The following is a 112,631-nucleotide window of genomic DNA, read 5'->3' as shown; positions in this document are numbered from 1 at the left end:
ACAGTCCGTCGCGGTTTATCGGCGAGATCCCCCCGGAACTGGTGCACGAGGTACGCCTCAAGACCGAGATCTCAAGGCCCCTGTTCAATCCGGACTATGGCAAGGTGGGACGCTTCTCCGATCCGGCACCGGACTTCGACGACGACCTGCCGCCGCTGGCCCTGGGTGGCCGCGTGGAGCATCCCAAGTTCGGCGAGGGCACGGTGGTGCAGTTCGAGGGCAGCGGCCCGCGGGCGCGGGTGCAGGTCAACTTTGACGATGCCGGCAGCAAGTGGCTGGTGGTGGCGATGGCGAAGTTGCAGCCGTTGTAAGGGATTGATCGAAGGGGCAAAGGAATGCTCTCCAAGTTACCGCAGTTGCTGGTTTTCCTGCTCTTCACCATGCTGGGCCTGGCCCAGACCCTCATATACTGGCGCTTCAGCAGGACATTCACTGGCTGGTCGCGGGTTCGCGCAGAGATCACACACTCCCGGTTGCTGAATCAGCTGATCGCCGGCAGGAATATCGTGGAAGCAATAATCGCTTTCAGGTATGAAGTGGACGGGTGTGAATACTCCTCAAAAACCCCCGTGCTGCGAAGTTATAACCTGTTTCCCTCGATCGCTTACGAATCCCGGCTGGTAAAGAAATATCGCCCCGGGGACATGGTGACTGCACGCTTTCATCCCCTGGAGCCATCCATTGCCTATCTGGAGCGGGCACCTATCAGTTGGTCCAGCACCCTGTTGGTACCCGCCTGGATAGCCCTTGGCCTGGCAGTGATTTACGGTATAAACGAGGGCTACTTCACGCGTTTGTGGGACTATCTGTTGTTGCAGAATGACCTGCTCATCATGGAATCTGAATCGCGGCGACAGTAGCATCACCATCTGGAGCTGGCCCGATTGCCGGCGCGGTGACCCGACACAGAATAAGAAAAGAACAGCCGATGAAAAGAATCAACTGGTATCCCCCCGTCATCCTCGGCCTGCTGGCGCTGCTGGTCATTACCTTCGGCGCGCTGGTGGTCTCCCGCAGTGAACAGGGTCCGGCCCGCCAATTTACCGAGGACGGCAGCCGCGAGACCTTCGAGTGGAAGCTTGTCACCACCTGGCCCAAGAATTTTCCCGGTCTCGGCAGCGCGCCGGAGCGCTTCGCCCGCACCGTGGAGGCGATGTCCGGCGGGCGACTGAAGATCAAGGTCTACGGCGCCGGTGAGCTGGTACCGGCCATGGGTGTGTTCGGCGCGGTATCCGAGGGCGCGGCGCAGGTGGGCCACGGTGCGGCCTACTACTGGAAAGGCAAGGTGCCGGCAGCACAGTTCTTTACCGCTGTGCCCTTCGGGCTCAATGCCCAGGAGATGAACGGCTGGCTGCACTACGGCGGCGGCCGCGAGCTGTGGGAGGAGCTCTACGCTCCCTTCGACCTGATTCCCATGGCCGGTGGCTCCACCGGTGTGCAGATGGCCGGCTGGTTCAACAAGGAGATCAACTCGGTGGAGGACCTGCAGGGCCTCAAGATGCGTATCCCGGGGCTGGGTGGCGAGGTACTGAACCGCGCCGGCGGCACCGCGGTGACCATCCCCGGCGGCGAGCTCTACACCGCCCTGCAGACGGGCGTGATCGATGCCACCGAGTGGGTGGGCCCCTACAACGACCTGGCCTTCGGCTTCCACCAGATCGCCAAATACTATTATTACCCCGGCTGGCACGAACCCGGCTCCATCCTGGAGATCATCATCAACAAGACCGCGTTCGAGAAGCTGCCGCAGGACCTGCAGGCCATAGTGCGCGTGGCCGCCCGCGATGCCAACCAGGACATGCTCGATGAGTACACCGCGCGCAACAACCGCGCGTTACAGGAACTGGTGAAGGAGCACGGTGTGCAACTGCGGCGCCTGCCGGACGAGGTGCTGGCGCACCTGAAGAAGGTAAACCGGGAAATCCTGGAGGAGACCGCAGCCGAGGACCCCCAGTTCGCGCGGGTCTACGAGGCCTTCAAGGAATTCAGGGACGATGTGATCCCCTATCATCGCATCAGCGAAGAGGCTTATTACCAGACCAGAGCAATTAGCGCGGATTAAAAAAACGGGGCCCTGGGGCCCCGTTTTTTGATTACCGTAATGAATCAGTAATCATAAGCACCTGCAGATGTTTCAGGCTTTATGCCTTCTGCTCTATCGGCCACCATTACCTCGGTAGTCAACATCAGGCCGGCGATGGAGCCCGCATTCTGCAGCGCTGAGCGGGTGACCTTGGCCGGGTCGATGATGCCGAATTCCAGCATGTCGCCGTAGTCTGCGGTCTGGGCGTTGTAACCGAAATTGGGGTTATCGTGCGCACGCACATTGTTCAGCACCACGCTGCCGTCCACGCCTGCATTGGCAACGATCTGACGGAAAGGTTCTTCCATCGCCCGCAGCGCGATATTGATCCCCACCTGCTGGTCGTCGTTGGCGCCTTTGATCCCGCTTTTACGCAGGCTGTCGGCAACGCGCACCAGCGTCAGGCCACCACCGGGTACAATGCCCTCTTCCACCGCCGCGCGGGTTGCATGGAAGGCGTCGTCCACCAGGTCCTTCTTCTCTTTCATTTCCACTTCGGTAGCGGCACCGACCTTGATCACGGCAACGCCGCCGGCCAGCTTTGCTACGCGCTCCTGCAGCTTTTCCCGGTCGTAATCGGAAGTGGATGCCTCGATCTCAGCACGGATCTGTTTTACCCGGCCATCGATGGCAGCTTTGTCCCCGGCACCATCCACAACCACGGTGTTGTCCTTGCTGATCACGATGCGCTTGGCGCTTCCCAGCTGTTCCAGCTGCGCTTTTTCCAGGGTGAGCCCGACCTCCTCGGAGATCACCCTGGCGCCGGTGAGGGTGGCGATGTCTTCCAGCATCGCTTTGCGGCGATCACCAAAGCCGGGCGCCTTGACCGCTGCCACCTTGATGATGCCCCGCAGGCTGTTGACTACCAGTGTGGCCAGCGCCTCGCCCTCGATATCCTCGGCGATCACTACCAGTGGTCGTCCGGCCTTGGCAACGGATTCCAGTAGCGGTAGCAGGTCGCGGATATTGCTGATTTTCTTGTCAAAGAGCAGGATGAAGGGGTTATCGAGTTCCGCCTGCATCTTCTCCTGGTTGGTCACGAAGTAAGGGGAAAGGTAGCCGCGATCGAACTGCATACCTTCCACTACTTCCAGTTCGTTGTGCAGCGACTTGCCTTCCTCAACGGTGATTACGCCGTCGCGGCCCACTTTCTCCATGGCCTCAGCAATAATCCTGCCGATGTCCTCGTTCCAGTTGGCGGACACTGTGCCCACCTGGCCGATGGACCTGGTGTCGTCACAGGGTTTGGAGAGTTTGGCGAGTTCCTCTACCGCGGCCTTTACGGCCGTATCGATGCCGCGTTTCAGGTCCATCGGATTCATACCCGCGGCGATGGACTTGTGCCCCTCTCGCAGCAGCGCGTGGGCCAGTACCGTGGCGGTGGTGGTGCCGTCGCCGGCGACATCAGCGGTCTTGGACGCTACTTCTTTGACCATCTGTGCGCCCATGTTCTGGAACTTGTCCTTGAGTTCGATCTCCTTCGCCACGGAAACGCCGTCTTTGGTCACTCGCGGCGCGCCAAAACTTTTGCTCAGTACCACGTTGCGGCCTTTGGGGCCGAGTGTGGCTTTGACAGCGTTTGCCAGGATATTTACGCCGGTCAGCATGCGCTCGCGGGCGTCATCGGAAAACTTTACGGCCTTCGCACTCATGCGGCTTTCTCCTGCTGTTGGGTCGGTTCAACGATGGCGAGGATGTCGGACTCCTTGACGATAAGGTAGGTCTCGCCGTCGTGTTTGATTTCACTGCCGGCGTACTGGCCGAACAGCACCCGGTCACCCACCTTGACGGCCAGCGCGCGCAATTCACCGTTATCCAGCGGCGCACCATTGCCGATGGCAATTACCTCGCCCTGGGTGGGCTTTTCTGCGGCTTTGTCTGGAATGATGATGCCGCTGGCGGTCGTGGTTTCCGCGGCGAGGCGTTTGACAACCACCCGTTCGTAGAGCGGTTTGATACTCATCGGATTTCCTCCCAATAAGCATGTGCAATTCAATGGTTGAAGATTCGAAGTCCTGGGACGCTGACCATCCCCCGACAGCGGCAAAATAGGAGCGCGAGGGGCATTTTCAAGAGGGACGCGCGGCGGATTTTGTATAATTTTTTATTATATAAAAACGGTTTTTAACAATTGAAAGCGCAGAAATCTGGCTTATAGTTTTCAGTAGGGCAACAGGATTCACGGGAGGTGGGACCATGTCGCTGCGGAACCAGCCCGACTTTGAGAGAACGCTGGCGGACTATTTCCGCAACCGGTTAGAAGAGTGCGGCCGCGAACTGGAGCCCCTGCCCCAGGAGGACACGCTCTGGTATATGGGCAGCATGCTAGCCCGTTTCGGTGACAGCGATGAGCTGTTCACCTATGATCAGGGGCAGCTGGGCATCCGCCCGCTGGCACTTCTCTACAAGGACGCCCACGAGGCGGCGAGTGACTGGGAGCGCTGCCAGATACTGCGACAGCTGGGGGACCTGGCGCTGTTCCTCGGCGGGCTCTTCCCGGATAACTACGCCCGGCGCGGCATCCGGCAGGACTACTTCATCGGCATGGGCGGTGGCGCTTACGACTACCTGGCAGACAATGCGCGCGACAACCGGCACGTGTTCTCTGAACTCGCCGCTATGTTCGGCCGCTTGCTGGAACTGGTGGCGCGGGCATGCGCCAAGGAGCATCCCTACGACGCCCACGATGTGCTTGAGCTATATCAGCGCTGGCGGCGCAGCGGCGACCCGCGGCTGGCCAAGGAACTGGGCCGGCTGGGAATCGTGCTGCCCAAAGCGGAGGGCCGCCACTGACGGCGGCCGCGCCGGAAACAGGTCAGAGGGGCAGCGGACGGGTATTGCCGCGGTCATCAATCGCCACGAACACGAACTCGCCCTCGGTGACTTTCACTTGTTCCCCGGAATCCACCCGCGTCAGCCAGACTTCCACCATGCAGCGGATAGAGGAGCGACCCACTTCCAGTGGTTCGGCGTAACAGCTGACGGTGGAGCCGACAGGCACCGGGCGCAGGAACACCATATTGCCGGTGGCCACCGTGGTCACCCGGCCGCGGGCAATGCTCTGGGCCAGGATGGCTCCAGCCAGGTCCATCTGCGACATCAGCCAGCCTGCGAAAACATCGCCCTGGGGATTGGTGTCCCGGGGCATGGCCAGGGTCTGCAGGGTCAGGGTGCCAGTGGGTTGCGGCTCTTCATCAAGTGCTGACATCGGGTACTCACGGATTCTTAGACTTATTTGGGTTCCCGCCTGTTAGGGGGTGGCGCATTGTAGCACAGGGTGCATAGAATTTAGCCGGTGGCGCTGGCGCGAATTCCCGCCTTGCCGGCACTGTTGAACCGTGCTTTGTTCCATCCCGGCTTGCCCGGTGCCCCGCCGGCACCTAGAATTCTCCCCCATGCATCGTCTCGCCGTGATTTTCCTGCTGCTGCTCGTCAGCGCCCAGAGCCTCGCCGTCGCGGGGGGGCACGACTGTGGTGAGGTGCACGATATGGGCGGCACGGCCGACATGGGCATGCCGATGCACCACGATATGTCCGCGGGTACGGGTGACATGCCCTGCTGCGAGGACGATACCGCCGTCGCCGAGCGTGCCTGGCAGTGCCAGCTGGCCTGTGAGGCCGGCGCCTGTGCCGCACCGCTGGCGCTGTTATCCTCGATCTATCCCCTGGATTTTTCCCCGGAGCGGCCGCAGGCCAGTGCCGAGCCCATCGATCGCCCGCTCACCCCCTCTGCAAGCCTGTTCCGGCCACCCATCGCCGGCTGATGACCCGTTAACCGGTGCCTCCGGCACCCGCGAGCCATCAACCAGACAGGACTGACACATGTTTTCCCCAAAACGGGCCCGCCCACGGTGCGGCCTGCTTACGCTGGCATTTGCCCTGGCATCTGGGCCAGCGTCTGCGACTGTGGATTACCAGCGTGCCTTGCAGCTTGCACAGGAGCTGGACCCGCAGGCCGCCGCCGTGCGCCAGCGGGCCGAGGCGGCGCAACAGGATGCGGTCGCCGACAGCCAGTGGGCCGACCCAGTGGTCAGGCTCGGTACGGTAAACCTGCCCACCGACAGCTTTGCTTTCGACGAGCAGCCCATGACCCAGAAACTCGTGGGCGTCAGCCAGAAACTGCCCCGCGGTGACAGCGCCCGCCTCGCCGGCGAACGGGGCAGCCTGCAGGCGCAGGCCGGCTTGGCCGATGCCGCCGACCGGGAACTGCGCCTGGCGTTGCAGGTGAGCGAGGCCTTCCTGCAGTTGGCAGCACAACTGGAGTCCCTGGAGCTGATGCGGGAAAACCGCCACTGGCTGGTACAACTGGTGGACTACGACCGCGCCCGGGTGGCGACCGGCGAGGCCCAGTCCCAGCAGCTGCTGCAATCCCAGCTGGCCCTGGCGCGCCTGGATGACCGTATCCAGGCGCTGGAGGGCGAGGCCAACCGCAGTCGCGGACTGCTCAGCCAGTGGATAGGCGCTGCGGCCTGGGAGCCGATTGATACCACCCTGCCCGCCTGGCCCGGGACGACTGGCTGGCTGGCGGCCCGGACTCCGCCAGTGGCGCCGGAAAGCGTCGCCGGTCACCCTGCTCTGGCGGCTGCCGCAGCCAGGGTGGAGGCCGAGGGGCGCAACGTGGAGATCGCCGGCGAGGCCTACAAACCGCAGTGGCAGTTCGAGCTGAGCTATGGACAGCGGGAGCCCACGCCCACCAGTGACGGTGCCGACTTCGCCAGTGCGATGGTGTCCTTCGACCTGCCGCTGTTTACCGGCAAGCGGCAGGATCGTCGCCTGGCCGCCGCCCGCGCCCGTGAGAGCGCGGGCATCCTGCAGCGGCAGGACTTACTGCAATCCCTACACAGCGGGCTGAATGGCGCCGCCGCTGTTGCCGACAGCCTGGCGGCACGCCGCCACCTCTACCGCAGCGAACTACTGCCCACGGCGGAAGATACCGCCAGCGCACTGCTGAGTGGCTACGCCAGCAATACGGCCGACCTGGATGCCGTGATCGCCGCCCGGGTGGAGGCTATTGAGACACAGATCGACGCTGTGCAACTGGATTACGACTATTACCGCGCCCTGGCACGCATTCGCTACTACCGCGCGGAGGCGCCCGGTACGGAGACGCCGGCCCGGGACAGCAAGTAAGCGGTGTCCCGCACCGCGAACCGAGACCACACATGAAGCCCACCCCGAGGGATGGGCCCGATGGGAAACTGAACAATGCAGAAAGCACCGATACTGGTCGCTACCGCCGCAATCATCGGCGTCTTCCTGGGCTGGTGGCTCAGTGGCAATGGAGATGGGAGCGGCATGGATGGCGGCGCCAGCGGGGAGCGCAAGATCCTTTACTGGGTCGCCCCCATGGATCCCAATTACCGCCGTGACGGACCAGGCAAATCCCCCATGGGGATGGACCTGATTCCGGTCTACGAGGGCGAGGAGCCCGGTGATGCGCCGGGTACCGTGACCATTTCTCCCGAGGTTGAGAACAACCTGGGTGTGCGCACTGCCACCGCCGAGCGCGGCCCGGTGTCCGCGCCCCTGCGCACCGTGGGCATCGTACGGCTGGATCAGGACCGTATCCGCCACCAGCACACGCGGCTCAGTGGCTGGGTGCAGAAAACCTGGGTGAAGGCCGAGGGTGACCGGGTGGAAAAGGGTCAGCCACTGGTGGAGATCTACTCGCCGGAACTGGTCAAGGCGCAGCGCGAATTCCTCGCCGCCCGCGGCAGTGGCAACCGGGCACTGGCCGAGGCTGCCCGCGAGCGCCTGCACAGCCTCGGTGTCCCCGCGCGGGAGGTGCAAAAGGTCGAGCGCAGCGGCCGCGCCAGCGAGACAATCACCCTCTACGCCGAAGCCAGTGGCTACGTGGAGACACTGGGGGTGCGCAGCGGCATGTACATCACACCGCAGAAGGCGCTGGTGAGCGTCGGCCCGCTGGACCCGGTCTGGGTGGAGGGCGAGGTCTTCCCGCGCCAGGGTTATGCCATAGAGCGCGGTGACAAGGTCACCGTGCGCGGCGATTTTGCCCCCGGGCGCATCTGGCTGGGCCAGGTCGACAAGGTACTGCCACAGGTGGACGAGCCCATGCGCACCCTGACCGTGCGCGTGCAGGTGGACAACCCGGACCAGGTGCTGCGCCCGGGAATGTTCGTGCGCCTCGAGCTGGATGGCCGCGCTGCCACCGCCCTCACCATTCCCCGCGAGGCGCTGATCCGCACCGGCCGCATGGAGCGGGTGGTGCTGGCGGAGGGTGATGGCCGCTTCCGCTCGGTGCGGGTCCGTTCCGGGCACGAATTCGGCGACCGGGTGCAGATTCTCGAGGGCCTGGAGGCGGGCAATCGTGTCGTCACCTCGGCCCAGTTCCTGATCGACTCCGAATCCAGCGTCAGTGCCGACCTGGGGCGTATGGACGCCTCGGACCGGCCATGGGTCGGGGCAAGGGTCCTGAGCATGCCCGATGACAACCACTATGCCCGCCTGGACCACGAGCCGGTGCCGGCCTGGGACTGGCCGGCGATGGTTATGGGATTCTATGTGGCCGATGGCGCGGGCGAGGACCTGCGCCGGGCCATGGAGAGCGGTGCGCGCATCGAGGTGCAGATCCGCGAACGGGCCGATGGCAAGTACGAGGTGCTGGCGGTGCGCTCACCGGCGGGCATGGATCACGGCGACATGGACCACGGTGAGATGGACCATGGTGAGATGGACCATGGTGACATGGACCACGACGATCACGGGGGCAGCCCGAAATGATCGCCCGGATTATCCACTGGTCCCTGCACAACCGCATTGTCGTGCTACTGGCCGCGGTGGCGCTGTGCCTGGGCGGCCTCTTCAGCATGCGCCACACCCCGGTGGACGCGCTGCCGGACCTTTCGGATGTGCAGGTGATCGTCAAGACCTCTTTCCCGGGCCAGGCGCCCCAGGTGGTGGAAGACCAGGTCACCTACCCGCTCACCACCGCGATGCTGTCGGTGCCGGGTGCGGTCACCGTGCGCGGCTACTCGTTTTTCGGTGATTCCTATGTATACGTCCTGTTCGAGGACGATGTGGACCTCTACTGGGCCCGCTCCCGGGTGCTGGAATACCTGAGCCAGGTGGCCCCGCGGCTGCCCGCCGGGGCCCAGCCGGAACTGGGCCCGGATGCCACCGGGGTGGGCTGGATCTACAGTTACGCGCTGGTGGATCGCAGTGGCAATCACGACCTGGCACAGCTGCGCTCGCTGCAGGACTGGTTCCTGAAGTACGAGCTGCAGACCATTGCCGGAGTGTCGGAGGTGGCCACCGTGGGCGGCATGGTGCGGCAATACCAGGTGGTTGTGGATCCGCTGCGCCTGCGTGCCTATGACCTGACCCTGGCACAGGTACGCGCCGCCATCGAACGGGGCAACCGCGAGACCGGCGCCTCGGTGGTGGAAATGGCCGAGGCCGAGTACATGGTGCGGGCCAGCGGCTATATCGAGGGCGTCGCCGACCTGCGCCAGATCCCCCTGAGGGTGGATGACAATGGCACGCCGCTGCTGCTCGGGGATGTGGCCGAAATCCGTACCGGGCCACAGATGCGTCGTGGTATCTCCGAGCTTGATGGCGAGGGTGAAGTGGTTGGCGGTGTCGTGGTGATGCGCTTCGGGGACAATGCCCGCGCCGTGATCGAGCGGGTCACCGCGCGCCTGGCGGAACTGCAGCAGGGCCTGCCGGAAGGGGTGGAGATAGTGCCCACCTACGACCGCAGCCAGCTGATCGACGCTGCGGTGGACAACCTGGCCCACAAGCTGGTGCAGGAGTTCCTGGTGGTGGCGCTGGTGTGCGCCCTGTTCCTGTTCCACCTGCGCTCTTCTCTGGTCATCGCACTGAGCCTGCCGCTGGGCATCCTGGGGGCGTTTGTGGTGATGCACCTGCAGGGCATCAACGCCAACATCATGAGCCTGGGGGGGATCGCCATCGCCATCGGCGCCATGGTGGACGGGGCCATCGTGATGATCGAGAACCTGCACAAGCATATGGAGCGCACGCCGCCGGCGGAGCGCAAGCTCTGGCCCGAGCGCAAGCGCTGGCAGGTGGTGGCGGAGTCCGCCAGCGAAGTGGGCCCGCCGCTTTTTTTCAGCCTGCTGATCATCACCCTGAGCTTCCTGCCGGTCTTTGCCCTGGAGGGCCAGGAGGGCCGGCTGTTCGCGCCCCTGGCCTACACCAAGACCTACGCCATGGCCGTCGCCGCCGGGCTGGCCATTACCCTGGTACCGGTGCTGATGGGCTATTTTGTGCGCGGTAGCATCCGGCCCGAACAGGCCAACCCCATCAACCGGTTCCTGACCGTCGCCTACCGGCCGGCCCTGGGGCTGGCAATCCGCCACCCGCGCGCAGTACTGGCGGTGGCGCTGCTGCTGCTGGCCAGCAGCCTCTATCCCCTGTCCCGTACCGGCACCGAATTCATGCCGCCGCTGGACGAGGGTGACCTGATGTATATGCCCAGTACCTACCCGGGTATTTCCATCGGCAAGGCGCGTGAACTCCTGCAACAGACCGACAAGCTGATCATGTCGGTACCGGAAGTGGCACAGGTGTGGGGCAAGATCGGGCGGGCCGATACCGCCACCGACCCGGCGCCGTTGACCATGATCGAGACCGTCATCCGCTTCAAACCGCGGGACCAGTGGCGTCCGGGTATGACGCCGGACAAGATCCGCGCGGAACTCGATGCCGCCGTACAGCTGCCCGGGGTGACCAATGCCTGGGTGATGCCGATCAAGACCCGCATCGACATGCTCGCTACCGGCATCAAGACACCGGTGGGCATCAAGGTGGCCGGACCGGACCTGGGCGAGGTCGAGCGCATCGGCACACGACTGGAGAAGATCCTCGGGGACCTGCCGGGAACCGCGTCGGTCTATGCGGAACGGGTGGCCGGAGGCCGCTATATCGATGTGGATATCGATCGCCGGGCCGCGGCCCGCTACGGGTTGAATATTGCCGACGTCCAGTCAGTGGTGGACACCGCCATCGGCGGCCGCAATGTCAGTGAGACCGTGGAGGGCCTGGAACGCTACCCTGTCAACCTGCGTTATCCACAGGCGTGGCGGGACTCCCCGGAAGAGATGCGCCAGCTCCCGCTGGTGGCGCCGAACGGCAGTCACCTGGCCCTGGGCGATGTGGCGCGCATCGAGGTGCGCGACGGCCCGCCGATGATCAAGACCGAGAATGCGCGACCCAACGGCTGGGTCTACGTGGACCTTACCGACGTGGACCTGGGTTCCTGGGTCGACCGGGCGCAGCAGACGGTGGCGCAAGAGCTGGAGCTGCCGCCGGGTTACTCGCTGGTCTGGTCCGGCCAGTACGAGTATATGGAGCGGGCGCGGGAGCGCCTGGCCGTGCTGTTGCCCCTGACCCTGGGGATTATCGTGCTGTTGCTGTACCTGAGCTTCCGCCATGTCGGCGAAGTGCTGGTGATCATGGGCAGCCTGCCGCTGGCCCTGATCGGCGGCCTGTGGCTGCTCTACTGGTTGGGCTACAACCTGTCGGTGGCAGTGGGGGTGGGCTTTATCGCCCTGGCCGGGGTCGCGGTGGAGATTGGCGTGATCATGCTGGTCTACCTGAACCAGGCCTGGCGGCAGGTGCGCGAGCAGCGCGTTGCCGATGGTGGCCCGCTGCGCCGCGCCGACCTGGAACAGGCCATCCGCGAGGGCGCCGGCCTGCGCATGCGGCCGGTACTGATGACTACCGCCACGGTCTTTATTGGCCTGGTGCCGGTCATGATCGGCACTGGAGTGGGGTCCGAGGTCATGCAGCGCATCGCCGCGCCCATGGTGGGGGGCATGGTCAGCGCCATGCTGCTCACGTTACTGGTAATCCCGGCGATCTTCCGCCTGTGGAAGGGCCGCGGCCTGCGGGACTGAACTGCGGCCGCGGGCCGGCCTGGCTAGCCGCCCAGCTGGGCCGGTAGCCAGGTAGCCAGGGACGGCCACAGGGCCAGCAGGCACAGCACCAGCAGCTGGATGGCGATAAACGGCATCACCCCGCGGTAGATGGCTCCTGTCGCCACCTCCTCCGGTGCCACGCCACGCAGGTAGAAGAGTGCAAAGCCGAACGGCGGTGTGAGGAAGGAGGTCTGCAGGTTGATGGCGATCATGATGCCCAGCCACACCGGGTCCACGCCCATGGCCAGCAGCACGGGCCCGACAATCGGCACCACCACGAAGGTGATCTCGATAAAGTCGAGGATAAAGCCCAGCAGGAAGATCACCACCATTACCAGCAGGGTGGCACCCACGACCCCGCCGGGCAGGCTGTTGAAGAAGCCGGTCACCAGCTCCTCGCCGTCATAGCCGCGGAATACCAGCGAGAACAGCGACGCGCCGATCAGGATCGCGAACACCATGGCCGTCACCTGCAGGGTGCTGCGCCCCACCTCGCCGGCGCGATCCCAGTTGAGCGCGCCGCGGCTGAACGCCAGCAGGCCTGCCCCCAGGGCGCCGATCGCCGCCGCCTCGGTGGGGGTGGCGGCACCGCTGATAATGGAGCCCAGCACCAGCACCATCAGCGCGATGGGCGGCACCAGGCTCTTCAGTGTATCCGGAAGGTCCACCCGCCCCTGGTCGTTGTCGCTGGCCACAGCCGGTTCCCGCCGGGCCACGAACAGCAGGTAGACGATGTAAGCGCTTACCAGCAGCAGGCCCGGGACGATGGCGCCCACAAAAAGGTCGCCGACGCTCACCGGCTTGGGATTGAAGATGCCTGCCGACAGCTGCGCCTGCTGGTAGGCATTGGAGAGGGTATCCCCCAGCAGCACCAGCGCAATGGACGGCGGGATGATCTGTCCCAGGGTGCCGGTGGCGCAGATGGTGCCGGTGGCGAGACGGGGGGAATAACCCCGCTTGAGCATGGTGGGCAGGGACATCAGCCCCATGGTCACAACCGTGGCGCCCACAATCCCGGTACTGGCGGCCAGCAGCGCCCCCACCACCACCACGGAAACGGCCATACCGGCCGGCACCCGGGAGAAGACCCGGGCCAGGTTGACCAGCAGTTCCTCGGCGATGCGCGCACGCTCCAGCATGACACCCATCAATACAAACAGCGGCACCGCCATCAGGGTGCCATTCTGCATAATCCCGAACAGGCGGTCCGGGAAGGCGCGCAACAGCTCGGGGTCGAAGGCGCCGGCCACGATGCCCAGCCCGGCTGCCAGCAGCGCAGTGCCGCCCAGGGTAAAGGCCACCGGGTAGCCGAACATCAGCGCGGCGCAGACCGCGAGGAACATCAACAGGGGAACCAGCTCGATCATGCGCCGACCTCCTCAGCCACGCGGGGTGAGGACTCGCTGACTGGTTGCGGCTTTGGGCGCGTGGACTCCACCTGAATCAGCGTTTCCAGGGCGAGGGCCAGCTGCGCCAACCCCTGCAGGGCCAGGGTGAAGGCCGCCAGCGGGATCAGGCTCTTGAGCAGGAAGATGCCCCCGAGGCTGTCAGCGCTGGCGCCGGCCTCGCGCACCGCCCAGCTGCTGGTGACGAAATGCCAGCTGCCGGCGAGGATGAAGGTACACAGGGGCAGCAGGAACACCAGGGTGCCCACCGCGTTGACCCAGGCCTTCCCCCGCGGGCCCATGCGGCGGTAAAAAACGTCGACACGGACGTGGGAGTCGGTGTGCAGCGCGTAGGCCAGGCCGAGCATGAATGCCGCGCCGTGCAGGTAAACCACGGCGTCCTGGAGCGCCAGGGAGCCACCGCTGAAGCCGTAACGCAGGATCACCACGGTGCTCTGCAGCAGCACCATGGCCAGGGTCAACCAGCCCAGTAGCCGGCCGGCGCCCGTGGACAGGCGGTCAAGGGCGCGCGCGCAGGCGAGCAGCGTGGACATGGGGAAGCCTCTCTCGTCATCTTATTGTTCTGAGGACAGAGGGTAACCCCGGCGCCAGTTTCGCGCCAGAGGCCGCCCCGGGGGCGGGGAAATACGGGTAATGTGCCGGCGCGGGTTTGCCTGGGCGGGCGAAGGTGGCGGTATGTAACCTTTTTGTCACATTCCGTTCATAGAATCGTCACCCGTTCTACCTAGCATCGCCGCGTGAAACACAACCACAGACACCGGAGTTAAACATGAACAAGCGCCCTGTCAGCAAGATCGTGGCCTCCTCACTGGCGGTCCTGACGATCGCCGCCTCCCAGGCGGCCATGGCGGCCCGCGATCATATCAGCATCGTCGGGTCCTCCACCGTATACCCGTTTACCACCACTGTGGCCGAGCGTTTCAGCCGCGCGACCCAGTTCAAGACCCCGGTGGTTGAATCCACTGGTACCGGCGGCGGCATGAAGCTGTTCTGCCAGGGCGTGGGTGAAGGCACTGCCGACATCACCGGTGCTTCCCGTCGCATCAAAGAGTCCGAGCTGGAAATGTGTAACGAAAATGGCGTGGACGTGGTAGAGGTCCAGGTGGGCTACGACGGCATCGTGCTGGCCAACGCCAAGAGCGCCGAGCAGTTCGAGCTGTCCCGCAAGGACCTTTTCCTGGCCCTGGCCAAGGAAGTCCCCAACCCGGACGGCTCCGAGACCCTGGTCGCCAACCCCTACAAGACCTGGAAGGACGTAAACCCGGCGCTGCCGAACACCGAAATCGAAGTCCTGGGCCCGCCGCCCACTTCCGGTACCCGCGATGCCTTCGCCGAGCTGGCAATGGAAGGTGGCTGCAAGAAGTTCGACTGGATTGCCGCCAAGAAGAAAGAAGACAAGAGCGCCTACAAGGCCATCTGTCACACTATTCGTGAAGACGGCGCCTATATCGAGGCCGGCGAGAACGATAACCTGATCGTCAATAAGCTGGTTGCCAACCCGAAAGCTCTGGGTATCTTCGGCTTCAGTTTCCTGGATCAGAATGCCGACAAGGTGCATGGTTCCATCATCGAGGGTGAGAAACCCACCTTCGACAGCATCGCCGAGCAGAGCTACCCGGTATCCCGCCCGCTCTTTATTTACGTAAAGAAGGCGCATGCCAATGTGATTCCCGGCATGAAGCAGTTCCTGGCGGAGTTCACCAGCGAGCGCGCCTGGGGTGAGGACGGCTACCTGGCCGACAAGGGCATGATCCCGCTGCCTGCGGCCAAGCGCCAGCAGGTGGTTCAGGATGTCCGCAAGCTGAACGCCCTGAGCAACCTGGCCAAGAAGCAGTAAGTTCGACTTCTCCCAGGAGAAGCAGGTAAAGGGAATTACCGGCCAAGCCCGCAAGGGCTTGGCCTTTGTCGTATTACAAAGGCCCTCCCGGGCAATGAATTCACAGTAAAAAGTCCGGATAATGCCCGGCGCAAAACCCTGAACGCACGGAAATTCGATGCAGACACCAACTCTCTTCGCCCTGCTATTACTGCTGGTGCTGGTCGCCTACGGCACCGGCTTCAGCCGCGCCCTCGCGGCCGCCCGCAGTCGTGGCGGCATGCGCAACCTGGCGGCCCTGCCCACCTACTACGGCACTCACACGGCGCTCTGGTGTGGTTTACCGGCGCTGATCCTGCTGGGGGCCTGGCTGGCTTTCGACGACCCGATTATCCGTTCGCTGGTGATGGGTGCTATCGAGGACAAGCCGGATACCATTGCCGGTCGCGACCTGCTGTACTCGCAGATCCAGAACCTGGCGGCGGGCAACCTGTTTGGCGAGCCCTCGGCCCAGGTCAAGGCGGCGGCGGAGCGGCTCACAAGCCTGCAGGCCGCGGCCAGCACCCTGCAGACGATCATTGTGCTGGTGCTGTCACTGGGCCTGGGGGCTTTTACCCTGTTGCGTTTCTCGCCGGAAGTGCGGGCGCGGGAGAAAGTGGAAAAAGTTCTCCGCGGTGTGCTGGTGACCTGCGCCAGCGCCGCCATCCTGACCACGGTCGGCATCCTGCTGTCTGTACTGTTCGAGTCCCTGCGCTTTTTCCAGTCGGTGCCGGTGACCGAGTTCCTCTTCGGGCTGCACTGGAGCCCGCAGATGGCGTTGCGCGCCGATCAGGTGGGTTCCAGTGGCGCCTTCGGTGCGGTGCCCCTGTTTACCGGCACCCTCATGGTTTCTGCCATCGCCATGTTCGTGGCGGTGCCGGTGGGTCTGATGTCCGCCATCTACCTGGCAGAGTACGCCAGCAATCGTGTGCGGTCGCTGGCCAAGCCGGTCATCGAGATCCTCGCCGGGGTCCCCACGGTGGTGTACGGCTTTTTCGCCGCGCTGACGGTGGCGCCGTTTGTGCGGGAAGTGGCCACATCCATCGGCCTCCAGGCCTCCAGTGAGAGTGCCCTGGCCGCAGGCCTGGTGATGGGGGTGATGATTATCCCGTTCGTCTCGTCCCTGTCCGACGACGTGATCAATGCGGTGCCCCAGTCCCTGCGCGATGGTGCCCTGGGCCTGGGTTCCACCCACTCGGAGACGGTGCGCAAGGTGGTGATCCCGGCGGCGCTGCCGGGCATTGTCGGTGGTGTCCTGCTGGCGGTCTCGCGCGCGATCGGCGAGACCATGATCGTGGTGATGGCCGCCGGCCTGGCAGCCAACCTCACCGCCAACCCGCTGGAATCGGTTACTACCGTGACGGTGCAGATCGTTACCCTGCTGGTGGGAGACCAGGAATTCGACAGCCCCAAGACCCTGGCCGCGTTCGCGCTGGGCCTGATGCTGTTTTTGTCCACGCTGGTGCTGAACTTTATCGCCCTGCACGTCGTGAAAAAATACCGGGAACAGTATGACTGATTTAACGCAAGACCAGGTGCGCGAGCGTATCGAGCAGAGCCTCGCTGGCCGCCACCGCAAGGAAAAGCTGTTTCGCGGCCTCGGTATCGCCAGTATCGCTTTTGGCGTATTGGCGGTGCTGGTGCTGTTTACCGACATCATCAGCAAGGGCAGCGGGGCTTTTGTGCAGACCACGGTACAGCTGGAAGTGACCTACGACCCGGCGGTGCTGGGCATCGATAAGGTCGATGAGGAGAGCCTGACCTGGGCCAATTTTACCGGCGTGGTGCGCGAGGCCCTGCGCGAGCGCTTCCCGGGAGTCTCGGGCCGCAGTGAGAAACGCGAGCTCTATTCGCTGGTATCCACCGGCGCGCCCTTTACCCTGCGCAATCGCCTGGAGGCCAACCCGGAGCTCCTGGGCCAGACCGAGAAGGTCTGGTTTGCTGCCGACGATGATGTAGATACTTTCTACAAGAGCCTCGACGACTCGGCCGAGGGTTTCCGTGGCCGAACCTCCGACCAGATGGCCGCCTGGGTGGCGCAGCTGGCGGACAGCGGCGAGCTGAAAAAGCGTTTCAACACCACCTTCTTTACCAATGGTGACTCGCGCGAGCCGGAACAGGCGGGTATCCGCGCGGCGCTGGTGGGTTCGCTGCTGACCCTGATGGTGACACTGGCACTGTCCTTCCCCATCGGGGTGGCCGCCGCCATCTACCTGGAGGAGTTCGCGCCCAAGAATCGCTGGACCGACCTGATCGAGGTGAATATCAACAACCTCGCGGCGGTACCGTCCATTGTATTTGGCTTGCTGGGCCTGGCGATATTTATCAACTTTTTCGAGCTGCCACGCTCGGCGCCGCTGGTGGGCGGCCTGGTGCTGACCCTGATGACCCTGCCCACCATCATTATTTCCAGTCGCGCGGCACTCAAGGCGGTACCGCCATCGATCCGTGAGGCGGCAATGGGCATGGGTGCCTCCCGTATGCAGGTGGTGCTGCATCACGTATTGCCGCTGGCCATGCCCGGCATGCTGACCGGCGCCATCATCGGGATGGCCCAGGCCCTGGGTGAGACAGCGCCGCTACTGATGATCGGTATGGTGGCATTTATCGTCGATGTGCCCGGGGGCGTCACTGACCCGGCCACGGTACTGCCGGTACAGATTTTCCTGTGGGCGGACAGCCCCGAGCGTGCCTTTGTGGAGAAAACCTCCGCGGCGATCATGGTGCTGCTGAGCTTCCTGATCGTGATGAATGCCAGTGCCGTCTGGCTGCGCAAGAAACTCGAGCGCCGCTGGTAGCGGCTGATACACTGGGACAGATTGTATGAACACCATGATTCTCGACGCCGGCAACGCTGCGCCGGCCGCAACCGGACAAGTGGAACAGGACACTGTGGAAACCAATATCAAGGTAAGCGAGACCGTCGGCCAGCCGCTGTGCAAAGACGCCAAGCTGAGCATGCGCAACGTCAATGTTTTCTACGGCGAAACCCAGGCCATCCACGATGTCAGCCTGGATATCGGCCGCAACGAGGTGGTGGCAATGATCGGCCCGTCCGGCTGCGGTAAGTCCACTTTCCTGCGTTGCATCAATCGTATGAACGACACCATTGAGAGCTGCCGGGTCGAGGGCGACCTGACCCTGGACGGTGAGCCGATCTACGGCCCCAAGGTGGATGTGGTGCCCCTGCGGGCGCGTGTGGGGATGGTGTTCCAGAAGCCCAACCCCTTCCCCAAGACCATTTATGAGAACGTGGCCTATGGCCCCAAGATCCACGGTATTGCCAGCCGCCGCGCTGAGCTGGATGAGATCGTCGAAAACAGCCTGCGCCGCGCCGGCCTCTGGGATGAAGTGAAGGACCGGCTGGACAAGCCCGGTACCGGCCTGTCCGGGGGCCAGCAGCAGCGCCTGTGTATTGCCCGCGCCATCGCGGTGAGCCCCGAGGTGATCCTGATGGACGAGCCCTGCTCGGCCCTGGACCCGATCGCCACCGCCCGGATCGAGGAGCTGATTGACGAGCTGCGCAAAAATTACACCATCGCTATCGTGACCCACTCCATGCAGCAGGCGGCGCGGGTGAGCCAGCGCACCGCCTACTTCCACCTCGGACACCTGGTGGAGGTCAACGACACCGAGACGGTGTTCACCAATCCGCAGCACGAGCTGACGGAAGCTTATATCACCGGCCGCTTCGGTTAAGAAGCTGGTCTACAATGGCGCTGCAAAGAAGCGACAGAACTATGGAAATGCATTTCGACCAACATATCTCCCGCCAATTCAACGAAGACCTGGAAAGCCTCAAGAGCGAGATGCTGGAAATGGGTGGCATGGTCACCCGCCAGGTGGCGGAGGCGGTAGAGTCACTGGCCAACGCAGACAGTGAACTGGCAGAAAAAGTACTGCGTGTAGAAAAGGAAATCGACAAGCGCGAGATGGATCTCGACGAGCACGCCACCCTGATCATCGCCAAGCGCCAGCCGGCGGCGTCCGACCTGCGCATGGTGATGTCGGTGATCCGTATCGCCCGCGATCTGGAGCGGGTGGGCGACGAGGCCGCCAAGATTGCCAAGATGGCGATTGCCCTCACCGAGGAGGGCACCGCCCCGCGCGGTTATACTGAAATCCGCCATATCGCCAATGCCGTGCGCAAGATGCTCAATGATGCGTTAGATGCCTATACCCGTTTCGACGTAAAGGCGGCACTGGACACCCTGGCGGAAGACGAGCAGGTGGATATGGACTATCGCAGCGCCCTGCGCGAGATGATCACGTTTATGATGGAAGACCCACGCAGTATCTCGCGAGTCATGAATGTGCTCTGGAGCCTGCGTTCACTGGAACGCATCGGTGACCATGCCAAGAATATCTGTGAGCAGGTTGTTTACCTGGTGGAAGGGGCGGATATCCGCCACGGCCATGAGGAGAACCTGCGCAAGCTTTGACAGCTTTAATCCGGCAGTTGTGAGGAAGGCCGCATTTTGCGGCCTTTTTTATTATGACGCGGGATAACATGGAACCACGACTGACAACCCTGTCGAAAAAAATGCGGTGTCATGGCGTGTAACCGCGTTTCTCTGGCGCGCCTGCATACCTTGCCATACCATGCCGCTCCCCCGGTTTGCGGGAAACAGCAATATAAAGACAGGGAGTTAGCCCAATGAAACTGAAGTATATTCTGCCCCTGGCACTGATGTCCGCGGCTGCGTCTGCGGAGCAGTACACTTCATTTACCAATGCCGGTTACCAGAATAATGATTACGATTCGGGGTTCGAGACCGACACCTACGATATCAAATCCCGTTATTTTTTCGCTCCCAAGGAGAGCCTTGGCCCCCTGAAGGAATTTGAATACATCAACAAGGCCAGCAACGTTTACGGTGGCTTCTCCCGTCTCGATTACGACGGCGGTGATGCCAGCGGCTCGAACCTTGGCGGAGAGCTGTTTGCCGGCAACTTCAAGCTGGGTGCTTCGTTCAGTGAATTTGAGGATGTCGACTCCAACACCCTGACCCTCGGCTACCTTTTCTCCGATAACTTCCTGCTTAGCCTGGACAGCATCGACACCGACGGCGCTGACCGGGAGAACATTGTCTCTGCACGCTATAACCACCAGCTCGGCGGGACCGACTATGTGGGCTTCAACTTTGCCGTCGATGACGACCTGGACTACGCGCAGGTTTCCTCCCGTTACCTGCGCAGCCTCGCCGGTGATTCCTACCTGGTGCTGGAAGGCAGCGTGACTGACTACGATGAGGGCGACAGTGTATGGGGGGTGGGTGCCGAGTACTACTTTACCCGTACCACCTCGGTTGGCTTTGCGACCACTGATGGCGATGTAATGGCCTTTGATTTTACCCACTTTTTCAATCGCAGCATCGCCTTCAACTTCGCCTATGCCGAAACCGACGAGGAATTCGTCGAGTACGATACGCTAAGCTTGGGTTTAACGGCCCAGTTTTGAGCGAAGAGTAACAGTCTCTGCAACGGCCGCATTACGCGGCCGTTTTTTGTCTGGTCCCCGCTGAAAACGCTACGCTTGTCGTTAGCGCGATTCCGGGAACAGGAGACGTACAGTGAAGTTTATCTTCGAAGTGAAACTGAAAGACGGTTACACGGCTGAGGAGTATGCCGAGGCGTGGGTGCGGGCCTCGGAACTGATCCAGCAGGCCCCAGGAGCGCGGGGCACCGAGCTGCACCGCAAAATCGGTGATCCCACGGGTCTGGTCGCCATAGCCAGCTGGGACAGCAAGGCGCAGCGAGACGCCATGGAAAAAAGCCACAACCCGGCAATTGACGCGATTATCCGCAGTCAGGCGCCTTTCGTTGAAATCACACCCATTGGCGAGTTCGAGGATCCTGAATGGGTGGTGACGCCGCGCTAGCCGGATAAAGCAAATGGCGCGGTACAGTTGAGTGGTGGCGGAGTGGACTGTGGCTGGCCTGCACGTGGCTGTCTTTCATTCACCAGGCGTCGGTAACCGCTAACCGACAGTCACGCTATGTTCCCTCCCAAATGACCGGCCCATCAGTTTCCAGACATGATTGCGCGAGAAGATCTCGATATGTAATGGCGTGTAATTAGTTATTTCTGGCACCAAATTATTTTTGGATTAGCATCTCCTCACGAAAATGTGACATTACAGTCGTGAATTTCTGGAGGAGTAATCAAAATGAAAGCAATATCTGCAGCGATTGCACTGGTGGGGGTTATTTCAGCCTCTTCTGCAGTGGCCAACGAGGGTGCCTGGTATTTCCAGGCCGGCCTTTCCAGCACTGATCCCGATGCCAGTGAGGTTGAAGCAGCACTGGCAGCCGAATTTGGTACCGATCAAAAATTTGGCAATGCCAGCGGCTACAACTTGACCCTGGGATACCAGCTCACACCCTTCATCGCAGTCGAAGGAAGGTACCTGGATATGGGTGAAACCGAAGCGAGCGATAGCTACGCTGAGGGCGACATTGCCGTAGATGGGTATGAATTCAGGCAATCGGGAAAAATGAAGCTGTCCTCTACCGGGCTTGCCTTTGGCGCGGTAATTACAACTGACACGGCGAAGCCTTTCTCGGCAGGCGTCAGAGCTGGTTTCAACTTCTGGGACAGTGAGGCGACATTCTCTTACTCAGAGAGCCTCCAGTGCGATCCTTTCTTTGAGCCCTGTTCCTACCAGTACTCAGACTCCATCTCTGAGTCTGAAGACGGCAACGATGCATACTATGGCATCGTTGGAACCTATCGCGTAGGTGACTGGGTTTTCACCCTCGACCACACCGTCTACACGATGGACGAGATGGAGCCGTCCAGCACTACCTTATCCGCAGGAATGCGTTTCTAAGCGGTCGGCACCGCCCGACAGGGCGATCCGGATACGGGCATTCCATCACTCGGGGATGCTCGTATCCAACCTCTCACCTCTACTGCGCCTGCTGCGGCAGGGATACCCGCGGCTGCCGATCATTAAGGCGGGAGCAGGCCAGCCTTCGCCGCTGTGCGCAGAGAGCCCATTCCGCGACCAGCGGGACTACCGGCCGCTCGGCACCAGGGCGTCATCACCCGGGAAGGACGAAGACCTGGCTGCCCATGACTTTACCTGCGGCCACCCAGAGCGCGACATGGAGCGGTAGCTACATTATGTATCGGGGGCTCACAGGGCTCAGCCTTTATTCCCCAGCGCCTGCATCCGCGCCTGTGCCTTGCTGCCGATCTCGCCGCCGGCCTTCGCCGCAGTCTGGTAGTGACCGTAGGCAGCCTGAACCTGTCCCTGTTTTTCGTACACTTGCCCCAGGAAGTAGTGCGCGTGGGGTGTTTCCAGGTAGCGCATGGAGCGGGTCAGGTCGCGTTCGGCATCGGTATAGTTTTTGAGCTGTGCACTCATCAGCCCGCGCTTCAGCCAGTGGGAGTAGAGGCCGGGATTCTTCTGTACCGCCTTGTCATAGGCGTTGTAGGCCGACCGGTATTGCTCCTGCTTGGCCAGCAGGTCACCCTCCAGCTGGAAGAAGGCCGCTTCACGGGGTTGCTGCTGTTGTGCCTGGCGCGTGAGGCTGAGCGCGCGATCGTACTGCTTGTCTTTCACTGCCTCCAGTGCCTTGTCGTAGGTGGCGTAGGCGTCGGCGTCGCGTTTCAGCTGGGCAATGGCCTGCTGGTAGGCCGCGCGGTTGGTGGCGCCGCCAGCGGACAGCTTCCTGGCATGCTTGATATTGGCATCCACCCGGGCCTGGGAGGGCGGGTGACTGGCGAACAGGGCCGCGAGCCCACCGGACTGGCTGCCCTTGGACAGTTTCACAAACTTGCGCTGGAGTTCCACCGCGCCCTGCGGGTTGTAGCCGGCGGCGGCCATGTACCGCATGCCGTACTTGTCCGCCTCCAGCTCGTCGCCGCGGCCGTGGCGGGCGATATAGGCAGAGCCACCGAGCTGGCCGCCGAGGGACACCAGGTCCCCGTAGCCGGTACTCTGGGTGGCCGCGCCCAGTACCGCCAGGCCCGCGCCGAGGACCTGCTGCTGTGACATGGCTGCGGCAGAGTGGCGCGCCGCGGCGTGGACAATTTCGTGGCCCAGCACCGCTGCCAGCTCCGCCTCGTCCTCCAGTAGCGTCAACAGGCCGCGGTTGACCGCGATCTTGCCGCCGGGCAGCGCCCAGGCATTGGGTGTGCCGTTGTTCAGCACCACGAACTCATAGGGCAGCTGTGGCTGGTCGGAGACCCGTGCCAGCTTCTGGCCCACGCGGCTGACATAGTCCTGCAGGGACTTGTCGACCACATATTCACCGCCCTGTTGCTGCTGGGTGATGGGATACTGCTTCTCCCCCAGGGCCACCTCCTGCCCCTGGGATATCAGCGACAGTTCCTGCTTGCCGGTAACCGGGTTGACCGCGCAGCCGGTCATCAGGGTGGCGGCCAGGCCGGCCGCAGTCAGTGCACGCGAGATCATTGTCTCCTCCCTGTATAATGCACGGATGATTTGCGACCTATTTTACACAGTCCCGGGAGAGAGGTTATGACGGCACTGCAGATTATTGAACTGTTCGCAGGGGTGGACCCCGAGGGCCAGCCGGTGGTGGAACGGCTGCAGGTGCGGGTCAACGAGGACGACAGCTGCCAGCTGGTACGCTCGCCGGCGTTTATCAAGGGGATTGCCAGCGGCGATACCATCAAGGTGAAAAAGGACACCCAGGAGTTCGAGCTGGTCAAGCGCTCGGGCAACCTGGCGATCCGGGTGCTGTGTCGCGGTGACAGTGCGAAATTGTCCGACCAGCTTACGCCGCAGCTGGAGAAGCTCGGCGGCGAGCTGGACATGGAGACTCCCCGCCTGCTGGTTTACAGCATCCATGTGAGCTGCGGCTTCGCCAATATCGAGCATATACTGAACAGCGTCTGCGACGGCGCCAACAGCGTGTGGAACTACGGCAATGTCTACGATCCGCAGGACGGCCAGACGCCACTCAACTGGTGGATGGAAATCCTCAAGCCGGAGTAATACCGGTCTATCGACAGGTTCGGTAACCCGGGCCGTCCAAATCACAATCCAGCCAACCAAGGAAACCGATGTTAATCGTTATCTCCCCAGCCAAAACCCTGGATTACGACAGTGAAATACCGGAGCTGGACACTACCCAGCCGGATTTCCTCAAGGATTCCGCCACACTGGTCAAGGAACTGCGCGCACTGGGCCCGCAGGATATCTCCAGCCTGATGAAAATCTCGGACAAGCTGGGCGTGCTGAATTACGACCGCTTCCAGCAGTGGAAGCGGCCTTTCACTGAAAAGAATGCCCGCCCCGCCCTGCTCGCCTTCAAGGGCGATGTCTACACCGGCCTCGAGGCGGAGACCATGCGCAAGCGGGATTTCAACTATGCCCAGAAGCACCTGCGTATGCTCTCGGGCCTCTATGGCCTGCTGCGCCCGCTCGACCTGATGCAGCCGTATCGACTGGAAATGGGCACCAAGTTCGCCAATTCCCGCGGCAAAAACCTGTACGAATTCTGGGGCGAGCGCCTGACGGAGGCCCTGAATGAGCAGCTACAGGCACTCAAGGGCCGGGAACTGGTGAACCTGGCCTCCAACGAGTACTTCAAGGCGATCAAGCCGAAAAAGCTGGAAGCAGAGGTCATCACCCCCCACTTCCGCGACCTGAAAAATGGCGAGTACAAGATGATCAGCTTTTTCGCCAAGAAGGCCCGCGGCATGATGAGCCGCTGGGCCATCGACAACCGCGTGAAGAAGGCAGCGGAGCTGAAGGACTTCGATGTGGCCGGCTATGGGTTCAATGCCGGCCTGTCTGAGGGTAACGACTGGGTCTTCACCCGCGATGAAGCCCAGTGAGCGACACCGGGCTGCCCGATGCCCCGGCCTGCGCGCGTAACCGCGAGCCGATCCTGGCCGAGCTGGAACGCCTGCTGGCAGGCAGCCGCACGGTACTGGAAATCGGCAGCGGCACCGGCCAGCACGCGGTCTATTTTGCCCCGCGGCTGCCGCATGTGCGCTGGCAGGCGTCCGACCGTGCCGACAACCTGCCGGGCATCCGGGCCTGGTTGACGCATCGCCCGGCCCCTAACCTGCCACCGCCACTGGAGCTGGACGTCGACCGGGACTGGCCGGAATTGCAGGTGGACGCAGTGTTCACGGCCAACAGCCTGCATATCATGGGGGAATCGTCGGTGGCGGCGCTCTTCCGGCACCTGCCCCGGGTGTTGCGCCCCGGCGGGCAGCTGCTAGTGTACGGCCCCATGAAAATCGCCGGTGGCTATATCGGCCCGGGTAATGCGGACTTCGACCGGTGGCTGCGCGAACGCGACCCGCTGAGTGGAATCCGCGACCTGGAATGGCTGGATCGCCTGGCGACGGTCGCCGGGCTGGAACGTCGAGAAGTGAATTTCCTGCCGGCGAATAACCAGCTGGTGGTCTGGCAACATAGCGCCGGCCACGACGACAAACCGGAAGCCAACCAACAAGAGGTGTGCTGATATGCCGCAGTGGCTTGAAATTGCCGTGGTGATGGCCTTCGCCATTGCCGCCGTGTTTTTCCTGGCAAAGTACCGCGAGACGGCGGCCGCGCTGTACGAGAGCGAACGGATGAAAAAGCGGCTCTCCAGTGACCTGGGGCGCTATCGCGACGTTACCACTCTGCGCGTCCTGCGCGACGCCCTGGTGGGCAGTGACAGCCTGCCGGTGGACGATGACGGTCGCGAGCACCTGCTGCTGCGCGACGGGGATATGCAGCTCTATCACCTCATCCTGCGGCGCCAGTGCAACGCGGTGGGTGAAGGAGACAAAGTGACTTTCCAGAAGGATGGCAGGGAGGTAGAGCTCGAGGAACTCGGCCAGTAACAGGTCCCGCCCTGCCGCGATCAGGCGGCGCTGGTGGTTGCCAGGCGCTGCCCGGGAAAATGCAGGGTGAAGGTACTGCCCCGCCCGGGGCTGCTCTGCACGGTCATCGCGGCACCGTGGCGCAGAAGCACGTGCTTGACAATTGCCAGCCCCAGGCCGGTGCCTCCGCTCTCCCTGGATCTTCCGGCGTCCACCCGGTAAAAGCGTTCGGTAAGGCGCGGGATATGGACGGGATCAATGCCGATGCCGCTGTCGCTTACTCCGAAGTGGCCGCCCCGGCTGTCGACCCACCAGCGCAGCTCGATCGGTCCGCCATCAGGGCTGTACTTGACCGCGTTCAGCACCAGGTTGGCAAAAGCGCTGTGCAGTTCTGTGGCGTCACCGGTAATGGTGGAATCCTGCTGGCAGTCCACACTGATTTCGTGGCGCCCGCCACTGAAGCTTCGCGCTTCCTGGGCGATCCGCTGCATCAGCTCACTCACGGCAATGTTCTCCCTGCCGCTTTCCCGATCTGATGTTTCCAGCCGTGCCAACAGCAACAGGTCGTTAACCAGTGCCGTCATGCGGGCGGTCTGCTCGCGCATCTGCGCCATGGGCCGCTGCCAGGCCTGTGGTGCCAGGCCACTGCCCTCAAGGGTCTCCAGGTAGCCGGAAATCACCGTCAACGGCGTGCGCAGCTCGTGGGATACATTGGCGACGAAATCCCGGCGCATCTGCTCCAGGTTGTGCAGCCGGGTGATTTCCCGCACGATCAGCAGTGCCTCGTCCCGTCCGTAGCGGGTCAGCTCCAGCTGCAGGATACGTGCATCGTCGCCGGGGGCTGGCATGGTGATGGGGTCGTGGGCGCCGGGCTCGCTGCTGTGGATATAGCGCACGAATCCCGGGTCGCGGACAAAGTTGACCAGCGGCTGGCCGGCGTCCTCTGGGCGCAGCTTTAACAGCTCGCCGGCGGCGGGGTTCCACCACGCCAGGTTACCGTCATCCTCCAGGGCCACGATGCCCTCGCGCAGGGCGTTTGTACTGTCCTGCACCCGCCGCAGCATGGCGTGGAGTTTCTGCTTCTCCCGCCGGTGGCGACGCTGGATACGGTAAAAGTCATCGGAGATGTCGCCCCAGATACCGAACATGGTGGGGGCGGGGCCACGGCGCCCATTGGCCAGCCAGCGATTGAAGCGGTGCTGCTGGGTGAGGATCCAGAACAGGTAGACACCCAGGCCCAGCACCAGGGCCCAGCGCCATTCAGTGGTGGCAAAGCCGAATATTGCCGTGCCGAGGGCGATCACCGCGAAGCGCGAAAACTCGCCAATACTGCGTTCCAGCATAGTGGTGGGCTGTCTCCGGTCTGCCGGTGCGCGGGCGGCACTGTGGTGCCGGCGCCGCTCTTCCGGCTCGGGTCGGGTTGCTTGGTTGAGCTGACTGTAACGGCCGCCTGCGGCAGGTTGTGCCACAGTGCCCGAGGAGTGAATTCTTACACTTTCTCGGCAGTTTGCACAGAAAAGCGGTACCCGGTGCCGCGCACCGTCTGGATAAAGCGGTCGTGCCCGTCGATTGCCAGGGCCTTGCGCAGGCGCCGGATATGAACATCCACGGTGCGCTCTTCCACATAGACATTGCCGCCCCACACATGGTCGAGCAACTGGGTGCGGCTATAGGCACGCTCCTGGTGGGAGAGGAAGAAGGTCAGCAGGCGGAATTCCGTGGGACCCATCTCCACCGCCTGTCCCTTGATACTGACGCGATGACTGATCGGGTCGAGCACCAGGTCGCCGGCGGTGAGGGGCTCCTCGGGGGTTGCGGGGCCGGCGCGCCGCAGCACTGCTTTCAGGCGGGCTACCAGCTCACGCGGGGAGAAGGGCTTGGTGATGTAGTCGTCCGCGCCGGTCTCGAGGCCCTTGATTTTGTGGTCCTCTTCCCCCTTGGCGGTAAGCATGATGATGGGAAGCGTCGAGGTAAGCTCGTCGCGCTTCAGGCGCCGGGCCAGCTCGATGCCGGAAACATCCGGCAGCATCCAGTCGAGCAGGACCAGGTCCGGCCGCTCGTCGATTACCAGTGCGTGCGCTTCCTGCGCGTTCTCGGCCTCGATACAGCGGTAGTCCGCCATTTCCAGGGCCACCCGCAGCATATCGCGCACGGCGGCCTCGTCGTCGACGATCAGTATCGTTTTGCTGTCCATTAACTGTCACACCCTACTTGTGTTGGGGTCATTTAACGGCATTTTAGTGACAACTATATGACACCCCCCCCGCGCGCCGGGACAGCCTGTTTCAGTCCAGCAGGAAGGAGAAAAATATGCCCGCAAAAACGACTGCGCCGACCCAGTTGTTGTTCAGGAAGGCGCGAAAGCAGGACTCCCGTTCGCGATGGCGTACCAGCCACTGCTGGTAGGCGAACAGGGCCGCCGCCACGAGTAACCCGGCATAGAAGATACCGCCAAGCTCGAATCGCTGGCCTGCCAACAGCAGAGCGAACAGTACCAGGGCCTGCAGGGAGCCGGTCATGGCGCGGTCCAGGTCGCCGAACAGTACGGCGGTGGACTTGACCCCGATTTTCAGGTCGTCATCCCGGTCCACCATGGCATAGAAGGTGTCGTAGGCCACTGTCCACAGCAGGTTCGCGGTATAGATAAGCCAGGCCTCCGGGGGCACGGTACCGCGCACGGCGGCAAAGGCCATGGGGATCCCCATACTGAATGCGGCCCCCAGCACCACCTGTGGCAGGTGCGTGTGGCGCTTGGCGAATGGATAGCAGAAGGCCAGGGCCACCGCCGGCAGTGACAGGAGAATGGTGAGCTTATTGGTGGTGAGTACCAGCAGGAAGGCGAGCAGGCTGAGACCGATAAACAGCCTGACGGCGGATGCCGGGGTAATTCGGCCCGTGGCCAGCGGGCGGCTGGCGGTGCGCTTTACATGGCCGTCGATGCCGCGGTCGGCGAAATCGTTGATTGCGCAGCCGGCCGCGCGCATCAGGATGACCCCGAGGGTAAAGACGGCAAACAGGTGCAGCCCGGGCCAGCCGCCGGCCGCCAGCCACAGGGCCCACCAGGTGGGCCACAGGAGTAGCAGTGAGCCGATCGGGCGGTCCAGCCTCGCCAGCTGCCAGTATGGCAGGGCGGCGGGCCAGCGCTGTGAGAGTTGTTGACTGATCACGGGTTTTCTCTCCTTCCCGGCCGCGGCCCCGCAAGGGGTGGGCAGTCGGGATCAAAAGCCTGCAGGAATGTCTCCGCCACCAGAAGTGGCCGGCGACGTAGCCAGAAGGTTGAGCGGCGCCCCCAGGCCAGGTCAGCCTCGCCGGCCAGCTCAGGGAGCGTGCAGCGCGGGTTGCGCCGCTGGCGGTTCAGCATGATCGGCCCGCGGCGGATGCCGGGTTCACTGAACAGGAGCTCTCCCAGCGGGCGGGTGTCCAGTTGGCGCAGCTGCCGTGACGGGCCGCGCAGGGTCTGTTCAGGCAATACGCTGCGGGCATAGACCCAGGGGGTATCGTCGCCGTACAGCAGTACCTCTCGCAGCAGCGCCAGCTGTCGGTTGCGCAGCCCCAGCGCACGCCGTTCCTCAAGGTTCGGTTGCGCCCAGCGCTGGCTCAGCACCTGCACCCGGAAGCGATTGCCGCTCAGGTGCCGCAGTGCCGCAGTCAGTGAGCCGGGGTGCAGCAGCCATGCCAGCAGAGGAGCCGGTGGCCGGTCATGCAGGGACTCCAGCGGCTGGCTGAACCACTGGCCAACGGGTGTAAATGGAGACTGATACAACGCTAACCCCGGACCAATTCCAAAGAGGCCATTGTACCCCGTGCAGCGCCCCGGTAACCAATTGCGCCGGCTGCCTTTTGCCGAAGGCCCCGCCTGCCGATATAGTGGCCGTTTGCGCAAGCCAAAACCTAGTCCGCCTCCTGCCCCGCGCATGTTCGTGAAGTCCTGTGCGGAATATCGGGCAGCACACTGCCCGGCCCGGTACCGGCGGCCAACCAATCGCGGAGAACTGCAGCAGTCATGGGTCTCACAACAAGAATCCTCCTGGGGATGCTGGCCGGTATCGTGGCCGGGGTCATCATTTATGCCATAGGCCACACCCTCATGCCGGGTAGTGGTCTCGCGCACTTCCTGGACACATACCTGACCGGCGGCCTGTTCGATATCGTGGGTCGCGTCTTCATTGCCTCACTCAAGCTGATGGTGGTGCCGCTGGTGCTCGTATCGCTGATATGTGGCGCCTGCGCCCTGTCCGAGGGGCACCGCATCGGCCCCCTGGCCGGCAAGACTCTCCTGCTCTACCTGTTGACCACTGCCGTGGCGATTTCCCTGGCACTGCTGGTGGCCCTCGTGGTGCAGCCCGGTGTCGGTGTGGAGGCGAGCGCGACCGCGGCCTTCGAGGCCAAGGATTCGCCTCCCCTGTCGGAAGTGCTGGTGAATATCTTTCCCACCAACCCGGTCCAGGCCATGGCTGAGGGGAATATGCTGCAGATCATCGTGTTTGCCCTGCTGATGGGCTATGCGATTGCCCACTGCGGGGAGCCGGGCCAGCGCGTATCGGCGTTCTTCCGCGACCTCAACGAGGTGATCCTGCGCATGGTCGGGGTGCTGATGGTGTTTGCCCCCTACGGTGTCTTCGCCCTGCTGGCCAAGACCTTCGCCGAGTTGGGCTGGGGCTTTATGCTCGATCTGGGCAAGTACTTCCTGGTGGTGCTGGGCGTGCTGCTGCTTCACGGGCTGGGCGTTTATTCGCTGGTGCTGAAGCTGCTGTCCGGCCTGAATCCCCTGGAGTTGCTGAAGAAGATGCGCCCGGCGATGGCCTTTGCCTTCAGTACGGCTTCCTCCGCGGCCACCATCCCCGTGACCCTGGCAACAGTGGAGAAGCGCCTCGGCGTGGATAACAAGGTCGCCGCATTTACTGTGCCGCTGGGGGCCACCATCAACATGGATGGCACCGCGATCATGCAGGGTGTGGCCACCGTGTTTATTGCCCAGATGTACGGAGTGGATATCGGCCTCGCCGGTTATCTCACGGTTATCCTGACGGCGACCCTGGCTTCTATCGGTACCGCCGGCGTCCCCGGGGTGGGCCTGATTATGCTGGCCATGGTGCTGCAGCAGGTGGGGCTGCCGCTGGAAGGGATTGCCATCGTGATGGGTGTAGACCGGTTGCTGGACATGGTACGCACAGCTGTGAATATCACCGGGGATTCGGTGGTCAGCACAGTGGTGGCCAACAGCGAGGGGGCATTCTCAAGGGATGTCTTCTACGATGGCAACTACAACAGCGTTTCGGATAACAACCGCGTGGCAGCGGCGAGCTAGAACTGTCCAGGCCGTTCCCGGCCTCAGGCACCCGGCGGCTGATGTCGCCGGGTGCGCTGACTGCTTTAGCGTAAGGCCAGGGTGCGCAGCTGCTCCGCCTCGAAATCCTCCTCGCTCTCATCGAGCATCTCATCCACCATTTCGGTCAGCGCCCGCTTGATTGATTCCTCGGTGGTGTCCTCGCCCGTGCCCTCACCGTGCGGTGTTTTTGTTTTGTAGGACTCGCTGATGCGCAGGCCTGAAATGTCGATTTCCCCCTGCCGCACGGTACGGCCGTCAGGGGTCAGCCACTGGTAGCGATAGACGCCTTCCAGCTCCACCTTGCCGCGCTCGAGTTTGTATTCACTGCCGTTGCGGAGATCGCTGAATCGCTTGATCACCTGCACGTCCAGGGAGTTTTGCAGGGTCAGGTGAGCGGCATTCTCGACCAGCGGGATCTCGCTGTCATTGAAGCGCTCTGTCAGTTGTTGCGAGAGCTCGTTGTGCACATGGGTATGGTATGTGCGCAAGGCTTCATCCTTTATTGCCGTCAGGCTGAGGCCGGCATTGGCCTGTGCCAGCAGTTCGGCCAGCCCGGCACCACTGACCGGCATGGGGATGTCCAGGGCTATTTCAGCCGGTGCGATCTTGACCCTGGGATTGGGGGTATCTTCTTTAAAGCCCAGAAAGTTGCCCTGGCCCCATACGGGCACAGACAGCACAGACAACAGACCGGCCAGCGTGAGCAGGCGGGTGGTGGATATCATCGCTTTGTCTCCGAAAATTTTATTGTTATGTCGGCGACGGTTTACCGTCGTTCTTATGCTGTGATTTCACAGTTGGCGCATACAGGGAGAGACTGCTGTATTCGCCAGGATTATATCTGGAATTGATAACAGAAATTTTTATAGTACGCCAGTCCGCTTATTGGCAAAAAATGCGGACCAACTTTCAAAATTTGGTCACTTCTGAGTAACGGAGCCGGCGGCTGGTGGGCGTTGATGCTGCGCTGCGTCTGGAAGGGCAGCCGGGGAGGGATGTGGGAAGGTAGTGCGCTGCGCACAGGGGCGCAGCGCAGGAGCGGTTTGCGAGGGATCAGGGCGCCTGGTCTTTCATCGCCAGCTCTTGGAGGGTGTCCGACTCGAACCGGTCCTCTATCTGGTCGACGATTTCCTCGACCAGGTCGGTAAGGGCCCGCTCCACGGCGGGGCCGGTACTATCCTCCACTGCCCCCCCGTCCCTCGGGGTGCGGGTCACGTAGCGGCGTTCCACTTCCAGTGATTCGAGATCGAGCAGTTGCTCGTCAAGCAGGGCGCCCTGCCGGTCCCGCAGGGTATAGCGGAATGTTCCGTAAACCTTGAGCGAGCCTTTTTCCGTATCGTGGCGCTTGGACTTCATCACGTCACGGATTTGCTGGCGAATTGCAACATCCACCGTGCTGTCCAGCACCAGGTCACTATCCTGCTGCACCACGGGGATGTCCTCGTCCGTAAGCATCTCGGTAAACCTGCTCTGGAGTTCCGTTTGCAGGTGGGTGCTGAACCTTTCCACTGCAGCCTGTTTCAGTTGGCCCAGGCCATTGGGCAGTGACAGCAGCAGTTGCAGGCTCTGCCCGTCCATGGGGGTGGGGCCGTCAAGTGAAATCTCACTGTGCTGGATTCGCAGGCTTGGCAGGGGAGCTTCTTCGCCACCGCCGAACCAGCCGCCCCGGGGCTGGGCCTGCGCCTGGAAAGCGAGACATGACAGTAATGCGGTAATCAGTATGAATTTACAGGTATTGAAGGGGCTTTTTTTCATGGGACTCTTAACTATGCGACTCATTTTCATGGGACTCTCCCTGAGTGCTCCTGGTACTGTTTTCGTTCTGTCGATCGTAAGATCGGGCGAGGCAAAGGGCTCGTGCTCGGTCCCGGGATATTGCTGTGGTTAAAAACCGGCCCCGCCCCGTCCGGAACTCCCTGGTAGGGACAACCGGGCGGCGGCGCGGGCAAACCCTGTAATTCTGTTGGGCACTATTGTACCGTTCCTTGAAGCGCGACGCTCACGCTTCGGCAAAGCGCGGTTTGGTCTGTAACCAGCGCTCTACGAGGAGATGCCGGGCGGAACCGGTCAGCTCCGCTGAGGCGGCGATTTTCTGCACCAGTGGTAGCAGCGGTGCATCCCGCTGCAGGTCGGCAATCCGGTGGCCGATCTCGCCGGTCTGGCGCGTGCCCAGGATTTCACCGGGGCCCCGCAATCGCAGGTCCTCCTCGGCGATGGCAAAACCATCACTGTGCTGGCGCAGTGCCTGCAGGCGCGCACGCCCGTTCTTTGATAGCGGGCTGCCATAGAGCAGGACGCAGTGGCTGGCCACCGAACCCCGTCCCACGCGACCGCGCAACTGGTGCAGCTGCGCCAGGCCCAGCCGCTCCGGGTTCTCAATGATCATCAGGCTGGCATTGGGTACATCCACGCCCACCTCAATCACTGTGGTGGCTACCAGCAGGTCAACCTCGCCGGCCTTGAATGCGTTCATAACGCGCTCTTTCTGTGCGGCCTTCAGCCGGCCGTGCACCAGTGCGATGCGAACCCCATCGAGTGCTTCCGCCAGCTCCGATGCGGTGGACTCCGCGGCTTGCGCCTGCAGGCTCTCGGATTCCTCGATCAGCGTGCAGACCCAGTAGGCCTGTCGGCCCTCGGCCACAGCCCGGTGCACGCGCTCCATCACCTCATCGCGCCGCTCGCCGGAAATTGCCACCGTATTGATGGGCTGCCGTCCCGGCGGTAGCTCATCGATTACCGAGCAGTCGAGGTCGGCAAATACCGACATCGCCAGGGTGCGCGGAATCGGGGTGGCAGTCATGATCAACTGGTGGGGGTGGACGGGCCTGCCGCCACCTCCAACACTGCCCTTCTGCCGCAACTCCAGCCGCTGGCGCACGCCGAAACGGTGCTGCTCGTCGATAATCACCAGCGCCAGGTTGTGGAACTCCACATCGGCCTGGAACAGGGCGTGGGTGCCCACCACCACCTGTGCCTGGCCCGATGCGATGGCTGCACTTTGCTCGCGTCGTTCACTCGCCTTCAGGCTGCCGGTGAGACACGCCACCCGGACCCCGAGCGGTTCCAGCCAGGCGCTGAAGTTACGCCGGTGCTGTTCTGCCAGTATCTCGGTTGGCGCCATCACCGCGACCTGTGTGTGATTGCCGATCGCCTTCAGGGCCGCCAGGGCGGCCACCAGGGTCTTGCCCGAACCCACATCTCCCTGTAGCAGTCTCATCATCGGCGTGGGCCGAGCGAGGTCTGCGGCGATTTCGCGGCAGACACGTTCCTGCGCCCCGGTGAGCCGGAATGGCAACCCGGCCAGGAAGTCACGCTCCAGCGCGTTGTCCGCCGGTAGTGGCGGCGCCGAGTTGACGTCGCCCTTGTGTCGCAGCTCGAGCAGGCTCAGGTGATGGGCCAGCAATTCCTCCAGGGCCAGCCGCTGTTGCGCAGGATGCATTCCCTGCAACAGTTGTTCCAGATCGGTTCCGGCGGGTGGGGTGTGCAGGAAGCGCAGAGCATCCGCCAGCGGGTAGCGCATTACTGCCGGCAGGATTGCGGGCGGGAGCAGCTCGGTCACCCCGGACCGTTCCAGGTGCTCCAGTGCCTGCTGGACCAGGCCGCGCATACGAGCCTGGCTTACGCCCTCGGTCAGTGGGTACACCGGCGTCAGGGTGTCGGGCCGGGCCGGCGCCACCTCACCAATAATTTCGGTTTCCGGGTGATACAGTTCAATGCCGCCACTGCCACGCCTAGCCTCGCCGTAACAGCGCAGTCGCACGCCGGGGCTGAAGCGTTGCTTCTGTGCCGCGCTGAAGTGGAAGAAGCGCAGCGACATGGTGCCGCTGCCATCCTGCAGCCGCACCACCAGGCTGCGGCGGCGGCCGAAGACAATGTCCGCCGCGCGCACCTCGCCTTCGACGACTGCGTCCACCCCGGGCATGAGTGCGGCGATGGGTGTTACCCGGGTACGGTCCTGGTAGCGGTGTGGCAGGTGAAACAGCAGGTCCTGGACCGAGGAGATATGCAGGCGGTCCAGCACCTGGGCGAATTTTTCGCCCACGCCCCGCAAAGTCGTAACGGGCTGGTCGGCAGGATTACTCACTGATCGATAGCTGGCACTGGTTGATGGCGTCGCGCAGTATATCGATCGCGCGATGACGCGGGAAGCTGGCCCGCCAGGCCAGGGCCACGGTGCGCTGTGGTGCCGGGGCCTCGAACGGCCGGGTGGTGAGCAGGCCGCTGGCGTATTGCGAAGCGGTTACCGCCGACATGGGCAGGACGGTGATGCCGAGACCGGACGCCACCATATGGCGCAGTGTTTCCAGGGAGCTGCCGTCGGCAGCGGTGCGGATGCGCCCGTTACCCGATTCTTTTTCGATACTGTGCTGCAGCTGTGGACAGGCTTCCAGTACCTGGTCCCGGAAGCAGTGCCCCTCCCCCAGCAGCAGCACATTGTCCTCGGCCAGCTGGTCGGCGGAAATCTGTTCCTGTGCCGCCAGCGGGTGGTCAGCGGGCATCAATACCACAAAGGGCTCGTCGTAGAGAGGCTGGGTGACCACATCGGGCTCGTTGAACGGCAGCGCGATGATGATCGCGTCCAGCTCGCCCTTGCGCAGGCGCTGGCGCAGCGTCGCAGTGTAGCCCTCCTCGACGACCAGTGGCATGTCCGGTGCCAGTTGCTGCAACTGCGGGATAAAATGCGGAAAGAGGTAGGGACCGATGGTGAAGATGGCGCCCACCGAGAGCGGGCTCGACAGCTGGTCCTTGCCGGCACTGGCGATATCGCGGATGGCCGCCGACTGCTCCAGTACCAGCTGTGCCTGTGCCACGATGCGCTCCCCGAGGGGGGTTGCCTGCACCCGGGTCTTTGAGCGTTCGAACAGGGAGACCCCCAGCTCCTTCTCCAGTTTCTTGACCGCGATGGACAGGGTCGGCTGGCTGACAAAGCAGCGTTCTGCGGCGCGACCGAAATGCTGTTCCTGAGCCAGGGTCACGATATAGCGGAGTTCATTCAGTGTCATGGTTAAGTCAATCAGTTGATCAGCCCTAATAGGGATTATTCATATAACAGTCTCCGCTTCCAGCCCCCTATGTGACTGAGGATACTTTTTCGAGCGCTTAGAAAAAATTGCTATAAAAAACCGTACTTAGAGGAAAAAGGCGCGCAAATTTGCTATACGTGTAAGGTCACACTGAGTGGAGAGCCACCATGGGTATTTTTTCCTGGATTATTCTCGGCCTGATAGCCGGCGCGCTGGCCAAATGGATCATGCCCGGCCCCGATCCCGGCGGCTGGATTGTCACCATGGTCATCGGGATTATCGGTGCCTTTATCGGTGGCTGGCTGGGCTCCCTGGTCGGTATCGGCGGCCCGGTAACCGGTTTTGGCCTGGGCGACATTGTCACGGCCACCATTGGTGCGCTGATCTTCCTGTTTATCTACCGCAAACTGAAGACGCGCGGCGGCTGATCACCCGGCGTTGCCGGGGGCAAGGCAGGTGAGCCGCCCCCGCTCCTGTCCCGGTGTGTGCCACAGGCAGCGCCGGAACTGTGCTGGAAGTCGAGGAACCCCGGGCCAAACAATGACAGACTGAACACGCCGCGGGTTCCGCTGCACAAGATAACGCTCGAACTGGATTTTTTTGGGGGGGTACCGCATGGCGGCGGTTGAGCGGCCGGTTGCCCTGCGGAGTTTCTGATGAACAAACAAAAGCTCTGGATATTTGGCTGTGGTGACCTGGGGGCCCGCCTGGCGCTGCAGTTGGATCGCAACGCCTACGAAGTGTACGGCGTTCGCCGTAACCCGCTGGTGGCCCTGGCACGCAAGCGCCGTGCCGACGCGGTGCGCTGGCGACGCGGGGACGCAACCAAGCCGGAAGATATAGAACGGCTGTTGTCTGGCGGCGCGGATGTGGTGATTGCCACGTTCACCCCGGATGAGTACACCCCCGGTGGTTACCAGCGGGCCTACGTGGATACGGCGACGGCCATGGCCACGGCGCTGGGCAACCTGGAAACGCCGCCGCGCCTGTTGATCTGGGTCTCCTCCACCCGGGTGTACGGCCAGGGCGGCGAGGAGTGGATCGACGAGCGTACTCCCCCGATTCCCACAGGATTCCAGGGGGATATGCTGTTGGCGGCGGAAGAGATTATCCGCGATGCAGTGCCGGTCACCTGCGTGGTGCGCTTTGCGGGTATTTATGGTCCCGGGCGTGATCGCCTGCTCTCCCAGGTCCGTGCCGGCCGGTGCGCTCCCCCGCACCCGCCCCAGTTCAGCAATCGCATCCATGTTGACGACTGCATCGGCTTCCTGATTCACCTGATGGAAAAGCAACGCCAGGGCTGGTCGCCGGAGCGTCTGTATATCGGTGCGGACTCCACGCCGGTGCCCATGCACGAGTTACAGCACTGGCTCGCGCGGGTGATGGGATACACCGGGGCACATTTGCGGGAGGAGGTGCAGACCAGCCAGCGCCGTTCGAAGAAGCTCAGCAATCGGCGCATGCTGGAAAGTGGGTACGAACTGAAGTACCCGGATTACCGGGCGGGCTACAGTGCCCTGCTCGATATAGACTGAGGTCTGGCACCCGGTGGCGCGGGTGCCCCTGAGGCGGCCCTGCCGGTCAGATCACCATTACCGCTTCCGCCTCGAACAACGCACCTTTCGGCAATTCCTTCACACCCACTGCCGCGCGGGCCGGGAACGGCTCGTCAAAGCATTCGGCCATGACAGTGTTAACCGTGGCGAAATTACTCAGGTCGGTCAGGTACAGGTTCAACTTGACGATGTGCCCCAGTGAGCCGTTGGCCGCCTCGCAGACAGCGCTCAGGTTCGCAAACACCTGCCGCGCCTGGGCTTCAAAGCCGCCCGGCACAATTTCCATGGTTTCCGGATCCAGCGGGATCTGTCCCGACAGGTAAACGGTGTTATCCACCTTCACGGCCTGGGAATAGCTGCCAATAGCGGCCGGTGCCTTATCGGTTTTTATTACCGCGCGATTAGGCATGGTTCACTCCAGAGTTTGCTGAAAAACGAAGCGGGGCAATATAGCGCGGCTGGTGGGGTTTGGGGAGCCCGGAGATTATTTGGCCGGCTATAAAGCAGAAGTTTTGCGTCGCGGTGTATAAAAAGCCGCCATTTATCCCAAAATCATCCCGGGCGCGCGATGCGGATCACCGATGGCAGGTTGCGCAGCCGCCGCATCACCCGGGCCAGGTGGACACGGTTGCTGACCTCCAGGGTCATCGCAATCACGCTGTTGTGGGCATCCTTCTCATCCACGTGGATCTGCTCGATGCTGGCACCCTCTTCCGTGATTCGGGTGGCAAGGCGCGCGATGATGCCGCGCTCGGATTCCACCTCGACCCGCACATCGGCAAGGAACTCCCCCTTCACATCGGGTGACCAGTTCACCAGCATGATGTTTTCCGGGTGGTCGCGGAAGTCGTTGGTGTTGCGACAGGTATCGCGGTGCACCACCACCCCCTTGCCGGAACTGATATGGCCAATGATGGTATCTCCCGGGATCGGGCGACAGCAGCGCGCAAAGCTGATCAGCATACCCTCCTGGGCATCGATGTTCAGCGGTGAGGAGATATTGCTGGCCTCGGTCTCGGCACTGCCCGCTGGCACCAGCAGCTTGGCCGCCGAAAACGCGACCTTGTTGCCGAGCCCGATTTCCTCCAGCAGCTTGTCCAGGGTCGCACATTTGGCTTCTTTCAGGCCCCGCTGCAGCTGCTCTTCGCCCAGCTGGCCGAGGCTGGTATTGAACTTGAGCAGCGCTTTCTCCAGCAGTCGCCGGCCCAGGGCGATGGAGTCGTGGTGGCGCTGGTGCTTGAGGTAATGGCGAATGGCACTGCGCGCCTTGGCGGTGACCACAAAGTTGAGCCAGTTGGGGTTCGGCTGCGCGTTCTTGCGGGTGAGGATCTCCACCTTCTGCCCGCTTTCCAGCGGTTGCGAGAGGGGCGCCAGGCGCTGGTTGATGCGTACCGCCACACAGGAGTTGCCCACGTCGGTATGCACCGAGTAGGCGAAATCGACCGCCGTGGCGCCAGCCGGCAAATCGATGATCTCGCCCTTGGGGGTGAACACGTAGACCTCGTCCGGGAACAGGTCGATCTTCACGTTCTCGATGAATTCCAGCGAGTCGCCGGCACGTTGCTGCATTTCCAGCAGCCCCTGGACCCAGCGTCGCGCGCGCACCTGGCTGGTACCGCCGGTGTTGATTACCTCGTCTCCGGACGCCTTGTACAGCCAGTGGGCGGCAATACCACTGTTGGCCATTTCGTCCATTTCCTTGGTGCGGATCTGCACCTCGATCGGCACCCCGTGCATCCCCAGCAATACCGTGTGCAGGGATTGGTAGCCATTCGATTTGGGGATGGCGATATAGTCCTTGAATTCGCTGATCACCGGCTTGTACAGGTTGTGGATTACACCCAGTACCCGGTAGCTGGTGTCCACGCTGTCGACGATGATGCGAAACGCGTAGACGTCCATGATTTCCTTGAACGATTTCTTCTTGGCGCGCATCTTCTGGTAGATGCTGAACAGGTGCTTTTCGCGACCAATCACCAGCGCATCGATATTTTCCCGTTGCAGCCGTACCTCGATGGCGTTCTGGATTTTCTCCAGCAGTTCCTTGCGGTTGCCCCGTGCTGCCACGAGAGCCGCGCGCAGGCGGCTGGCCCGCAGCGGGTAGATGGCGAAAAAGGCGCGGTCCTCGAACTCGATACGCACATCGTTCATGCCCAGCCGGTGGGCAATGGGCGCGTAGATCTCGAGGGTTTCACGGGCAATACGCACACGCTTCTGGGGCTTGAGCGCCCCCAGCGTACGCATGTTGTGCAGGCGGTCGGCCAGTTTGACCAGGATTACGCGGATATCCCGGGCCATGGCCAGCGCCATTTTCTGGAAGTTCTCCGCCTGCTTCTCCGCCGGGCTGTCGGTCTCGAACTGGGTCAGCTTGGAGACCCCGTCCACCAGGTCGGCCACCTCGTCACCGAACTGCTCCTGCAGCGCCGCCTTGGGGATGCCGGTATCCTCGATCACATCGTGCAGCATCGCAGCAGCCAGGCTCTCGTGGTCCATGTGCATGCCCGCGAGGATGGTCGCTACGGCCAGGGGATGGGTGACATAGGGTTCGCCGGAGCGGCGCTGCTGGCCCTCGTGGGCCTGCTCCGCATAAAAGTAGGCGCGGCGGACTATCTGGATCTGGTCGGGGGGCAGGTAGGAGGAGAGGCGATGGGCCAGACTATCGATGGTATGCAAAGCCGCGCTCGCCTCCCGTTGCTTCAGGTATGAGGATCGCTTACAGGTCCTGTTCCGGCAGGTATGCGGGCGCGGGCGCCTCTGCCATCGGGGCCTCTTCCTCGTCCGGCTCGTCCAGGATGCCGGCGTCGACCAGCCCCTCCTCGATCTCGCGCAGGGCGATCACGGTGGGCTTGTCGTTCTCTTCAGCTACCAGCGGGTCGCGCCCACCGGTGGCAATCTGGCGGGCGCGCTTGCTGCCCACGATAACGAGTTCGAAGCGGTTGTCGACGTGCTCGAGGCAGTCTTCAACGGTAATACGTGCCATAGATCTAGTATTCCATTGCAGTGCCGCCGGCCCAGCGGCCGGAAGCGAATTCGGTACAGGGTTCGCGGTCTGTTGGTGCCGGGGGCGCCGGGTGCCGCGGGACCGTGGAGTTTACCGTACTGTACAGTGTACGTAAATCGAGCAGCGACGTGTTGCCGGTGGCGTCAGTCACGGGACAGCAGTGCCTGCAGCAGGTCCCGATGGCGCTCCTGCTGGCGTTCGAGGCGCTGGCGCTGGGAGGTGACGATCGACTGCAGCTCACCCAGAGCCACCTGGAAGTCGTCGTTGATCACCAGGTAGTCGGCCTCGACGTAGTGGGACATCTCGTCGATGGCCTGCGACATGCGCCGCTCGATTACCGACTCGTCGTCCTGGCCGCGTCCGGTCAGGCGCTCGCGCAGGGTCTCCTGGGAGGGTGGCAGGATAAAGATGCCGACGGTGTCCGGCAGCAGCCGGCGTACCTGGGCCGCACCCTGCCAGTCAATTTCCAGAATCACGTCACGACCTTTGTCCAGGGTCTCCTGCACCCATTCCTGGGAGGTACCATAGAAATTATCGAACACCTGCGCGTGCTCCAGGAAAGCGTCCCGGCCCAGCATCTCCAGAAAAGCCTCGCGCCTGACAAAGTGGTAATTCACTCCATCCTGCTCGCCCGGTCGCATGGGGCGCGTGGTATGGGACACGGATACGGTCACCCGGGAGTCGCCGTCGACCAGGGCCTTAACCAGGCTGGTCTTACCGGCGCCGGAGGGTGCGGATACGGTAAATAGGGTTCCTGCTTGCACAACTCTTCCTGTCTGGGGGGCAAATGCGCGGAGATTATAACCGAATGGCCACGAATACTGGTCATGCGAGGGTGCGAGCGGCAGCACAATGGAATGATCAGGGAGAACTGCAATCCGGGAGGCTGGAAAACCAGGCTGCACCCCGGCCGGGGTGGGGGGGGAAGTGTTGGGATTTTCAGAAACGCCCTGATCACCAAATGAACTGCATGGTGCGTGCGTCACTGAACCCGGCCGGGATCGCCCAGCGGAAACCTGCCGATCACCACAAACCCCCTGTGACCGGGTCGGCTTCCTGTTGCTAATCGCTAACGTGGCCGACTGTATCCTCTTTGCGGATAAAAGCCAACCACCACCAGCTGACCAGACTTGCCAGCGCATAGCCAAAGACCCACGGACCAGCCGTGGCGCCGGCCATTGGCGCCACCAGCAGCAGCGCACCGAGGCGGAAAATTTCCCAGTAATGGCTCTGTGGATGGCCATCGAGAATGCGCCCATTGATGACCAGCCCGACCGTGACCAGGAGCACCGACGCCAGCAGCTCGGGGTAGCCCATATCCGCCGCTTGCCAGAGCAGCAACAGTGTGGCCGCGGAATAGGCCAGGTGCTGCACCAGTGCGTAGATGCGCCGGCCGCGGTCGATTTCCGGGTCATAGCGCTGGAAGTGGTCGAGATCCGACGAGGGCGCCGGCATGGCGGCCTCGGCGTCCGCTGGCCGATAGCCCGTGTGCCGGAACCAGAGTGTCAGCTTGTCCCGCCAGCTCTTTGTATGCCAGGCATCGAGCACCATGCGCTTGTAGTGTTGCAGGTTGGCGGCCAGGGGGTCGAAGCTGTTCAGTGGCTTGCGTACCCCGTAAATACAGGGCTCTTCCTCCAGCTCCTCCTGGTAGGTGCCAAACAGCCGGTCCCAGATAATAAAAACGCCGCCGTAGTTCCGGTCCACGTACACGCGGTTCTGGGCATGGTGGACCCGGTGGTTGGACGGGGTGACCAGGATCCATTCCATCCAGCGGACCTTGGGGAATTTCTGTGTGTGCACCCAGAACTGGTAGATCAGGTCGATGGCGCCGGCGGTCACCAGCATCTCTGCCGGCAGCCCGATCAGCAGCAGTGGGATATAGAAGATCCATCCGATAGGCAGCCCGCCACAGGGCTGGCGCAATGCAGTCGTGAGGTTGTAGTCCTCACTCTGGTGGTGAACCAGGTGGTCGGCCCAGAAAATGTTGATCTCGTGGCCGAGTCGATGCTTCCAGTAGTAACAGAAATCGTATGCCACCACCGCCAGGAACAGGTGCCAGGGGTTGTCCATGGACCAGCTGAACCCCACCGCCTGGTAGTAGGGCTGCAGCCACTGGTGCAGCGGGATATAGATGACCAGCAGCAGCCCCGCCCGCACCAGGCCGGAGAGCCGGCTCAGCACCCCGGCTCCGAGGCTGCCAATGGCGTCGTTCAGGCGGTACAGGCCCCACCCTTTCCAGCGGTCTAACGCCAGCTCTACCAGCACGGCGAGCAGGAAGAATGGGATGGCGAGGGTAACGAGACTCACGGCGACCTCTTGTAGTTCTTATCCCGTAGTGGTCTCTCGACTTTGCCACAGTCGCCGCGCGGGGCAAACGTCCGCACGGCGCGGATTTCGGAATCCGTTAGCTCTTATCCCCCGGCAAACCCTCAAACAGATGGTCGATGACCTGGCTGACGGCGCCGCGATCACCGGTGGCACGGAGATAGCTGCGCAGCCCGATCAGCTGGATCTGGAGCTGTCTCGCCAGCAGGGCGGTATCGGTAGCAGGACCCAGTTCACCCCGGCCAACCGCTTTTTCCACCTGCAGGCGAAATGCCTCTTCAGTGGCCGCCAGCAGGGCACGGGTCTCCCGCAACAGCTCGCTCTCCTCCTCGTCCAGCTCAGACAGGGACTTGGCTAGCAGGCAGAGTTCGCTCGGTGCGTCGCTACTGCCCTCCAGCAGGAGCAGCCGGAAAAATGCGCGCAGCCCACCAAGCACGGTGCTGTTTGCCGTCAGGCAGCGGGTGAGCTGGTCGGTCATGTTTTCCGCGTAAAACCGAAGAACTTCCCGGAACAAGCCCGATTTGCTGCCAAAAGCTGCGTAAATGCTGCCGGGCCGCATATCAATAGCCTGCTGGATATCGCGGGTCGAGGTGGCGTGGAAGCCCTTCTGCCAGAACAGCCTGGTGGCTTTCTCAAGCACCTCGCGGCGATCGAACTTTGCTGTATTGGCCATGCACCCTCCACTTGAACAGCTGCTCAAATTTTACCGCCGCTGGCGCCTGTGGGCAATTTCCACCCAGTCGGGTTGAGCGATCGTTCAAGAATGGTTAGCATGAGTTTGGGTTGAGCGTTCGCTCAACAATTTACTCGCAGCAAGCTGGAGGTACAGCGATGAAAGCATTCCAGATTCACGATAAAGAGACCGCCCCGGAAGCCAGCAAACCCCTGCTGGATAACTCCATCCAGGCCTTTGGGTCCATCCCCAACCTGCATGGCGTGATGGCAGAGGCGCCCACTGCCCTGAAGTCCTACCAGGTGCTGCACGAGGAATTCCTAGAGACCTCTTTCACCGCCGAGGAAAAAACCGTGGTCTGGCAGTCCATCAATGTGGAGCACGGCTGCCATTACTGTGTTCCTGCCCACAGTGCCATCGCCAAGTCCATGAAGGTGGATGACGAGATCAACGAGGCACTGCGCAACAAGACGTCGCTACCTACCGACAAACTCGAAGTACTGCGTGACACCACCCTGGCAATAGTGCGCGATCGCGGTGTTGTCTCTGACGAGGTGGTGCAGCGTTTCTACGACGCCGGCTACACTCAGCGGAACCTGCTGGAGATTATCGTGGGGGTGTCGCAGAAAGTGATGAGCAATTACATCAACCATTTCGCCGACACCCCGGTGGACAAGCAGTTCGAGGAATTTGTGCGCTGATCACCCGCGCGCCCTGCCCGCCCCCATTGGGGGCGGTGTACCCGATCCTGTGTCTCTGTCGCCGCGACTCGTTCCCGGCGGCAATGGACCGATATCGAAAAAGAAAGTGGAGTAACGCATGATCAATGCCTACGCGGCAATGGAGGCTGGCGGTGCGCTCCAGCCATTCCAGTACGATCCCGGAGAGCTGAAACCCGGTCAGGTGGAAATCGAGGTACTGTATTGTGGCCTGTGCCACAGTGACCTGAGCATCATTGATGACGAATGGGGCATGTCGGAATACCCGGTGGTGCCGGGGCACGAAGTGGTGGGCCGGGTGGGCGACCTGGGTGAGCAGGTCACGCACCTGCAACCGGGACAGCTGGTGGGCCTGGGATGGCATTCCGGTTACTGCAACCACTGCCACTCGTGCAATTCCGGGGACCAGAACCTGTGCGTCGATGCCCAGCACACCATTATCGGTCACCACGGCGGTTTTGCTGACAGGGTGCGTGCGGCTGCCGATAGCGTCGTGCCCATTCCGGACAACATCGATCCGGCCAAGGCGGGACCCCTGTTCTGCGCGGGTATCACCGTGTTCAACCCGCTGGTGCAGTTTGACGTTAAACCGAACAGTCGCGTGGGGGTAATCGGTATTGGCGGGCTCGGTCACCTGGCGCTGCAGTTCCTTAACGCCTGGGGCTGTGAGGTCACCGCGTTTACCTCCAATGATTCCAAGCGGGACGAGGCACTGGCAATGGGGGCCCACCACACGCTGAACTCCCGCGACGAAAACGCCGTGGGTGAGGCGGCAGGCCGCTTTGATGTCATCCTGTCGACGGTCAACGCCAAGCTGGACTGGAATTTGTACCTTTCGACGCTGAAGGCCCGTGGCCGCCTGCACTTTCTCGGTGCCACCACCGATCCGCTGGATATCAACGTGTTCCAGCTGATCCTTGGCCAGCGGCAGGTGTCCGGTTCACCGGTGGGCAGTCCGGAGACTATTGCACAGATGCTGGAGTTTGCCGGGCGCCACAACATCGAACCGAAAGTGGAAATGTTCCCCATGAGCAGGGTGAACGATGCGCTGGACCATCTCAAGAGCGGCAAGGCACGCTATCGGATCGTGCTCGAGGCCGGGAAATAGGACCATCAGTAACTGTTCCTGAAACAAAAAAGGCCGGCATGGTGCCGGCCTTTTTTGTGTCCGGGTAATACCTCAGGGGGTTGCCTGCGCGTCGAGCGAGACACCGGAATAGTCCGAGTATCCCTGCACGCTGATATACCAGGTGCCCGCCTGCGGGTTGTCGATGCTGCAGCTCTCGCTGTTGCCGCTGCGGTACGGGCGACAGACGTAGTCCTGGGTCGTGGGCTCGGAGCCGAAATTGACGTACAGGTCCGCGTCCCCGCTGCCACCGGACATCTGCACATCCAGGGCGCTGCTGCCGGCGCTCACTTCCAGCGGGAAGTGTTGCCAGGAACCGGCCGCCCCGGAAAGGTCGCTTTCCGCCACGCTGCTGGCAGCGCTGCCACCGTTCTCCTGGAAGCTGCCCACCAGGCTGACGCCAGAGAAGCTGTTATAGGCCCGCAGCATGACGTGGTAGGTGCCTGCCTGTGGCGCGGCAAAGGTACAGGTCTCGCTGTTGCCGGTGCGATAGGGCCGGCAGTCGTAGGCCTGGGTGGTGGGTGCAGAACCGAATTTTACATACAGGTCCGCATCGCCACTGCCGCCATAGATTTCAAACTGCAGATCCGAGGCACCGGCGGGCACTTCCATGGTGAATTGCAGCTCGGTGCCCTGGGCTGCCTGCAGGTTACCCTCTGCCACCCCGTTGCTGAGGGTGCCCTCGCCGGGAGCCGGTTGGCCACCGCCCAGCGCTGCAACGGCAGCGGTTGCATCTACGATACCGGAGCCGCACTGGTCGCAGGTGGCCGGGAAGCTCCGGGCAGTGCTGGCCAGCAGTGACTCTACGGCATCCGGCGTGAGCGATGGATCCAGCGAATACAGGAGCGCCGCGGCGCCGGCAACATGCGGCGTGGCCATGCTGGTGCCCTGGTAGAACGCATAGTTGTCGGCTTCCGGTCCCTGACTGCCGCTGTTCAGGGTCGACAGTACGCCATTGGAGGCAACGGAGGTATCACCGCCCGGCGCCGCGACATCGACAACATCACCATAGTTCGAGTACCAGGCACGCCCTCCGGAACGGTCCACCGATGCAACCGTTACCACACCGTCACAGTTGGCCGGGTTGGCGTTGCTGGCATTGGTGTTGGAGTTGCCCGCAGCCACCACCACGGTTGCGCCCAGGCTGCGCGCGGTATTGATGGCGTTCTGGGTGGTGTTGCCGCAGCTGCCGCCGCCGCCGAGGCTCAGGTTGAGTACCTGGGCCGGGTTGGCATTGGCCGGTACGCCTGCGACCGAACCACCGGCGCCCCAGATCATTGCGTCGGCGATATCCGAGGTATACCCACCGCAGCGCCCCAGTACGCGGATCGGAACCACTTTCGCCTTGTAGGCCACACCGGCAATCCCGGTGCCATTGTTGGTCGACGCCGCCACGGTGCCGGCCACGTGGGTGCCGTGCCAGCTACTTCCCTGCTCGGGCTCGCCTTCACCACAGGCCCCGGCAGGCGCCCAGTCACCGGGATCCAGCGCATCTCCGTCACGCCCGTCGCCATCCTGGGCAATGGTGCTGTCGGAAATCATGTCATAGCCCGGCAGCAGGTTATCCACCAGGTCCGGGTGCGGGCGGTAGCCGGTATCGATAACCGCAACCACGACGCCCTCGCCCTGGGTGGTGTTCCAGGCATCTGGCAGGTTAAGCCCTGCTGTAGGCTCAAAGTAGTGCCACTGCTCGTTGTAGCGCGGATCGGTTGGCACCGCCTGGGGCTTGAGGAGCAGGTCCGGCTCCACGTACTCGATATCGGGGTCCTGCCGCAGGCGCTCCATGACAGCTGTGAGTCCAGGGCGATCCAGTTTCCGCTCCAGGCGCAGCAGTTGCGCGCCAGTTGCAAGCCTGCGCATGTGTTGCATTTTCCTTCCGGCACGCTGTTCCAGGCGCATAACTGCCGTAGCGGACATTCGCTGTGCGGCTGCCGAAGAGATGGCGGAGGCCGGAGTGTCTTTATATTTCACAATCAGGCGGTCGGTGATTGCAGCGTTGCCGGCCGCGTTTGCCGACATCGCACCGGCAGGCACTTCCGCCGGTGAGCGGGTCTCTACAGCAGCGGTGTTAGCCGTGGCCAGCAGAACCAGCACGCCAGCAAGTGACTTGGATAGTGCGCTGCCAAACTGGCCAGCTGGTTTTCTCGATAACGTTGATTGATGCTTTCGTTGTTTTAGTTTGAATCTCATTACTTCCAGGTTCTCCAGAAAAATTCGTTCGGCCGCAAAATCACGTTTGGCGATTTGCGACACCTAATGTGCTTTTTGTCTGCCCTCCCTTGATTAAATTTCTTGGGTTAAATGCCAGGCGTACTTTTCCTGCAGGCGTAAAAAGCCGCTAAGAAGACGCTGTCTTTTAAGCACCGCCTGGCAATATGTAAAAAATTAAAGGGGTTGAACGAATTTTTCCGTGCACACCTCAGCAGAGAAATGCACGCCACGTGCGATTGGGCGCCATTATTTCTGTATTTAAAAATATTCACTTTTTCAGCTAAAAATATTCACGAATAACAAATTTAAATGGGCGCAGTTTTTGAAAAACAATGGGTGATTTGAATATTAATAAAAATTAATCGTTTATTGTGCGGGTGGTGGTCAGAGTGCTATCTGAAACGATAAACAGATCTGCAGCACCCTTATTTACTGTAACTACGAGCAATAAACCCGTTGCGGTCGAAGTGGTTATGACCTGATGCAAGCAATGTGGTGGCGGAACTGTTTGTAGGAAAAAGTCGGGATAAACAAAAAGGGCCGGCGCTAAGGCCGGCCCCGGTGTGTACGGTTGAATTCCGCTGCCTACTCGGTGGCCTGGGCGTCCAGGGTCACACCTGAATAGGCATCGTAACCGCGCAGACTGATATACCAGGTACCGGCTTGCGGGCTGCTGATGGAGCAGGTTTCATTATTGCCCCAGCGATAGGGGCGACAGTCATAGCTGCTGGTGGTCGGCTGTGAACCGAAGCGCACATACAGGTCCGCGTCACCGCTGCCACCGGACATGTTTACATCCAGTAAGGCCATACCGTCATTCACCTGCAGGGTGAAGTGCTGCCAGGAGCCAGTAGCGCCGGAGAGATTGCTCTCGGTCCACCCGGTCGGACCACCGCCGCCACCGCTCTCATCAAAGCTGCCCACCAGGTCCACACCGGAGAAGCTGGTATAGCCACGCAGCATCACGTGATAGGTACCGGCCTGGACATTGGAGATGGAGCAGGTTTCATTGTTGCCGCTCAGGTAGGGGCGACAATCATAGGTTGAGGTGGTTGGGGCAGAACCAAAGCGCACGTAGAGGTCCGCATCGCCGCTGCCTCCCGAAATCTGGAACTGCAGGTTCGAGGCGCCTGCAGGGACTTCCAGGGTGAAGAAAAGCTCAGCGCCGCTGTTACCGGACAGGCCAGTTTCCGCCACGCCATTTTCCAGTACGCCGGTGCCCGGATCTGGATCGCCACCGCCGGAAACTGCCGCGACAGCCGCGGCCGCATCCACGATCCCGGAACCACACTGGCTACAGGAGGCGGGGAAACTCCGTGCGGTATTGCTGAGGATGGATTCCACTTCGGTGGGTGTCAGTGAACCGTCCAGTGCATACAGCAGCGCTGCGGCCCCTGCCACATGCGGGGTGGCCATACTGGTGCCCTGGTAAAAGGCGTAGTTGTCGCTGCCCGGGCCCTGGCTGCCGCTGTTAAGGGTGGACAGAACACCGTTGCTGGACACTGAGGTATCACCGCCGGGCGCGGCCACATCCACCACGCTGCCGTAGTTGGAGTACCAGGCGCGGCCGCCGGAGCGGTCGACGGAGGCCACAGTGACCACACCTGAGCAGTTCGCCGGTGTGGCGTTGCTGGCATTGGTGTTTGAGTTACCGGCGGCAACCACCACGGTGGCACCAAGGCCGCGGGCGGTATTGATGGCGTTCTGTGTGGTGCTGCCACAGGAGCCACTGCCGCCCAGGGACAGGTTCAGCACCTGCGCCGGGTTGGCATTGGACGGCGCACCGCTGACGCTGCCGCCGGCAGCCCAGATGATGCCATCGGCGATATCCGAGGTATAGCCGCCGCAGCGACCCAGCACCCGGACCGGTACCACTTTAGCTTTGTAGGCAACACCAGCGACACCGGTGCCGTTGTTGGTGGCAGCGGCAATGGTGCCCGCCACATGCGTGCCGTGCCAGCTACTGTTGCTGGCGGGGGAACCGGAGTAGCAGGCGCCCGCGGGAGCCCAGTCACCGGGGTCGCTGGCATCGCTGTCCCGGCCGTTGCCATCCTGGGCCACCGTGCTGTCGGAAATCATGTCATAACCCGGCAGCAGGTTGTCGACCAGGTCGGCATGGGGGCGGTAGCCCGTATCCAGCACCGCAACATTGACACCCTCACCCTGGGTGGTGTCCCAGGCGCTCGGCAGGTTAAGGCCACCGGTGGCTTCGAAGTAGTGCCATTGCTGGCTGTAGCTGGGGTCATTGGGCGTGGCCATGGGTTGCAACAGCAGGTCCGGCTCGGCGTATTCCACCGTGGGATCCTGCTGTAGGCGGCTGATGATTTCCGCCATCTCTGCCCCACCCATGCGCTTTTCCAGTTGCATGAGCTGGGCGCCGGTTGCCAGGCGGCGCATATGCTGCAGCTTGGCCCCGGCAACGCGGGATGCGCGCTCCATGGCGGTCTGCGACATGGCGCTGGCAGCGCCCATCTGGGTACTGTCCTTGTATTTGATGATAATGCGGTCGCTGACCATAGGGGTGCTGGCCAGGGCGGCGGCAGGCTGGTTGGTTTCCACCGCCAGTGCCGGTAGGGAGAAGGTGGCGCCCAGCGCAATGGCGCTGCCGGCTGCCACAGTCCCGATCAGTTTTGTTATTGGATGCTTCATTGTTTCTCGGTTCTCCATAATTATTATTGGCCGCGCCCCTTGTGGGGGTTGGGCCATGATTCAGCGGCAGAGCCGCTTTTAGAGACGTCCTTGATTGAAAAAATTTGCTTAACCGCGTGCTGAATCTTTTTCTGTGGGACCTTAACCGGTCACGGCTCGCCGGATTTTCCGGCCTTTGCTTCGTCAGCACCTAGCAGTGACGTAACAGTGTTATTTCCCTCAAGGGAATTACGGGAAACTCGACGATGGGGGCGCCAGAAAAACAATAAGAGAAATCGGAAGATGATTTTTATTCCAGAGTTGAGAATTAGTCGTAGTTCAGGCGGGGGGAGCGTGCGCGGTTATTCAGTAGCGAGCGAACTGTTCCAGGTGGAGTTGATACGGGCTTTTTAACCAAATATATTTGATTAGCCTCGGAGGGATGACGGGGGCGGCGCCCCCGTCCAGCTGTGTTATTACAATGCGGGTTTACAGAAGGGGTCGCCACAGCTTTCGTCACGGTCCTCGAGTGTGACTGAACAAGAGGCAGTATCCGTATTACCGTTAGTGTCGGTCACGGTAAGGCGAACTGAATGGGAGGAGAGCTGTTCTCCACCGGAATAGAAGGTTGCCGAGTGAGGCCCTATACCTGAACGGGTAGTGCCGTTCGGCAGCTGCCAGTGGTAACTCAGGGCTGCGCCGCTGCGGCTTTCGGATCCGACACCATCAAAGGAAACGGTTACCTGCGTTCCCTCGGCCCAGCGCGGTGACATATTACAGCGCGCCTCGGGTGCCATTGACGCCACCCGTTCTGGCACCATGGTTGCGTAGGCATCCTTAACCGCTTGCAGGTAGCGGCTTCCATAGTACTCGGGCAGGTTGGCCATCCAACCGTGTGAAATCGTGTACCACTTCTGGTAATACCAGTTGCCGATCGTGCCGGAGTTGTTAGTGCCTGTGTCCAGCTCGGCAAAGGCGCGCACCTCGTGACTGAGGTCCTCAAGTGTCTCATTAATAAATTGTCGTCCGGCGACATGGTTGTGAATCAGCAACCGATCGCGCTTTACGGGTGTATTGAATACACCGTTGAAAAGGTCGGATCGATATGTGAAGTCATGGACAGTGTATGTCTGTCCCAGTAGTGATATCTGCCGCGGAATTGGGTTGGTGATCTTGCTGTACTTGTCGGTACCCAGTTCGTGGTGACCCGAATCCGGGTTGGCAACCGGGTCATACAACTGTACAAAAACCGGAACCTCCGGCATTTCGTCCTTGAACTTGCTGGCCAGCATGGTGGCCAGGGTGCCGCCGCGACTGTGCCCCACCAGGTAAATGAACTTCATCTCAGAGCGATAGAACTTCTTGCGCAGCCACTGGTAGTGCGCGTTCAGAATTTCGTGCTGGTTGTCCTTGGTGAAGTCATAGTTAAAGCGTGCGTCCATGGCAACTGCCATAAACGTACGTCCCATATCGAAAAAACCATCGGTGGCGATCTCGTGGGGAACCGAACCCGGCAGGATGGGGATATTCTTGTTGGCCAGGTTGAAGTCACTGTGATCGAACAGGTTGTCCCAGTCCTCGCAGAGACCAATGCCACTGGCTTTCGGGGTTTCAGCGTTAAAATACTGGCCACCGATAAAGTACATCAGTGTGTTTACAGATGACTTCTGCGGCGCGTTGTAAGTGGCAATGACGGTGCGTTTCTGCTTGCCGGTGGAGACGCCGTTGTGTTCCCACTCGGCGAACTCACCCTGGGTCTTGCCGTTACAGATCAGCGGACCGTCGTAGCGGCAATAGCGCACCCGCTGGGCGTACATCATTGTGGGAAAACCCATGGAGCTGCTGCCGTATACTCCGCAGCCGAGATAGGTGGGCGCACTGCCGCCCGAGCCATCGTCGGGATACTCGGGTACGTTCGCGTGACCGGACATGGCCACCAGGGCCAGCAGTGAGAGCATCATTAATCGAAACATCAATCCTCCTTAATAGATATGTTCCTTCAATGGGAGGAGCCATGCTCGCACTTATTTTTGCCCAGTAAATAGTTTTTCTGGATTTATTTCCTTTTTCGGCAACTGAATTGCATATTTATATTGTTTTTTTTGGCTGCCAGAAATTATTTTGCTAGCGGGAATGGATGAGCGGCAGGACGATGCGGCACCACTTGACCGGTGCCGCAGGTTGCGTGTTGTTGTGCGCTATTTGTTACAGCGGGAAGGGAGCATCATTTAACGGTACAGGCACTACTCAATATTCTGCACCTGCTCACGCATCTGCTCGATCAGCACCTTCAGCTCCACTGCAGCCTGGGTGGTGTCGGTGACCACGGACTTTGATGAGAGTGTGTTGGCCTCGCGGTTGAACTCCTGCATCAGGAAGTCCAGTCGCCGGCCGATGGCGCCGCCGCCGGCGAGTACCCGGCGAGTCTCCTTGACGTGGGCCTCGAGCCGGTCAAGCTCCTCGTCCACGTCCGCCTTCTGTGCCAGCAGGGTAATTTCCTGCTCGATGCGGTCCTGGTCCACTTCGCTGAGCAGTTCTTCCAGGCGCGTGCGCAGCTTTTCCCGCTGTGATTGCAGGATCTGCGGTAGCAAAGTGCGTACCAGCCCGACCTGCTGTTCGATGCTATCGAGGCGCGCCTCGATAAAGCTGCGCAGCTCCAATCCCTCGCGCTCGCGATTTGCGATCAGTTGCTCGATAGCTTCGCGGAAAGCACTCATGATAGCGCCCGCCTGCTCTTCCCGGTCCGTATCCTGTTCGGCGATCACGCCTGGCCATTGCAGGATGCGCAGTGGATCGAGCGGCGTAGAGCCGGGCTCCGGGGAGACCTGTTGGGCAGCCTGTTTCAACGCGTCCACCAGTGGCTGGTTGATTTCCAGCCCGGTGCTGGCTACATCGCTGGGCTTTAGTGAGAGCGAGAGTTCCACTTTGCCCCGGCTGAGGTCTTTGCGGAGTGCTTCGCGCAATTTGGGTTCGAGTGGGCGTGCCGCTTCCGGCAGGCGAAAGTGGGGTTCCAGGTAGCGATGATTGACCGAGCGCAGCTCCCAGACGGCTGTTCCGGTGGCATAGGCTGCCTCGGCGCGTCCGAATGCGGTCATGCTGCGAACTGGTTTCTGGGCCATGGTCTCTCCGGCGTGCAAAAAAAACGGGTCCGGCATCATAGCACAGCGACGCCAGCGCGATGGCTGGCCGCGGCGGTCGGCCATGACCGCAGCGCCGGGGTTGTCATAAGGGGTATAATTGCCCTCTTTGAATGGAAACGCGAGGTGAAAATATGCAACGTCCCAGTGGTCGCCAGCCGGAACAGATGCGTGAGGTAAAAATTACACGTAACTACACCCGCCATGCGGAGGGCTCCGTACTGGTGGAATTTGGCGATACCAAGGTACTGTGCAACGCCTCGGTCGAGGCGGATGTCCCGCGCTTCCTGCGTGGCCAGGGCAGTGGCTGGATTACTGCCGAGTACGGCATGCTGCCTCGCTCCACCGGCTCACGGATGGGGCGTGAGGCTGCGCGCGGCAAGCAGAGTGGACGCACCGTGGAAATCCAGCGCCTGATCGGCCGTTCCCTGCGCGCTGCCGTGGATCTCACCCTTCTGGGCGAGCACCAGGTTACCGTCGACTGTGACGTTATCCAGGCCGACGGTGGGACCCGCACCGCGTCGATCACCGGCGCCTGTGTGGCGCTCGTTGATGCGCTCCGTTACATGCAGCGGGAGAAAATCATCAGCGCTGACCCGCTGAAGAACATGGTGGCCGCGGTTTCCGTGGGCATCTACGAGGGAGAACCGGTGCTGGACCTGGACTACCCGGAGGACAGCCAGGCGGATACCGACATGAACCTGGTAATGGCCGAGGACGGCGGCATGATCGAGGTGCAGGGCACTGCCGAGGGCGCGCCCTTCACCGAGGCGCAGTTTGCGAAGATGCTGGCGCTGGGCAAGGCGGGAATCGACGAACTGGTCGGCCGGCAAAAGAAAGCGCTGGCGGAGTGAGTCGACTGGCGGCGGGCCTATGCCCGTCGCCCAATCGTCATACCTCCAGGTCGTAATCCATGATCACGGGCAGGTGGCTGGAAAACTCCACGTTCTTGTTGATCGCGCCGTACTCGATGCGGTTGCGCAGGCCGTGGGACACTACCTGCATGTCGGTGCGCCAGCCGTCGCCCTCGCCTACCTTCCCGCTCGGCCACCAGCTGAATTCATCTGCATCCTTCACGACCTTGCGGAAGGCGTCGACATAGCCGATGTCGTTGAATAGCTGCTCGAGCCAGCGCTGTTCGTGACGCATGAAGCCGGGGGTGTCCTGGTGGTCCTGCCAGTTCTGTACGTCGGCACGGCGATGGGCCATCGCCCAGTTGCCACAGAAAATAAAGTCGCGTCGCTTGCGGCTGATCTTGGTCAGGTGCGCCTGCATGTCGTCGAAGAACTGCACCTTCTTCTCCAGGTCCGCCTCCTCCCCGGTTGTGGCCTGTGGTGCCAGCAGCGACCCGACACTGAGGCGCTCGAAGTCGGCCTGCAGGTAGCGACCGTACATGTCCTCACCATTGGCGAACCCCATGCCGAAAATAATCGCCTTGGGCTGGCTGCGGGTGTAGATGGCAACGCCATTCTCGTGTGGGGTGCCGGAGTCGAAGAAGTAGCTGTAATAACCGTCAGGGTGGAAAACCGGATGATCCAGCTCTGGCTCGAGGGAGCGGAGATCCTGAAGGCAGATGATGTCCGCGTCCTGGTCCGCCAGCCAGTCATACAGGCCACGCTGCGCCGCCTGGTGCACGCCGTCTACGGACAGACTTACTATTCGCATTCTTTTAGCCCCTTACCAGCGGACTAGTGTTCGGATTCATACAGAAGGATAGCGGCGCATGATTATACGAGCGCTTCCCGTGCGCGGCACCCGAGGCTCCGATAGCGCCTTTCAGTATGAGGCAGTACACTGTATTAACTAGCATTATTTGACATGTCTCCCGCAGGGCTGCGGGTAGATCTCCCTTCACCTTAGCCAATAGTTAACAATTTTCCATGCAGCAGTATCAGCGCGACTTTATTCAACTGGCCCTGGATCACCAGGTGCTGTGCTTTGGCGACTTCACCCTGAAATCCGGGCGTCGCAGCCCCTACTTCTTCAATGCCGGCCGCTTTCACTCCGGTGCGGCCCTGGCCGCACTCGGGCACGCTTACGCCGAGGCCATCCTGGCTTCGGGAGTGGAGTTTGATGTCATCTTTGGCCCGGCATACAAGGGCATACCACTGGGGGCGGTGACCGCCGTGGCCCTGGCGCAGAAGGGTGTGGACAAGCCATTCTGCTACAACCGCAAGGAAGCCAAGGCCCATGGTGAGGGCGGAACCTTAGTGGGTGCGCCCCTTGAAGGCAAGGTCCTGATCATCGATGACGTGATTACCGCCGGCACCGCCGTGCGTGAAGTGATGCACATCATCGCCGCGCACGAAGCAGAGGCCGCTGGCGTGGTAATCGGCCTCAATCGCCAGGAGCGGGCGGGCGAGGATACGGAGCTGTCGGCGATTCAGCAAGTAGAACGTGAGTACAGTGTTCCTGTGATCAGTATCGTGCAACTGGACGATATAATCAGCTACCTTAGTGAGGAATCGCAGGACGGCGAAACCGTACAAAAAATAATCGAATACCGGCAGCGCTACGGCGTGGCGTAAGCGCCATACGCAGCCCCGGGAGCCGGATCGGGAACGAGGAGCCTGATGAACATCTCCAGATTTTGGCCACTGCTGATGCTGTTGGGCCTGGCGGCAAGCGTCGGTGCCAAACAGGGAGAGGAGTTCAGTGGCCAGGTGCTTTACCGCTACACCGATGAGAACGGCATCCAGGTCATTGATGACCTGGTGCCGCCGCGCTATGTATCCCGTGGTTACGAGGTGATCACGCCCTCCGGGCGCGTGCTCAAGGAGGTGCCCCCGGAGTTGAGCGGTGCTGCGCTCGAGGAGAAGAAGCGCCGGCTGGCCCGGGAGAAGGCTGATCGGGAGTTGCTCAAGCGCTACAGCAGTGTCGCGGACATCGAGAGTGCCCGCGACCGCAAGCTCGCCATTGTGCAGCAGGACATGGCCATCATGCGTTCCAATATCGCCAGCCTGGGCGCGCAGATTGAGCGCGAGGAGGATGAGGCGGCGCGAATCCAGCGCAACGGCGGCGAGGTCCTTCCGAAGCGCCTGCGGCGCATTGAGGATTTACGGGCCGAAATCGACATCCTGAAGGAGCGTATGGCGCTGCGCCGGAAAGAGGAGAAGCGCATCAATGCCGAGTTCGACCGGGCGGCGGGGCGTTATACCGAAATCGCCGGCAAATAGCCCGGCCAGTCGTCGCGGCTGATCCCCACGCAGGGCCCATCCGGGCCCGAACTTTCCTATCCCTCACCTGTCTATCTGGAAGCTGCCACGGGGTTACGCGACAGCGACCGGCTCACGGAAGAACCCGGCGATCAGCACCGGCCACTGTTCTGCCCAGTACTCGGTGGGTCTGCGACGGAAGCCGCTGCGCACATACTGTACGATGCGGCCCTCGGCGCTGGCCATCAACAGGTTGGCGGCACCGCCCAGGGGAATCGTCGGGCGCAACTGCTCGCGCAGCTCGGCATCGCGCAGGATCTGCTTGAGCTGGGTTTCCAGGCGATCGAAAAACTGCAGGATTCGACCGTGCAGCCGCTCGGTTTCCCCGGTCAGTGCGTCGCCAGTGAGCAGGCGGGTAATGCCCGGGTTGCGCTCGCAGAAGGCCAGCAGCAGATGGAGGATTTTCTGGCAGCGCAGCGGGGCTGAGGGCTCTTCCTGCAGGATCATGGAGACCCGGCTGAAGATCGTCTCCTCGATAAACTCGATCAGGCCCTCGAACATTTTGGACTTACTCGGGAAGTGGCGATATAGCGCCGCTTCGGAGAAGCCCACCTCTTTCGCCAGGGCCGCGGTAGTGATGCGGGCGCCGGGGCTGGCTTCGAGCATATGTGCCAGTGCCTGCAGGATCTGTTGTCGCCGGTTGATTTTTTCGCTGCTCATTCAGTGCCTTTAACCCGGGGACGACCCGGGGCTATCCGTTCTTGTTATTGCCCACCCTGCCGGAGCGGTCGGGCGGTGGAATCCTAACGATTCAGCGGGCGCGCTTCAATCTGCGCCCTTGCGGGCCGTCAGCTGCCGGCCTCGCCATCGGTAATCAGGGTGCCCACCCCGGTGTCGGTAAAAATCTCCAGGAGGACCGCGTGGGGTACCCGCCCATCGATGATATGGGCCGAGGTGACGCCGGCCTTGACCGCATCCAGCGCGCAGGCAATCTTGGGCAGCATGCCCCCGTGGATGGTGCCATCGGCTATGAGGCCGTCCACCTGCAGGGTGGACAGGCCGGTCAGCACCTCGCCTTTCTTGTCCTGCAGTCCCGCTACATTGGTCAGCAGCATCAGCTTTTCCGCGTGCAGGTATTCGGCGATTTTGCCGGCCACCAGGTCGGCATTGATATTGTACGAGGCGCCGTCATCGCCCACCCCGATGGGCGCAATTACCGGGATAAAGTCGCCGCGGATCAGCATGTCGATGACTTCGGTATCGACGCTCTCGACCTCGCCCACATGGCCGATATCGATGATCTCCGAGGCGTGCAGGCCCGCGGCCTCGCTCTCCATCAGCAGCTTCCTCGCGCGTATCAGCAGCCCGTCCTTGCCGGTGACACCCACGGCGCGACCGCCATTCTTGTTGATCAGGTTGACGATCTGCTTGTTCACGGTGCCACCCAGCACCATCTCCACCACGTCCATGGTTTCGCTGTCGGTGACCCGCATGCCGTCGACGAAACGCGATTCGATATTGAGTTTCTTGAGCAGCTCACCGATCTGTGGCCCGCCGCCGTGAACCACTACCGGGTTCATGCCCACCAGCTTCATCAGGATGATGTCCCGGGCAAAGCTGTTCTGCAGGGCTTCATCAACCATGGCATTACCACCGAACTTCACCACGATGGTCTTGCCGGTAAAGCGCTGGATGTAGGGCAGTGCCTCGTTGAGGACCTGCGCCACACGCAGGGCAGATTTACTGTCCAGGGACATAGAGCGGTAGTTCCTTGTCGTTCATTGCTTTGGGTCGCCGCCGGTTCAGATTGCCAGTGACGGTTTCACTTGCTTGAGCTGGGCCGTTACGCGCTCGCGGATACTTTCCAGGGCCTGTTCAGATTCCGCCTCGAAGCGCAGGGTCAGTGCCGCGCCGGTATTGGAGGCGCGCACCAGGCCCCAGCCCTCGGCATACTCGATGCGCAGGCCGTCGGTGGTGTTCAGGTCGCCGTCGCCGAAGTCTGCCTGCTCGCGCAGGCGTTCCACCAGGGTGAACTTCTCCTCCTCGGCCACTGGTACCAGGATTTCCGGGGTGCTGACCAGCTGCGGCAGCGAATCCAGCAGTTCGTCCAGCCCCTGTTCCCGCAGCGCCATGATTTCCAGGATGCGGGCCGCCGCATAGATCCCATCGTCGAACCCGAACCAGCGGTCCTTGATAAAGATATGCCCGGACAGCTCCCCGCCGAGAATGGCACTGCTCTCCAGCATCCGCGCCTTCATCGGCGCATGACCGGTCTTGCCCATGATCGGGCGCCCGCCGTACTGGCTCACCAGCTCCCCCAGGGCGCGGGTGCTCTTCACATCGAACACCACACTGGCCCCGGGATTGCGGGCCAGCACATCCCGGGCCAGCAGCATCACCAGCTGGTCCGCCCAGGCGATGCGACCGCTGCGGGAGACCAGGGTGACCCGGTCGCCGTCGCCGTCGAGGGCCACGCCCAGGTCCGCGCCGGTTTCCCCGACCTTCTCCACCAGCGCCGCCAGGTTCTCCGGTCGGGAGGGGTCCGGGGGATGGTTGGGGAAGTCGCCGTCGAATTCGCAGAACAGGCGGGTCACGTCACAGCCGAGATGCTCGAACAGGCGCGGCGCCAGGTGTGCGGTCGCGCCATTGCCGGCATCAATCACCAGGCGTGGTTCGCCTGCCAGCGCCACATCGTTGAATATCTCGTCGATATACAGGTCCTGTATATCCTGCTGGCTGCTGCTGCCGCGGCCCTCACGGAATGGGCCCTGCAGCATCAGCTGGCGCAGCCGCTGCAGTTTTTCCTCGGCCAGCGAGCGCCCGCGCAACAGGATCTTGAAGCCGTTGAATTCCGCCGGGTTGTGGCTCGCAGTGACCATCACGCCGCTGCTGCCATTTTTGCCCTTGGCGCAGGCGTAGTAGAGGATGGGGGATGGCACCAGCCCCAGGTCGACGCAGTCGCAGCCAGTGTCGAGGATACCTTCGATCAGGCAATTGGTAAGCTGCTCGCTGGAGTTGCGGCCGTCCCGCCCCACCATCAGCAGTTCCTCTCCGGCGTGCAGCGCGAGGGTGCCCAGCGCGCGCCCCAGCTGGTAGGCAAAGGGCTCGTCGATCTCGTCACCGGCGATACCGCGGATATCGTAGGCCCGGAAGACATGCTCCGGGTAATTGCCCACCGCACCCATGGCTGCACTTGCGGCCTGTTTCTTCCCACCCTGTGTCGGCGCAGGCGGATCCTGTTTGTCGGCAGCCGCCTGTGCCGGGGCTGGGGGAGATACCGGCACACCGGGATAGTCGGAGCTACGGCGCGGGGGCGGCTCGGACCTTTGCCATGGGGCTGGCGTGTCGCGGGGAATAAACCGCCACAACAGGAACAGCGTCGCCAGCAGCCCGATCCCGGCGAAAATCATAAGCCAGAGCGGTGCGATGCTGTGGTCCCGGGCGAATTCGGTGGAGGGCCGCAGACCGACTTTCAGGAAGCTTCCCGCCACGCCCGCCGACACTTCCTGGCCCGTGCCCTGCCCTGCCTGCCACAGTGCCTGCTCGGGGCCGCCCGGAAATTGCTGGATAATCCGGATCTGGCCGGCCGCAGTATCGAATCCGGCGAATGTATTGGCGAGGGCCGTGAGCGGCTCGGAAACCAGTGCCACACCGCCCGAGGTGGCGGCGGCGCCGTGTAATTGCCAGGCGTTGTCTTTTCCGGTGCGCAGGAACTCCAGGGCCTCGGCCTCGTCGCGTGCACCGCGTTCCAGCAGGTCCACCAGGGCGAAATTCAGTGACGGATTGTTGCCGGCGCCGACGCGGATATCCCCCCTGCGAAAAACCTGCACGGACTTGCCGGGTTGCCGGGCTGCGCTGTCCCGGGCGACAGAATCCAGGTAGCGGTCGCGCTCCGCCAGCTGTTCCGCGACCCGGGCTGCCAGTGTTTTTGCGTGGGCTGTAGCCGCACTGCGAACCTCGCGCTCGTTGTGGGGCGTTACCACGTGCTGGAGCAACAGGTATGTACCGCCGGCCCAGGCGACCAGAGCCAATAACGCCGGCAACACCAGTTCACGCGGGAGCCGGGATGCCGGGGAAGAACTTGATACTGGGGACACGGTAGTTGTAAGTCCTGTCTTTCTAAGTTGTTGTGTATCTGGTGTCGTTTACCCGGGGAAGGCACGCGCTGAAATAATCCCGATCAGCTGGTCAGCGAGTTCGGTCTTGAGGGCCGATGGCAGCTGGGTTGCACCGCTGCTGTCGATGATCGTCACCGCATTGCGATCGCTGTTGAAGCCGCCGTCGGCAGCACTGACATCGTTGGCGATGATCAGGTCGAGCTTCTTGCGCAGCAGTTTCCCTCGCGCGTGCTCTTCCACTTTCTCGGTCTCCGCGGCAAATCCCACCGTGAATGGCCGTCGGCTGGTACGCGCGGCGATGCCCGCGACGATGTCCGGGTTTTTCACCAGTGCCAGGCTGTCGCTGTCCCTGCCGTCCTCTTTCTTGATCTTCTGTACGGCAACTTCTGCCGGCCGGAAGTCCGCCACCGCAGCGGCGCCGATAAAGAGGTCGCAAAAGTCCGCAGCGCGTTCGGCGGCCTCGCGCATTTCCCGGGCGTCCACCACATCGATGCGCTTTACCCCGGGCGGGGTGGGCAGGGAAACCGGGCCGGCGATCAGGGTGACCTCGGCGCCGGCGCGCTGGGCCGCGGCCGCCAGGGCAAACCCCATCTTGCCGGAGCTGTGGTTGCTGAGGAAGCGCACCGGGTCCAGGGCTTCGCGGGTGGGCCCGGCGGTAATAGCGACACACTTGCCGGCCAGTGATTGCACCGGGGCAAACAACCGTTCCACTTCCGCTGCCAGTGCCTGGGGCTCCAGCATGCGGCCCGGGCCAATGTCACCGCAGGCCTGGCTGCCGGCATCGGGTCCCAGCAGTGCCGCGCCGCGCTCGCACAGCGTGGCGGCATTGGCGGTAGTGGCCGGGTGGCGCCACATGGCCTGGTTCATCGCCGGCGCCAGCGCCAGCGGTGCCTCGGTGGCCAGGCACAGGGTGCTGAGCAGGTCATCCGCCATACCGGCGGCCAGGCGCGCCATGATATTGGCGCTGGCCGGGGCAACCAGTACCAGGTCGGCCCACTTGGCCAGCTCGATATGCCCCATGGCTGCCTCGGCCGCGGGGTCCAGCAGGTCCGTGTGGACAGGGTTGCCCGACAGCGCCTGGAATGTCAGGGGTTGCACGAACTCCCGGGCACCGGCGGTCATCACCACGCGTACATCGGCCCCCCGTTCCAGCAGGCGGCGTACCAGGTCAGCGCTCTTGTAGGCGGCGATACCGCCGCCGACACCCAGTAGGATGCGTTTATCGGCCAGGGAGGACATAGTTCGGTTCCCGAAATTGCAGGAGCGGGTAAGATTAGCATTTATGCGCCGTGCGGGATAAGCACGGCGGGCCCCGGCGGCCGCCGGAGGCGATCAAATGGTCTCAGGGAGGGACAATATGGCGATCAGTGACTGGCCGGTGGCGGAGCGGCCACGGGAAAAGCTGCTGCAGCGCGGCGCCGCCGCGCTCTCGGATGCGGAGCTGCTGGCGATATTCCTGCGTACGGGGGTGACGGGAATTTCGGCGGTGGACCTGGCGCGCCGGCTGCTGGTGGATTTCGGCGGCCTGCGGCCGTTGCTGGAGGCCTCGCAGGCGGACTTCTGCCGCGCCCGGGGGCTGGGACCGGCCAAATACGTACAGCTGCAGGCGGTGCTGGAGATGGCCCGGCGCCACCTCGCCGAGGACCTGCAGCGACGTGATGTAATGGACAGCCCGGCGGCGGTGCGCCACTTCCTGGCCGCGCAGCTGCGCCATCGCCGCCGCGAGGTATTCTGCTGCCTGTTTCTGGATACCCAGCACCGGGTGATCGTATTCCAGGAGCTGTTCGAGGGTACCCTCAACGCGGCCAGCGTCTATCCGCGCGAAGTGGTGCAGGCCGCACTTCACTGCGGCGCCGCAGCGGTGATCCTGGCCCACAACCACCCCTCCGGGGTGACTGAGCCGAGCCAGGCGGATATCTGGATCACCGAGCGCCTGGGGCAGGCCCTGGGCCTGGTGGACATCAGGGTGCTGGATCATATGATCGTGGGGGACGGCGCTGCGCTGTCCTTTGCCGAGCGCGGCTTGTTGCCGGGCCGGTCCACCGGAAACTGACGCCGGGAAACCGGGCAGTCGCGGGCGGGGCTGGTTAAAACTTGTCTCCCCCCCGCTGTTCTGGTATAAAACGCCGCTCTTTGCGGCCGGGCCAGATTCTGAACAGTTTCCGCCGCCGCCCAGGAACCGGATTAGAATCCCGAATTACAGTCCCCGCACCTCCTGTCATGCGGGCACGAGAGTTTTGAAGAGGCCAACAGATGTCCAAGGTATGTCAGGTAACCGGTAAGCGCCCGGTCACCGGTAACAACGTATCCCACGCCAAGAACCGCACCAAGCGTCGCTTTGTGCCCAACCTGCACAGTCACCGTTTCTGGGTTGAGTCCGAGAAGCGCTTCGTGAAGCTGCGTGTCTCCACCAAAGGCATGCGCGTGATCGATAAGAAAGGTATCGACACCGTGCTGAGCGAGCTGCGTGCCCGCGGCGAAAAAGTGTAACTGACGGCCCAGCCAAGAAATCGGAGACAGAACAATGCGTGAGAAGATCCGCCTGAATTCCAGCGCCGGTACTGGTCACTTCTATACCACTACCAAGAACAAGCGCAACATGCCGGAAAAAATGGAGATCAAAAAGTACGATCCCGTTGTCCGCAAGCACGTGATGTACAAGGAAGGCAAGATCAAGTAACTGGTCATGCCTTGCACGAAAAACCCGGCTTGTCCGGGTTTTTTTATGCCTGCCGGGCGCGCCTGACCCGGCTGCAACAACCCGGACGCCATGCCTGAATTACCTGAAGTCGAGACTACCCGCCGCGGCCTCGCCCCGCATATGGAGGGGCACACCGTGCGTTCCGTCACCGTGCGCCAGCGCAGTCTGCGCTGGCCGGTGGAACCGGATTTCGAGCGCCGCATCGCGGGGGCACGGATCCTGCGCCTGGAGCGCCGTGCCAAGTACCTGCTGGTACACACCGACCGCGGCTGTGCCATCTGGCACCTGGGGATGTCCGGCAGCCTGCGCCTGGTCGAGCCCGGTGCGGAGCTGCGCAAGCACGACCACGTGGACTGGGTGCTCGATACCGGCCTGTGCCTGCGCTTCCACGATCCGCGCCGCTTCGGTGCGCTGTTGTGGACGGAGTTGGACCCGGCCGCCCACGACCTGCTCTCCCACCTGGGGCCCGAGCCGCTGGCGGACGAGTTTTCCGGCGACTATCTCTACCGGGTATCCCGCGGCCGCCGCCAGGCGGTGAAGACCTTCATCATGGACGGTCGCGTGGTGGTGGGTGTGGGCAATATCTACGCCAGTGAGTCCCTGTTCCTGGCCGGCATCCGCCCGGACCGTCCTGCCGGCACGATTTCCCGTGCCCGCTACGAACGGCTGGTGGATGCGATCAAGCGGGTACTGGCGCGCTCGATCGAGCAGGGCGGCACCACCCTGCGGGACTTTATCGGCGGTAATGGTGAGCCGGGCTATTTTGCCCAGCAGCTCAATGTCTACGGCCGGGCCGGCGAGCGCTGCCGCCAGTGCGGCGGCCCGGTGCGGGATATGGTGCTGGGGCAGCGGAGCACATTTTTCTGCCGGCGCTGCCAGCGCTGAGCTGCCGGCGCTGGGGAGCGACCGACGGCGAGACTAATATTGCGCCCGTGTACGCTGCGGGAGACCGCCTATGGTCATGATGCTGCCATTTGTCACGGTGTTGTTGTCGGCGTGGTTTGCGTGGCGCGGAAGCTGTGCGGCTGCGGTCGGCTGGTGGCTGGCGACCCTGGTGATCTTTGTCGCCTGGTGCCTCTACCATATGACCTCCCCGCTCAATATCAGCCTGTAGCGCCGTGATGCAATTATCCGCCCGCCTGGCTCGCTGCGCGACCTGGCTCGATACCCTGGGGCTACTGGCGCTGGCGGGGGTGCTCTGGTTTGCGTTTGCCTGGCAGCTCCTGCTGCACGAACTGCCCTGCCCCCTCTGCCTGCTGCAGCGTGTTGCATTTGCGATGGCCGGTATTGGCCTGTTGCTGAATCTCCGCTCTGGCGTCCGGCCGCTGCACTACGGAGTGGTCATCCTGTCCTCCCTGGCCGGCCTGGTAGCGTCGGCGCGCCAGGTACTCTTGCATATCGCCCCGGGGGATCCGGGTTACGGATCGCCATTCATGGGCCTGCATTTCTATACCTGGGCCGTGGTCGCCTTCTTCGTGTTGCTGGTCTACTGCGGCGTGATGTTGCTGGCCGACCGGGTGGATGAGCGGCCACAGTCACGGGGGCTCGGCCTGCTGGTGCGCATTGCGGCGCTGGCCTTCCTGTCAATACTCCTGGTGAACGTCGTCGGCACCACCCTTGAGTGCGGGTTCGGTCCCTGCCCCGACAACCCCACCGCTTACCCGTGGTTGCGCTGGCTGTAGCCGCGGCAGTCCCCGCCCCCGGTTTCCTATACTCAAGCCGTTGCCCGCACCTGTCGCGGCGCGCCGGCGCGCGGCGGCAACGGGCTGCTCATAGTGTAAGGGGAGGAAGCGCAACGAATGAGATGGGGCTGGATACTCGGCGCGCTGCTGTTGCCGCTGGCGGCGTGCGGACCAGAGTCGCCGCCCGGCGACGCCGGGACCAACGGGAAAGCCGCGGACACTGCCGGTCAGGAAGTGATACCGGCCGCGCAGTTGGTCCTCAGGAATGGCTATATCTATACCGTCGATACCGACCGCAAAATCGCCCAGGCTGTGGCGGTGCGGGAAGGGCGGATTGTATTCGTGGGCACCAACGACGGGGTGGAGCCGCATATCGGCCCGGACACCCGGGTGGAAAACCTGGACGGCAGGCTGGTGCTACCGGGCTTTGTCGACGCCCATATGCACGTCAGCGGTCTATCGCGGCAGGTGGATCTATACAGCGCCGCCAGCGTCAACGATTACCAGCAGCTGGTGGGAGACTATATCGAGTCCAACCCGAACCGCCAGCTGGTGGTCGGGCGGGGCTGGGACCGGCGGGTTTTTACCGCGGCGCCACCGCACAAGGCACAACTCGACCACGTCAACGACCTGATTCCCATTGTTCTCTACGCCAGCGATCACCACAGTATCTGGGCCAATTCCGAGGCGATAGCCGCCGCCGGGATCGACAATGACACACCGGACCCCCGGGGCGGGGTAATCGAGCGGGACGATACCGGGCTGGTGACCGGTGTACTGCGCGGCCGCAGCGCCATGGCGCTGGTGGAAAAAATCATCCCGGCCAGGACCGAGGAGGAGTACCGCGCGGAAATTCGTGAAGTGCAGGAGGCGGTTGCCCGCCACGGCATCACTACCCTGCACGACGCCTATATCCGCCCTACCGAAGATCAGCCCAAGCTTGACGCCTACCAGAAGATGGCGGCGCTGAAGAACCTGACCGTGCGGGTACGCGGATCCTTTGTGGTGAGGCCGGGTGCCGGGCAGCGGGAAGTGCGAAAGCTGAAAACCCTGTCGGAGAAATACCGGGATGAGGAATTCCAGGTGCACTCGGTCAAGTTGTTTGCCGACGGCACCATTGGCGATGCCAATGCGCTGCTGAAGGAACCCTATGCGCACCGGCCCGGCCATCGCGGGGCGCGTCGGCTGGACCAGCAGAACCTCAACCAGCTGGCAAAGCTCGCCAACGCGGCGGGCCTGCAGGTGATGATCCGGGCTGTCGGGGATGCGGCGGTAGGGATGGGGCTCGAGGCATTTGCCCACTCGCGGGATATCAATGGCCCGAGGGATATGCGCAACAGCGTGGTCCACCTGCAGCTGGTAGACCAGGCGGACATCCAGCAACTGGCGGATACGCAGACCATCGCCGTGGTCCACCCGCTGCGCTTTGATCGCAGCGCCTTTCACCACGCGCTGGATGTGTCCCGTCTGGGCGAGGCGCGCGCGGCAGCGCAGTTCCCCCTGAAGAGCCTGTTTGATGCCGGGGCGACCGTGGCCTCCGGCAGCAATTACCCGGAGCACCGCCATAGCAGCCCGCTCGCCGCCATCCATGCCGGGGTAACGCGGAACGGTGCCGACAGCGAGGCGGTCTCGCTGGAGCGCATGCTGGCATCCTTCACCATTAACGGCGCCTTTGCCAACCGCCTGGAAGACATGACCGGCAGCCTGGCGGAAGGCAAATGGGCGGACATGATCGTGCTGGACAGGAACCTGTTCCAGATCGCCCCCGCTGACATCAAAACCGCGCAGGTGCTGCAGACCTACTATCGCGGGCGGCTGGTATTCGAGCTGGCGGAAGGGGCCAAGGCGGACTGAGGTGCTATTGCCGGCAGCCGGTCAGTTCGCGGCCGTAAGCCGGAGGCCGGCGATACCCGCGACAATCAACCCGATACAGAACAGTCGCGGCAGCGCGGCGGATTCCGCAAACAAGACAATCCCCAGGATGGCCGTGCCCACGGCGCCGATGCCGGTCCACACGGCGTAGCCGGTGCCCACCGGGATTTCGGTCAGTGCGCGGGCGAGGCAATAGAAACTCGCGACCATGGTCAGTACCGTCAGCACGCTGGGCAGGGGGCGGCTGAAGCCATCGGTGTACTTGAGGCCGATCGCCCAGCCGACTTCCAGCAGGCCGGCGAGCACCAGGAGAAACCAGGGGCTGGTCAAGGCTGTGTGCCTCCCGGGTGACTTACCACGTGTTCAAATACCGACAGCCTGGCTGCGCCTCACCACGAGGCGGTCCTCACTGCGGAAAGCCCACAGTACCAGGCAGCCGGCGAAGATGATCAGGGAGGGATAGAAGAGTACGTTGGCGCCCTCCAGGTACCAGCCCCAGGGGTCCACAACCGAGCGCCAGACACCCAGCAGGGTGGCGCCGTTGACGATGGCCTGGGCGGCATAGGTATAGCGCTGCCACAGGCCCAGGATCACCGCGGCACCGAGCAGTATCTGCAGCACGCCGAAAACCTTCCACAACAACGGGGCGCTGATCAGCCCCAGGTAAAAGTGGTCGGACACGGCGACGGCGTGCTCCACATTGACCAGCTTGTCCACACCCCAGATGACCAGCAGCAGGCCCAGGCTGAATCGCAGGAGTAGCAGAGAAAACGCGCGCATGGATTATTCCCCCGGGTAAGGTTTGGTTGGCGCCGTCACTCGCCGACCGCGCTGCCCTCGCGGCGCGGATCGGCACCACCGTGGAGCTCGCCGTCGATCAGGGCTATCGCGTGAATACCGCTGTTCAGGTTGCGCTCCACCACCCTGTGTCCCAGTTGCTCCAGCTTTCTTACAGTCTCTGCCGGGAAAAAGCCGGATTCTAGCTCTACACGGTGCCCGATTGCGCCGATATTGCCCGCGGCAATGGCCTCTGCAACAGGCATGCCCAGGCCCAGGTGATAGAGAATGGTTCGCGCAGTGTAGTCGATGATGCGCGACCCCCCCGGGGAGCCCACCAGCAGCCGCAGGCTGCCATCCCGGTTGAACACGATGGTCGGCGACATGGATGAGCGCGGCCGCTTGCCCGGTTGCACGCGGTTGGCCACCAGCTGGCCGTCGGCCCGCTCCGGCGTAAAGGAAAAGTCAGTCAGCTGGTTGTTGAGCAGGAAGCCCCGGACCAGCAGGCGCGAGCCAAAACCGGTTTCGATACTGGTGGTCATGCTGACAGCGTTGCCGTAGCGGTCCACGATCGACAGGTGGCTGGTATTGGGTTTTTCCGGAGAGTCGGCCGGCTGGCGCTCACCGTCGAACGGCTTCGGTTTGCCCGGTACCGCTGCGCTGGCCTCTGCCGCAGAGATCAGTTTCGCACGCCGCACCAGGTACTCCGGGGCCACCATCGCCCGGGTGGGCACGGCGACAAAGTCCGCATCGGCCGAATAGGTATTGCGGTCGGCAAAAGCCAGCTCCGAGGCTTCGGCAAACAGGTGGGTCAGTTCGGCGCTGCCGGCCTCCAGCTCATCCAGGGGGAACTGCCCCAGCATGCCCAGGATGGCACCCACGGTGGTGCCGCCGGAGGACGGTGCGCTGGCACCGCAGACCCGGTAAAGCAGGAATTCACTGCACACCGGTTCGCGGGTTTTGGCCTGGTAAGCGGCCATATCCGCGCGGGTCATGACGCCCGGGTTGACCGGGTCGTTGCGCACGGCATCGACAATGGCCCCGGCAATCTCCCCCTCATAGAAGGCGTCGGCGCCCTGCCCGGCCAGCACGCGCAGTGTGCGCGCGTAATCGGGGTTTTTCAGCAGGGTGCCCACCGCCAGTGGCTCGCCGTCATCGGTGAAGAAATAGCTGGCGATTGCCGGGCGCGCATTCACCTGCGGCAAGCGGTCGAGCAGTTGGTGCAGGCGCGGTGACACCTCAAAGCCCTGCTCCGCCAGCGCAATGGCCGGTGCGAACAGTTCCGCCCACGGCAGTTTGCCGTCGCGCTGGTGGGCCAGTTCCAGCATCCGCACCACGCCCGGCACACCCACCGAGTAGCCGCCGATCACCGCCTTGAGGAAATCCCGCGGCTCGCCGTCGTGCATGAAATAGTGTTCGTCGACCGCTGCCGGCGCGGTCTCGCGGCCGTCGTAATAGTGCAGGCTGCTGTCGTCGGCGCGGTAGCTCAGCATAAAGGCGCCGCCGCCGATTCCGGAGGACTGTGGTTCCACCAGCCCCAGCACCAGCTGGGCGGCAATGGCGGCATCCACGGCAGTGCCGCCGCGGGCCAGGATAGAGACGGCCGCCTCGCTGGCGTGTGGGTTGGCAGTCACCGCCATAAATTCCCCGGCTGTGGCCGCCTTGACCTCGCTGCGGCCGGTTGCCACTTCGGGCTGGATTTCCTCACTGCGCTCAACGGCGCCGGGGTTCTTGGTGTCGGGATCGGCAATCAGCAGGCCGGCAGAGATGGCACCGGCGGATAACAGGGAGGCGAAAAGCAGCTTGCGCACAAATGACTCCGGTCTTGGGAAACTCGCCGGAGTTTAACAGCTAAGCGTGAGTGCAACAGCCGGGCCGGTGCGATTGGCAAGCGTCCCGGAGCGCCGCGGCCGGGTGGCGCCGCGGCACCGGGCACACGGTTTCAGCCGTTGAACTTTTCCTGCAGTGCTTCCTCGACCGCCGGTGGCACGAACTTGGTGACATCACCACCGAGGGAGGCGATCTCGCGCACCAGCGAGGAAGAGATATAGGAGAGGTGCTCTGCCGGGGTCAGGAACAGGCTCTCCATGTTCGGAGCCAGTTGCCGGTTCATATTGGCCAGCTGGAATTCGTATTCGAAGTCGGAAACCGCGCGCAGGCCCCGCAGCACACCATAGGCGTCCACCTGGCGCACCAGGTCGGCGAGCAGGATATCGAAGCCGATGACTTCCACGTTAGGCAGGTGGCGCAGGACCTGCTGGGCCAGTTCCACCCGTTCATCCAGGGTGAACAGCGGGTTCTTGCGGGAGCTGGAGGCCACGGCCACGATCACGTGGTCGAACAGGCGGCAGGCGCGTTCCACCAGGTCCAGGTGACCATTGGTGATGGGATCGAACGTTCCGGGGTAGACGACTTTTTTCATGAGCAGGGTTTCGCAGGTTAACGCTGGACACCGATACCGTGGCCGCTCTTATGCCTGCCCCCCATATCCTGGGGGAGGCGATGCGGCCCGGCGGGGACGCGCATGTTAAACAATTTGCGCCCCACCCTCAAAACAGGTGCTTCAGGCCAGGGTGAGCAGGCGCATGCATACCTGGCCCGCGCGCTTTTCCTTTTCCACCCGCCAGCACTCCGGCAGCGGCAGCGGGGTATCCCGGGGTGTTTCCACATAGACCCGGGCGTCCGGCGCCAACCGTTGGCGCAGTGCCGCCAGGGACGGCTGCCACAGGTCCGCGGCAAAGGGCGGGTCGAGGAAGGCGATATCGTAGGGTCCGCGGTCCCCGGCGAGAAAATCCAGTGCACCCTGGTGGTGCACCGTGCCCCGGTCGGTGTCGAGTAGCTGCAGCTGCGCGCGCAGGGTGTCGGCCGCCCGCCGGTTCAGTTCCACAAAATCCACCACAGCCGCGCCGCGGGAAAGCGCCTCGAGCCCCAGGGCCCCGGAGCCGGCAAACAGGTCCAGGCAGCGGGCACCGGGCAGCCGGAACTGCAGCCAGTTGAACAGGGTCTCCCGCAGCCGGTCGCCGGTGGGGCGCAGCCCCTCCACCGGGGCAAACTGCAGCCGGCGCCCGCGCCAGTCTCCGCCAATGATGCGGAGCTGTGACAGGGGTTGCTGGGGGGCTTTGCGCTGGCGATTTCTGGACAAGTCGGTTTCCTGGCTGTGTGGGGCATCGAGCGGTGCTAAGATTAGCGCCTTTCCAATACAGTGGTACAGCCGGATACGAGCATGATCTTTGACTTCCTGCGCAAGAAAAAGCCCAAGCCCGACGAACAGGCGGAGGAGCAACCCTCCGCACAACCCGGTGAGGCTCCCGCGGCAGGTGAGCCCCCCGCAGCAGATGACCAGGCCGTAGCCCCGGGGCAGCCGGAGGCCGGCGCGGAACCCGGGCGTGAAGATCAGGCTGCGGGAAGCGGCCCTGCAGTTACCCCCGAGGTAACGGAGCCGCCACCTGCAGCGCCAACCCCCGAACCCGTGGAAGCCGGGGACCAGGCCGGCAAGGGGGAAAAAGTCGGTTTCTTTGCCCGCATCCGCCGCGGGCTCAGCCGCACCAGCAACCAGTTCGCCGAGGGCATGGGCAACCTGTTCCTGGGCGCCAAGGAAATCGATGACGAGCTGCTGGAAGAGCTGGAGACCCAGTTATTGATGGCGGATGTGGGGATGGATGCCACCACCGAAATCGTCGACCGCCTTACCGACCGGGTCTCCCGTCGCGAACTGAATGACGGCGAGGCGCTCTACCAGGCCTTGCAGGAAGAACTGGCCGAGCTGCTGGACAGTGTCGAGGCCCCGCTGGCCGTCGATACCGCAAAGCGTCCCTTCGTGATTCTCGTGGTGGGCGTCAATGGCGTGGGCAAGACCACCACCATCGGCAAGCTCGCGCACCGTTACCTGAACGAGGGCAAGTCGGTGATGCTGGCGGCCGGCGATACGTTCCGCGCGGCTGCGGTGGAGCAGCTGCAGGTCTGGGGCGAGCGCCATAGGGTCCCGGTGGTGGCCCAGCACACCGGCGCCGACAGCGCCTCGGTCATCTACGACGCCGTGCAGTCAGCTCAGTCCCGCGGTGTGGATGTGGTGATCGCCGATACCGCCGGGCGCCTGCATACCAAGTCCAACCTGATGGAGGAGCTGAGCAAGGTTCGCCGGGTAATGGGTAAGCTGGACCAGTCGGCCCCCCACGAGGTATTGCTGGTGCTGGATGCCGGCACCGGCCAGAACGCCATCAGCCAGGCGGAGCAATTTCGCGATGCCGCCGGGGTTACCGGTATGGTGCTGACAAAACTGGACGGGACCGCCAAAGGCGGTGTGATCTTTGCACTGGCACAGCGCTTTGGTATTCCGGTACGCTTTATCGGTGTTGGCGAGCAGGCCGAGGATCTGCAGCCTTTTCACGCGAAAGACTTTGTCGCCGCGCTGTTTCGTCGCGACGAAAAATGATTTTTCCTTTGCAGGAGCGGCCGCTGACCGCTCCTGCGGGGGAAACCAATAACAAGAATTACCACTGCCCCACGGCCATTTTCGCCCATGATCACCTTTGACAACGTCAACAAGCGCTACGAGTCCGGGCAGGACGCGTTGGTGCGAGTCAGCCTGGAGCTGGATCGCGGCGAACTGGTATTCCTCACCGGGCACTCCGGGGCTGGCAAGAGCACCCTGCTCAAGCTCCTCACCGCTATCGAGCGTCCCACGCGTGGCAGCATCCTGGTGGCGGGACAGAACCTCAATCGCCTGCGCAACAGCCAGGTGCCCTATTACCGCCGCAATGTGGGTATCGTATTCCAGAACCACCAGCTGCTGTTCGACCGCAGCGTGTTCGACAATGTGGCCCTGCCCCTGGCGGTTGCTGGTTGCAACCGTCGTGAGGTGGGCCGGCGTGTGCGGGCGGCACTGGACAAGGTTGGCCTGTTACACAAGGAGCGCCAGAACCCGATTGTGCTTTCCGGCGGTGAGCAACAGCGGGTGGGGATCGCCAGGGCAGTGGTCAACAAGCCGGCGATCCTGGTTGCGGACGAACCTACCGGTAACCTGGACCCGCAATTGTCCGCGGAAATCATGCAGTTGTTTGCGGACTTCAATGCGGTGGGGGTTACCGTGATGATCGCCAGCCACGACCTGGAGCTGATTGCCCGCCAGAAACGCCGGGTGCTTACCCTGCAGGCGGGCCAGCTTATCTACGATGGGATTCCGAGCCGTGAAGCAGCCTACCCGTAACCCCGGCGCCGCGGTGCGCAACCAGGGCCGTACCCCTGCCCGCCAGCCGGCCGGGGCGGACAGCCGCGTGCGCGCCGCCGGTGCGGTCACCGCGCGTACCCGCACGGGTGACCGCCTGCGCGGCTGGACCGGCCACCACCGGGAAATGGCGGCTGAGGCCCTGCGGCGATTCTTTGCCGCCCCCATGGCCAGCGGAATGACCGCGCTGGTGATCGCCATCGCCCTGGCCCTGCCCGCCGCCCTGCAGCTGGGGCTGGTGAACTTCCAGCGCGCGGTGGCCGGCTGGGATGGCCAGCCACAGATTTCCGTATTCCTCAGCAAGGACGCGCGCGAGTCCGCGGTCACTTCCTATGTGGACGACCTGGGTGAAGATCCGCGCGTGGCCGCGGTGACGTATATCTCGCCCGAGCAGGCGCTGGAGGAGTTCCAGCAGTCGTCGGGCCTGGGCGACGCGCTGGCCGGGCTGGGCAGTAACCCGCTGCCGGCGGTGCTGCTGGTGCGCCCGGCGGATGGCGTGACCGGGGAACTCGAGTCCCTGGCCGCCGCGCTGCGGGAGAGCGCCCTGACCGACGCGGTGGTACTGGATATGGCCTGGGTGGAGCGGCTGGCGCGCCTGACCGAGCTGGGCCAGCGCCTGTCGCTGGGCCTGGGCGTCCTGCTGGCACTGGGGGTGATCCTGGTGGTGGTGAACACCATCCGCCTGCATATCGAGAGCCGTCGGGAGGAGATCCTGGTGGTGAAGCTGGTAGGTGGCACTGACGCCTTTGTGCGCCGGCCTTTTCTCTACAGCGGTCTCTGCTACGGACTCTTTGGTGGATTGCTGGCGTGGATGCTGGTGACCCTGGGAGTGGCACTGTTGTCGGGCCCGGTGGCCGGGCTGGCCTCCTCCTACGGCAGCGGCTATCGCCTGGAGGCCCCGGGGCTGAGCTACCTGCTGGCGCTGACCTGCGGCGCCGCCCTGCTGGGACTGACGGGCGCCTGGCTGGCAGTGGCGCGGCATATCCGGGCCATAGAGCCTACGTGACCAGCAGGGCGCGGTTGTTTCCAAAAGCGCCGCTACGGGCGGGAACCATCCCTGTGGATAACCCCTCTAAGCCACGGATTTCAACGGTTCCGGCGCTGTCCGGCGGACTTCCTTATCTGCCCGGCCTAGTGCTAAACTGGTCGAGTTCACCGGGTGACCCCGGCTATCGTTTGGTCGCAAGTTCAACCGGCACAAGATTTTGACAGGAGAGATCTGCATGGGAACAAGCCTGCAGCCAGTGCAAACGCTGTCCCCGGGAGCCAACCTCGGCGCCTATATCCAGTCGGTCAGCAGCTTCGAGGTGCTGTCCGCGGAGGAGGAGAAGCGGCTGGCAGAGGACCTCTACTATCGTGAGGACCTGAATGCTGCACGGCAGCTGGTTATGTCGCACCTGCGTTTTGTGGTGCACATCGCCAAGTCCTACTCCGGCTACGGCCTGAACCAGGGGGACCTGATTCAGGAAGGTAACGTCGGCCTGATGAAAGCGGTGAAACGCTTCAACCCCGAGAAGGGAGTGCGCCTCGTGTCTTTTGCGGTGCACTGGATCAAGGCCGAGATTCACGAGTTTATCCTGCGCAACTGGCGCATCGTGAAAATCGCCACCACCAAGGCGCAGCGCAAGCTGTTCTTCAACCTGCGCGGACAGAAGAAAAAGCTCGCCTGGCTTACCAGTGACGAGGCCAAGGCGGTGGCGAAGGACCTGAACGTGGACGTCGCACACGTACAGGAAATGGAAGGTCGCCTCTCCGCCCACGACGCCGCATTTGATGCGGGCGTGGACGACGATGACGACAATGCCTGGCAGGCGCCGGCGCACTACCTGGAAGACCGCAGCTTTGACCCGGCGGCCCAGCTGGAGCGCGACAACTGGGAGGAAACCAACCTCAGTAGCCTGGCAGTGGCCATGGAGCAGCTGGATGACCGCAGCCGCGACATCATCCGGGCGCGCTGGCTGAGCGAGGAAAAGGCGACCCTGCACGAGCTGGCCGACAAGTATGGCGTCTCTGCCGAGCGTATCCGCCAGCTGGAAAAGAACGCCATGAAAAAGGTACGCGTGGCAATGGAAGCCTGATCGCGCAACCGGGCCCGAGAGAAAACCGCGCAACCGCGCGGTTTTTTTTTGTCACCGGGATCGCGGCAGCGGCCGCTGCTGTAATAACGCAAAAAGAGACGGGCCTCCGGGCCCGTACGGAAACACCATGACCAAGCCTTTCCTGATGATTGCCGCCTTCTTCGGCGGCACCGGCGTGATGTTAGGTGCTTTCGGCGCCCATGGCCTGCGCGGCCGGGTCGCGGAGAAGTTACTGGAAGCGTTCAAGACCGGAGTCCATTACCAGCTGGTTCACGCCCTGGCCCTGTTGCTGGTGGCACTGATGATCCAGCACTGGGGTCCGCGCACGGCACTGGTGAGCTGCGGTGTCCTGTTCGCCGTGGGCGTGCTGCTGTTCAGCGGCAGTCTCTACGGGCTGGCGCTGGGTGGCCCTCGCTGGCTGGGACCGGTTACCCCGCTGGGGGGCACAGCGATGATCGGCGGCTGGGTGGCCCTGTTTGTGGCGGCGCTGCACCTGCCGCGCTGACTCCTTTATTGTTTTCCCGCAGGAGCACTCCCTGGCTGCGATGATGCGGGACTATACCCCGGTTCGCGGCCAGGGGCCGCTCCTACACTAAGCTAATACGTATTTGCATCCGAGGTCGCGAAGCATGCAAGAAGAGTCTGCGGAAGAGTTTCCCTACCGCACCGAGTACAAGAAAAAATCCATCCGCAGTTATGTCATCCGTGCCGGACGCATGACCGAGGGGCAGCGCCGTGCGTTTGATACCTACTGGGGGCACTACGGCCTGTCGCTGTTCGACGGCTCCCTGGATGTCGTGCAGGTTTTTGGCCGTGAAGCACCACTGGTGCTGGAGATCGGTTTTGGCATGGGCGACTCGCTGCTGGCGATGGCCGAGGCCGAGCCGGACAAGGACTTTATCGGGATTGAGGTGCACCCGCCCGGTGTGGGCCGCCTGATCAACAACGCGGGCAAGGCCGGGGTGGAGAACCTGCGGGTCTATATGGCCGACGCGGTGGATGTACTCAACGATTGCATCCCGGACCACTCGCTGGACCGCTTCCAGCTTTACTTCCCGGATCCCTGGCACAAGAAGAAACACCACAAGCGCCGTATCGTGCAGCCTGAATTTGTGCGCCTGCTCTGTAGCAAGCTGAAGACCGGTGGCCTGATGCACCTGGCCACCGACTGGGAGAACTATGCCGAGCATATGCTCGAGGTCCTGGAGGCGGAGCCGGCACTGGAGAACACTGCGGGTGCAGGAGCGTACGCCCCGCGTCCGCATTTCCGCCCGGAGACCAAGTTCGAGCAGCGAGGCCAGCGGCTCGGCCATGGCGTCTGGGACCTGCTCTACCGCCGCACCTGAGGCCGGCCGCTGCGTACAGGGCCAACGGGCCGCCGGCGGGTCTGCTATCTTCAGTAGTCTGACGACCCGCCGGTAAAAGGACACCCCGGAGCCCACAATGACTGATAAGAGTCTTCGGCCCGCGCGCACTGTCGCCGTTGTGCTGCTGCTTTTCACCCTGCCCTGGACCGCCGTCCGTGCCGACGAGGAGGGCACCTTCAACCTCTATCTCAAGGGCACCCGCCAGTGGTTTGACAGCGAGCGGCTGGACGGCACGCCATTCGAGGAGTTCGAGCTGGATGACAGCACCGGTGGCGGCGTCGGGTTCGGTTTCAATATCACCGATCGCTGGGCCCTTGAGGGCGTCGTCGACGGTTTCTCCGCCGATATCAGCGGCCTGAATGAAAAGGTCGACGTGTATAACTACCACATGGACCTGTTCTGGCAGTTCGCCGGCCAGTTCTGCGACGATCCCTGCTGGCAGCCCTACCTGGCCATTGGTGTCGGCGAGATCCGGATTGAGTACGACCAGCTGATCGAGCCCCTGCCGGTTATCCCGGCGGACTACGAGGGGCCGATCCTGTTCGATCGCGGCAAGGAAGAACACGACCGGCAGACCATGGCCAATTTTGGCCTCGGGGTGAAATACTGGCTGGGACCGCGCTGGCAGGCGCGGGCTGATGCGCGGGCCTTTTACGGGGTCGAGCGCGGTGGCATGGACGCGGCGCTGAGCTTCACCATCGGATACCAGTGGATGGAGTTCCCGCCGGTGGTGCGCGATACCGACGGCGACGGCTTTATCGACGACGTGGATATGTGCCCGCAGACGCCTCCCGGCGTCGCAGTGGACAATACCGGCTGCCCGGTGGATTCGGATTCGGACGGGGTCCCGGACTACCTGGACCAGTGCCCGGGTACACCCTATGCGACGGCCGTGGACGAAAGCGGCTGCCCGAAAACACCGCCGCCGGAGGCCTACCCGGTGAAGTGATCAGCCCCGCGCCGCCTCGAGCTGCTCACTGATTTCCAGCCACTCCATTTCCAGGGCCTCGAGCTTCTCGCGCTCTTCCGCCTGGGCGCGGTTGAGTCGCGCGATTTCCTCCTGCTGGCCGCCGGTGTACAGGCTCTCGTCCGCGAGCTGTGCATCCAGCCCGGCCAGCCGCTCCTCGATGCCGGCCATTTCCCGTTCCACGCGCTTGAGCCGGTTGGTCAGGGGTTTCAGCTGTTCGCGCAGTGCCGCCGCGGCACGGCGCTGGGACTTCTTGTCTTCCCGGCTTTCCGCTGGCTGCTCGTCCTGGCGGGCGGCGGCCTTTTCCCCTGCGCGCTCATTGCGGCGGAATTCCAGCAGCCACTGGCGGTAATCCTCCAGGTCGCCGTCAAACGGCCGCGCCCTGCCATCCGCAACCAGCAGGAACTCGTCGGCGGTATTGGCGAGCAGGTAGCGGTCATGGGAAACCAGCACCACCGCACCGGGAAATTCCGCCAGTGCCAGGGCCAGCGCGTGGCGCATTTCCAGGTCCAGGTGGTTGGTGGGTTCGTCCAGCAGCAACAGGTTGGGCTTCTGCCAGGCCAGGATCGCCAGCGCCAGGCGCGCCTTCTCGCCGCCGGAAAAGCCGCCCACCTGCTCGAACACCCGGTCGCCGGTAAAGCCGTAACCGCCGAGGAAATCCCGCAGTGACTGCTCGCTGGCCTCCGGCGACAGGCGCTGCAGGTGGAGCATGGGTGAGGCGGCACTATCCAGCGCCTCGAGCTGGTGCTGGGCAAAGTAGCCGATCGCCAGGTGCTCGCCGCACAGCCGCTCGCCAGAGAGCGGCGCCAGCTCGCCGGCCAGGGTCTTGATCAGGGTGGACTTGCCGGCGCCGTTCGGGCCCAGCAGGCCGATACGCCGTCCCGGCTGGATGCCCAGCTGTACCTTGTGCACCACTGCCTTGTCACCGTAACCCAGGTCCGCCTCGCGCAGGTCGATCAGCGGGTTGGATACCTTGTCCGCCGCCGGCAGCGAAAAGCGGAACGGTGAATCCACGTGCGCCGGAGCGATCTGTGCCATGCGGTCCAGCGCCTTGAGGCGGCTCTGGGCCTGGCGGGCCTTGGTGGCCTTGGCGCGAAAGCGGCGTACGAAGTCCTCCATATGGGCGCGCTGGGCCTGCTGCTTCTCAAATTGCGCCTGCTGCTGTGCCAGGCGTTCGGCACGGGTGCGTTCGAAAGCGCTGTAATTCCCGCTGTACTGCACCAGCTGGCGGTGCTCGAAACTGACCACGCTGTCCACCACCGTGTCGAGGAAATCCCGGTCGTGGGAAATAATCAGCAGGGTACCGGGGAATTTCTGCAGCCACTGTTCGAGCCACAGGGTGGCATCCAGGTCCAGGTGGTTGGTGGGCTCGTCCAGCAGCATCAGGTCGGCGGGGCACATCAGTGCCCGTGCCAGGTTCAGGCGGATCCGCCAGCCACCGGAGAAACTTCTTACCGGCCGCTGCTGCTGGGCGTGGGCGAAACCCAGGCCGTCGAGCAGCTGCGCAGCACGGGCCGGCCCACTGTAGCCGTCGATCGCCGCCATCCGCTCGTGAAGCTCGCCCAGGCGCCGGCCGTCCGGCCCGTCCCCGGCCTCCAGGGCCTCCAGTTCCCGCTGCAGGTGGCGCAGTTCACCATCGCCATCCAGAACATAGTCCAGTGCGGTCTGGTCCCCTGCCGCTACCTCCTGGGCCATATGTGCGATACGCCAGCCGGCCGGCAGCTCGACGGTGCCGCTATCGCTATCGACTTCCCGCAGCAGCAGCTTGAACAGGGTGGATTTGCCACAGCCGTTGGCTCCGATAATCCCCACCTTGTGGCCGGGAAAGATACGGCAGTCGGCATTGTGCAGCAGTTCGCGCCCGCCCTGTTGCAGCGAGACGCCTTGCAGATTGATCAAGAAAAACCTCTTCCGGAGTTACCCCGGGACGCCATGGTGCTAGTCTAACGACATGAGAGCCACGCGACGCACCCGATAAGAAAGGCGGGATTCTAACGTGACGAAACCCTCCCCTCCATCCTCTTCCGCCCTGGACAATCCCCTGTGGGAGTTCAGCCTCGATTTCTATCGCCATGAAGAAGTGCAGGCATTCCTGCTCACCTGCCAGGACGAGCGGGATGCGGACGTGTGCCTGATGCTCTGGGCCAGCTATGTGGCCGCCTCAGGGCGCCAGCTGAGCGAGGAGAGCTGGCGGGTGGCCGACCGTGGCCTGGCGCCGCGCCGGCGCATGATTGCGAGTGTGCGTAACCTGCGCCGCTGGCTCGGCCGTATGCGCCCGCGCACGCAGTCGCTCTATGAGCGTTGCAAGGGATATGAACTGAAGCTGGAGCAGCGCCAGCTGGCAGCGCTGTGGAAGCTGCAGCAGGAGGCCTGGCCGGAGGATCGCTGCGCGTTGACACTGGCGGGTCAGCAATATGGCCTGCCGCAAAAAGAACAGGCCCGCTGGGCGGGCCTGATCGACAGCTATTGTAGCAGCGGTACCTGAACTTACTGGTCGTCAGAGCGCTCGCTGGAAAACAGGCTGTTGAACGGCGTCACCGGGGTAATACTCGGTGTCGGCTCGGCCGGTTTGCTCGCCGCAGCGGGCGTGCTGCTCTCTGCCGGGGTCGGCTCGGCGGGCTTGGGTGCTGCAGGCCGCGCGGTTTCTGCCGGTGCCGGTTTCACAGCGCTCGCTGCCGGTGTTGTCGGGACTGCCGGCTCGCTGGATTCAGCCTTCTTGGCCTCGGCCTTCTTTACCGGTGCCTTCTTTACCGGAGCCTTCCTTACGGCGGGTTTCTTTGCGGCGGATTTACCGCTCGCGGCAGAGGACTTCGTCGCCGCCTTCTTGGCCGGTGCTTTTTTGGCGCTGGCCTTGCTGGCGGTTTTCGCCGGGGTGGCCTTCTGGGTCGCCGCCTTCTTGGTAGCCGCCTTCTTGGTAGCAGCTTTCTTGGTAGTGGCTTTCTTGGTAGTGGCTTTCTTCGCCGTCGCCTGCTTGGCGGCAGGCTTCTTGGCAGTGGCTTTTTTGGCCGTGGCCTTGCCGGTGGAGGCCTTGCGCGCTTTCTTGGCCTTGGCGGCCTCTTTCTTTTTCTTCTCTTTGGCGACTTCCTTTTCCGCCTTGGCGGCAACCTTGCTCACCTGCTGCGCCAGCTTCAGCTCTGCCTTGGCTGCAGTTTCAGCCTGCTTGGCGTCAGCGGCGGCATCCTGCGCAGCAGCGAGTGCAGTGGTGAGTTTGTCCACGTTCGCCTTGGCCGTGTCCACGCGCTTCTGGGTGGCGGCGGTCTTGCGCTTGCGCATAGCGGCGCGGGCATCTGCCAGCTTGGACTTGGCCTTGGCCAGTTTGTCCTTGGCGGACGCGAGTGCCTTAGTCGATTTCTGCACCGCCTTGCCGGCGTCGGTTACCTGCTTGGTCCGTGCCTTGTCGAGTTTGGTTGTGAGCTTGGCGATTTGCGCTTCCAGCTCTGCGACTGGATCGACAGCTTTCTTTTTGGCAGCCATGAGTCAATATCCTGAGGTTTATTATCGATTCAATGCATCCGGACAGTTGGGTTGCCCGGCACTTATGCGGCCGGTGCCGCATTCACAGTTACTTGCACTGGCGCGTTGCCCGGGGAGCAAAACCTTTTCAGCAATCCAAAGCAACCGCAGGTGCCACGATAATAGCGCTGTTTTTTTCAAAATTGTATGCCGCAACCGCGGAAAAGCGCCCGATTATGCCGGGAAAATTCTCCCAGCGGATGGAACTGCCTGATTGTGGCAGTGTTCGAACATGTGAACGGCATCGGTGTGCACCGGTAGTCACGTTGCGTTAGACTTGCTGGGCATCGGCTGACACGCCGTCATGCGGGGGCTGTGACCGGTATCGCTCCATTTGCAGCGGAGTTGTCACGGCTACTGGGCCGCATCCCGGAGCCGGCCGGCCAGGCCGGTACCGAGGGAACCTCACGAATAAATACATCCAGAGACTTAAGAGACAACCCTATGAAGAAATATCCACTGGCTGCGGCGGTTGCCCTGGGCGTCATGCTGACGGGCTGTAACAAGGAAGATTCCGGCCAGGCCAAAGAGATCAAACTGGAATCCCAGGAGCAGAAAGTCAGTTACATCATTGCCGAGGATATGGCCCGCCGGCTCGACTCGCAGAATGTAAAACTGGATCCGCAGGTTGTTGTAATGGCCCTCGAGGATGTGGCCGCCGGCCGCGATTCCCGCCTGAGCGACGACGAGAAGCAGCAGGTGATTGCTGTATTCCAGGAGGACATGCAGGCCAAGCAGCAGGAGATGCTGGCCAAGCAGGAGCAGGAGTTCAAGGCCAAGGCAGAATCCAACATGGCCGAGGGCAAGGCTTTCCTGGAAGAGAATGCGCAGAAAGAGGGCGTTGTCACTACCGATTCCGGCCTGCAATACAAGGTGGTCCGCGAGGGCAGCGGCGATACCCCGTCTGCTGACAGCACCGTTGAGGTGGATTACCGCGGTACCCTGATCGACGGAACCGAGTTCGACAGCTCCTACGCTCGTGGTGAGCCGGTACAGTTTCCGGTCGGTGGGGTGATCAAGGGCTGGACCGAGGCTCTGCAGCTGATGAAAGAAGGGGCCAAGTGGGAGCTGTACATCCCCTCTGACCTGGCCTATGGCCCCGGTGGTGCGGGTGGCCTGATCGGTCCCAATGCCACCCTGATTTTTGAGGTTGAGCTGCACAAGGCAAATGTGGCTGACGGCGAGGCGCAGCCCGCGCAGCCAGAGGCTGACGAGGCGGAAGCGGCCGACGAGGCCGGCGCTGAAGAAGCTCCGCAGGAAGGGCAGGAGTAAGCCACTCCCTGTGCCCGGGCCGGGAGGCCCGGTGTGACAAAACGATGGCAATAAAAAAGGGCCGCTTCACAGCGGCCCTTTTTTTATTCCCGAGACCCTGCACCACAAAGCGCTCCGGCCGGGCAGTGCCCGGCGCCGCCGGCACGGGATACTTCAGGCCAGCTGGTTCTTGTGCGCCGTATGCAGCACCGCGATCATCTGGTCCTCGGAACTGAAGCGGGATTCCAGTGCCTCGCCGAGCTGCGAGAGGTCTGTGGGCAGGCTGCTGAGATCGTCCGTTTCCAGGTACTTGTCATTGAAGTCCACGGCCACGTCAGTGGTGGCGTCGATCTTACGGTAGAGATCACGGGACTTTTCCAGCCCGGCATCGTCATTGAAAGCCTTGCCTTCCAGTATCAGCTGTTCATACACCTCGAAGTGCCCCGCGGACACATAGTCCATCAGCAGCTGGCACAGCTCCTGCACTGCTTCCTCTGTCTGGGCATCGCCGTCCCGCACTTCCCGGTTTTCGCTCAGGCCACAGAAACGGACCAGTAGTGCCTGGCGAGCGTGCAACCAGCGATCAATCATGTCGCTGACCCCGCCCCAACGTTCGCGTGCCGACTTACAGTTTTCCAGCATTTCAGGCTTCCTTTTATAACGCTTTACCGCCCTGCTTTTACGCTCCGCGGACCTCTATGCAAGATAGGAGATTCGGCTATCGCGGGCAAGGCGTGGGCGGCAATCAGCGCCAGAACGACGGTGGTGTCACGCCCCCACCAGCAGAGGCAGTAAAACCGCGGTCAGGGCCCCGCACAGGCCCATGGCGAGGGCGGCAAAGGCCCCGCACAGGGCGCTGATTTCCAGCGCCCGGGCAGTGCCGATGGCATGGGCATTGATACCCAGCACAAAGCCGACAATACGGGGATCGCCGGCGCCCAGTCGCCGCATCAGTGGCGGCCCCAGGACCGCGCCCACTACGCCGCTGAACACCACGATCCCCACCGTCAGGCTTTCCGCTGCCCCGACCCGCCCGGCAATGGCGAGGGCGATGGGCGTGGTCACTGCCTTGCCGGAAAGCGCAGCCAGTACCGGGCCCGAGGCACCCATCAACAGGGCCAGGCCGACGCCGGCGAGTGGCGCCAGCACGGCACCCACGCACAGGGTCACTGTCAGCGGCACGGCGGCACGGCGGATAATCGCCAGGTTCTGCTTGAGCGGCACCGCCAGCGCCACTACCGCCGGGCCGAGCAGCGCGTACAGGGCAGCGCTGGCGTGCTGGTAATCGCCGTAGTCGATACCGAGAGCATGGAGAATCCCGGCCACCAGCAGGCTGGCGCCGACGATCGGGTGTAGCAGCGTTGTCCCGCTGCGCCGGTACAGCCACAAGCCGCCCAGGAAACCGGCGACATTCAGCGGCAGCACAAACAGGGGGTGAACGAGCAGGGTGGCGAGGGAATCAGGCATGGTGATCTTCCCCGCTGCCCGGGGGAGCGTAGCGCCGCAACAGTTTTTTCAGCAACAGCGCACACAGGGCGATGCTGGCCAGGGTACCGAATACCGTGGCTGCGAACAGTCCCAGCCAGTCCAGCGGGGACAGGTCATCGAGGAAAAACAGGCCGGTGGCCGCGGGCAGGAACAGCAGTGCCAGCAGGCGCAGCAGCGCCCCGCTGACCTCTGCCAGGCCCCGCGGCACACTGCCGTACACCAGCAGTCCCAGCAGCAGCGACAGCATGCCGAGGACCGCGCCGGGCACCGGCAGGGCCAGCGCAGCCTGCAGCCAGTTACCCGCCAGGTTGGCCGCCAGTAACAGGGCGGCCCCGGCCAGCCAGCCGCCGGCCCGGCGTGCTGTGAGTGATTGCTGCCTGTTGCCGGCGGCCATTGCGAACGGGCTGTTACTGGCGGCGGAACGCCTGCCAGGCACCGAAAATGACCAGGCCCACAAATCCCACTGCGGCCCAGGCGGGAATGCTCAGGCCGAGCATGGTCCACTGCACTTCGGCGCAGTTGCCGTCACCGGTCAGCAGCACCTTGACCACGTCGAGAAAGGGAAAGGCATCGATCATATAGGTGATGCCGGGACCGCAGGCCGGTACCTGGTCCGACGGCAGGCTCTGCAACCAGAGCTGGCGGGCGGAAAAGTACAGGCCGCCCAGGGCCCAGAGGGAGACCAGCAAGCCGTAGATACGGCGACCGATGAATTGCGGGTTATGGAGGAAGGCGAGCAGGGATACCAGTCCCACGCCCAGCAACATGACGCGTTGGGTGATACACAGCGGGCAGGGCTCCAGCCCGCGCACATATTCCAGGTAAAAAGCGGCGCCGAGCAGGAAAATGACGGCGAGAAAAACCAGCAAAAACGTAATACGCGGGTTGGGAAGGCTCATTTGTTATCGAATCCTGAAAAATCTTCTCGAAACCGCTGGGCATCGAGCAGCAAGTCACTGAACAACCGATTGAAGTCGCGCTCCAGGGCCCCCTCCGCCGCGATCAACGCGGGCAGCGCCGCCTGTAATGCCACCGGCCGCCGCAGGCGCTGGCCGACGCGCTCCAGGGTGCGGGCAATGACATCGCGGTCCGGGTAGCTTTGCAGCAGTCTAAGTTCCTCTGCACGCTGCATAAAGCGCTGGGCGCCGGGCGGAATATACCGCCTGCGGGCGTGGAAGTCTCGCCAGCATTGGTCACAGAAATCGTCGAGGGAATGTTGGTGCCAGTCTTCCCACTGGCGACTGAGCAGGTGGTCGAACCAGATATCCAGCACGATACCACCATAGCGGCGCCACTCCGGGCCCAGCCGTTGCAGGGCGGCCACGTAGGCCGGGTGGGTATCGGAAAGTGCATCGATGCGGCGGTGCAGGCGAATGCCTGCCTCGATGTCAGCAGGTAGCTCACCCCGCAGGGGACCCTTGACGAAATCCCCCAGCAATCCGCCCAGGCGCCAGTCCGGGTCGGGGCCGGACAGTAGCAGGTGGGCGAGATAGTTCATGGCAGATTCCGGCTTGGCGTCGGGTCAGTGGCTGCCCGGGTGCGGCAGTGCGTGCTCGGGGCGTGCCGGCGACAGGCCTAGCGCTGGCAAAAGGTGTACTGGGCATAGTACTGACCGAGGAAATCCTCGAAAGTGCCGGTATCGGCGGCTTCCACTTCCTGCTGGCGCTGCAGAGATTCCCGGGCCTGGCGGGCAAACTCCTCGCGCTGGGTATCTTCCAGCGGGCGCTCGCGGAAATAGCGGCGGTGCTGTTCCGACTTGTCCTGGGCCCACTCGAAGAAGCTCTGGCCGCGTTCGTGCATTTCCGCCAGCATCCGCGCGGCGGGAGTGGGGGTTTCGCCGCGTACTTTCTGTTGCTGTTCGTCCAGCGCACGGGCAAAGTCATCGCCATCCCACGCACGGTCGAGCAGTTCTGCCAGCGGCAGCATCTCGTCCAGCAGCTCCGCCGCCCAGTCCACCAGTGGGCGCTCGTCGCCATTGTGGATCAGTTTCAATTCCGGGTCGCGGCCACGATAGACGATACGGTCCTGGTTTTCCTGTGTGGCCCGGTAATCGGCATCGTCGGTCTTGGGGCTGTCTTCCAGCAGGCAATGCAGCAGGAAACAGTCCAGGAAGCGCATCTGCTGCGCGCCCATGCCCAGCGGCTCGAACGGGTTCAGGTCCAGGCAGCGCACCTCGATATACTCCACCCCGCGGTTGTCCAGTGCCGACAGCGCGGTTTCCCCCATGCGGGCGGGGTTCTTGGGGCGGATGGATGAGTAGAACTCGTTTTCAATCTGCAGCAGCCCGGTGGACAACTGCTGGTAGTTGCCGCTGGCATCCTTTACGCCCAGCTCGTGATACGGCGGGTAGGGCTTGCTGATGGCCGCGCAGAGCGTGGACAGGTAGCTGGGCAGGTCGTTGTAGCAGACGATCAGCGACTGCTGCGCTTCACTGTTGTAGCCCAGGTCGCCCATGCGCAGGGAGGTGGCGTGGGGGGCATACAGGCTTTTCGGGTTGCCGTCGAAGGGAACCAGCGCGTGGTCGCGGCCCTCGACGAACGAAGCGCATACTGCCGGCGCGGCGCCGAACAGGTAGATCAGCAGCCAGCAGTGCCGGCGGAAATTGCGGATCAGGTCGAAGTAGCGGCGGGTCTTGAAGTCGCCAAGGTCCTCGCTGCTGCCCTCGCGTTCGTGCAGCCACTGCCAGAATGACTCCGGCAGGGAAAAGTTGTAATGGACACCGGCGATGGTTTGCATGGCACGCCCGTAGCGCAGGCCCAGCCCCAGCCGGTAGATGGTTTTCATGCTACCGCTGTGGGAGCTGCCGTAGAGCGCCACCGGGATATCCTCATCCTCTCCCAGCACACAGGGCATACTGCTGACCCACAGCCGCTCGTCACCGATTTCGCCGTAGGTGTAGCGATGGATCTGGTCCAGGGTTTCCAGCACCTCTTCCGGGGTGGCAACTGGTGGCGTGATGAACTCCAGCAGCGCTTCGGAAAAATCCGTGGTGATCAGGTCGTGGGTCAGGGCCGAGCCAAGTGCGGCCGGATGTGGGGTGAGTGCCAGGGTGCCGTCGGGATTCACCCGCAGGCTCTCTTTCTCGACACCGCGGCGAATGCCCTTCAGCAGTTGCAGCGTCTGCGGCTGGGCCAGTGCGGCCAGGTAATTGGGCACTCGAATCTCCTTACTGAGGCTGGCTATGCCTCTGGACTGCCGTTGGAAAACCGCCGACCGGTGCAGCGGCCGCCAGCGCTTCAGGCGATATGGGGCCCGGCGCCGGAATTCTCAAGGATTGGGTTTTTGCCGCCTGTGAATCAGAGGGCCGATCCGGACTTCACCGCGTCCTCACCGGGCTGTTCCGGCTCGATTTCCGGTGGCTCCTCCGGGGTGATTTCCGGCGGCTCACCGGGTTCTATCTCCGGGGTCGGCTCGGGGATGATTTCCGGGTTCTGTTCCGGCGGCGTCTCTGGCGGCGTGCCGGGCTCGATCTCCGGCTCACCCAGCGCTTCGGCGGGCACCTGGGGCTGTCCCTTGGTGTTCAGATTGCACTGCAGCAGCTCGATGCGCAGGCTGACATCGCGGGTGTTGGCCTCGAACATCTGGTTGATGGCGACGTCCTTGTGCTCGCTGCGGAACAGCTTGCCGGCGTCGCGACCGTCGATCCACTCGTTACTCTTGCTCAGGAATCGCTGGTGCTGGTTGGTCAGCACGTAGACATGGCTCATGCGGAAGGACATCTTTGCTTATGCACAGACGGGCAGTGTAGCGATGGAGGGAGCCGGGTCAAGAACCGGGCGGCCCCCATGCCGGGCGGCTGTCGCAGGAGAGCAGCCCTGCCCGGCGGGGCGGTGGCCTAAATTGCCTCGAGCGGATAGTGATCCGGGTACGGCAGTCGGGCCGCGCCGCTGTCCACCGCCGCCCGTGCCACTGCTGCCGCCACTTCCGGCAGCAGCCGGGGATCGGTGGGCTTGGGCAGGATATAGTCGGGGCCCAGGCCCAGCTCGATGCCACCGTAGCCTTCGCGCACGGCGTCGGGCACCGGCAGGTGGGCGATCTTGCGGATGGCCTCGATGGCCGCCAGCTTCATGTCCTCGTTGATCCGCACGGCGCGGACGTCCAGGGCGCCGCGGAAGATGAACGGGAAGCAGAGTACATTGTTGACCTGGTTCGGGTAGTCGGAGCGGCCGGTGGCCATGATCAGGTCGTCGCGCACGCTGTGGGCCAGCTCCGGGGCGATTTCCGGGCTGGGGTTGGAACAGGCGAACACCACCGGCTGCGGGGCCATGCGCCTGAGCTGCTCGGCGGACAGCAGGTCCGGTCCGGACACGCCCAGGAATACGTCGGCGCCCTCGATGGCGTCGTCCAGGGTGCGCATCTCGGTATCCCGCGCCCATTCGCCCTTGTAGGCGTTGATGTCGGTGCGGCCGGAGTGGATAACCCCGCGGCTGTCGAGCATGGTGATCTGCTCTTTCTTGGCCCCGGCGGCCAGCAGCAGCTTGCAGCAGGCGGTGGCGGCAGCGCCGGCACCCAGGCACACCATGCGCACGTCCTCGATTTTCTTGCCCTGGATCTCCAGGGCGTTGAGCATCCCCGCCACGGTCACGATGGCGGTGCCGTGCTGGTCGTCATGGAACACGGGAACTGGGCAGCGCTCGATCAACGCTTCCTCGATATGGAAGCACTCCGGCGCCTTGATGTCTTCCAAGTTGATGCCGCCAAAGGTGTTGGCGATGGCGCTGACCGTTTCGATAAAGCGCTCCGGGCTCTTGGCTTCCACCTCGATATCCACCGAGTTGATATCGGCAAAGCGCTTGAACAGCAGGGACTTTCCTTCCATGACCGGTTTCGAGGCCAGCGGCCCCAGGTTGCCCAATCCCAGGATGGCGCTGCCATTGGAGATGACCGCCACCAGGTTGCCCTTGCCGGTGTACTGGTAGGCGGCGTCCGGGTCGCGGGCGATCTCGCGCACCGGCTCGGCGACGCCGGGGCTGTAGGCCAGGGACAGGTCTTCCTGGGTCTGTGCCGGTGTAGTGAGTTCTACCGACAGCTTGCCCGGGGTCGGCAACGCGTGGTAATCGAGCGCTGCCTGGCGCAATGCTTCCTTCGCATCCTTCATTGTGGGTAATTCTCTCGAGTCAGTGGTCGCTAACCCGCTAAGTGGCGACCGGTTTACCGCGGGGGCGCAGAGAATAACCGAGTCGGGTCAGGGGCCACAAGGCCGGCGAGCGGAGGTGGACGCTAATTCCTACTAATTCTGATGGTAAATTCGGAGTCCACAGCAATAAGCCAGCGTTTATTTTGCGGAAATCGGGATAAATATTTCGTGCCCCGGTCCACCAGCCAGCCTTTTACTTCTATTTCGCGACCTTGCCAATCGCGCCGCACGGTTTGTCCATAATCGCGGTCGGCGTCCAGCCGCAGCGCCACCGGCCCGTCCAGCTCCAGCCAGAGGTAGCGGTTGCGGTCCACCTCCTCCACCCGTCCCCGCAACAGCACGAAACCGCCGTCACCGGGCTGTATGTCCGCGGCCTGCACCACCGGCCAGGTGCCCGGGGCCCAGATGCCGCGGCCGGCGAGGCGTGCCCTTTCCTCGCGAGTGGCGAGGCATTCCGCCAGGGCCAGGTTGGGCGCGATGGCGATATGGAACGCGAGCCCGGAGGACAGCAGTGCGGATTCGAGGCTCTCGCCGCGGTGGTTGTAGACGTGGGCCAGCACCCGGCCGTAGCGGTCACGCCGATCGCGGTCGTAGACCAGTTCTACATCACCGCCATCGAGGAAGCGCTCGGTAAAATCCGTCGCCTCCAGGGCGAGGGGCTCACCGGGCTTGCCGTTGCGGGGCATCTCCGGCGCGTTGACACCGATCAGGCGCACGCTGCGGCCATCCTCCAGCAACAGGGTATCGCCATCGTGTGCCCGTTCGAGGGTCACCAGCTCATCGGCGGGTCCCACCACGCAATCCGCCCAGGCCGGCGGCAGCACCAGCGCGAGGACACAAAAAAAGGCACCGCGGATAATCCGGGGTGCCCTTTTTCTGCAGTATTCGCCGTTGTTCATGGCAGCGGCGCTGCGGGACGCGCTTACTTGGCGATGCGGCTGCCGAAACGCTTCTTGAAGCGGTCTACGCGGCCACCGGTGGTCGCTTCGCGCTGCTTGCCGGTGTAGAACGGGTGGCACTGGGAGCACACGTCCAGCTGGATGTCCTTGGCCAGGGTAGAGCGGGTCTTGATGCTGTTGCCGCAGGAACAGGTGGCGGTCACATCGGTGTAGTTCGGATGGATATCTGCTTTCATGATGGCCTCTGCTCGAGTCCGCCACCCGGTCTGTTGCCGAGCACGGAGTCGTCGTTGGTGTAGGAACTGCGGGAGTTCCGGGCTGCTTAAAAAGTCGGCGCATACTAATCAGATTAGCCGGCCGGTTCAAGCAAAATCGCCTCGCAGGCCCCGCCACTGGCGACTGTGCTATCGAAAGCCGCAGGTGACCGGCGGGACAGGCTGCGACAGGGGCAGGCAGGCGGTAGTCCAGGTGCGCTATCATGCCGCGCTTGCACAGGCAGTAACGTGAGCGGGGGGCAATTTGGCGACAAACGGCGGACAAGCGGTCATCCTGCGGCTGGCAGTCCCGGTCCCCCTGCGGCGCCTTTTCGACTACCTGCCGCCGGCGGATACGGATCCGGCACAACTGGTGCCCGGCCAGCGTATCTGGGTGCCCTTCGGTGGCCGCAAGCTGGTGGCGGTGCTGGTGGACATCGTGGCTGAGTCGCCGCTGTCGGAGCTCAAGCCGGCACTGGAGCTGATCGATAAGCGTCCCCTGTTCGACGACCGCAGCCGCGCCTTCCTGCGCTGGGCGGCTGACTATTATCAGGCGCCGGCGGGTGAGCTGTATGCCGCTGCCCTGCCCGTGGCCCTGCGCAAGGGCAGGCCGGCGGATCACTGGGCCGAACAGTGGCTGCAGCTCACCACCGAGGGCAAGGGCCTGCCGCACTCCGCCCTGGCCCGGGCGCCCAAGCAGCAGGCCCTGCGGCAACTGTTGCTGGAGCACGGCCGCCACAGCCGCACCCGGCTGAAAGAACTGGGGCACCCGACCACCGCCACACGCGCGCTGGTGGACCGGGGGCTGGCGGAGTGGCAATCCGGACCCACGGTACCGCCCCCGATCCCTGCCGCTGAACCCGCCGTGCCGCCGCAACTCAACGAGGAACAGCAGCAGGTGCTGGCTGCGGTGCCCGGAGAAGGCTTCTCCGCGTCGCTGCTCGAGGGTACCACCGGCAGTGGCAAGACCGAGGTCTACCTGCGCCTGATGCAGCGCGCCCTCGACCGCGGGCAGCAGGCCCTGCTGCTGGTACCGGAAATCGGCCTCACCCCGCAGACCCTGCGCCGCATCGCGGCGCGCTTTCCCGAACACACTATCGCCGCGCTGCATTCCGGCTTGGCCGATGGTGAGCGGGCGCGGGCCTGGCTGGCGGCCGCCTCGGGGCAGGCGGATATCGTGATCGGCACCCGCTCCGCCATCCTCACCCCCCTGCCGCGCCCCGGTGTGGTGCTGGTGGATGAGGAGCACGACGCCTCCTTCAAGCAGCAGGACGGGGTGCGCTATTCCGCCCGCGACCTGGCCGTGGTGCTGGCTCGCAACGCCGGCGTGCCGGTGCTGCTGGGCTCGGCCACGCCCTCGCTGGAAAGCCTGCACAATGCCCTCAGCGGCCGCTACCAGCACCTGCGCCTGCGCCGCCGCGCCGGTGATGCGAAGCCGCCGCAAATCCATGTGGTGCCGACCCTGGGCCAGCAGCTGGAGGAGGGCTTCGCGCCGCAGGTGCTGCGCCATATCGGCGATACTCTGGCCCGTGGTGAGCAGGCGCTGGTCTTCATCAACCGCCGCGGCTTTGCCCCCGCCCTCACCTGCGACGACTGCGGCTGGCTGGCGGACTGCCCGCACTGTTCCAGCAAGCTGACCCTGCACCGGCGCCAGCGCCAGCTGCGCTGCCATCACTGCGACTACCGGCGGCCGCTGGTGGACAGCTGTCCGCAGTGCCACAGCCGTTCGCTCAGCGCCCTGGGCGGCGGCACCGAGCGGAGCGAGGAACTGCTGGCGGGCCGCTTCGCCGATTTTCCGGTGATTCGCGTCGACCGCGACACTACCGCCAGCAAGCAGGCGCTCGACCGCCTGCTGGCGCCGGCCCGGGCCGGCGAACCCTGCCTGCTGCTGGGCACCCAGATGCTGGCCAAGGGTCACCACCTGCCGCGGGTCACCCTGGTGGTGATCCAGGATGCCGACGGCGGCCTGTTCAGTGCCGACTTCCGCGCGCCGGAACGCACCGGCCAACTGCTGGAGCAGGTGGCGGGCCGCGCCGGTCGCGGCGAGCTGGCCGGACGGGTGCTGGTGCAGAGCCGCTTCCCCGAGCACCCGCTGCTGCAGCTGTTGCTGGAAAAGGGCTATGGTGCCTTCGCCCGCCAGCTGTTGCGCGAGCGCACCGCGGCGCAGCTGCCGCCGTTGCGCGCCATGGCGCTGGTGCGGGCGGAGTGCGAGGAGCCGCGCTGGGCCGAGGCGTTCCTGGAGGAGGCGCGTGGCCACCTGGAGGCGATGGCCCCGTCATCGCCGCAGATCCAGTACCTGGGGCCGGTACCTGCACTGCTGGAGCGAAAATCCGGACGCTACCGCTTTTACCTGCAGGTGACCGCGGAACAGCGCGGGCAGCTGCAGCCCCTGCTGGCGCGGCTGTGCCAGTGGGCCGAGGGCAACCGGAACCGTCGCCTGCGCTGGGCGGTCGATATGGACGCGCAGGAATTGTCCTGACCAAATACTGCCGGCGCCATGTGCCCCGGCGAAGCATTAAGCGTTACAATTTGCTGTACGTCACACCGATAAGAAAAGGAATTGCACCGAGATGAGCCGCCGCAATGCCAGCCGCCGCAACAGCCCCGCCAGCAAGCCCGCCTGGGTCTGGTTCGTTCTGGGCAACTTTGTCGGCGGATTCGCGGTGTTCATCATTTTCCTTAATAGCCTCGACAAGGGTGGTGCCGGCGCTGCCCCCGGGCGCCAGGATGCGCCGGTCTCGGAGCAGGCCGCGGATGAGGGGCGCTCGCCCAAGTTCGATTTTTACACCCTGCTGAAGGAAAACGAGGTGGCGGTCCCGCCGCCGAAGACCAAGAAGCTGATCCGTCCCGAACGGGCCCCGAAAGCCGATGATGACAGGGAGGAACCTCCCCGCGAGATCGCCGTGCGGGACGAGCGGCAGGCGGCGGACCCGGAGCTGGTGTATATCCTCCAGGCCGCGTCTTTCCGTGATGCCAGCGAAGCCGACAAACTCCGCGCACAGCTGGTGCTGTCCAACCTGGATGTGAAGGTGGAGAAGGCCACCGACAGCCGCGGCACCTGGCACCGGGTACTGATCGGCCCCTACCAGAGCCAGTCGCGGGTCGCCAAGGCCCGGGAGATCCTCGTCTCAGAGCACGAGCTGATGCCGCTGGTACTCAAGCGCCCCGGCAACGCCGGCTGAGGACGGCAAAGCGCGCTACAGTTCCGCCCGCCTGACCAGCTTGCGGGTCAGCCAATGGGCCAGCGGGGCGATCAGCGACACCAGCGGGAAGGCCACCGCCCAGGCGACCAGGAAGGCGCGCAGCCAGCGCAGCGGGAACCCCGCGTCCATCCCGGTATTGATAAAAGTGATGATCCCCGACATCAGCAGCGACATCATGCAACTCATGAACAGCGCGAACACCGGGGTATAAAGGCGTGGGGGCAGGTTTGGCACAGTGGGAACCTCTGGATAACTCCATGGCCAATCTGGCTGGCAGACCGGTTTAGAATCAAGGCGCGGCCCGCGCAGGCGAGACCTTCCATCTATCAGGCCATAACGCGGCGTATGGAACGCTCTGAAAGCCCCTCCGGACGGGGATGGAGTCACTCAGAGGGCCCCTGGCTCCCGTTACAGCGTGGCCGCATTTTAACGGTCCCGTATTGAAAAAGCCCACCGCCGACCACACTTACCATTGAGCAATGAATATCCACGCAGGAGTGGCCGCGGGCCGCGATCAGGTTTGGTAAGACCCGGCAATCGCGGCCAGCGGCCGCTCCTGCGATCAGATCCCCAGATTCAAGAGGTACTCCCTTGGAACAGTATCGCGGAACCACCATCCTCTCCGTTCGTCGCAATGGCAAGGTTGTTATCGGCGGCGACGGCCAGGTGTCCATGGGCAACACCGTCATGAAAGGCAATGCGCGCAAGGTGCGCCGTCTGTACAAGGACAAGGTGATCGCTGGCTTTGCCGGTGGCACCGCCGACGCCTTCACGCTGTTCGAACGCTTCGAGGCCAAGCTGGAGGCCCACGGGGGCCAGCTGACCCGCGCCGCGGTGGAGCTGGCCAAGGACTGGCGCACCGATCGCGCCCTGCGCCGGCTCGAGGCCCTGCTGGCGGTGGCCGACGAGACCGCCAGCCTGATCGTGACCGGCAACGGCGATGTCATCCAGCCGGAAGACGACCTGATCGCCATCGGTTCCGGCGGTCCGTTTGCCCAGTCCGCTGCCCGCGCACTGCTGGACAACACCGACATGGATGCCCGCAGCATTGTCGAGCAGGGCCTGAAAATTGCCGGTGATATCTGTGTCTACACCAACCAGAACCACACCATCGAAGAACTGAACTACTGAGTGCTGCGCCACTCTCCCTGAGTGGCGCTGAGACGCCTGCTGTGGCGGATGTCCGCACCAGGCGCCCGCCAGGCAGCTGGCGGCCCCAATACAGAATTTGCAGGAATCCCAATGTCCCAGTCCCAGATGACCCCCAGAGAGATTGTCCACGAACTCGACCGCCATATCGTCGGCCAGAAAGAGGCCAAGCGCGCCGTGGCCATCGCGCTGCGCAATCGCTGGCGCCGTATGCAGGTGGCCGAGGAGTTGCGCCCGGAAATCACGCCGAAGAATATCCTCATGATCGGCCCCACCGGTGTCGGCAAGACGGAGATCGCCCGCCGCCTGGCCAAGCTTGCCGGCGCGCCCTTTATCAAGGTGGAGGCCACCAAGTTCACCGAGGTGGGTTACGTGGGGCGTGACGTAGAATCCATTGTCCGCGACCTGGTGGAAATGGCGGTGAAGCTCGAGCGCGAGAAGGCCATGGAGGCAGTACAGCAGCGCGCCATGGATGCCGCCGAGGATCGCGTCCTCGACGCCCTGTTGCCCCCGGCGCGCAGCACCGATCCTGCCGAGCGGGGTGATAACAGCACCCGGCAGATGTTCCGCAAGAAACTGCGTGAGGGCCAGCTGGACGAGAAAGAGATCGAGGTGGAAATCTCGGCCGCGCCCATGGGGGTGGAGATCATGGCGCCCCCGGGCATGGAGGAAATGACCAACCAGCTGCAGGGCATGTTCTCCAATATGTCCCAGGGCAAGACCAAGAAGCGCAAGCTGACGGTCAAGCAGGCCATGAAGCAGCTGACGGATGAAGAGGCGGCCAAGCTGATCAACGACGAGGACATCAAGAACCGCGCCATCGAGGCGGCGGAACAGAACGGGATCGTCTTCCTCGATGAGATCGACAAGGTGGCCAAGCGCCAGGAGAGCGGTGGTGCGGATGTCTCCCGCGAGGGGGTGCAGCGCGACCTGCTGCCGCTGATCGAGGGCAGCACCATCACCACCAAGCACGGCATGATCCGCACCGATCATATCCTGTTTATCGCCTCGGGCGCCTTCCACCTGTCGAAGCCGTCCGACCTGATCCCGGAACTGCAGGGCCGCCTGCCGATCCGGGTGGAACTGGACTCGCTGACCTCTGCCGATTTCCAGCGCATCCTCACCGAGCCGTCCGCCTCGCTCACCGAGCAGCAAAAGGCACTGCTGGCCACCGAGGGCCTGGACCTCGAATTTACCGAGGACGGTATCCAGCGTATCGCCGAGGTGGCCTTCCAGGTCAACGAGACCACCGAGAATATCGGTGCGCGGCGACTGCATACGGTACTGGAGCGCCTGCTGGAGGAAATTTCCTTCGACGCCGGGGACGCCGGCAAGACGGTGACCATCGATGCGGCTTACGTCGACAGCCAGCTGGGTGAGTTGAGCCAGGACGAAGACCTGTCGCGGTTTATCCTCTGATATGAAGCCCTCCCGCATCCGCCTGAACCGTGCGGAAAAGAGCCTGCAGCTGGTGTACCCCGACCGGGAGTACACCCTGCCGGCGGAGTACCTGCGGGTCTACTCGCCCAGTGCCGAAGTGCGCGGCCACGGCCCCGGCGAGGGCGTGCTGGTGCATGGCAAGGTCCATGTGGCGATCGACAAGGTGCAGGCCGCCGGTCGCTATGCCCTGCAGCTGGTTTTTGATGATGGCCACGACAGCGGTATTTACACCTGGGACTACCTGCGGGAATTGTGTGAAAGGCACGACGAGCTCTGGCGCGATTACCTCGAGCGCCTCCAGGCCGCGGGCAAGGGCCGCGACCCGGACGAAAGCGTGGTGAAGTTCATTCCCTGACCCTCCCCGCCCTGCAATTCTGTGCACAGCACTGCCGGAGGCACCGCAGTTGGTGGTTGCGGGCTGAACCGCGGGGGCGTTTCACCAAACTGTCACGCGCATGCCGGCGGGAGTGTGGCACAATTTACCACCTGGCTCCTGCCTGCGTCGCGCCGTTCCGGCAGTGCCGTCCGCGCGCGGCCGATACCCTGAATAACCAGAAAAGAGCAGTCCGCCCCATGCGATACCCGATTGCCCCGCTGGCGCTGGCCGGCACCCTGATTTTCTCACTCTCTACCCCCGCCCTCGCCGGTGCGCCCACCATGCCCGAGGCGCAGCGCGACAGCAGCTGGTTTACCGACGGCCAGGAAAACCTGGAAAAATCGGCCGCGCAGCCGATCAATAACAAACCCGGGGCAGCGAAAAACATCATCCTGTTTGTGGGTGACGGCATGGGTATTTCCACCGTCACCGCCGCGCGCATCCTGGCCGGCCAGCAGCAGGGCCTGGATGGCGAGGAATACCGGCTCAGTTTCGAGGAGATGCCCTTCTCCGGCCTGATCAAGACCTACAACACCAACCAGCAGACCCCGGACTCCGCCGGCACCATGAGCGCCATCATGACCGGCGTGAAAACCCGGGCCGGCATGTTCGGTGTCAGCGGCGATGTGCCGCGGGGCGACTGTGCCGCCAGCCGCGGCCGCGAGCTGGTTACCGCACTGGAGCTGGCCGAGGGGCTCGGCAAGCGCACCGGTGTGGTGAGCACCGCGCGCATCACCCACGCCACCCCGGCGGCCACCTATGCCAAGGCCGCCGAGCGCGGCTGGGAATACCGCGCCCCGGACGGCTGCCGCGATATCGCCGCGCAGCTGGTGGAATTCGCCTACGGTGACGGGATCGATGTGGTCCTTGGTGGTGGACGCCGCGCGTTCCTGCCGAAGGGGGTTACCGACCGGGAAGGCGAGCCGGGCCGGCGCGAGGACGGCCGCAACCTGGTGCAGGAGTGGCAGCAGCGCTATCCGGGCAAGGGTGCCGCCTATGTGGAGGACCGCAACGGATTTGTCGATGTGGACCCCGGCGCCACCGACAAACTGCTGGGCCTGTTTGAATCCTCGCATATGCGTTACGAGGCGAACCGCTCTGAAGACCGGGCGGGCGAGCCCTCCCTGTCCGAGATGACCGGGAAGGCGCTGGCAATGCTGGATAAAGGCAAGGACGGCTACTTCCTGATGGTGGAGGGCGGCCGCATCGATCACGGCCACCACGCCGGCAGTGCCTACAATGCGCTCACCGATGCGGTGGAGTTCGCCCGGGCGGTGCGGCTGGCCATGGAGAGCACCGACCCCGAGGATACCCTGATCATTGTCACCGCCGACCACAGCCACGTGTTCACCATGGCCGGCTACCCCACCCGGGGCAATCCCATCCTGGGCAAGGTGGTCGGTAACGACAGCCGCGGTGAGCCGGAGTCGGAACCGAAGCTGGCCGACGATGGCAAGCCGTACACCACCCTGGGTTATGCCAACGGACGCGGCTTTGCCGCCCTGGGCGGCGAGACCGATGCGGATGTCCGCTACGACCTGCCCACCAAAAACGGCCGCCACGACCTGTCCGAGGTCAATACCGCTGCGCCCGGTTTCCACCAGGAGGCTCTGGTGCCCACCGAGGCGGAAACCCATGGTGGCGAGGATGTGGGCATCTGGGCTCGCGGTCCCGGCGCACACCTGCTAAGTGGTACCCGCGAGCAGAGTTATATTTTCCATGTGATGGCCAGGTCGGGTGGTTTGCTGGCTGATTAATTCGGCAAGTCACGCCATGCGGAAGCCCCGGTAGCACTCTGGTTGCCGGGACTCTGTTATTTTTTTTCGAGTGCTGCCCTTGAATTTAAAACCCGATGAACACTAGAAACCGGGTATATGAATTTAGGTATAGCCCCTGCTGCCCACTGATTATCTAAAGATTAAGCTAGTTGTTTAATAACCGACTGCTTGAGCTTTTTCCCAAATTTTTCCTGCATGCCCTGATCATCCCGGAAAAAGCTTCTCCCGGATTAATTTATCTGGGGTTGGCGCTTATTTTCATTGTCCTGCCAGGCTTGTATAGATAATGTTTCCCGGGATGAAAAGTGTCATATCGCTAACTTGTCGCTGTCAGGACTGTGACTGCTTTTGCCAATGAATAACTACAGACAGTGCCCGGAATGTAAGAAGCCGGGTGTTGGTGTCGAACTTCTGGAGGATGGCACTTACTGCGGGGCTTGCGGTTGCGCTGTTGTAACCAGCGTATTCTACTCGTCTGCCCTAAGTATAAGCATGGCCCTTCTTATCCCCATGTGCATGAACCATGGTCAGGTTACTGCAGGACTCTTAGTCTTATTATCTCTGGCTGTCAGGGTATTTTTCCTGGACAAAATCGATGCGCGGATTATGCCAATCCGTAAAGTTTAGTACCGATTGGATATAGCCATTTGACTTGCGTGGTCGAAAGCCGTCCCGGAATCCCCTTCTGCATTTAAAGACTCAAGTTGTACGGTAAAAAACCGCCAGCCACACCGTCTGCCGATCCGGGTCGGTCCAGCTGACGCGGTGGCGGACACGGGCCGGAATATCCAGGTAATCGCCCGCGCCCAGTACCACCTCGCGGCCGTCGGCAAAGGCAATACGTGCACTGCCCCGCAGTAACATTACCCACTCGCCCTCTTCCTGGTCATACCACTCTCCGGGCGGGGTAACCTGGCCCCGGGAGACGATACGCTCGATGCGCACCGGGCCGGACGCCAGCACGTCCTCAAAGACCTCGGCGTCGATGGCTTCCGGTAACTGCGCGAAAAAATTTCCTGGTTTCACAGCACTCCTCTCCCCATGGATGGCGCAGGGCGTATGCGGCCGCCCGGCTTCCGCGAGCGGCAATGAAGTGACTGGCGCCCTGCCTAATTACTAACCAGCGTGACTTCTGTTATGATCGCGCCCGCAACACCTTAGGGGTGGCTTCGGCCTGAGATGCGCGGTGATTGATAGTCACCAGGGCGCAAACCCTTGAACCTGATCCGGTTAATACCGGCGTAGGAATAGGTAAGTCAATCATCCTCCTCACGTCGCAGCCCGGGTCTCTTTCACTTCCGCTTTTGCCGAGAGAGAACCATGAATAACCAATACAGAACAAGACCCATCGCCCTCTCCATCGGGGTGGCAGTAGCCGTGGCCGGCAACCTGTCCGCGCTACCAGCGGCTGCCACCGAGTCCGGTGCCGGAGACCTGGAAGAGGTCATCGTCACCAGCCAGCTGCGCGACACCCGCCAGCTCGACTTATCCACCAGCGTCAGTGTGCTGGACAGTGCCACCATCCGTGCCCGTGGCGCGGACAACCTGGACCAGCTGCTCAACCTGGCTCCCAACGTCAACTTCGCCGCCGGCGCCTCCCGCGGCCGCTTTATCCAGATTCGCGGTATCGGTGAGCGCAGCCAGTTTATCGACCCGGTGAATCCGTCGGTGGGCCTGATCATCGACGGCATCGATTTCACCGGCCTGGGCCTGGCCGCCAGCACCCTGGATATGGGCCAGGTGGAGATCCTGCGCGGGCCGCAGGGCACTGTCTATGGCGCCAACGCCCTGGCCGGCCTGGTCACCATGACCAGCAATGCGCCCACAGACACGCCCATGGCCGAGGTATCCGCGGAGCTGGCCGAGTACAACGGCCGCACCCTGTCAGCCGTGGGCAGCGGTGCGCTTACCGACAGGCTGAGCTATCGCCTGGCCGCCCGCAACCAGCAGTCGGACGGCTATATCGATAACGCCCACCTGGGCCGGGAAGACACCAACAATATCGATGAGTCGATCCTGCGCAGCAAGCTGCGTTACCGGGCCAGCGACGACCTGCAACTGGATATCACCGCGCTCTATCTCGACGTGGACAACGGCTACGACGCCTTCTCGCTGTACAACACCCGCGAGACCCTGTCGGACCAGCCGGGCCGGGACCGGCAGGAGACCCTGGCCGGCTCCCTGGTGGCGCGCTGGTCCGGCAGTGAACTGTTCACCCTGGAATCCACCATCAGCGTGGCCGATTCGGATACCGAGTACGGTTACGACGAAGACTGGACCTATGTGGGTTTCCACCCGTGGGAATACAGCTCCACCGACAACTACCTGCGCGACCGTAAAAACCTGAGCGCCGACCTGCGCCTGTTGTCCACCGAACAGACCGCCTTGTTCGATGGCCGCAGCAGCTGGGTGGCCGGGATTTACCTGCGCGATGAAAGCGAGGACCTGGAGCGCAACCAGGGCTTCACCAGCCAGTTTGAAACCGCCAACCAGGCCCTGTACGGGCAGCTGCGTACCAGCCTGGGTGGGGCCTTCGCCCTGGTGACCGGCCTGCGGCTGGAGCAGCGCGATGCGGATTACTCCGATTCACTGGTGGTGGATGCCGGCAACAGCGAAAACCTCTGGGGAGGGGATATCACGCTGGAGTACAGCGGTATTGCCGATACCCTGGTTTACGGCACCGTGTCCCGTGGCTACAAGGCCGGCGGTGTCAATGGTCGGATCATCTCGGCCTCCGCCACCAACCCGGCTATCGGCCGTGATGCCTTCGAGTTCGACACCGAGCAACTGCTTAACTACGAGCTGGGGATCAAGGGCGCGTGGCTGGAGAATCGCCTGCAGGCGCAGCTCGCCGCCTTCTACCAGGACCGCAGCGATGTGCAGGCCAAGCAGTCGGTGTTCGACCCGGCCGATTTCTCCTTCGATGATTTCCTTACCAATGCCGCCGGTGGTGCCACCACCGGGCTGGAAGTGGAACTGGACTACCGCCCCACGGAGTTCCTGCGCCTGTTCGCCTCGGCCGGTTGGCTGGATGCGGAGTTCGTGGACTTCGTCAGCACCTCCCACGTGGATGCGCGGGACGACTGGAACGGCATAGCCCTGGCCCCAGTGGACCTGGACGGCCGCGACGTGGCCCACGCCCCCAACTACCAGTTCTTTACCGGGGCTGAATACGCCTTCACGCCCAGCCTGCTGCTGCGGGTCGAGGTGGAGGGCAAGGATTCCTTCTACTTCTCCAACAGCCACGATGAGAAATCGGTTGCCTACGAGCTGCTGAACGCGCGCCTGACCTACCATGGCGACAGCTGGGAGGCGTCCCTGTGGGGCCGCAACCTCACGGACGAGGACTATTACACCCGGGGCTTCTACTTCAGCAACCAGTTCGGCAACAACCCGGCCAATTTCTACGCGCCTGAGCCCTACTACCAGTTCGGCGAGCCGCGGGTTGCGGGTATTTCCGGTACCTATACCTTTTAAAATTTACGCACCTTTAAAAATGTACGGGCGGCCGTTGGCCGCCCAGGATTTCGGGGCCATGATTCCCGGAGGCAGCTTATGAAAATTTCCGTCGAGATCAGCAAGTACCCGCTGAAGGACGAGTACATCCCCGCAATCCAGAACTTTATCGACCGCCTGAACCGTCACCCCGACCTGCGGGTAATCACCAATACCATGAGCACCCAGGTGTTCGGCGACTACGACCTGGTGATGGATACCCTGAAACAGGAAATGCGCGCGTCCTACGAAAATTTCGGTCGCGCAATTTTTGTGTGCAAGTTTATCGACGGTGACCTGGCCCCGAGTGAAACAATAGGTGAGCAGGATGCCTGAGCAGGATATAGGCAGTGCCATAACTGCTTCCCTGGGGGCGATGTCCCTGTGGGAAATCGCCGCGGTCATCCTCGCGCTCGCCTACCTGCTGCTGGCCATGCGCGAAAAGATCAGCTGCTGGTATGCCGCGTTTGCCAGTACCGCGATTTACCTGTTCCTGTTCTGGGACGTGAGCCTGCTGATGGAATCGGCGCTGCAGGTCTTCTACCTGGCGATGGCGGTTTACGGCTGGTGGCAGTGGCAGCATCACCGCGACGGGCAGCGGGACCTGTATATTCATCGCTGGACGCTGCGGCGGCACCTGCTGGCCATGGCCGGCGTGGGCGCACTGACATTCGTCTTCGGCTATTTCCTGCAGGCCAACACCGACGCGGCACTGCCCTACCTGGATTCCTTCACCACCTGGGGTGCGGTGCTCACCACCTTCATGGTGACCCGCAAGGTGCTGGAAAACTGGCTCTACTGGATCGTGGTGGATGGAGCCTCCATCTACCTGTACCTGGACCGGGAGCTGTATCTCACGGCGCTGCTGTTCCTGCTGTATGTAATCCTTGTGGTGATCGGCTTCTTCCAATGGCTGGCCATCTACCGGCAGGAAAAAGCTACCGGCCAGCACGGGGAAGACCAGGTACAAGCCGCCCAGCCCGGCTTCAACCCGGTGATGCCGGAACGGTAATGGCATGCGTATGACCGACAACACCAGGGTATCAGCGGACATCATCCCCGCCGACTGGGAACACTGGAGCAGCGTCCCTCCCACCGTGCTCAGTCCGCTTACGGGCGGCCTGACGAACCGGAGTTACCTGCTCGCGTCCGGCAATGACAGGCTGGTCTTGCGGAAAAACTCCCCGATCAGTGACACCCTGGACTTGGACCGCCGGGCCGAGGCGATGGCGATGCAGCATGCGGATCGCTCTGGCCTGTGCGCGCCATTGGTCTACTGCGACCCCGGGCACCGGTACCTGGTGACCCGATTTATCGACGGTGAGTCCTGGCACAGGCAGGACCATGGGGCCTTGCGACAGCTGGCGAAGCTGCTGCGCAGTATTCACCGGCTGCCATCCATCGGCGCCCACCTGGATATCGAAACCAAGGTGGCGAGCTACCGGGAATCCATCGATACGCACGCAGAATTTTATCCGCAGTTGCAGGCTCTGGATGCCAGGATCAAGGGACACCTCGAGGATGCCAGGTTACTGGCCGACGGCTATCGTCTCTGCCACAACGACCTGTCCCCGGCTAACCTGATAGACACGCCCGGCGGCGGCTTGTATGCAATCGACTGGGAGTACGCCGCCATGGGCGACCCCTTCTACGACTTGGCGGTAATAGTGGAAGAACATGCGTTCAACGAACAACAACGGCGGCTGTTGCTTGAGGAATACCTGGAGCGGGAAGTTCAAAGGGAAGATGCGCAGCGGCTAGAGCACTGGTCTGCGATTTATGGTTATCTGTCCATGCTCTGGTATGCGGTCCAGTGGAGCTCCGGCCAGGTAGCGCCACATATCAAGGATGAGATCCTCGCCAGGGCCCGCAGGTTTTTAACAGCCTGAAATATCTCGCCTGTAGACTTAAAGCCACCGTCCCGGAAAAATGGGCAGTGGCTCACCGCGTCCCTTCTTAACCCGCTTTCATCCCTCCCTGTCGTCCAGAAGTGGACACAATGCAGACCCCCACCGTAATTTGAGCAATTGCATTGTGGAGCCGTAGGGCAAAGCCTGACCCGGCCTCGGATCTGGCATAAAAAGTTAAGCTTAGTGCTGACGGAACCCGCCACTGCTGCACTCATTGCACTTTCCACCAGAAAAATCCAATAAAAACTGAGCTGGACTTATAAATGGGAAGCATAACAACAACACCTGCGTCCTCTGTGCAGGTTTCCGCGTCAGCGATGGAAAACAGGATCCTTGCACTGGACGGCCTGCGTGGCCTTGCGGTTATGGGAATGATCCTGGTGGTCAGCCCCGGCTCCTGGGGCCATCGCCTTTCCATACTCGATCACGCGCCCTGGCACGGCTACACCCTGGCCGACCTGGTATTCCCCGCATTCCTCTTCGCAGTGGGTGCCGCCATGGCCCTGGGATTTCCCAGTGACCGCCCAATCGGCCAGCATGCAGGAAGGGTCGGCCGCCGCACCCTGTCGCTGATCGGGCTGGGGCTGCTGTTAAACCTGTTACCTGCCTTTGATTTCGCCAACCTGCGAATTCCCGGTGTTTTGCAGCGAATCGGCCTGTGCTACGCGCTGGCCGCGACAATCATGTTGGCGACGGCAAACCAGGCAGGCGCAACCCGGCACCTGAATATCAAGGGCCTGGTACTGGTAACAGTCGCCATATTGGCGGGATGGATCCTGGTGTTGACCTTTACCTCGGCACCGGGTTACCCGACCGGCTCGGTCACGCCGGCAGGAACATTGGCCGCATGGGTGGATCGTCAGGTCTTCACCGTGGCGCACCTGTGGCCCTACGGCACCAATGCAGCCGGTGAGGTGGTGTACGACCCGGAGGGACTGCTGGCGAGCCTCCCCGCCACCGCGAATGTCCTGATCGGCGCGATATTTGCGCACTGGCTTGGCCGGGCACCCTCAAGCAGGCAGCTGAAGCTGGGTATCGCAGCCGGGTTTGCACTGGTCTGCATCGGCCACTTGCTGGATCCGTTCTCTGTGATCAACAAGCGGGTCTGGACCTCGACCTTTGCGATCGTATCCAGTGGCTGGGCGGCGATGGCTTATTGTGTGTTGTTCTTTGCGCTGCAGGCCGGAGTGGGACGCAAGATACTGCAGCCTGTGTTGATCCTTGGCAGTAACGCCATCCTCGCTTTTATATTGTCCCAGGTCTTCCTTGCCTACTCGGGCACCCCGATCGGCGGCACCAGCCCGCAGAACTTTGGCTTCCAGATTGCGTTGTCTTTCGTCAGCAACCCGTGGGCGGCGTCAATACTCTGTGCTTTCGGCATACTCGCCATCGTGACGCTGTTGGTGTGGCCGTTAAACCGGAAGGGAATTTTCCTCAGGCTGTAAACCTGCTGTACGGACGGCGGCCTGGCCGGCCGTCTGTCAGCGTGTAGCCGGAAATAAACTTATACACCCACAATCCGGGCGCGGAACTTGCGCCCTTTTATTTTGCCATCGGCCAGCTTGCCGAGCGCCTTCCTGGCAACCTTGCGCTCCACTGCAACAAAGGTGGAGAAGTCGAATACGCGGATCTTGCCGATCTGTGTGCCGTCGATACCGCCGTCGCCGGTCAGGGCGCCGACTACGTCGCCGGGGCGCACCTTCTGTTTTTTGCCGCCGTCGATCTGCAGGGTAGACATGACAGGTCGGGTGGGTGCGAATCCCCGTGGCAGCTCCGGGATTTCCTGCAGGGTGATCGGCTGCCCCATGAGCTCCTCCAGCCGCTCCACCTTGTAGATTTCCTTCTTGCTGACCAGCGTCAGCGCCAGGCCCTTCTGGCCCGCCCGGCCGGTGCGGCCGATGCGGTGCACATGCACCTCCGGGTCGCGGGAGAGGTGGTAGTTCACCACCAGCGGCAGCTCCTCGATATCCAGTCCCCGCGCGGCAACGTCGGTGGCCACCAGGATCGACGCACTGCCGTTGGCAAACAGGGCCAGGGTGCGGTCGCGGTCTTTCTGCTCCATATCCCCGTGCAGCGCCAGCGCTGCGAAGCCGGCGCGCTTCAGGGTCTGCGCGGCCTCGTCGGTTTCCTTCTTGGTGTTGCAGAAAACCACCGCGGAGGAAGCATCGAAGCTGGCCAGTAGCTGGTACAGCGCCGCCGGCCGCTGCTCGTTGTTCTCCACCCGGTAGTACTTCTGCTCGATGGACCCCTGGGTGTGGGCCGTGGCCACTTCCACCTTCACCGGGTCGCGCAGGACCCGGGTGGCCAGCTGGTCTATGGACCGGGGGTAGGTGGCGGAGAACAGCAGTGTCTGCCGCTGCCGTGGCAGTTCCGCGACTATCTGGTCCAGCACCGCCTGGAAGCCCATGTCGAGCATCCGGTCGGCCTCGTCCAGCACCAATGTCTGTACCTCGCCCAGGTCCAGGTTGCCCTTGCGCAGGTGGTCCTCGATGCGACCGGGCGTGCCCACCACAATGTGGGCCCCGTGCTTGAGGGAGCCGATCTGCGGCCCGAACGGCATGCCGCCGCACAGCGTCAGGATCTTGATGTTGTGAATGGCCCGCGCCAGCTTGCGCAGCTCCTGGGCCACCTGGTCGGCCAGCTCGCGGGTGGGGCATAGTACCAGCGCCTGCACCCGGAACCGCTCTGCCTGGAGCTTGTGTAGCACGCCCAGGCCAAACGCCACGGTCTTGCCGGAGCCGGTCTTGGCCTGCCCGATGACATCTTTGCCGTCCAGGATCGCCGGCAGCGCGGCGGCCTGGATCTCGGTCATCTGGGCAAAACCCAGGTCCTGGAGGTTCTTTAGCAGGGCGGGCTGCAGCGACAGGGACTGGAAATCGCGGGGGTGGTCAGAATCTGGGGTGGTCACGACGGGCACTCAATGGGTGAATAGCGGGGGCATTGTAGGTAAACGGGGGCCAAGTTCCTATCGGCAGCAAAACAAAGTCACCCTCGCTGCCATCAGTGGTTTCTCACGCAGTGGTCTTTCCCGGATGTTCGGCCAATACTGCGATGACAGTACGCGACCCGGGCCCGCCCATGAAAAAGCTGACGTTGATACGGCACGCCAAATCCAGCTGGGACGATACCAGCCTGGACGATTTCGACCGCCCCCTCAACGCACGTGGCGAACGTGACCTCCCGGCCATGGCGAAGCGGGTGCGCGATTTCGGGCTGGTGCCGGACCGGCTGTTGACCAGTGGCGCAGTCCGGGCGCTGACCACGGCCCGGGCTGTCGCCGATGCGCTGGGGCTGGAGCCGGATCAGGTAGTGGTGCAGCCGGAACTTTACGCATGCAGCTACCAGTCACTGCTGCATCAACTGCAGCGGCAGGGCGACCGCTGGCAACACCTGATGGTAGTCGGGCACAATCCGGGGCTGGAGAGCCTGGGTTGCTATCTTACCGGCGAACGGCTGGCCAAGTTTCCCACCGCCGCGGTGCTGCATATGCGCCTGGGCATTACGCGCTGGTGCGAACTGGTGGAATCCTGTGGCAGCGTCGAACTGTTCGACTACCCGAAGCTGCATCGATAGAGCTTAAAGTTTTGATCCGAGGTCTATAAAAGCCTGTAACAGGTTCACAAAAAAGTCGCCCGCTATTCCCCAGTAAATGGAATCAAGCCGGCTTTATAATGCCCGGTTCGCCGGATCAGAAGCTGCGAAACTCCCGTTCCGTTCATATTTGTCGAAACCCTGTTCTGACCCGGTTATGGCAGCCGCGTTCATTCCTGTGGTCGGCCCCACCTTCCGGTGACCTGCAGTGCGAAACAGCCCTCAAATCTGACAAAAAACGGGAGGGATGATTAGACCGCCAGCGACGCCGGCCAGTAAAATAGCCGCCAAATTTATTTACCAGGGTATTTCAATGAAACTAAAAATCGCCGCTATTCTTTGCGCAGCAGTCTTTCTCAACGGCTGCGAAATTATTGGCCCCGGTGTGAAACTTGAGCCCGCCAAGGTCAGGGTTCCCGGTGTTGTGGTTGGCGGAAAGCAGAGACACTGTCCCCCGGGCCAGGCCAAGAAAGGCAACTGCTAAACCTGTCCTGCAGGTCGGGGTAAGGCGCAGGATCAGCGCCCGCCCCGCTCAGCCCGGAACTGGTCCAGCTCGGCTTGCGCACTGCGCCCAGCCCAAGCGTCACGATGTTCCCCTGCCCGATAGAACCTCCTCCTGCCAGAGTGGCCGGCAGCTGCTTGCCTAAACAGGCAGTCGTTTAGCCCGAGATAGCGAAAACCTCTCACCATCGGCCTTCAGGAAATTCTCAACCTGTGCCTGCAAGGGCTAAAAGGAAGAGCCGCGTTCCCAGTGGAACATTCCCGATTTTTTGCCGAGAACTGTTGCCGGGAGGTAGCTGTCACTGACCCTGCCCGCCAGTCCGTAACACACGTGCAGCGGCAGCAGGTGCTCTTCCCGGGGATGGCAGAACCGGGCGTGGGGTGCGCGTTCCCAGTGGGCCAGGCGCTCGGCGCGTTGGGGTTCCGGCATGGTGGGATCGGTGCAGGTCTCGTGCAGCCAGTCCTCGAACGCCAGGTTGCGGGCCTGGATCCCGGGACTGTCGGGCGCGAAGAACGCCCGCATGTTGTGAAACGAGAAGCCGGAGCCGATCACCAGCAGGTTGTCATAGTCCAGCGCCTGCAGGGCCCGGCCGATGGCGAGGTGCTCGCCTGCATCCAGGCTGTTAACCAGTGACAGCTGCACGCACGGGATATCCGCGTCGGGATACATCAGTTTCAGCGGCACGAACAGGCCGTGGTCGAAGCCGCGTTGATGGTCGAGCCGCGCCGGGATACCCGCCTCCTCCAGAACCTGGTGTACCTGGCCGGCAAGCGCGGGCTCGCCCGGGCAGGGATACTGGATGTCGTAGGCTTCCGGCGGAAAACCATGGTAGTCATAGATCAGGGGAGGGTTGGCCCCGGCGGTGATCGTCGGCACCGGCTGCTCCCAGTGGGCGCTGATCACCAGTATTGCCGAGGGATTCTTCAGCCTGCGGCCAATGTCGGTGAGGCGCTGCACCAGCTCCCGGTGCGCCGGGTCTCCCAGCAACGGCATTGGCCCGCCGCCATGGGAGATGAACAGGACATTGCTACTCGCAGTAGGCATGGACTCTTCTCCGGTCATTATTTGTATACAGGGCACCGCTAGTCGTGGTCAGGGCACTCCCCCCGGCGGGGGAGTGCCTGTTTGAGCAACGGTAACTGGTGCTGTGATCAGGTCGCGCGCGCCTGCACGGCAACCGGCTGGCCGTTCCCGGCACCATCGACGCGTTCCAGCAGCAGGTTATCGAGAGCGAAGCGGCCGCCGCCCTGGATGGCCAGCGCCACACTCACCACCAGCAGGGTCAGGGCGTACTCGTAGCCATTGTTGGACATGAACAGGCCGTTGCCGATGTGCACCGCGAAGGTCGCCACCAGCATGGTCGCGGCACTGACCAGTGCCGCCGGGCGGGTCAGCAGGCCCAGCGCCAGCGCCAGGCCACCGAAGAATTCGGCACTGCCGGCCATCAGCGCCATCAGGTAGCCCGGCTCCAGGCCGATGCTCGCCATCCACTGGCCGGTGCCTTCAAGGCCGTAGCCCCCGAACCAGCCGAACAGCTTCTGGGTGCCGTGGGCCGCCAGCACCAGCCCCACCGGTACCCGCAGTACCAGGGCGGCGAAACCGGCGTTGGATTGAAACAGGGTCCGTGCGAATTGATTGTTCATGGTGGTCACCTCAAGTCTTGCTCCGGTTGGGTTGTCCCGAGGCCCCTGCCCCGGGGGATGTGTGCACTCTACTCTCGCCAAAACAGCAGACTAAGTTGGCCAGTGTTGCTTTATTATCAATGCAATATTGATAATCACGAAAACGCACAAGAGGGATAACCCATGGACCGTATCGATGCCATGCGGGCCTTCGTCACCGTGGTGAACGAGGGCACCTTCACCCGCGCCGCCGACCGGCTGGAGATGTCCCCGCAGCTGGTCAGCAAATACGTGTCCCAGCTGGAGCAGCACCTCGGCGTGCGCCTGCTGAACCGCACCACTCGCAAGATCCACCTGACCGAAGCGGGCGCCAGCTACCACCAGCGCGCCCTGCAGATACTCAACGACATCGAGGAGATGGAAAACCAGCTGGGTGACCTGCAGACCCAGGCGCGCGGCCTGCTGCGTATCAGCGCCCCGGTTTCCTTCGCTATCCGCCACCTGGCGCCACTGCTGACCGATTTCCAGACAGCCCACCCCGCCGTCGACATCGACCTGCAGCTGAACGACCGCAAGGTGGATATCGTCGAGGAAGGCTTTGATATCGCGCTACGCATTGGCCACCTGAAAAGCTCCTCCCTGATCGCCAGGCAGATTGCGCCGGTTCGACTGGTCATGTGCGCCTCTCCGGGCTACCTGGACCAGCACGGCACACCTGCGCGACCGGAGGCACTCCGGGACCACCGTTACCTGCGCTACAGCTACATGGAGGCGGATGCCGACGAGGCCGTGTATCGCGGGCTGCGCAGTGCCGGAAGCCACCTGGTCAGCAACAACGGCGATGTACTGATGCAAGCCGCCATTGCCGGTGCCGGCATCGTCCTGCAGCCCACGTTCATTGCCGGCTCGACGATCCGGGAGGGGAAGCTGCGCATCATCCTGCCGCAGCACGAACCGGAGCCGATGGCACTCTATGCCGTGTACGCCCACCGGCAGCTACTGGCAAGCAAGGTCCGCAGCTTCGTGGAGTTCATGGAAGGCTATTTCGGCGATCCGCCTTACTGGGATAGGTTTGAATGACCGGGCCTCTGCGACCTGGGCAGCACCCGCACTGCCCACGGGCCAACAAAGGCGATTCCTGCCCTTCAATCGGCTATCCCCAGGGCAGCCACAATTTTGCTGGCAGCGGGAGCTGTGCGGCTATTGGAGGTTCAATCCTGCGAATGGGTTAAGTGTCCAAACTTTACTCGGTGTCAATATTGATACACAAAAGCCACGTGGGTTTGGACGTTAGCTGGATAAATCTGTTGCGTTTATTTTAGAGTCAACGTAGTCATAGAATTTTCCAGAGTCTTCAAGTTGAGAGATTGGAAATATATACGCATAGGCATTATCCAGGAATAAATAGATTGCCCCATCTGTTTTTACGGCTCGTTTTATCACGCTCCAGTTGTGAGTGGCACTATAACCTTTACCCTGGCTGTGAATCCCCTTCTCATCAAATTCAAATCGATGCTCACCGATAAACATGCCTTCCTCTGAGGGAGCACATAGCTTTTTAAGCTTAAGTCCCGCAAGAATGACCTGTGTAAATATCAATATGAAGAAAAAACCAACGATTCCAGCGGTAGGCCAGCTAAATTCACTACCACCCTGAAAGAATGTCAGGAAAACCAGCGCAATGATGAACCACAAGATGACATTAAACCAAGGATTTTCGTGCCACATCTTTGTCGATCTGCAAAGGTCTTTCTCCAGGAACGATTGGAATTTCTCCCAATCGTCTCTCTGATACCTAAAAACTTGCTCCATATTTCCTCTAAAATCTAACGGCTTGAATGCCGGGTTGTTGAAGTTGGCGGCTTTTTGGAGAAAAATGCCAACTTCGTCATGTCGGAGTGCTTTGAATTGTTAGTAGTGGTCTGGACAGCTAGTAACCAAGGTACTCTTTATTGGGCATTTGACCCTTAAAGAAGCCCTCGAATATTAACTGTAAGCGCTCGCGCCGTTGATATAACTGATCCCGGTTGATGTTCTTTATTTCAAATCCATCGTCCTTATCAAAGTGACAGCCAATGGACTGCGACAAATAACTATAAATCCGCATTGCAGGCCAGACCACTTCTCGTGGAATAACACTTTGGCCTGAGTGACGTTCACACTCATCGTAGAGGTAATTTTCCAGTTTATAGTACTCGTCATCATCCCACGCCTGGTTCTCGTGAAAGATGGCTACGAAGGAGCCTTCAGAGTAATCATTACTCCAGGCAAAGTTTCTATTGATTTCGTTCATACTTTCCTAGTGCAGACGTCCGTCATCATGCAATCTCCGCATACATGGCATTGTCAGGTTTTCTTGTATTTTCGCTTATATTTCATAACCAGGCTCGCATCACCGTTGAAGGTCACAAATTCATCATCGGATATGAACAGAACGTGCAACCACTCTTCTTGGTAGCCTGGATGGTTAATACCAAACTCTGGCATAGGTTTAACATAGTGCGACTGAGCCAAACATCCGTTTTCTTTTAATTCCCATCTATCGCGTGGACATTCCCACCTTGAATCCAAGGATTTTGAAGGCGCTTCACCACTTGGCTTAATTGTTATTTCGGATGCAATAGTTCCGCTAGTGGACTGCCCTTCACCCAGAACCTGGTCACAAACCCATTCACCACAAAATTCGGCAAAGCGCTCTGGCGATCTACCCTGGGTACCAATCAAATCTCTAACGTATCGAAAAACTGCCTGACGATACTCGCCAGGTAAGTCTTTATGGTCAATTTTTTCAGTATAAAACTCTGAGGTCACCTTTCCCCCCTCCTAAAGCCAATGCCCAGCGAAGTGTCGTGCGCTGGCAGGTCCTAACTGGCTCGCCTTGTTATGTGAGGTTATTTTTATCATCTGTCTTCTGATGCAATATGCTTGGCTGTAGCTGAAAATTCTTTCAACTCATTTATGCTGTACTTGGTAGTGACCCTTTTTTTAGATGGGGGTTGGTGCTCAATGCTTAAGCCTGCCCGTCTTGCAACTTTAGGTCTAACAGGTCGAGGCGAAAAGCCTCCCCCGCAATTAGGGCAAACATTTTCCAAAATGTCATCCACACATTGCCTGCAAAATGTACACTCGTAAGTACAGATCATTGTCTCGACTGAATCCGGAGGTAAATCCTTATCACAGCACTCACAATTTGGCCTGATTTCTAGCATTGTAAGTAGACTCCTTGACTTAGTGGTCTTACCCACAAAAAGTAGACACTCTAACTACGCGCATTTGCGCTCATACTCTGCCGGGCTTACATACCCAATC

The 112,631-nt window shown here is 62.6% G+C and carries 113 protein-coding genes and 1 riboswitch (1 of these 114 running past the window's edge); of the genes, 58 read left to right on the top strand and 55 right to left on the bottom strand.

Annotated elements, in window-relative coordinates:
* The 3 genes from uvrD to LVD11_RS13115 form a co-directional block, all read left to right on the top strand.
* Positions 1-311 carry the 3' end of a DNA helicase II gene (gene uvrD / locus LVD11_RS13125; RefSeq protein ID WP_237059757.1) on the top strand. The gene continues 1,903 nt to the left of window position 1, outside the view, so 311 of the gene's 2,214 nt are visible here — the last part of the coding sequence; the start codon falls outside the window, past its left edge; the stop codon is at positions 309-311.
* A gap of 24 nt (positions 312-335) precedes the next feature.
* Positions 336-860 (top strand): DUF3592 domain-containing protein, encoded by a 525-nt coding sequence (locus LVD11_RS13120; protein WP_237059754.1) that lies wholly within the window; start codon positions 336-338, stop codon positions 858-860.
* Between the two features lie 68 nt (positions 861-928).
* Positions 929-2,062 carry a TRAP transporter substrate-binding protein gene (locus LVD11_RS13115; RefSeq protein WP_237059752.1) on the top strand — a complete coding sequence of 378 codons (1,134 nt, stop codon included), beginning with the start codon at positions 929-931 and terminating at the stop codon, positions 2,060-2,062.
* A gap of 44 nt (positions 2,063-2,106) precedes the next feature.
* Here LVD11_RS13115 and groL read toward each other — a convergent pair whose 3' ends face one another.
* The gene (gene groL / locus LVD11_RS13110) at positions 2,107-3,735 is read right to left on the bottom strand and encodes a chaperonin GroEL (RefSeq protein WP_237059750.1); all 1,629 of its coding nucleotides are present in this window, start codon (positions 3,733-3,735) and stop codon (positions 2,107-2,109) included.
* Positions 3,732-4,046: a co-chaperone GroES gene (groES, locus tag LVD11_RS13105; RefSeq protein WP_237059747.1), complete on the bottom strand. Its 315-nt coding sequence runs from the start codon at positions 4,044-4,046 to the stop codon at positions 3,732-3,734. The genes groL and groES overlap by 4 nt, the downstream gene beginning before the upstream one ends.
* A gap of 233 nt (positions 4,047-4,279) precedes the next feature.
* Between groES and LVD11_RS13100 the strand changes: the two genes are divergently transcribed.
* The gene (locus tag LVD11_RS13100) at positions 4,280-4,876 is read left to right on the top strand and encodes a hypothetical protein (RefSeq protein WP_237059746.1); all 597 of its coding nucleotides are present in this window, start codon (positions 4,280-4,282) and stop codon (positions 4,874-4,876) included.
* 22 nt (positions 4,877-4,898) lie between these two features.
* Here LVD11_RS13100 and LVD11_RS13095 read toward each other — a convergent pair whose 3' ends face one another.
* Positions 4,899-5,291, bottom strand: coding sequence for an acyl-CoA thioesterase (locus tag LVD11_RS13095; RefSeq protein ID WP_091513887.1), 393 nt, complete (start codon positions 5,289-5,291; stop codon positions 4,899-4,901).
* A gap of 187 nt (positions 5,292-5,478) precedes the next feature.
* On the opposite strand from LVD11_RS13095, the gene LVD11_RS13090 reads away from it, so the two are divergent.
* From LVD11_RS13090 to LVD11_RS13075, 4 genes are all read left to right on the top strand, one after another.
* Positions 5,479-5,847, top strand: a complete 369-nt coding sequence (locus LVD11_RS13090; RefSeq protein WP_237059745.1) for a hypothetical protein — start codon at positions 5,479-5,481, stop codon at positions 5,845-5,847.
* A 58-nt stretch (positions 5,848-5,905) separates the two neighbouring features.
* Entirely contained in the window at positions 5,906-7,213 is a 1,308-nt protein-coding gene (locus tag LVD11_RS13085; protein ID WP_237059744.1) for a TolC family protein, read from the top strand.
* A gap of 75 nt (positions 7,214-7,288) precedes the next feature.
* Positions 7,289-8,824 (top strand): efflux RND transporter periplasmic adaptor subunit, encoded by a 1,536-nt coding sequence (locus tag LVD11_RS13080; RefSeq protein WP_237059743.1) that lies wholly within the window; start codon positions 7,289-7,291, stop codon positions 8,822-8,824.
* On the top strand, positions 8,821-11,961 hold the full coding sequence (locus LVD11_RS13075) for an efflux RND transporter permease subunit (protein ID WP_237059741.1): 3,141 nt from the start codon (positions 8,821-8,823) through the stop codon (positions 11,959-11,961). The genes LVD11_RS13080 and LVD11_RS13075 overlap by 4 nt, the downstream gene beginning before the upstream one ends.
* Before the next feature lie 23 nt (positions 11,962-11,984).
* On the opposite strand, the gene LVD11_RS13070 is transcribed toward LVD11_RS13075, so the two are convergent.
* Together LVD11_RS13070 and LVD11_RS13065 are read right to left on the bottom strand one after the other, a co-directional pair.
* Entirely contained in the window at positions 11,985-13,349 is a 1,365-nt protein-coding gene (locus LVD11_RS13070; protein WP_237059739.1) for a TRAP transporter large permease, read from the bottom strand.
* Positions 13,346-13,921: a TRAP transporter small permease subunit gene (locus tag LVD11_RS13065; RefSeq protein ID WP_237059737.1), complete on the bottom strand. Its 576-nt coding sequence runs from the start codon at positions 13,919-13,921 to the stop codon at positions 13,346-13,348. Before LVD11_RS13065 ends, LVD11_RS13070 begins: the two co-directional genes overlap by 4 nt.
* A gap of 236 nt (positions 13,922-14,157) precedes the next feature.
* Between LVD11_RS13065 and LVD11_RS13060 the strand changes: the two genes are divergently transcribed.
* The 9 genes from LVD11_RS13060 (at position 14,158) to LVD11_RS13020 (ending at position 22,365) form a co-directional block, all read left to right on the top strand.
* Complete coding sequence (locus LVD11_RS13060) at positions 14,158-15,225, top strand: PstS family phosphate ABC transporter substrate-binding protein (protein ID WP_237059736.1); 1,068 nt, start codon at positions 14,158-14,160, stop codon at positions 15,223-15,225.
* 157 nt (positions 15,226-15,382) lie between these two features.
* Entirely contained in the window at positions 15,383-16,762 is a 1,380-nt protein-coding gene (pstC, locus tag LVD11_RS13055) for a phosphate ABC transporter permease subunit PstC (RefSeq protein WP_237059735.1), read from the top strand.
* Positions 16,755-18,041, top strand: coding sequence for a phosphate ABC transporter permease PstA (gene pstA / locus LVD11_RS13050; protein WP_237059734.1), 1,287 nt, complete (start codon positions 16,755-16,757; stop codon positions 18,039-18,041). The genes pstC and pstA overlap by 8 nt, the downstream gene beginning before the upstream one ends.
* Positions 18,042-18,201: 160 nt before the next feature.
* Positions 18,202-18,942 (top strand): phosphate ABC transporter ATP-binding protein PstB, encoded by a 741-nt coding sequence (gene pstB / locus LVD11_RS13045; RefSeq protein ID WP_237059964.1) that lies wholly within the window; start codon positions 18,202-18,204, stop codon positions 18,940-18,942.
* Positions 18,943-18,983: 41 nt separating this feature from the next.
* Positions 18,984-19,685, top strand: a complete 702-nt coding sequence (phoU, locus tag LVD11_RS13040) for a phosphate signaling complex protein PhoU (protein ID WP_237059733.1) — start codon at positions 18,984-18,986, stop codon at positions 19,683-19,685.
* 215 nt (positions 19,686-19,900) lie between these two features.
* Positions 19,901-20,704 carry a putative porin gene (locus LVD11_RS13035; RefSeq protein ID WP_237059732.1) on the top strand — a complete coding sequence of 268 codons (804 nt, stop codon included), beginning with the start codon at positions 19,901-19,903 and terminating at the stop codon, positions 20,702-20,704.
* A gap of 112 nt (positions 20,705-20,816) precedes the next feature.
* A complete protein-coding gene (locus LVD11_RS13030) occupies positions 20,817-21,125 on the top strand; it encodes an antibiotic biosynthesis monooxygenase family protein (protein ID WP_237059731.1) in 309 nt (102 codons plus the stop codon).
* 288 nt (positions 21,126-21,413) lie between these two features.
* A complete protein-coding gene (locus LVD11_RS13025; protein WP_237059729.1) occupies positions 21,414-22,076 on the top strand; it encodes an outer membrane beta-barrel protein in 663 nt (220 codons plus the stop codon).
* A 55-nt stretch (positions 22,077-22,131) separates the two neighbouring features.
* Entirely contained in the window at positions 22,132-22,365 is a 234-nt protein-coding gene (locus LVD11_RS13020) for a hypothetical protein (RefSeq protein WP_237059727.1), read from the top strand.
* A gap of 29 nt (positions 22,366-22,394) precedes the next feature.
* Here LVD11_RS13020 and LVD11_RS13015 read toward each other — a convergent pair whose 3' ends face one another.
* Complete coding sequence (locus tag LVD11_RS13015; protein ID WP_237059725.1) at positions 22,395-23,669, bottom strand: M48 family metalloprotease; 1,275 nt, start codon at positions 23,667-23,669, stop codon at positions 22,395-22,397.
* 66 nt (positions 23,670-23,735) lie between these two features.
* Between LVD11_RS13015 and LVD11_RS13010 the strand changes: the two genes are divergently transcribed.
* The 4 genes from LVD11_RS13010 to LVD11_RS12995 all read left to right on the top strand — a co-directional run bounded on the left by LVD11_RS13010 (position 23,736) and on the right by LVD11_RS12995 (position 26,065).
* Complete coding sequence (locus LVD11_RS13010; RefSeq protein WP_237059723.1) at positions 23,736-24,215, top strand: DUF4265 domain-containing protein; 480 nt, start codon at positions 23,736-23,738, stop codon at positions 24,213-24,215.
* 68 nt (positions 24,216-24,283) lie between these two features.
* Positions 24,284-25,060, top strand: a complete 777-nt coding sequence (gene yaaA / locus LVD11_RS13005) for a peroxide stress protein YaaA (protein WP_237059722.1) — start codon at positions 24,284-24,286, stop codon at positions 25,058-25,060.
* Positions 25,057-25,701 carry a DUF938 domain-containing protein gene (locus tag LVD11_RS13000; RefSeq protein WP_237059721.1) on the top strand — a complete coding sequence of 215 codons (645 nt, stop codon included), beginning with the start codon at positions 25,057-25,059 and terminating at the stop codon, positions 25,699-25,701. The genes yaaA and LVD11_RS13000 overlap by 4 nt, the downstream gene beginning before the upstream one ends.
* Position 25,702: 1 nt before the next feature.
* On the top strand, positions 25,703-26,065 hold the full coding sequence (locus LVD11_RS12995) for a hypothetical protein (protein WP_237059720.1): 363 nt from the start codon (positions 25,703-25,705) through the stop codon (positions 26,063-26,065).
* A gap of 20 nt (positions 26,066-26,085) precedes the next feature.
* Here the strand turns inward: LVD11_RS12995 and phoR are convergent, their stop codons facing one another.
* From phoR to LVD11_RS12975, 4 genes are all read right to left on the bottom strand, one after another.
* Positions 26,086-27,387 carry a phosphate regulon sensor histidine kinase PhoR gene (gene phoR / locus LVD11_RS12990; RefSeq protein WP_237059719.1) on the bottom strand — a complete coding sequence of 434 codons (1,302 nt, stop codon included), beginning with the start codon at positions 27,385-27,387 and terminating at the stop codon, positions 26,086-26,088.
* 146 nt (positions 27,388-27,533) lie between these two features.
* Positions 27,534-28,238 carry a phosphate regulon transcriptional regulator PhoB gene (phoB, locus tag LVD11_RS12985; protein ID WP_237059718.1) on the bottom strand — a complete coding sequence of 235 codons (705 nt, stop codon included), beginning with the start codon at positions 28,236-28,238 and terminating at the stop codon, positions 27,534-27,536.
* A 91-nt stretch (positions 28,239-28,329) separates the two neighbouring features.
* Positions 28,330-29,211, bottom strand: coding sequence for a 4-hydroxybenzoate octaprenyltransferase (gene ubiA / locus LVD11_RS12980; protein ID WP_237059717.1), 882 nt, complete (start codon positions 29,209-29,211; stop codon positions 28,330-28,332).
* Complete coding sequence (locus LVD11_RS12975; RefSeq protein WP_237059715.1) at positions 29,208-29,807, bottom strand: chorismate--pyruvate lyase family protein; 600 nt, start codon at positions 29,805-29,807, stop codon at positions 29,208-29,210. Before LVD11_RS12975 ends, ubiA begins: the two co-directional genes overlap by 4 nt.
* Positions 29,808-30,047: 240 nt before the next feature.
* On the opposite strand from LVD11_RS12975, the gene LVD11_RS12970 reads away from it, so the two are divergent.
* Positions 30,048-31,352 carry a dicarboxylate/amino acid:cation symporter gene (locus tag LVD11_RS12970; RefSeq protein ID WP_237059713.1) on the top strand — a complete coding sequence of 435 codons (1,305 nt, stop codon included), beginning with the start codon at positions 30,048-30,050 and terminating at the stop codon, positions 31,350-31,352.
* A 65-nt stretch (positions 31,353-31,417) separates the two neighbouring features.
* Here the strand turns inward: LVD11_RS12970 and LVD11_RS12965 are convergent, their stop codons facing one another.
* The 4 genes from LVD11_RS12965 to LVD11_RS12950 all read right to left on the bottom strand — a co-directional run bounded on the left by LVD11_RS12965 (position 31,418) and on the right by LVD11_RS12950 (position 36,376).
* On the bottom strand, positions 31,418-32,098 hold the full coding sequence (locus tag LVD11_RS12965; protein ID WP_237059711.1) for a hypothetical protein: 681 nt from the start codon (positions 32,096-32,098) through the stop codon (positions 31,418-31,420).
* 328 nt (positions 32,099-32,426) lie between these two features.
* Positions 32,427-33,152 (bottom strand): hypothetical protein, encoded by a 726-nt coding sequence (locus LVD11_RS12960; protein ID WP_237059709.1) that lies wholly within the window; start codon positions 33,150-33,152, stop codon positions 32,427-32,429.
* Positions 33,153-33,372: 220 nt separating this feature from the next.
* On the bottom strand, positions 33,373-35,457 hold the full coding sequence (recG, locus tag LVD11_RS12955) for an ATP-dependent DNA helicase RecG (RefSeq protein WP_237059707.1): 2,085 nt from the start codon (positions 35,455-35,457) through the stop codon (positions 33,373-33,375).
* Complete coding sequence (locus tag LVD11_RS12950; protein WP_237059705.1) at positions 35,450-36,376, bottom strand: hydrogen peroxide-inducible genes activator; 927 nt, start codon at positions 36,374-36,376, stop codon at positions 35,450-35,452. The genes recG and LVD11_RS12950 overlap by 8 nt, the downstream gene beginning before the upstream one ends.
* A 188-nt stretch (positions 36,377-36,564) precedes the next feature.
* Here LVD11_RS12950 and LVD11_RS12945 point away from each other — a divergent pair, with 188 nt between their 5' ends.
* Together LVD11_RS12945 and LVD11_RS12940 are read left to right on the top strand one after the other, a co-directional pair.
* Positions 36,565-36,825: a GlsB/YeaQ/YmgE family stress response membrane protein gene (locus tag LVD11_RS12945; RefSeq protein WP_237059703.1), complete on the top strand. Its 261-nt coding sequence runs from the start codon at positions 36,565-36,567 to the stop codon at positions 36,823-36,825.
* A 228-nt stretch (positions 36,826-37,053) separates the two neighbouring features.
* Positions 37,054-37,932: an NAD-dependent epimerase/dehydratase family protein gene (locus LVD11_RS12940; RefSeq protein ID WP_237059701.1), complete on the top strand. Its 879-nt coding sequence runs from the start codon at positions 37,054-37,056 to the stop codon at positions 37,930-37,932.
* Between the two features lie 46 nt (positions 37,933-37,978).
* Here LVD11_RS12940 and LVD11_RS12935 read toward each other — a convergent pair whose 3' ends face one another.
* The 6 genes from LVD11_RS12935 to LVD11_RS12910 all read right to left on the bottom strand — a co-directional run bounded on the left by LVD11_RS12935 (position 37,979) and on the right by LVD11_RS12910 (position 43,952).
* On the bottom strand, positions 37,979-38,362 hold the full coding sequence (locus tag LVD11_RS12935; RefSeq protein WP_237059699.1) for a RidA family protein: 384 nt from the start codon (positions 38,360-38,362) through the stop codon (positions 37,979-37,981).
* Positions 38,363-38,505: 143 nt separating this feature from the next.
* Entirely contained in the window at positions 38,506-40,626 is a 2,121-nt protein-coding gene (gene spoT / locus LVD11_RS12930; RefSeq protein ID WP_237059697.1) for a bifunctional GTP diphosphokinase/guanosine-3',5'-bis pyrophosphate 3'-pyrophosphohydrolase, read from the bottom strand.
* A 40-nt stretch (positions 40,627-40,666) separates the two neighbouring features.
* Positions 40,667-40,933, bottom strand: coding sequence for a DNA-directed RNA polymerase subunit omega (rpoZ, locus tag LVD11_RS12925; RefSeq protein ID WP_237059695.1), 267 nt, complete (start codon positions 40,931-40,933; stop codon positions 40,667-40,669).
* Positions 40,934-41,097: 164 nt separating this feature from the next.
* Positions 41,098-41,718, bottom strand: coding sequence for a guanylate kinase (gene gmk / locus LVD11_RS12920; protein WP_237059693.1), 621 nt, complete (start codon positions 41,716-41,718; stop codon positions 41,098-41,100).
* A 298-nt stretch (positions 41,719-42,016) separates the two neighbouring features.
* Positions 42,017-43,261, bottom strand: a complete 1,245-nt coding sequence (locus LVD11_RS12915) for a sterol desaturase family protein (RefSeq protein WP_237059691.1) — start codon at positions 43,259-43,261, stop codon at positions 42,017-42,019.
* A gap of 97 nt (positions 43,262-43,358) precedes the next feature.
* Positions 43,359-43,952: a TetR/AcrR family transcriptional regulator gene (locus LVD11_RS12910; protein WP_237059689.1), complete on the bottom strand. Its 594-nt coding sequence runs from the start codon at positions 43,950-43,952 to the stop codon at positions 43,359-43,361.
* A gap of 158 nt (positions 43,953-44,110) precedes the next feature.
* On the opposite strand from LVD11_RS12910, the gene LVD11_RS12905 reads away from it, so the two are divergent.
* Both LVD11_RS12905 and ahr read left to right on the top strand, forming a co-directional pair.
* Positions 44,111-44,653: a carboxymuconolactone decarboxylase family protein gene (locus LVD11_RS12905; RefSeq protein WP_237059687.1), complete on the top strand. Its 543-nt coding sequence runs from the start codon at positions 44,111-44,113 to the stop codon at positions 44,651-44,653.
* Positions 44,654-44,771: 118 nt separating this feature from the next.
* Complete coding sequence (gene ahr, locus LVD11_RS12900) at positions 44,772-45,779, top strand: NADPH-dependent aldehyde reductase Ahr (protein WP_237059685.1); 1,008 nt, start codon at positions 44,772-44,774, stop codon at positions 45,777-45,779.
* A gap of 72 nt (positions 45,780-45,851) precedes the next feature.
* On the opposite strand, the gene LVD11_RS12895 is transcribed toward ahr, so the two are convergent.
* From LVD11_RS12895 to LVD11_RS12880, 4 genes are all read right to left on the bottom strand, one after another.
* On the bottom strand, positions 45,852-47,657 hold the full coding sequence (locus tag LVD11_RS12895; protein ID WP_305080691.1) for a S8 family peptidase: 1,806 nt from the start codon (positions 47,655-47,657) through the stop codon (positions 45,852-45,854).
* A gap of 936 nt (positions 47,658-48,593) precedes the next feature.
* Positions 48,594-50,657, bottom strand: coding sequence for a S8 family peptidase (locus tag LVD11_RS16975; RefSeq protein ID WP_305080690.1), 2,064 nt, complete (start codon positions 50,655-50,657; stop codon positions 48,594-48,596).
* A 455-nt stretch (positions 50,658-51,112) separates the two neighbouring features.
* Positions 51,113-52,609 carry a PKD domain-containing protein gene (locus LVD11_RS12885; protein WP_237059683.1) on the bottom strand — a complete coding sequence of 499 codons (1,497 nt, stop codon included), beginning with the start codon at positions 52,607-52,609 and terminating at the stop codon, positions 51,113-51,115.
* A 270-nt stretch (positions 52,610-52,879) separates the two neighbouring features.
* Positions 52,880-53,755 (bottom strand): YicC/YloC family endoribonuclease, encoded by an 876-nt coding sequence (locus tag LVD11_RS12880; RefSeq protein WP_237059682.1) that lies wholly within the window; start codon positions 53,753-53,755, stop codon positions 52,880-52,882.
* Between the two features lie 152 nt (positions 53,756-53,907).
* Here LVD11_RS12880 and rph point away from each other — a divergent pair, with 152 nt between their 5' ends.
* Positions 53,908-54,627 carry a ribonuclease PH gene (gene rph / locus LVD11_RS12875; protein WP_237059678.1) on the top strand — a complete coding sequence of 240 codons (720 nt, stop codon included), beginning with the start codon at positions 53,908-53,910 and terminating at the stop codon, positions 54,625-54,627.
* Positions 54,628-54,664: 37 nt separating this feature from the next.
* Here the strand turns inward: rph and LVD11_RS12870 are convergent, their stop codons facing one another.
* Positions 54,665-55,438, bottom strand: a complete 774-nt coding sequence (locus tag LVD11_RS12870; RefSeq protein ID WP_237059676.1) for an exodeoxyribonuclease III — start codon at positions 55,436-55,438, stop codon at positions 54,665-54,667.
* 215 nt (positions 55,439-55,653) lie between these two features.
* Here LVD11_RS12870 and pyrE point away from each other — a divergent pair, with 215 nt between their 5' ends.
* Complete coding sequence (gene pyrE / locus LVD11_RS12865) at positions 55,654-56,301, top strand: orotate phosphoribosyltransferase (RefSeq protein WP_237059671.1); 648 nt, start codon at positions 55,654-55,656, stop codon at positions 56,299-56,301.
* A gap of 45 nt (positions 56,302-56,346) precedes the next feature.
* Positions 56,347-56,949, top strand: a complete 603-nt coding sequence (locus LVD11_RS12860) for a hypothetical protein (RefSeq protein ID WP_237059670.1) — start codon at positions 56,347-56,349, stop codon at positions 56,947-56,949.
* A gap of 93 nt (positions 56,950-57,042) precedes the next feature.
* Here LVD11_RS12860 and slmA read toward each other — a convergent pair whose 3' ends face one another.
* From slmA to coaBC, 4 genes are all read right to left on the bottom strand, one after another.
* A complete protein-coding gene (slmA, locus tag LVD11_RS12855) occupies positions 57,043-57,648 on the bottom strand; it encodes a nucleoid occlusion factor SlmA (RefSeq protein ID WP_237059669.1) in 606 nt (201 codons plus the stop codon).
* 128 nt (positions 57,649-57,776) lie between these two features.
* Positions 57,777-58,685, bottom strand: coding sequence for an acetylglutamate kinase (gene argB, locus LVD11_RS12850; protein ID WP_237059668.1), 909 nt, complete (start codon positions 58,683-58,685; stop codon positions 57,777-57,779).
* 45 nt (positions 58,686-58,730) lie between these two features.
* Positions 58,731-61,025 (bottom strand): phosphomannomutase/phosphoglucomutase, encoded by a 2,295-nt coding sequence (locus tag LVD11_RS12845; RefSeq protein ID WP_237059666.1) that lies wholly within the window; start codon positions 61,023-61,025, stop codon positions 58,731-58,733.
* A 48-nt stretch (positions 61,026-61,073) separates the two neighbouring features.
* Entirely contained in the window at positions 61,074-62,285 is a 1,212-nt protein-coding gene (coaBC, locus tag LVD11_RS12840; RefSeq protein ID WP_237059664.1) for a bifunctional phosphopantothenoylcysteine decarboxylase/phosphopantothenate--cysteine ligase CoaBC, read from the bottom strand.
* 118 nt (positions 62,286-62,403) lie between these two features.
* On the opposite strand from coaBC, the gene radC reads away from it, so the two are divergent.
* From radC to LVD11_RS12805, 7 genes are all read left to right on the top strand, one after another.
* Positions 62,404-63,099 carry a RadC family protein gene (gene radC / locus LVD11_RS12835; RefSeq protein WP_237059663.1) on the top strand — a complete coding sequence of 232 codons (696 nt, stop codon included), beginning with the start codon at positions 62,404-62,406 and terminating at the stop codon, positions 63,097-63,099.
* A 200-nt stretch (positions 63,100-63,299) separates the two neighbouring features.
* On the top strand, positions 63,300-63,536 hold the full coding sequence (rpmB, locus tag LVD11_RS12830; RefSeq protein ID WP_237059662.1) for a 50S ribosomal protein L28: 237 nt from the start codon (positions 63,300-63,302) through the stop codon (positions 63,534-63,536).
* A 34-nt stretch (positions 63,537-63,570) separates the two neighbouring features.
* On the top strand, positions 63,571-63,726 hold the full coding sequence (gene rpmG, locus LVD11_RS12825; RefSeq protein WP_020413983.1) for a 50S ribosomal protein L33: 156 nt from the start codon (positions 63,571-63,573) through the stop codon (positions 63,724-63,726).
* Between the two features lie 90 nt (positions 63,727-63,816).
* Positions 63,817-64,632, top strand: coding sequence for a bifunctional DNA-formamidopyrimidine glycosylase/DNA-(apurinic or apyrimidinic site) lyase (mutM, locus tag LVD11_RS12820; protein ID WP_237059661.1), 816 nt, complete (start codon positions 63,817-63,819; stop codon positions 64,630-64,632).
* Between the two features lie 70 nt (positions 64,633-64,702).
* On the top strand, positions 64,703-64,861 hold the full coding sequence (locus tag LVD11_RS12815; RefSeq protein ID WP_237059659.1) for a DUF5993 family protein: 159 nt from the start codon (positions 64,703-64,705) through the stop codon (positions 64,859-64,861).
* Between the two features lie 7 nt (positions 64,862-64,868).
* Complete coding sequence (locus LVD11_RS12810) at positions 64,869-65,429, top strand: disulfide bond formation protein B (protein ID WP_237059657.1); 561 nt, start codon at positions 64,869-64,871, stop codon at positions 65,427-65,429.
* Positions 65,430-65,546: 117 nt separating this feature from the next.
* Positions 65,547-67,283 carry an amidohydrolase gene (locus tag LVD11_RS12805; RefSeq protein ID WP_237059655.1) on the top strand — a complete coding sequence of 579 codons (1,737 nt, stop codon included), beginning with the start codon at positions 65,547-65,549 and terminating at the stop codon, positions 67,281-67,283.
* Positions 67,284-67,304: 21 nt separating this feature from the next.
* Here the strand turns inward: LVD11_RS12805 and sugE are convergent, their stop codons facing one another.
* The 5 genes from sugE to rsmD all read right to left on the bottom strand — a co-directional run bounded on the left by sugE (position 67,305) and on the right by rsmD (position 71,220).
* On the bottom strand, positions 67,305-67,631 hold the full coding sequence (gene sugE / locus LVD11_RS12800) for a quaternary ammonium compound efflux SMR transporter SugE (RefSeq protein ID WP_237059653.1): 327 nt from the start codon (positions 67,629-67,631) through the stop codon (positions 67,305-67,307).
* Between the two features lie 33 nt (positions 67,632-67,664).
* Positions 67,665-68,081 (bottom strand): DoxX family membrane protein, encoded by a 417-nt coding sequence (locus tag LVD11_RS12795; RefSeq protein ID WP_237059651.1) that lies wholly within the window; start codon positions 68,079-68,081, stop codon positions 67,665-67,667.
* Between the two features lie 35 nt (positions 68,082-68,116).
* Positions 68,117-69,889 carry a gamma-glutamyltransferase gene (ggt, locus tag LVD11_RS12790; RefSeq protein ID WP_237059649.1) on the bottom strand — a complete coding sequence of 591 codons (1,773 nt, stop codon included), beginning with the start codon at positions 69,887-69,889 and terminating at the stop codon, positions 68,117-68,119.
* Positions 69,890-70,020: 131 nt separating this feature from the next.
* Positions 70,021-70,500, bottom strand: a complete 480-nt coding sequence (coaD, locus tag LVD11_RS12785) for a pantetheine-phosphate adenylyltransferase (protein ID WP_255775659.1) — start codon at positions 70,498-70,500, stop codon at positions 70,021-70,023.
* Between the two features lie 141 nt (positions 70,501-70,641).
* Positions 70,642-71,220 carry a 16S rRNA (guanine(966)-N(2))-methyltransferase RsmD gene (gene rsmD / locus LVD11_RS12780; RefSeq protein ID WP_237059647.1) on the bottom strand — a complete coding sequence of 193 codons (579 nt, stop codon included), beginning with the start codon at positions 71,218-71,220 and terminating at the stop codon, positions 70,642-70,644.
* Positions 71,221-71,301: 81 nt separating this feature from the next.
* On the opposite strand from rsmD, the gene ftsY reads away from it, so the two are divergent.
* From ftsY to LVD11_RS12745, 7 genes are all read left to right on the top strand, one after another.
* Complete coding sequence (ftsY, locus tag LVD11_RS12775; RefSeq protein WP_237059639.1) at positions 71,302-72,510, top strand: signal recognition particle-docking protein FtsY; 1,209 nt, start codon at positions 71,302-71,304, stop codon at positions 72,508-72,510.
* 87 nt (positions 72,511-72,597) lie between these two features.
* The gene (ftsE, locus tag LVD11_RS12770) at positions 72,598-73,284 is read left to right on the top strand and encodes a cell division ATP-binding protein FtsE (RefSeq protein ID WP_237059637.1); all 687 of its coding nucleotides are present in this window, start codon (positions 72,598-72,600) and stop codon (positions 73,282-73,284) included.
* Entirely contained in the window at positions 73,265-74,308 is a 1,044-nt protein-coding gene (gene ftsX / locus LVD11_RS12765) for a permease-like cell division protein FtsX (RefSeq protein WP_237059635.1), read from the top strand. The genes ftsE and ftsX overlap by 20 nt, the downstream gene beginning before the upstream one ends.
* Before the next feature lie 217 nt (positions 74,309-74,525).
* Positions 74,526-75,380, top strand: coding sequence for an RNA polymerase sigma factor RpoH (gene rpoH / locus LVD11_RS12760; RefSeq protein WP_237059630.1), 855 nt, complete (start codon positions 74,526-74,528; stop codon positions 75,378-75,380).
* Positions 75,381-75,507: 127 nt separating this feature from the next.
* A complete protein-coding gene (locus tag LVD11_RS12755) occupies positions 75,508-75,885 on the top strand; it encodes a DUF423 domain-containing protein (protein WP_237059622.1) in 378 nt (125 codons plus the stop codon).
* Between the two features lie 124 nt (positions 75,886-76,009).
* Positions 76,010-76,726 (top strand): tRNA (guanosine(46)-N7)-methyltransferase TrmB, encoded by a 717-nt coding sequence (gene trmB / locus LVD11_RS12750; RefSeq protein WP_237059620.1) that lies wholly within the window; start codon positions 76,010-76,012, stop codon positions 76,724-76,726.
* 97 nt (positions 76,727-76,823) lie between these two features.
* The gene (locus LVD11_RS12745; protein ID WP_237059615.1) at positions 76,824-77,696 is read left to right on the top strand and encodes an outer membrane beta-barrel protein; all 873 of its coding nucleotides are present in this window, start codon (positions 76,824-76,826) and stop codon (positions 77,694-77,696) included.
* On the opposite strand, the gene LVD11_RS12740 is transcribed toward LVD11_RS12745, so the two are convergent.
* Complete coding sequence (locus LVD11_RS12740) at positions 77,697-79,613, bottom strand: ATP-binding cassette domain-containing protein (protein WP_237059614.1); 1,917 nt, start codon at positions 79,611-79,613, stop codon at positions 77,697-77,699. It abuts the gene before it with no gap.
* A gap of 97 nt (positions 79,614-79,710) precedes the next feature.
* Between LVD11_RS12740 and LVD11_RS12735 the strand changes: the two genes are divergently transcribed.
* Positions 79,711-80,199: a TIGR02444 family protein gene (locus LVD11_RS12735; RefSeq protein WP_237059613.1), complete on the top strand. Its 489-nt coding sequence runs from the start codon at positions 79,711-79,713 to the stop codon at positions 80,197-80,199.
* A 2-nt stretch (positions 80,200-80,201) separates the two neighbouring features.
* Here LVD11_RS12735 and LVD11_RS12730 read toward each other — a convergent pair whose 3' ends face one another.
* Positions 80,202-81,188, bottom strand: a complete 987-nt coding sequence (locus LVD11_RS12730) for a histidine kinase (RefSeq protein ID WP_237059612.1) — start codon at positions 81,186-81,188, stop codon at positions 80,202-80,204.
* 483 nt (positions 81,189-81,671) lie between these two features.
* Between LVD11_RS12730 and bamJ the strand changes: the two genes are divergently transcribed.
* A complete protein-coding gene (gene bamJ / locus LVD11_RS12725) occupies positions 81,672-82,499 on the top strand; it encodes a BamJ family beta-barrel-assembly machinery protein (RefSeq protein WP_237059611.1) in 828 nt (275 codons plus the stop codon).
* Positions 82,500-82,652: 153 nt separating this feature from the next.
* Here bamJ and rsd read toward each other — a convergent pair whose 3' ends face one another.
* From rsd to rpmE, 10 genes are all read right to left on the bottom strand, one after another.
* Positions 82,653-83,120, bottom strand: a complete 468-nt coding sequence (rsd, locus tag LVD11_RS12720) for a sigma D regulator (RefSeq protein WP_237059610.1) — start codon at positions 83,118-83,120, stop codon at positions 82,653-82,655.
* A gap of 126 nt (positions 83,121-83,246) precedes the next feature.
* Complete coding sequence (locus tag LVD11_RS12715; protein WP_237059609.1) at positions 83,247-83,945, bottom strand: LrgB family protein; 699 nt, start codon at positions 83,943-83,945, stop codon at positions 83,247-83,249.
* Positions 83,938-84,402, bottom strand: coding sequence for a CidA/LrgA family protein (locus LVD11_RS12710; RefSeq protein ID WP_237059608.1), 465 nt, complete (start codon positions 84,400-84,402; stop codon positions 83,938-83,940). The genes LVD11_RS12715 and LVD11_RS12710 overlap by 8 nt, the downstream gene beginning before the upstream one ends.
* Complete coding sequence (locus tag LVD11_RS12705) at positions 84,374-84,865, bottom strand: disulfide bond formation protein B (protein WP_237059606.1); 492 nt, start codon at positions 84,863-84,865, stop codon at positions 84,374-84,376. Before LVD11_RS12705 ends, LVD11_RS12710 begins: the two co-directional genes overlap by 29 nt.
* On the bottom strand, positions 84,862-85,464 hold the full coding sequence (locus LVD11_RS12700) for an acyl carrier protein phosphodiesterase (protein ID WP_237059604.1): 603 nt from the start codon (positions 85,462-85,464) through the stop codon (positions 84,862-84,864). The genes LVD11_RS12705 and LVD11_RS12700 overlap by 4 nt, the downstream gene beginning before the upstream one ends.
* Positions 85,465-85,541: 77 nt before the next feature.
* Complete coding sequence (gene gshA / locus LVD11_RS12695; RefSeq protein WP_237059602.1) at positions 85,542-87,122, bottom strand: glutamate--cysteine ligase; 1,581 nt, start codon at positions 87,120-87,122, stop codon at positions 85,542-85,544.
* Between the two features lie 140 nt (positions 87,123-87,262).
* On the bottom strand, positions 87,263-87,673 hold the full coding sequence (locus LVD11_RS12690) for a hypothetical protein (protein ID WP_237059600.1): 411 nt from the start codon (positions 87,671-87,673) through the stop codon (positions 87,263-87,265).
* Positions 87,674-87,801: 128 nt separating this feature from the next.
* Entirely contained in the window at positions 87,802-89,064 is a 1,263-nt protein-coding gene (locus tag LVD11_RS12685) for a malic enzyme-like NAD(P)-binding protein (protein WP_237059598.1), read from the bottom strand.
* Between the two features lie 122 nt (positions 89,065-89,186).
* Positions 89,187-90,002, bottom strand: coding sequence for a thermonuclease family protein (locus LVD11_RS12680; RefSeq protein ID WP_237059596.1), 816 nt, complete (start codon positions 90,000-90,002; stop codon positions 89,187-89,189).
* Positions 90,003-90,025: 23 nt separating this feature from the next.
* The gene (gene rpmE / locus LVD11_RS12675) at positions 90,026-90,238 is read right to left on the bottom strand and encodes a 50S ribosomal protein L31 (protein ID WP_237059594.1); all 213 of its coding nucleotides are present in this window, start codon (positions 90,236-90,238) and stop codon (positions 90,026-90,028) included.
* A 283-nt stretch (positions 90,239-90,521) separates the two neighbouring features.
* Between rpmE and LVD11_RS12670 the strand changes: the two genes are divergently transcribed.
* Together LVD11_RS12670 and LVD11_RS12665 are read left to right on the top strand one after the other, a co-directional pair.
* A complete protein-coding gene (locus tag LVD11_RS12670) occupies positions 90,522-92,735 on the top strand; it encodes a primosomal protein N' (protein WP_237059592.1) in 2,214 nt (737 codons plus the stop codon).
* 91 nt (positions 92,736-92,826) lie between these two features.
* Positions 92,827-93,438, top strand: a complete 612-nt coding sequence (locus LVD11_RS12665) for an SPOR domain-containing protein (protein ID WP_237059586.1) — start codon at positions 92,827-92,829, stop codon at positions 93,436-93,438.
* Positions 93,439-93,453: 15 nt separating this feature from the next.
* On the opposite strand, the gene LVD11_RS12660 is transcribed toward LVD11_RS12665, so the two are convergent.
* Positions 93,454-93,693 (bottom strand): DUF2798 domain-containing protein, encoded by a 240-nt coding sequence (locus tag LVD11_RS12660; protein WP_237059582.1) that lies wholly within the window; start codon positions 93,691-93,693, stop codon positions 93,454-93,456.
* A gap of 357 nt (positions 93,694-94,050) precedes the next feature.
* Between LVD11_RS12660 and hslV the strand changes: the two genes are divergently transcribed.
* From hslV to LVD11_RS12640, 4 genes are all read left to right on the top strand, one after another.
* Positions 94,051-94,590, top strand: a complete 540-nt coding sequence (hslV, locus tag LVD11_RS12655; RefSeq protein ID WP_237059580.1) for an ATP-dependent protease subunit HslV — start codon at positions 94,051-94,053, stop codon at positions 94,588-94,590.
* 111 nt (positions 94,591-94,701) lie between these two features.
* Positions 94,702-96,027, top strand: coding sequence for an ATP-dependent protease ATPase subunit HslU (hslU, locus tag LVD11_RS12650; RefSeq protein ID WP_237059578.1), 1,326 nt, complete (start codon positions 94,702-94,704; stop codon positions 96,025-96,027).
* A gap of 1 nt (position 96,028) precedes the next feature.
* On the top strand, positions 96,029-96,403 hold the full coding sequence (locus LVD11_RS12645; RefSeq protein ID WP_237059576.1) for a gamma-butyrobetaine hydroxylase family protein: 375 nt from the start codon (positions 96,029-96,031) through the stop codon (positions 96,401-96,403).
* Positions 96,404-96,621: 218 nt separating this feature from the next.
* Complete coding sequence (locus tag LVD11_RS12640) at positions 96,622-98,181, top strand: alkaline phosphatase (RefSeq protein ID WP_237059574.1); 1,560 nt, start codon at positions 96,622-96,624, stop codon at positions 98,179-98,181.
* A 720-nt stretch (positions 98,182-98,901) separates the two neighbouring features.
* Here LVD11_RS12640 and LVD11_RS12635 read toward each other — a convergent pair.
* A complete protein-coding gene (locus LVD11_RS12635) occupies positions 98,902-99,228 on the bottom strand; it encodes a cupin domain-containing protein (RefSeq protein ID WP_237059572.1) in 327 nt (108 codons plus the stop codon).
* A 123-nt stretch (positions 99,229-99,351) separates the two neighbouring features.
* Positions 99,352-99,467: riboswitch (TPP riboswitch) on the top strand.
* Positions 99,468-99,522: 55 nt separating this feature from the next.
* Between LVD11_RS12635 and LVD11_RS12630 the strand changes: the two genes are divergently transcribed.
* The 5 genes from LVD11_RS12630 to LVD11_RS12610 all read left to right on the top strand — a co-directional run bounded on the left by LVD11_RS12630 (position 99,523) and on the right by LVD11_RS12610 (position 105,052).
* Positions 99,523-101,679: a TonB-dependent receptor gene (locus LVD11_RS12630; RefSeq protein ID WP_237059570.1), complete on the top strand. Its 2,157-nt coding sequence runs from the start codon at positions 99,523-99,525 to the stop codon at positions 101,677-101,679.
* 78 nt (positions 101,680-101,757) lie between these two features.
* Complete coding sequence (locus LVD11_RS12625) at positions 101,758-102,033, top strand: hypothetical protein (protein ID WP_237059568.1); 276 nt, start codon at positions 101,758-101,760, stop codon at positions 102,031-102,033.
* Positions 102,026-102,709 carry a nicotinamide riboside transporter PnuC gene (gene pnuC / locus LVD11_RS12620; RefSeq protein ID WP_237059566.1) on the top strand — a complete coding sequence of 228 codons (684 nt, stop codon included), beginning with the start codon at positions 102,026-102,028 and terminating at the stop codon, positions 102,707-102,709. The genes LVD11_RS12625 and pnuC overlap by 8 nt, the downstream gene beginning before the upstream one ends.
* Before the next feature lie 4 nt (positions 102,710-102,713).
* Positions 102,714-103,586 carry a choline/ethanolamine kinase family protein gene (locus LVD11_RS12615; protein ID WP_237059564.1) on the top strand — a complete coding sequence of 291 codons (873 nt, stop codon included), beginning with the start codon at positions 102,714-102,716 and terminating at the stop codon, positions 103,584-103,586.
* A 338-nt stretch (positions 103,587-103,924) separates the two neighbouring features.
* Positions 103,925-105,052, top strand: coding sequence for an acyltransferase family protein (locus tag LVD11_RS12610; RefSeq protein WP_237059562.1), 1,128 nt, complete (start codon positions 103,925-103,927; stop codon positions 105,050-105,052).
* A 59-nt stretch (positions 105,053-105,111) separates the two neighbouring features.
* Here LVD11_RS12610 and dbpA read toward each other — a convergent pair whose 3' ends face one another.
* Positions 105,112-106,515, bottom strand: coding sequence for an ATP-dependent RNA helicase DbpA (gene dbpA, locus LVD11_RS12605; RefSeq protein ID WP_237059561.1), 1,404 nt, complete (start codon positions 106,513-106,515; stop codon positions 105,112-105,114).
* Positions 106,516-106,685: 170 nt separating this feature from the next.
* Here dbpA and LVD11_RS12600 point away from each other — a divergent pair, with 170 nt between their 5' ends.
* Complete coding sequence (locus LVD11_RS12600) at positions 106,686-107,180, top strand: SixA phosphatase family protein (RefSeq protein WP_237059560.1); 495 nt, start codon at positions 106,686-106,688, stop codon at positions 107,178-107,180.
* Between the two features lie 745 nt (positions 107,181-107,925).
* Here LVD11_RS12600 and LVD11_RS12595 read toward each other — a convergent pair.
* Entirely contained in the window at positions 107,926-108,744 is an 819-nt protein-coding gene (locus LVD11_RS12595; protein WP_237059559.1) for a DODA-type extradiol aromatic ring-opening family dioxygenase, read from the bottom strand.
* Between the two features lie 107 nt (positions 108,745-108,851).
* Complete coding sequence (locus LVD11_RS12590) at positions 108,852-109,343, bottom strand: DoxX family protein (protein WP_237059558.1); 492 nt, start codon at positions 109,341-109,343, stop codon at positions 108,852-108,854.
* 162 nt (positions 109,344-109,505) lie between these two features.
* Here LVD11_RS12590 and LVD11_RS12585 point away from each other — a divergent pair, with 162 nt between their 5' ends.
* Entirely contained in the window at positions 109,506-110,402 is an 897-nt protein-coding gene (locus LVD11_RS12585; protein WP_237059557.1) for a LysR family transcriptional regulator, read from the top strand.
* 210 nt (positions 110,403-110,612) lie between these two features.
* Here LVD11_RS12585 and LVD11_RS12580 read toward each other — a convergent pair whose 3' ends face one another.
* From LVD11_RS12580 to LVD11_RS12565, 4 genes are all read right to left on the bottom strand, one after another.
* Positions 110,613-111,050, bottom strand: a complete 438-nt coding sequence (locus LVD11_RS12580; protein WP_237059555.1) for a YcxB family protein — start codon at positions 111,048-111,050, stop codon at positions 110,613-110,615.
* A 202-nt stretch (positions 111,051-111,252) separates the two neighbouring features.
* Positions 111,253-111,615: an Imm41 family immunity protein gene (locus LVD11_RS12575; RefSeq protein ID WP_237059554.1), complete on the bottom strand. Its 363-nt coding sequence runs from the start codon at positions 111,613-111,615 to the stop codon at positions 111,253-111,255.
* Between the two features lie 53 nt (positions 111,616-111,668).
* Complete coding sequence (locus LVD11_RS12570; RefSeq protein ID WP_237059553.1) at positions 111,669-112,133, bottom strand: hypothetical protein; 465 nt, start codon at positions 112,131-112,133, stop codon at positions 111,669-111,671.
* Between the two features lie 89 nt (positions 112,134-112,222).
* Positions 112,223-112,531 carry a DUF1272 domain-containing protein gene (locus tag LVD11_RS12565; RefSeq protein WP_237059551.1) on the bottom strand — a complete coding sequence of 103 codons (309 nt, stop codon included), beginning with the start codon at positions 112,529-112,531 and terminating at the stop codon, positions 112,223-112,225.
* Between the last annotated feature and the right edge of the window lie 100 nt (positions 112,532-112,631).

Source organism: Microbulbifer sediminum (genome assembly GCF_021729035.1).
In the GTDB taxonomy this organism is placed as follows: domain Bacteria; phylum Pseudomonadota; class Gammaproteobacteria; order Pseudomonadales; family Cellvibrionaceae; genus Microbulbifer; species Microbulbifer sediminum.
Note: the sequence above shows the minus strand (reverse complement) of the source record. Positions and strands in the feature narration are given on the sequence as shown.

Bases quoted from the DNA above. Each gene is read 5' to 3' on its own strand.
- argB (WP_237059668.1), bottom strand. From the start codon at position 58,685: ATGTCCCTGGACAGTAAATCTGCCCTGCGTGTGGCGCAGGTCCTCAAC.
- hslU (WP_237059578.1), top strand. From the start codon at position 94,702: ATGTCCCAGTCCCAGATGACCCCCAGAGAGATTGTCCACGAACTCGAC.
- LVD11_RS13080 (WP_237059743.1), top strand. From the start codon at position 7,289: ATGCAGAAAGCACCGATACTGGTCGCTACCGCCGCAATCATCGGCGTC.
- rph (WP_237059678.1), top strand. From the start codon at position 53,908: ATGCAACGTCCCAGTGGTCGCCAGCCGGAACAGATGCGTGAGGTAAAA.
- LVD11_RS12745 (WP_237059615.1), top strand. From the start codon at position 76,824: ATGACTGATAAGAGTCTTCGGCCCGCGCGCACTGTCGCCGTTGTGCTG.
- LVD11_RS12870 (WP_237059676.1), bottom strand. From the start codon at position 55,438: ATGCGAATAGTAAGTCTGTCCGTAGACGGCGTGCACCAGGCGGCGCAG.
- LVD11_RS12880 (WP_237059682.1), bottom strand. From the start codon at position 53,755: ATGGCCCAGAAACCAGTTCGCAGCATGACCGCATTCGGACGCGCCGAG.
- rpmB (WP_237059662.1), top strand. From the start codon at position 63,300: ATGTCCAAGGTATGTCAGGTAACCGGTAAGCGCCCGGTCACCGGTAAC.
- rpoH (WP_237059630.1), top strand. From the start codon at position 74,526: ATGGGAACAAGCCTGCAGCCAGTGCAAACGCTGTCCCCGGGAGCCAAC.
- LVD11_RS12705 (WP_237059606.1), bottom strand. From the start codon at position 84,865: ATGAGCCTTCCCAACCCGCGTATTACGTTTTTGCTGGTTTTTCTCGCC.
- ftsY (WP_237059639.1), top strand. From the start codon at position 71,302: ATGATCTTTGACTTCCTGCGCAAGAAAAAGCCCAAGCCCGACGAACAG.
- rpoZ (WP_237059695.1), bottom strand. From the start codon at position 40,933: ATGGCACGTATTACCGTTGAAGACTGCCTCGAGCACGTCGACAACCGC.
- slmA (WP_237059669.1), bottom strand. From the start codon at position 57,648: ATGAGCAGCGAAAAAATCAACCGGCGACAACAGATCCTGCAGGCACTG.
- LVD11_RS12610 (WP_237059562.1), top strand. From the start codon at position 103,925: ATGGAAAACAGGATCCTTGCACTGGACGGCCTGCGTGGCCTTGCGGTT.
- LVD11_RS12730 (WP_237059612.1), bottom strand. From the start codon at position 81,188: ATGGCTGCCAAAAAGAAAGCTGTCGATCCAGTCGCAGAGCTGGAAGCG.
- LVD11_RS13015 (WP_237059725.1), bottom strand. From the start codon at position 23,669: ATGATCTCGCGTGCACTGACTGCGGCCGGCCTGGCCGCCACCCTGATG.
- LVD11_RS12715 (WP_237059609.1), bottom strand. From the start codon at position 83,945: ATGCCTGATTCCCTCGCCACCCTGCTCGTTCACCCCCTGTTTGTGCTG.
- pstA (WP_237059734.1), top strand. From the start codon at position 16,755: ATGACTGATTTAACGCAAGACCAGGTGCGCGAGCGTATCGAGCAGAGC.
- LVD11_RS12910 (WP_237059689.1), bottom strand. From the start codon at position 43,952: ATGGCCAATACAGCAAAGTTCGATCGCCGCGAGGTGCTTGAGAAAGCC.
- LVD11_RS13010 (WP_237059723.1), top strand. From the start codon at position 23,736: ATGACGGCACTGCAGATTATTGAACTGTTCGCAGGGGTGGACCCCGAG.
- LVD11_RS12815 (WP_237059659.1), top strand. From the start codon at position 64,703: ATGGTCATGATGCTGCCATTTGTCACGGTGTTGTTGTCGGCGTGGTTT.
- phoU (WP_237059733.1), top strand. From the start codon at position 18,984: ATGGAAATGCATTTCGACCAACATATCTCCCGCCAATTCAACGAAGAC.
- rpmE (WP_237059594.1), bottom strand. From the start codon at position 90,238: ATGAAAGCAGATATCCATCCGAACTACACCGATGTGACCGCCACCTGT.
- LVD11_RS16975 (WP_305080690.1), bottom strand. From the start codon at position 50,657: ATGAAGCATCCAATAACAAAACTGATCGGGACTGTGGCAGCCGGCAGC.
- LVD11_RS13060 (WP_237059736.1), top strand. From the start codon at position 14,158: ATGAACAAGCGCCCTGTCAGCAAGATCGTGGCCTCCTCACTGGCGGTC.
- LVD11_RS12585 (WP_237059557.1), top strand. From the start codon at position 109,506: ATGGACCGTATCGATGCCATGCGGGCCTTCGTCACCGTGGTGAACGAG.
- LVD11_RS12860 (WP_237059670.1), top strand. From the start codon at position 56,347: ATGAACATCTCCAGATTTTGGCCACTGCTGATGCTGTTGGGCCTGGCG.
- groL (WP_237059750.1), bottom strand. From the start codon at position 3,735: ATGAGTGCGAAGGCCGTAAAGTTTTCCGATGACGCCCGCGAGCGCATG.
- LVD11_RS13085 (WP_237059744.1), top strand. From the start codon at position 5,906: ATGTTTTCCCCAAAACGGGCCCGCCCACGGTGCGGCCTGCTTACGCTG.
- groES (WP_237059747.1), bottom strand. From the start codon at position 4,046: ATGAGTATCAAACCGCTCTACGAACGGGTGGTTGTCAAACGCCTCGCC.
- LVD11_RS12590 (WP_237059558.1), bottom strand. From the start codon at position 109,343: ATGAACAATCAATTCGCACGGACCCTGTTTCAATCCAACGCCGGTTTC.
- mutM (WP_237059661.1), top strand. From the start codon at position 63,817: ATGCCTGAATTACCTGAAGTCGAGACTACCCGCCGCGGCCTCGCCCCG.
- LVD11_RS12940 (WP_237059701.1), top strand. From the start codon at position 37,054: ATGAACAAACAAAAGCTCTGGATATTTGGCTGTGGTGACCTGGGGGCC.
- LVD11_RS12950 (WP_237059705.1), bottom strand. From the start codon at position 36,376: ATGACACTGAATGAACTCCGCTATATCGTGACCCTGGCTCAGGAACAG.
- LVD11_RS13020 (WP_237059727.1), top strand. From the start codon at position 22,132: ATGCTCGTATCCAACCTCTCACCTCTACTGCGCCTGCTGCGGCAGGGA.
- LVD11_RS12935 (WP_237059699.1), bottom strand. From the start codon at position 38,362: ATGCCTAATCGCGCGGTAATAAAAACCGATAAGGCACCGGCCGCTATT.
- LVD11_RS12645 (WP_237059576.1), top strand. From the start codon at position 96,029: ATGAAGCCCTCCCGCATCCGCCTGAACCGTGCGGAAAAGAGCCTGCAG.
- pnuC (WP_237059566.1), top strand. From the start codon at position 102,026: ATGCCTGAGCAGGATATAGGCAGTGCCATAACTGCTTCCCTGGGGGCG.
- yaaA (WP_237059722.1), top strand. From the start codon at position 24,284: ATGTTAATCGTTATCTCCCCAGCCAAAACCCTGGATTACGACAGTGAA.
- LVD11_RS13035 (WP_237059732.1), top strand. From the start codon at position 19,901: ATGAAACTGAAGTATATTCTGCCCCTGGCACTGATGTCCGCGGCTGCG.
- LVD11_RS13070 (WP_237059739.1), bottom strand. From the start codon at position 13,349: ATGATCGAGCTGGTTCCCCTGTTGATGTTCCTCGCGGTCTGCGCCGCG.
- pstB (WP_237059964.1), top strand. From the start codon at position 18,202: ATGCGCAACGTCAATGTTTTCTACGGCGAAACCCAGGCCATCCACGAT.
- LVD11_RS13090 (WP_237059745.1), top strand. From the start codon at position 5,479: ATGCATCGTCTCGCCGTGATTTTCCTGCTGCTGCTCGTCAGCGCCCAG.
- LVD11_RS12685 (WP_237059598.1), bottom strand. From the start codon at position 89,064: ATGAAGGATGCGAAGGAAGCATTGCGCCAGGCAGCGCTCGATTACCAC.
- LVD11_RS12595 (WP_237059559.1), bottom strand. From the start codon at position 108,744: ATGCCTACTGCGAGTAGCAATGTCCTGTTCATCTCCCATGGCGGCGGG.
- LVD11_RS12625 (WP_237059568.1), top strand. From the start codon at position 101,758: ATGAAAATTTCCGTCGAGATCAGCAAGTACCCGCTGAAGGACGAGTAC.
- phoR (WP_237059719.1), bottom strand. From the start codon at position 27,387: ATGCTGGAACGCAGTATTGGCGAGTTTTCGCGCTTCGCGGTGATCGCC.
- LVD11_RS13095 (WP_091513887.1), bottom strand. From the start codon at position 5,291: ATGTCAGCACTTGATGAAGAGCCGCAACCCACTGGCACCCTGACCCTG.
- LVD11_RS12895 (WP_305080691.1), bottom strand. From the start codon at position 47,657: ATGCGCAGGCTTGCAACTGGCGCGCAACTGCTGCGCCTGGAGCGGAAA.
- LVD11_RS12630 (WP_237059570.1), top strand. From the start codon at position 99,523: ATGAATAACCAATACAGAACAAGACCCATCGCCCTCTCCATCGGGGTG.
- LVD11_RS12640 (WP_237059574.1), top strand. From the start codon at position 96,622: ATGCGATACCCGATTGCCCCGCTGGCGCTGGCCGGCACCCTGATTTTC.
- rsd (WP_237059610.1), bottom strand. From the start codon at position 83,120: ATGCTGGAAAACTGTAAGTCGGCACGCGAACGTTGGGGCGGGGTCAGC.
- LVD11_RS12565 (WP_237059551.1), bottom strand. From the start codon at position 112,531: ATGCTAGAAATCAGGCCAAATTGTGAGTGCTGTGATAAGGATTTACCT.
- LVD11_RS13075 (WP_237059741.1), top strand. From the start codon at position 8,821: ATGATCGCCCGGATTATCCACTGGTCCCTGCACAACCGCATTGTCGTG.
- LVD11_RS12700 (WP_237059604.1), bottom strand. From the start codon at position 85,464: ATGAACTATCTCGCCCACCTGCTACTGTCCGGCCCCGACCCGGACTGG.
- ahr (WP_237059685.1), top strand. From the start codon at position 44,772: ATGATCAATGCCTACGCGGCAATGGAGGCTGGCGGTGCGCTCCAGCCA.
- LVD11_RS12580 (WP_237059555.1), bottom strand. From the start codon at position 111,050: ATGTGGCACGAAAATCCTTGGTTTAATGTCATCTTGTGGTTCATCATT.
- bamJ (WP_237059611.1), top strand. From the start codon at position 81,672: ATGAAGAAATATCCACTGGCTGCGGCGGTTGCCCTGGGCGTCATGCTG.
- LVD11_RS12795 (WP_237059651.1), bottom strand. From the start codon at position 68,081: ATGCGCGCGTTTTCTCTGCTACTCCTGCGATTCAGCCTGGGCCTGCTG.
- radC (WP_237059663.1), top strand. From the start codon at position 62,404: ATGGCGATCAGTGACTGGCCGGTGGCGGAGCGGCCACGGGAAAAGCTG.
- coaBC (WP_237059664.1), bottom strand. From the start codon at position 62,285: ATGTCCTCCCTGGCCGATAAACGCATCCTACTGGGTGTCGGCGGCGGT.
- LVD11_RS13120 (WP_237059754.1), top strand. From the start codon at position 336: ATGCTCTCCAAGTTACCGCAGTTGCTGGTTTTCCTGCTCTTCACCATG.
- phoB (WP_237059718.1), bottom strand. From the start codon at position 28,238: ATGGACAGCAAAACGATACTGATCGTCGACGACGAGGCCGCCGTGCGC.
- LVD11_RS12960 (WP_237059709.1), bottom strand. From the start codon at position 33,152: ATGAGTCGCATAGTTAAGAGTCCCATGAAAAAAAGCCCCTTCAATACC.
- LVD11_RS12945 (WP_237059703.1), top strand. From the start codon at position 36,565: ATGGGTATTTTTTCCTGGATTATTCTCGGCCTGATAGCCGGCGCGCTG.
- LVD11_RS12665 (WP_237059586.1), top strand. From the start codon at position 92,827: ATGAGCCGCCGCAATGCCAGCCGCCGCAACAGCCCCGCCAGCAAGCCC.
- LVD11_RS12615 (WP_237059564.1), top strand. From the start codon at position 102,714: ATGCGTATGACCGACAACACCAGGGTATCAGCGGACATCATCCCCGCC.
- LVD11_RS12970 (WP_237059713.1), top strand. From the start codon at position 30,048: ATGGGTCTCACAACAAGAATCCTCCTGGGGATGCTGGCCGGTATCGTG.
- LVD11_RS13065 (WP_237059737.1), bottom strand. From the start codon at position 13,921: ATGTCCACGCTGCTCGCCTGCGCGCGCGCCCTTGACCGCCTGTCCACG.
- pyrE (WP_237059671.1), top strand. From the start codon at position 55,654: ATGCAGCAGTATCAGCGCGACTTTATTCAACTGGCCCTGGATCACCAG.
- LVD11_RS13025 (WP_237059729.1), top strand. From the start codon at position 21,414: ATGAAAGCAATATCTGCAGCGATTGCACTGGTGGGGGTTATTTCAGCC.
- LVD11_RS12905 (WP_237059687.1), top strand. From the start codon at position 44,111: ATGAAAGCATTCCAGATTCACGATAAAGAGACCGCCCCGGAAGCCAGC.
- LVD11_RS12690 (WP_237059600.1), bottom strand. From the start codon at position 87,673: ATGAGCCATGTCTACGTGCTGACCAACCAGCACCAGCGATTCCTGAGC.
- pstC (WP_237059735.1), top strand. From the start codon at position 15,383: ATGCAGACACCAACTCTCTTCGCCCTGCTATTACTGCTGGTGCTGGTC.
- rpmG (WP_020413983.1), top strand. From the start codon at position 63,571: ATGCGTGAGAAGATCCGCCTGAATTCCAGCGCCGGTACTGGTCACTTC.
- LVD11_RS12600 (WP_237059560.1), top strand. From the start codon at position 106,686: ATGAAAAAGCTGACGTTGATACGGCACGCCAAATCCAGCTGGGACGAT.
- LVD11_RS13100 (WP_237059746.1), top strand. From the start codon at position 4,280: ATGTCGCTGCGGAACCAGCCCGACTTTGAGAGAACGCTGGCGGACTAT.
- LVD11_RS12885 (WP_237059683.1), bottom strand. From the start codon at position 52,609: ATGTTTCGATTAATGATGCTCTCACTGCTGGCCCTGGTGGCCATGTCC.
- LVD11_RS12575 (WP_237059554.1), bottom strand. From the start codon at position 111,615: ATGAACGAAATCAATAGAAACTTTGCCTGGAGTAATGATTACTCTGAA.
- LVD11_RS12965 (WP_237059711.1), bottom strand. From the start codon at position 32,098: ATGATATCCACCACCCGCCTGCTCACGCTGGCCGGTCTGTTGTCTGTG.
- trmB (WP_237059620.1), top strand. From the start codon at position 76,010: ATGCAAGAAGAGTCTGCGGAAGAGTTTCCCTACCGCACCGAGTACAAG.
- ftsE (WP_237059637.1), top strand. From the start codon at position 72,598: ATGATCACCTTTGACAACGTCAACAAGCGCTACGAGTCCGGGCAGGAC.
- LVD11_RS13115 (WP_237059752.1), top strand. From the start codon at position 929: ATGAAAAGAATCAACTGGTATCCCCCCGTCATCCTCGGCCTGCTGGCG.
- LVD11_RS12810 (WP_237059657.1), top strand. From the start codon at position 64,869: ATGCAATTATCCGCCCGCCTGGCTCGCTGCGCGACCTGGCTCGATACC.
- LVD11_RS12805 (WP_237059655.1), top strand. From the start codon at position 65,547: ATGAGATGGGGCTGGATACTCGGCGCGCTGCTGTTGCCGCTGGCGGCG.
- LVD11_RS12995 (WP_237059720.1), top strand. From the start codon at position 25,703: ATGCCGCAGTGGCTTGAAATTGCCGTGGTGATGGCCTTCGCCATTGCC.
- LVD11_RS12680 (WP_237059596.1), bottom strand. From the start codon at position 90,002: ATGAACAACGGCGAATACTGCAGAAAAAGGGCACCCCGGATTATCCGC.
- LVD11_RS12755 (WP_237059622.1), top strand. From the start codon at position 75,508: ATGACCAAGCCTTTCCTGATGATTGCCGCCTTCTTCGGCGGCACCGGC.
- coaD (WP_255775659.1), bottom strand. From the start codon at position 70,500: ATGAAAAAAGTCGTCTACCCCGGAACGTTCGATCCCATCACCAATGGT.